At 71.1% G+C, this 112560-nt stretch carries 111 protein-coding genes and 2 pseudogenes (2 of these 113 cut by a window edge); 37 read left to right on the plus strand and 76 right to left on the minus strand.

What is annotated here, in order from left to right; all coding sequences use genetic code 11:
* From ACFPFQ_RS16185 to ACFPFQ_RS16195, 3 genes are all read right to left on the minus strand, one after another.
* Positions 1 to 298: the 5' portion of a hypothetical protein gene (locus ACFPFQ_RS16185; RefSeq protein WP_379619497.1), read on the minus strand. 17 nt of this gene lie to the left of the window's left edge; 298 of the gene's 315 nt are visible here — the first part of the coding sequence; the start codon lies at positions 296 to 298; the stop codon falls past the left edge of the window.
* A 182-nt stretch (positions 299 to 480) separates the two neighbouring features.
* Entirely contained in the window at positions 481 to 1449 is a 969-nt protein-coding gene (locus ACFPFQ_RS16190; RefSeq protein ID WP_379619499.1) for a MerR family transcriptional regulator, read from the minus strand.
* Entirely contained in the window at positions 1446 to 1598 is a 153-nt protein-coding gene (locus ACFPFQ_RS16195) for a hypothetical protein (RefSeq protein ID WP_379619501.1), read from the minus strand. Before ACFPFQ_RS16195 ends, ACFPFQ_RS16190 begins: the two co-directional genes overlap by 4 nt.
* Positions 1599 to 2013: 415 nt before the next feature.
* On the opposite strand from ACFPFQ_RS16195, the gene ACFPFQ_RS16200 reads away from it, so the two are divergent.
* From ACFPFQ_RS16200 to ACFPFQ_RS16210, 3 genes are all read left to right on the plus strand, one after another.
* Positions 2014 to 2631 (plus strand): STAS domain-containing protein, encoded by a 618-nt coding sequence (locus ACFPFQ_RS16200; protein WP_379619756.1) that lies wholly within the window; start codon positions 2014 to 2016, stop codon positions 2629 to 2631.
* Positions 2628 to 4310: a cytochrome b gene (locus ACFPFQ_RS16205; protein WP_379619503.1), complete on the plus strand. Its 1683-nt coding sequence runs from the start codon at positions 2628 to 2630 to the stop codon at positions 4308 to 4310. Before ACFPFQ_RS16200 ends, ACFPFQ_RS16205 begins: the two co-directional genes overlap by 4 nt.
* 128 nt (positions 4311 to 4438) lie before the next feature.
* The gene (locus tag ACFPFQ_RS16210; protein ID WP_379619505.1) at positions 4439 to 4804 is read left to right on the plus strand and encodes a hypothetical protein; all 366 of its coding nucleotides are present in this window, start codon (positions 4439 to 4441) and stop codon (positions 4802 to 4804) included.
* Between the two features lie 258 nt (positions 4805 to 5062).
* Here the strand turns inward: ACFPFQ_RS16210 and ACFPFQ_RS16215 are convergent, their stop codons facing one another.
* Positions 5063 to 5743: an SDR family NAD(P)-dependent oxidoreductase gene (locus tag ACFPFQ_RS16215; RefSeq protein WP_379619507.1), complete on the minus strand. Its 681-nt coding sequence runs from the start codon at positions 5741 to 5743 to the stop codon at positions 5063 to 5065.
* A gap of 237 nt (positions 5744 to 5980) precedes the next feature.
* Between ACFPFQ_RS16215 and ACFPFQ_RS16220 the strand changes: the two genes are divergently transcribed.
* On the plus strand, positions 5981 to 6577 hold the full coding sequence (locus ACFPFQ_RS16220; RefSeq protein ID WP_379619509.1) for a carboxymuconolactone decarboxylase family protein: 597 nt from the start codon (positions 5981 to 5983) through the stop codon (positions 6575 to 6577).
* Positions 6578 to 6579: 2 nt separating this feature from the next.
* Here the strand turns inward: ACFPFQ_RS16220 and ACFPFQ_RS16225 are convergent, their stop codons facing one another.
* The 6 genes from ACFPFQ_RS16225 to ACFPFQ_RS16250 all read right to left on the minus strand — a co-directional run bounded on the left by ACFPFQ_RS16225 (position 6580) and on the right by ACFPFQ_RS16250 (position 12485).
* Entirely contained in the window at positions 6580 to 7053 is a 474-nt protein-coding gene (locus tag ACFPFQ_RS16225) for a nuclear transport factor 2 family protein (protein ID WP_379619511.1), read from the minus strand.
* 2 nt (positions 7054 to 7055) lie between these two features.
* Entirely contained in the window at positions 7056 to 8081 is a 1026-nt protein-coding gene (locus ACFPFQ_RS16230) for an LLM class flavin-dependent oxidoreductase (protein WP_379619513.1), read from the minus strand.
* 3 nt (positions 8082 to 8084) lie between these two features.
* Positions 8085 to 9089, minus strand: a complete 1005-nt coding sequence (locus ACFPFQ_RS16235) for an amidohydrolase family protein (protein ID WP_379619515.1) — start codon at positions 9087 to 9089, stop codon at positions 8085 to 8087.
* A complete protein-coding gene (locus ACFPFQ_RS16240) occupies positions 9082 to 10437 on the minus strand; it encodes a metal-dependent hydrolase family protein (protein WP_379619517.1) in 1356 nt (451 codons plus the stop codon). The genes ACFPFQ_RS16235 and ACFPFQ_RS16240 overlap by 8 nt, the downstream gene beginning before the upstream one ends.
* Positions 10438 to 10521: 84 nt before the next feature.
* Positions 10522 to 11523 (minus strand): zinc-dependent alcohol dehydrogenase, encoded by a 1002-nt coding sequence (locus ACFPFQ_RS16245; protein WP_379619518.1) that lies wholly within the window; start codon positions 11521 to 11523, stop codon positions 10522 to 10524.
* Positions 11524 to 11540: 17 nt separating this feature from the next.
* A complete protein-coding gene (locus ACFPFQ_RS16250) occupies positions 11541 to 12485 on the minus strand; it encodes a ketopantoate reductase family protein (protein WP_379619520.1) in 945 nt (314 codons plus the stop codon).
* Between the two features lie 122 nt (positions 12486 to 12607).
* On the opposite strand from ACFPFQ_RS16250, the gene ACFPFQ_RS16255 reads away from it, so the two are divergent.
* From ACFPFQ_RS16255 to ACFPFQ_RS16290, 8 genes are all read left to right on the plus strand, one after another.
* A complete protein-coding gene (locus ACFPFQ_RS16255) occupies positions 12608 to 13366 on the plus strand; it encodes a class II aldolase/adducin family protein (RefSeq protein WP_379619522.1) in 759 nt (252 codons plus the stop codon).
* 70 nt (positions 13367 to 13436) lie between these two features.
* On the plus strand, positions 13437 to 14606 hold the full coding sequence (locus ACFPFQ_RS16260; protein ID WP_379619524.1) for an alpha-hydroxy acid oxidase: 1170 nt from the start codon (positions 13437 to 13439) through the stop codon (positions 14604 to 14606).
* Positions 14607 to 14686: 80 nt separating this feature from the next.
* Complete coding sequence (locus tag ACFPFQ_RS16265; protein WP_379619526.1) at positions 14687 to 15898, plus strand: ABC transporter substrate-binding protein; 1212 nt, start codon at positions 14687 to 14689, stop codon at positions 15896 to 15898.
* Between the two features lie 6 nt (positions 15899 to 15904).
* Positions 15905 to 16768: a branched-chain amino acid ABC transporter permease gene (locus tag ACFPFQ_RS16270; protein WP_379619528.1), complete on the plus strand. Its 864-nt coding sequence runs from the start codon at positions 15905 to 15907 to the stop codon at positions 16766 to 16768.
* Positions 16761 to 17861, plus strand: coding sequence for a branched-chain amino acid ABC transporter permease (locus ACFPFQ_RS16275; RefSeq protein ID WP_379619530.1), 1101 nt, complete (start codon positions 16761 to 16763; stop codon positions 17859 to 17861). Before ACFPFQ_RS16270 ends, ACFPFQ_RS16275 begins: the two co-directional genes overlap by 8 nt.
* Complete coding sequence (locus ACFPFQ_RS16280) at positions 17858 to 18661, plus strand: ABC transporter ATP-binding protein (protein WP_379619532.1); 804 nt, start codon at positions 17858 to 17860, stop codon at positions 18659 to 18661. Before ACFPFQ_RS16275 ends, ACFPFQ_RS16280 begins: the two co-directional genes overlap by 4 nt.
* Positions 18645 to 19349, plus strand: coding sequence for an ABC transporter ATP-binding protein (locus ACFPFQ_RS16285; protein WP_379619534.1), 705 nt, complete (start codon positions 18645 to 18647; stop codon positions 19347 to 19349). Before ACFPFQ_RS16280 ends, ACFPFQ_RS16285 begins: the two co-directional genes overlap by 17 nt.
* On the plus strand, positions 19349 to 19915 hold the full coding sequence (locus ACFPFQ_RS16290; protein ID WP_379619536.1) for a hypothetical protein: 567 nt from the start codon (positions 19349 to 19351) through the stop codon (positions 19913 to 19915). The genes ACFPFQ_RS16285 and ACFPFQ_RS16290 overlap by 1 nt, the downstream gene beginning before the upstream one ends.
* Here the strand turns inward: ACFPFQ_RS16290 and ACFPFQ_RS16295 are convergent.
* Together ACFPFQ_RS16295 and ACFPFQ_RS16300 are read right to left on the minus strand one after the other, a co-directional pair.
* Positions 19893 to 20648: a sugar phosphate isomerase/epimerase family protein gene (locus ACFPFQ_RS16295; RefSeq protein WP_379619538.1), complete on the minus strand. Its 756-nt coding sequence runs from the start codon at positions 20646 to 20648 to the stop codon at positions 19893 to 19895. The genes ACFPFQ_RS16290 and ACFPFQ_RS16295 overlap by 23 nt on opposite strands.
* 46 nt (positions 20649 to 20694) lie before the next feature.
* Positions 20695 to 21477: an SDR family NAD(P)-dependent oxidoreductase gene (locus ACFPFQ_RS16300; protein WP_379619540.1), complete on the minus strand. Its 783-nt coding sequence runs from the start codon at positions 21475 to 21477 to the stop codon at positions 20695 to 20697.
* Between the two features lie 114 nt (positions 21478 to 21591).
* On the opposite strand from ACFPFQ_RS16300, the gene ACFPFQ_RS16305 reads away from it, so the two are divergent.
* Genes ACFPFQ_RS16305 through ACFPFQ_RS16315 form a run of 3 tightly spaced genes read left to right on the plus strand, consistent with a single transcriptional unit; the run spans position 21592 to position 24288 of the window.
* On the plus strand, positions 21592 to 22269 hold the full coding sequence (locus ACFPFQ_RS16305; protein ID WP_379619542.1) for a ThuA domain-containing protein: 678 nt from the start codon (positions 21592 to 21594) through the stop codon (positions 22267 to 22269).
* Positions 22266 to 23030 (plus strand): SDR family NAD(P)-dependent oxidoreductase, encoded by a 765-nt coding sequence (locus tag ACFPFQ_RS16310; RefSeq protein WP_379619544.1) that lies wholly within the window; start codon positions 22266 to 22268, stop codon positions 23028 to 23030. Before ACFPFQ_RS16305 ends, ACFPFQ_RS16310 begins: the two co-directional genes overlap by 4 nt.
* A gap of 4 nt (positions 23031 to 23034) precedes the next feature.
* Positions 23035 to 24288 (plus strand): MFS transporter, encoded by a 1254-nt coding sequence (locus ACFPFQ_RS16315; protein WP_379619546.1) that lies wholly within the window; start codon positions 23035 to 23037, stop codon positions 24286 to 24288.
* Here ACFPFQ_RS16315 and ACFPFQ_RS16320 read toward each other — a convergent pair.
* Genes ACFPFQ_RS16320 through ACFPFQ_RS16355 form a run of 8 tightly spaced genes read right to left on the minus strand, consistent with a single transcriptional unit; the run spans position 24221 to position 31102 of the window.
* Positions 24221 to 25117: a TrmB family transcriptional regulator gene (locus ACFPFQ_RS16320; RefSeq protein WP_379619548.1), complete on the minus strand. Its 897-nt coding sequence runs from the start codon at positions 25115 to 25117 to the stop codon at positions 24221 to 24223. The two genes, ACFPFQ_RS16315 and ACFPFQ_RS16320, sit on opposite strands and share 68 nt — an antisense overlap.
* A gap of 52 nt (positions 25118 to 25169) precedes the next feature.
* Positions 25170 to 25904: an SDR family oxidoreductase gene (locus ACFPFQ_RS16325; RefSeq protein ID WP_379619550.1), complete on the minus strand. Its 735-nt coding sequence runs from the start codon at positions 25902 to 25904 to the stop codon at positions 25170 to 25172.
* A gap of 9 nt (positions 25905 to 25913) precedes the next feature.
* Positions 25914 to 26210 (minus strand): Dabb family protein, encoded by a 297-nt coding sequence (locus tag ACFPFQ_RS16330; protein WP_379619552.1) that lies wholly within the window; start codon positions 26208 to 26210, stop codon positions 25914 to 25916.
* A 16-nt stretch (positions 26211 to 26226) separates the two neighbouring features.
* On the minus strand, positions 26227 to 26445 hold the full coding sequence (locus tag ACFPFQ_RS16335; protein WP_379619554.1) for a ferredoxin: 219 nt from the start codon (positions 26443 to 26445) through the stop codon (positions 26227 to 26229).
* Positions 26442 to 27626, minus strand: coding sequence for a cytochrome P450 (locus ACFPFQ_RS16340; protein ID WP_379619556.1), 1185 nt, complete (start codon positions 27624 to 27626; stop codon positions 26442 to 26444). Before ACFPFQ_RS16340 ends, ACFPFQ_RS16335 begins: the two co-directional genes overlap by 4 nt.
* A complete protein-coding gene (locus ACFPFQ_RS16345) occupies positions 27626 to 28621 on the minus strand; it encodes a Gfo/Idh/MocA family protein (RefSeq protein WP_379619558.1) in 996 nt (331 codons plus the stop codon). Before ACFPFQ_RS16345 ends, ACFPFQ_RS16340 begins: the two co-directional genes overlap by 1 nt.
* Positions 28618 to 29634, minus strand: coding sequence for an LLM class flavin-dependent oxidoreductase (locus tag ACFPFQ_RS16350; protein WP_379619559.1), 1017 nt, complete (start codon positions 29632 to 29634; stop codon positions 28618 to 28620). The genes ACFPFQ_RS16345 and ACFPFQ_RS16350 overlap by 4 nt, the downstream gene beginning before the upstream one ends.
* 13 nt (positions 29635 to 29647) lie before the next feature.
* Entirely contained in the window at positions 29648 to 31102 is a 1455-nt protein-coding gene (locus ACFPFQ_RS16355; protein WP_379619561.1) for an FAD-binding protein, read from the minus strand.
* A 165-nt stretch (positions 31103 to 31267) separates the two neighbouring features.
* Between ACFPFQ_RS16355 and ACFPFQ_RS16360 the strand changes: the two genes are divergently transcribed.
* Positions 31268 to 32473, plus strand: coding sequence for a cytochrome P450 (locus ACFPFQ_RS16360; protein ID WP_379619563.1), 1206 nt, complete (start codon positions 31268 to 31270; stop codon positions 32471 to 32473).
* On the opposite strand, the gene ACFPFQ_RS16365 is transcribed toward ACFPFQ_RS16360, so the two are convergent.
* Positions 32446 to 32694, minus strand: coding sequence for a hypothetical protein (locus ACFPFQ_RS16365; protein ID WP_379619565.1), 249 nt, complete (start codon positions 32692 to 32694; stop codon positions 32446 to 32448). The two genes, ACFPFQ_RS16360 and ACFPFQ_RS16365, sit on opposite strands and share 28 nt — an antisense overlap.
* A gap of 152 nt (positions 32695 to 32846) precedes the next feature.
* On the opposite strand from ACFPFQ_RS16365, the gene ACFPFQ_RS16370 reads away from it, so the two are divergent.
* Positions 32847 to 33020: a hypothetical protein gene (locus ACFPFQ_RS16370; protein ID WP_379619567.1), complete on the plus strand. Its 174-nt coding sequence runs from the start codon at positions 32847 to 32849 to the stop codon at positions 33018 to 33020.
* 61 nt (positions 33021 to 33081) lie between these two features.
* Here ACFPFQ_RS16370 and ACFPFQ_RS16375 read toward each other — a convergent pair whose 3' ends face one another.
* Genes ACFPFQ_RS16375 through dgoD form a run of 4 tightly spaced genes read right to left on the minus strand, consistent with a single transcriptional unit; the run spans position 33082 to position 37725 of the window.
* Positions 33082 to 34464: an MFS transporter gene (locus tag ACFPFQ_RS16375; RefSeq protein ID WP_379619569.1), complete on the minus strand. Its 1383-nt coding sequence runs from the start codon at positions 34462 to 34464 to the stop codon at positions 33082 to 33084.
* A 26-nt stretch (positions 34465 to 34490) separates the two neighbouring features.
* Entirely contained in the window at positions 34491 to 35486 is a 996-nt protein-coding gene (locus ACFPFQ_RS16380) for an NAD(P)-dependent oxidoreductase (RefSeq protein ID WP_379619571.1), read from the minus strand.
* Entirely contained in the window at positions 35486 to 36598 is a 1113-nt protein-coding gene (locus ACFPFQ_RS16385; protein WP_379619573.1) for a maleylacetate reductase, read from the minus strand. The genes ACFPFQ_RS16380 and ACFPFQ_RS16385 overlap by 1 nt, the downstream gene beginning before the upstream one ends.
* A complete protein-coding gene (gene dgoD, locus ACFPFQ_RS16390; RefSeq protein ID WP_379619575.1) occupies positions 36595 to 37725 on the minus strand; it encodes a galactonate dehydratase in 1131 nt (376 codons plus the stop codon). The genes ACFPFQ_RS16385 and dgoD overlap by 4 nt, the downstream gene beginning before the upstream one ends.
* Here dgoD and ACFPFQ_RS16395 point away from each other — a divergent pair.
* Positions 37709 to 38800, plus strand: coding sequence for a LysR family transcriptional regulator (locus ACFPFQ_RS16395; RefSeq protein WP_379619577.1), 1092 nt, complete (start codon positions 37709 to 37711; stop codon positions 38798 to 38800). The two genes, dgoD and ACFPFQ_RS16395, sit on opposite strands and share 17 nt — an antisense overlap.
* 18 nt (positions 38801 to 38818) lie before the next feature.
* Positions 38819 to 39247, plus strand: coding sequence for a transposase (locus ACFPFQ_RS16400; RefSeq protein WP_379619579.1), 429 nt, complete (start codon positions 38819 to 38821; stop codon positions 39245 to 39247).
* Between the two features lie 592 nt (positions 39248 to 39839).
* Here ACFPFQ_RS16400 and ACFPFQ_RS16405 read toward each other — a convergent pair.
* The 6 genes and pseudogenes from ACFPFQ_RS16405 to ACFPFQ_RS16430 form a co-directional block, all read right to left on the minus strand.
* Positions 39840 to 40507 (minus strand): annotated as a pseudogene (locus tag ACFPFQ_RS16405) (acyl-CoA dehydrogenase family protein); the annotation flags it as partial.
* Between the two features lie 53 nt (positions 40508 to 40560).
* The gene (locus ACFPFQ_RS16410; RefSeq protein WP_379619581.1) at positions 40561 to 42417 is read right to left on the minus strand and encodes a sigma-54-dependent Fis family transcriptional regulator; all 1857 of its coding nucleotides are present in this window, start codon (positions 42415 to 42417) and stop codon (positions 40561 to 40563) included.
* A gap of 157 nt (positions 42418 to 42574) precedes the next feature.
* On the minus strand, positions 42575 to 44218 hold the full coding sequence (locus ACFPFQ_RS16415) for a flavin-containing monooxygenase (protein WP_379619583.1): 1644 nt from the start codon (positions 44216 to 44218) through the stop codon (positions 42575 to 42577).
* Positions 44219 to 44287: 69 nt separating this feature from the next.
* Positions 44288 to 45169, minus strand: coding sequence for a crotonase/enoyl-CoA hydratase family protein (locus ACFPFQ_RS16420; protein ID WP_379619585.1), 882 nt, complete (start codon positions 45167 to 45169; stop codon positions 44288 to 44290).
* 11 nt (positions 45170 to 45180) lie between these two features.
* Entirely contained in the window at positions 45181 to 45762 is a 582-nt protein-coding gene (locus tag ACFPFQ_RS16425; protein ID WP_379619587.1) for an NAD(P)H-dependent flavin oxidoreductase, read from the minus strand.
* Between the two features lies 1 nt (position 45763).
* Positions 45764 to 46666 (minus strand): SMP-30/gluconolactonase/LRE family protein, encoded by a 903-nt coding sequence (locus ACFPFQ_RS16430; RefSeq protein ID WP_379619589.1) that lies wholly within the window; start codon positions 46664 to 46666, stop codon positions 45764 to 45766.
* Positions 46667 to 46851: 185 nt separating this feature from the next.
* On the opposite strand from ACFPFQ_RS16430, the gene ACFPFQ_RS16435 reads away from it, so the two are divergent.
* Complete coding sequence (locus ACFPFQ_RS16435; protein ID WP_379619591.1) at positions 46852 to 48417, plus strand: long-chain-fatty-acid--CoA ligase; 1566 nt, start codon at positions 46852 to 46854, stop codon at positions 48415 to 48417.
* Positions 48414 to 48692, plus strand: coding sequence for a hypothetical protein (locus tag ACFPFQ_RS16440; protein ID WP_379619593.1), 279 nt, complete (start codon positions 48414 to 48416; stop codon positions 48690 to 48692). The genes ACFPFQ_RS16435 and ACFPFQ_RS16440 overlap by 4 nt, the downstream gene beginning before the upstream one ends.
* 118 nt (positions 48693 to 48810) lie before the next feature.
* On the opposite strand, the gene ACFPFQ_RS16445 is transcribed toward ACFPFQ_RS16440, so the two are convergent.
* Positions 48811 to 49212, minus strand: coding sequence for a hypothetical protein (locus ACFPFQ_RS16445; protein ID WP_379619595.1), 402 nt, complete (start codon positions 49210 to 49212; stop codon positions 48811 to 48813).
* A 621-nt stretch (positions 49213 to 49833) separates the two neighbouring features.
* On the opposite strand from ACFPFQ_RS16445, the gene ACFPFQ_RS16450 reads away from it, so the two are divergent.
* Positions 49834 to 50121 (plus strand): hypothetical protein, encoded by a 288-nt coding sequence (locus ACFPFQ_RS16450; RefSeq protein ID WP_379619597.1) that lies wholly within the window; start codon positions 49834 to 49836, stop codon positions 50119 to 50121.
* A gap of 454 nt (positions 50122 to 50575) precedes the next feature.
* On the opposite strand, the gene ACFPFQ_RS16455 is transcribed toward ACFPFQ_RS16450, so the two are convergent.
* Genes ACFPFQ_RS16455 through ACFPFQ_RS16490 form a run of 8 tightly spaced genes read right to left on the minus strand, consistent with a single transcriptional unit; the run spans position 50576 to position 58251 of the window.
* A complete protein-coding gene (locus tag ACFPFQ_RS16455; protein WP_379619599.1) occupies positions 50576 to 51352 on the minus strand; it encodes an enoyl-CoA hydratase-related protein in 777 nt (258 codons plus the stop codon).
* Entirely contained in the window at positions 51349 to 52248 is a 900-nt protein-coding gene (locus ACFPFQ_RS16460) for a 3-hydroxyacyl-CoA dehydrogenase family protein (protein WP_379619601.1), read from the minus strand. Before ACFPFQ_RS16460 ends, ACFPFQ_RS16455 begins: the two co-directional genes overlap by 4 nt.
* A gap of 26 nt (positions 52249 to 52274) precedes the next feature.
* Positions 52275 to 53198 (minus strand): 3-hydroxyacyl-CoA dehydrogenase family protein, encoded by a 924-nt coding sequence (locus tag ACFPFQ_RS16465; RefSeq protein ID WP_379619603.1) that lies wholly within the window; start codon positions 53196 to 53198, stop codon positions 52275 to 52277.
* Positions 53195 to 54061, minus strand: coding sequence for an enoyl-CoA hydratase/isomerase family protein (locus tag ACFPFQ_RS16470; RefSeq protein ID WP_379619605.1), 867 nt, complete (start codon positions 54059 to 54061; stop codon positions 53195 to 53197). Before ACFPFQ_RS16470 ends, ACFPFQ_RS16465 begins: the two co-directional genes overlap by 4 nt.
* Entirely contained in the window at positions 54058 to 55248 is a 1191-nt protein-coding gene (locus ACFPFQ_RS16475; protein WP_379619607.1) for a CaiB/BaiF CoA transferase family protein, read from the minus strand. The genes ACFPFQ_RS16470 and ACFPFQ_RS16475 overlap by 4 nt, the downstream gene beginning before the upstream one ends.
* Positions 55212 to 56513, minus strand: a complete 1302-nt coding sequence (locus ACFPFQ_RS16480; RefSeq protein WP_379619609.1) for a CaiB/BaiF CoA transferase family protein — start codon at positions 56511 to 56513, stop codon at positions 55212 to 55214. Before ACFPFQ_RS16480 ends, ACFPFQ_RS16475 begins: the two co-directional genes overlap by 37 nt.
* A 14-nt stretch (positions 56514 to 56527) precedes the next feature.
* A complete protein-coding gene (locus ACFPFQ_RS16485) occupies positions 56528 to 57331 on the minus strand; it encodes a CoA-transferase subunit beta (protein ID WP_379619611.1) in 804 nt (267 codons plus the stop codon).
* On the minus strand, positions 57328 to 58251 hold the full coding sequence (locus ACFPFQ_RS16490; RefSeq protein WP_379619613.1) for a CoA transferase subunit A: 924 nt from the start codon (positions 58249 to 58251) through the stop codon (positions 57328 to 57330). Before ACFPFQ_RS16490 ends, ACFPFQ_RS16485 begins: the two co-directional genes overlap by 4 nt.
* Before the next feature lie 213 nt (positions 58252 to 58464).
* Here ACFPFQ_RS16490 and ACFPFQ_RS16495 point away from each other — a divergent pair, with 213 nt between their 5' ends.
* Together ACFPFQ_RS16495 and ACFPFQ_RS16500 are read left to right on the plus strand one after the other, a co-directional pair.
* Complete coding sequence (locus tag ACFPFQ_RS16495) at positions 58465 to 59844, plus strand: MFS transporter (protein WP_379619615.1); 1380 nt, start codon at positions 58465 to 58467, stop codon at positions 59842 to 59844.
* A 71-nt stretch (positions 59845 to 59915) separates the two neighbouring features.
* On the plus strand, positions 59916 to 60851 hold the full coding sequence (locus ACFPFQ_RS16500; RefSeq protein ID WP_379619758.1) for a dipeptide epimerase: 936 nt from the start codon (positions 59916 to 59918) through the stop codon (positions 60849 to 60851).
* A 53-nt stretch (positions 60852 to 60904) separates the two neighbouring features.
* Here the strand turns inward: ACFPFQ_RS16500 and ACFPFQ_RS16505 are convergent, their stop codons facing one another.
* On the minus strand, positions 60905 to 61696 hold the full coding sequence (locus ACFPFQ_RS16505) for an IclR family transcriptional regulator (RefSeq protein ID WP_379619617.1): 792 nt from the start codon (positions 61694 to 61696) through the stop codon (positions 60905 to 60907).
* A gap of 431 nt (positions 61697 to 62127) precedes the next feature.
* Here ACFPFQ_RS16505 and ACFPFQ_RS16510 point away from each other — a divergent pair, with 431 nt between their 5' ends.
* Entirely contained in the window at positions 62128 to 62364 is a 237-nt protein-coding gene (locus ACFPFQ_RS16510) for a hypothetical protein (protein ID WP_379619619.1), read from the plus strand.
* 1055 nt (positions 62365 to 63419) lie between these two features.
* On the opposite strand, the gene ACFPFQ_RS16515 is transcribed toward ACFPFQ_RS16510, so the two are convergent.
* The 11 genes from ACFPFQ_RS16515 to ACFPFQ_RS16565 form a co-directional block, all read right to left on the minus strand.
* The gene (locus ACFPFQ_RS16515) at positions 63420 to 63863 is read right to left on the minus strand and encodes a pyridoxamine 5'-phosphate oxidase family protein (RefSeq protein WP_379619621.1); all 444 of its coding nucleotides are present in this window, start codon (positions 63861 to 63863) and stop codon (positions 63420 to 63422) included.
* Between the two features lie 55 nt (positions 63864 to 63918).
* Positions 63919 to 65613: an AMP-binding protein gene (locus ACFPFQ_RS16520; protein ID WP_379619622.1), complete on the minus strand. Its 1695-nt coding sequence runs from the start codon at positions 65611 to 65613 to the stop codon at positions 63919 to 63921.
* 27 nt (positions 65614 to 65640) lie between these two features.
* Positions 65641 to 66537, minus strand: coding sequence for a 3-hydroxybutyryl-CoA dehydrogenase (locus tag ACFPFQ_RS16525; protein WP_379619624.1), 897 nt, complete (start codon positions 66535 to 66537; stop codon positions 65641 to 65643).
* Positions 66521 to 67999, minus strand: a complete 1479-nt coding sequence (locus ACFPFQ_RS16530) for an aldehyde dehydrogenase family protein (protein ID WP_379619626.1) — start codon at positions 67997 to 67999, stop codon at positions 66521 to 66523. Before ACFPFQ_RS16530 ends, ACFPFQ_RS16525 begins: the two co-directional genes overlap by 17 nt.
* Entirely contained in the window at positions 67996 to 69618 is a 1623-nt protein-coding gene (locus ACFPFQ_RS16535; RefSeq protein ID WP_379619627.1) for an AMP-binding protein, read from the minus strand. Before ACFPFQ_RS16535 ends, ACFPFQ_RS16530 begins: the two co-directional genes overlap by 4 nt.
* Positions 69615 to 70022 (minus strand): hotdog domain-containing protein, encoded by a 408-nt coding sequence (locus ACFPFQ_RS16540; protein WP_379619629.1) that lies wholly within the window; start codon positions 70020 to 70022, stop codon positions 69615 to 69617. Before ACFPFQ_RS16540 ends, ACFPFQ_RS16535 begins: the two co-directional genes overlap by 4 nt.
* Positions 70022 to 71365 carry a glutamine synthetase family protein gene (locus tag ACFPFQ_RS16545; RefSeq protein WP_379619631.1) on the minus strand — a complete coding sequence of 448 codons (1344 nt, stop codon included), beginning with the start codon at positions 71363 to 71365 and terminating at the stop codon, positions 70022 to 70024. Before ACFPFQ_RS16545 ends, ACFPFQ_RS16540 begins: the two co-directional genes overlap by 1 nt.
* A complete protein-coding gene (locus ACFPFQ_RS16550) occupies positions 71362 to 73041 on the minus strand; it encodes a flavin-containing monooxygenase (protein ID WP_379619633.1) in 1680 nt (559 codons plus the stop codon). Before ACFPFQ_RS16550 ends, ACFPFQ_RS16545 begins: the two co-directional genes overlap by 4 nt.
* Positions 73042 to 73161: 120 nt before the next feature.
* Entirely contained in the window at positions 73162 to 74265 is a 1104-nt protein-coding gene (locus ACFPFQ_RS16555) for a Zn-dependent alcohol dehydrogenase (protein WP_379619760.1), read from the minus strand.
* Positions 74265 to 75026: a gamma-glutamyl-gamma-aminobutyrate hydrolase family protein gene (locus ACFPFQ_RS16560; protein WP_379619635.1), complete on the minus strand. Its 762-nt coding sequence runs from the start codon at positions 75024 to 75026 to the stop codon at positions 74265 to 74267. Before ACFPFQ_RS16560 ends, ACFPFQ_RS16555 begins: the two co-directional genes overlap by 1 nt.
* Positions 75027 to 75100: 74 nt before the next feature.
* On the minus strand, positions 75101 to 75973 hold the full coding sequence (locus ACFPFQ_RS16565) for a phytanoyl-CoA dioxygenase family protein (RefSeq protein ID WP_379619636.1): 873 nt from the start codon (positions 75971 to 75973) through the stop codon (positions 75101 to 75103).
* Between the two features lie 298 nt (positions 75974 to 76271).
* Between ACFPFQ_RS16565 and ACFPFQ_RS16570 the strand changes: the two genes are divergently transcribed.
* The 5 genes from ACFPFQ_RS16570 to ACFPFQ_RS16590 all read left to right on the plus strand — a co-directional run bounded on the left by ACFPFQ_RS16570 (position 76272) and on the right by ACFPFQ_RS16590 (position 81603).
* Positions 76272 to 77780: an APC family permease gene (locus ACFPFQ_RS16570; RefSeq protein ID WP_379619638.1), complete on the plus strand. Its 1509-nt coding sequence runs from the start codon at positions 76272 to 76274 to the stop codon at positions 77778 to 77780.
* A 107-nt stretch (positions 77781 to 77887) separates the two neighbouring features.
* Positions 77888 to 78472 carry a TetR/AcrR family transcriptional regulator gene (locus ACFPFQ_RS16575; RefSeq protein ID WP_379619640.1) on the plus strand — a complete coding sequence of 195 codons (585 nt, stop codon included), beginning with the start codon at positions 77888 to 77890 and terminating at the stop codon, positions 78470 to 78472.
* Positions 78469 to 79413, plus strand: coding sequence for an alpha/beta hydrolase (locus ACFPFQ_RS16580; protein WP_379619642.1), 945 nt, complete (start codon positions 78469 to 78471; stop codon positions 79411 to 79413). The genes ACFPFQ_RS16575 and ACFPFQ_RS16580 overlap by 4 nt, the downstream gene beginning before the upstream one ends.
* 178 nt (positions 79414 to 79591) lie before the next feature.
* Complete coding sequence (locus ACFPFQ_RS16585) at positions 79592 to 80503, plus strand: NAD(P)-dependent oxidoreductase (RefSeq protein WP_379619762.1); 912 nt, start codon at positions 79592 to 79594, stop codon at positions 80501 to 80503.
* Complete coding sequence (locus tag ACFPFQ_RS16590) at positions 80500 to 81603, plus strand: hypothetical protein (RefSeq protein ID WP_379619644.1); 1104 nt, start codon at positions 80500 to 80502, stop codon at positions 81601 to 81603. The genes ACFPFQ_RS16585 and ACFPFQ_RS16590 overlap by 4 nt, the downstream gene beginning before the upstream one ends.
* A 206-nt stretch (positions 81604 to 81809) precedes the next feature.
* On the opposite strand, the gene ACFPFQ_RS16595 is transcribed toward ACFPFQ_RS16590, so the two are convergent.
* The 3 genes from ACFPFQ_RS16595 to ACFPFQ_RS16605 form a co-directional block, all read right to left on the minus strand.
* The gene (locus ACFPFQ_RS16595; protein ID WP_379619646.1) at positions 81810 to 82967 is read right to left on the minus strand and encodes a serine hydrolase domain-containing protein; all 1158 of its coding nucleotides are present in this window, start codon (positions 82965 to 82967) and stop codon (positions 81810 to 81812) included.
* 210 nt (positions 82968 to 83177) lie between these two features.
* A complete protein-coding gene (locus tag ACFPFQ_RS16600; RefSeq protein ID WP_379619647.1) occupies positions 83178 to 83585 on the minus strand; it encodes a phenolic acid decarboxylase in 408 nt (135 codons plus the stop codon).
* A gap of 244 nt (positions 83586 to 83829) precedes the next feature.
* Complete coding sequence (locus tag ACFPFQ_RS16605; protein WP_379619648.1) at positions 83830 to 85086, minus strand: alpha/beta hydrolase; 1257 nt, start codon at positions 85084 to 85086, stop codon at positions 83830 to 83832.
* A gap of 584 nt (positions 85087 to 85670) precedes the next feature.
* On the opposite strand from ACFPFQ_RS16605, the gene ACFPFQ_RS16610 reads away from it, so the two are divergent.
* From ACFPFQ_RS16610 to ACFPFQ_RS16635, 6 genes are read left to right on the plus strand one after another with little or no spacing between them, the layout of a single operon-like run.
* Entirely contained in the window at positions 85671 to 86462 is a 792-nt protein-coding gene (locus ACFPFQ_RS16610) for an enoyl-CoA hydratase-related protein (protein ID WP_379619650.1), read from the plus strand.
* A gap of 11 nt (positions 86463 to 86473) precedes the next feature.
* On the plus strand, positions 86474 to 87211 hold the full coding sequence (locus ACFPFQ_RS16615) for an SDR family NAD(P)-dependent oxidoreductase (protein WP_379619651.1): 738 nt from the start codon (positions 86474 to 86476) through the stop codon (positions 87209 to 87211).
* Between the two features lie 40 nt (positions 87212 to 87251).
* On the plus strand, positions 87252 to 88976 hold the full coding sequence (locus tag ACFPFQ_RS16620; protein ID WP_379619653.1) for an AMP-binding protein: 1725 nt from the start codon (positions 87252 to 87254) through the stop codon (positions 88974 to 88976).
* Positions 88973 to 91000 (plus strand): FAD-dependent oxidoreductase, encoded by a 2028-nt coding sequence (locus ACFPFQ_RS16625; RefSeq protein WP_379619655.1) that lies wholly within the window; start codon positions 88973 to 88975, stop codon positions 90998 to 91000. Before ACFPFQ_RS16620 ends, ACFPFQ_RS16625 begins: the two co-directional genes overlap by 4 nt.
* Before the next feature lie 27 nt (positions 91001 to 91027).
* Positions 91028 to 92026, plus strand: a complete 999-nt coding sequence (locus ACFPFQ_RS16630; RefSeq protein WP_379619657.1) for a transposase — start codon at positions 91028 to 91030, stop codon at positions 92024 to 92026.
* Positions 92004 to 92516, plus strand: a complete 513-nt coding sequence (locus ACFPFQ_RS16635; RefSeq protein WP_379619659.1) for a TetR/AcrR family transcriptional regulator — start codon at positions 92004 to 92006, stop codon at positions 92514 to 92516. Before ACFPFQ_RS16630 ends, ACFPFQ_RS16635 begins: the two co-directional genes overlap by 23 nt.
* 366 nt (positions 92517 to 92882) lie before the next feature.
* On the opposite strand, the gene ACFPFQ_RS16640 is transcribed toward ACFPFQ_RS16635, so the two are convergent.
* Positions 92883 to 93308: a transposase gene (locus ACFPFQ_RS16640; RefSeq protein ID WP_379619764.1), complete on the minus strand. Its 426-nt coding sequence runs from the start codon at positions 93306 to 93308 to the stop codon at positions 92883 to 92885.
* Positions 93309 to 93319: 11 nt separating this feature from the next.
* Between ACFPFQ_RS16640 and ACFPFQ_RS16645 the strand changes: the two are divergent.
* A pseudogene (locus ACFPFQ_RS16645) lies at positions 93320 to 93970 on the plus strand (transposase); the annotation flags it as partial.
* 55 nt (positions 93971 to 94025) lie between these two features.
* Here the strand turns inward: ACFPFQ_RS16645 and ACFPFQ_RS16650 are convergent.
* The 20 genes from ACFPFQ_RS16650 to ACFPFQ_RS16745 form a co-directional block, all read right to left on the minus strand.
* A complete protein-coding gene (locus tag ACFPFQ_RS16650; RefSeq protein ID WP_379619661.1) occupies positions 94026 to 94916 on the minus strand; it encodes a phosphoribulokinase in 891 nt (296 codons plus the stop codon).
* A 22-nt stretch (positions 94917 to 94938) separates the two neighbouring features.
* A complete protein-coding gene (locus tag ACFPFQ_RS16655; protein ID WP_379619663.1) occupies positions 94939 to 96024 on the minus strand; it encodes a class 1 fructose-bisphosphatase in 1086 nt (361 codons plus the stop codon).
* A 409-nt stretch (positions 96025 to 96433) separates the two neighbouring features.
* Positions 96434 to 97069 (minus strand): response regulator, encoded by a 636-nt coding sequence (locus tag ACFPFQ_RS16660; RefSeq protein ID WP_379619766.1) that lies wholly within the window; start codon positions 97067 to 97069, stop codon positions 96434 to 96436.
* A 35-nt stretch (positions 97070 to 97104) separates the two neighbouring features.
* Positions 97105 to 97983: a hypothetical protein gene (locus ACFPFQ_RS16665; RefSeq protein ID WP_379619665.1), complete on the minus strand. Its 879-nt coding sequence runs from the start codon at positions 97981 to 97983 to the stop codon at positions 97105 to 97107.
* Positions 97980 to 98705, minus strand: coding sequence for a DUF6390 family protein (locus tag ACFPFQ_RS16670; RefSeq protein WP_379619667.1), 726 nt, complete (start codon positions 98703 to 98705; stop codon positions 97980 to 97982). Before ACFPFQ_RS16670 ends, ACFPFQ_RS16665 begins: the two co-directional genes overlap by 4 nt.
* Positions 98702 to 99829 carry a hydrogenase formation protein HypD gene (gene hypD, locus ACFPFQ_RS16675; RefSeq protein ID WP_379619669.1) on the minus strand — a complete coding sequence of 376 codons (1128 nt, stop codon included), beginning with the start codon at positions 99827 to 99829 and terminating at the stop codon, positions 98702 to 98704. Before hypD ends, ACFPFQ_RS16670 begins: the two co-directional genes overlap by 4 nt.
* Positions 99830 to 99862: 33 nt before the next feature.
* Positions 99863 to 100135, minus strand: a complete 273-nt coding sequence (locus tag ACFPFQ_RS16680) for a HypC/HybG/HupF family hydrogenase formation chaperone (RefSeq protein ID WP_379619671.1) — start codon at positions 100133 to 100135, stop codon at positions 99863 to 99865.
* A 27-nt stretch (positions 100136 to 100162) separates the two neighbouring features.
* Positions 100163 to 101266 (minus strand): hydrogenase expression/formation protein HypE, encoded by a 1104-nt coding sequence (gene hypE, locus ACFPFQ_RS16685; RefSeq protein ID WP_379619673.1) that lies wholly within the window; start codon positions 101264 to 101266, stop codon positions 100163 to 100165.
* Positions 101263 to 101940: a D-sedoheptulose-7-phosphate isomerase gene (locus ACFPFQ_RS16690; RefSeq protein WP_379619674.1), complete on the minus strand. Its 678-nt coding sequence runs from the start codon at positions 101938 to 101940 to the stop codon at positions 101263 to 101265. Before ACFPFQ_RS16690 ends, hypE begins: the two co-directional genes overlap by 4 nt.
* Positions 101937 to 102653, minus strand: a complete 717-nt coding sequence (locus ACFPFQ_RS16695; protein WP_379619676.1) for a HypC/HybG/HupF family hydrogenase formation chaperone — start codon at positions 102651 to 102653, stop codon at positions 101937 to 101939. Before ACFPFQ_RS16695 ends, ACFPFQ_RS16690 begins: the two co-directional genes overlap by 4 nt.
* 13 nt (positions 102654 to 102666) lie before the next feature.
* Complete coding sequence (locus ACFPFQ_RS16700) at positions 102667 to 102936, minus strand: HypC/HybG/HupF family hydrogenase formation chaperone (RefSeq protein WP_379619678.1); 270 nt, start codon at positions 102934 to 102936, stop codon at positions 102667 to 102669.
* A gap of 3 nt (positions 102937 to 102939) precedes the next feature.
* Complete coding sequence (hypF, locus tag ACFPFQ_RS16705) at positions 102940 to 105276, minus strand: carbamoyltransferase HypF (RefSeq protein WP_379619680.1); 2337 nt, start codon at positions 105274 to 105276, stop codon at positions 102940 to 102942.
* Positions 105273 to 106481 carry an NHL repeat-containing protein gene (locus ACFPFQ_RS16710; RefSeq protein WP_379619682.1) on the minus strand — a complete coding sequence of 403 codons (1209 nt, stop codon included), beginning with the start codon at positions 106479 to 106481 and terminating at the stop codon, positions 105273 to 105275. The genes hypF and ACFPFQ_RS16710 overlap by 4 nt, the downstream gene beginning before the upstream one ends.
* A gap of 2 nt (positions 106482 to 106483) precedes the next feature.
* Positions 106484 to 107383, minus strand: coding sequence for a NifU family protein (locus ACFPFQ_RS16715; RefSeq protein ID WP_379619684.1), 900 nt, complete (start codon positions 107381 to 107383; stop codon positions 106484 to 106486).
* Positions 107380 to 108639, minus strand: coding sequence for a hypothetical protein (locus ACFPFQ_RS16720; RefSeq protein WP_379619686.1), 1260 nt, complete (start codon positions 108637 to 108639; stop codon positions 107380 to 107382). Before ACFPFQ_RS16720 ends, ACFPFQ_RS16715 begins: the two co-directional genes overlap by 4 nt.
* Positions 108632 to 108811: a hypothetical protein gene (locus ACFPFQ_RS16725; RefSeq protein ID WP_379619688.1), complete on the minus strand. Its 180-nt coding sequence runs from the start codon at positions 108809 to 108811 to the stop codon at positions 108632 to 108634. The genes ACFPFQ_RS16720 and ACFPFQ_RS16725 overlap by 8 nt, the downstream gene beginning before the upstream one ends.
* Before the next feature lie 98 nt (positions 108812 to 108909).
* Complete coding sequence (locus tag ACFPFQ_RS16730; protein WP_379619690.1) at positions 108910 to 109755, minus strand: hydrogenase maturation protease; 846 nt, start codon at positions 109753 to 109755, stop codon at positions 108910 to 108912.
* Complete coding sequence (locus ACFPFQ_RS16735) at positions 109752 to 111359, minus strand: nickel-dependent hydrogenase large subunit (RefSeq protein ID WP_379619692.1); 1608 nt, start codon at positions 111357 to 111359, stop codon at positions 109752 to 109754. Before ACFPFQ_RS16735 ends, ACFPFQ_RS16730 begins: the two co-directional genes overlap by 4 nt.
* A gap of 41 nt (positions 111360 to 111400) precedes the next feature.
* Positions 111401 to 112372 carry a hydrogenase gene (locus ACFPFQ_RS16740; protein ID WP_379619694.1) on the minus strand — a complete coding sequence of 324 codons (972 nt, stop codon included), beginning with the start codon at positions 112370 to 112372 and terminating at the stop codon, positions 111401 to 111403.
* An 89-nt stretch (positions 112373 to 112461) separates the two neighbouring features.
* Positions 112462 to 112560: the final stretch of a DUF1641 domain-containing protein gene (locus ACFPFQ_RS16745; protein ID WP_379619696.1), read on the minus strand. It continues 426 nt past the right edge of the window; 99 of the gene's 525 nt are visible here — the last part of the coding sequence; its start codon lies off the right edge, out of view — the gene reads right to left on this strand; its stop codon occupies positions 112462 to 112464.

A 112560-nucleotide genomic window follows, 5' to 3' on the forward strand; every position in this document is an offset into this window, starting at 1 on the left:
CGTACTGGGACGCGAGATGTGATTGCGCCGGAGATCCGTGGCGTTGCGACAGGATGGGACTGGTGCAGGCGAGGACTGCGGCGGCGAGGTCGAGCAACTGACCGCCGGTTCGTTGCGGCCAGCCCGGGCCGCCCAGCACCAGTGTCGTGTGTTCGAGGCTGGGGTGGCGGCGGAGTGTGGCGAGTTCGTCTTGTCGGGCGGTGTGGCGGGAGTGGGCCCATAGGAAGATCACTGTGGGTTCGAGCCGGCCGGCGGCGTCGAGGAGGGCCTGGGGTGGCACGGAGGCGCCGAGCAGCACGCTGGGTTGGTGCACCTCGGCGAGCGCTGCGGCGAGAGCCTGCAGGGGTAGGACGTGCCGCGGGTCCGGAGCAGCGCAACGACGCCCGCACACGCAGGTGCGGCCGTTTCGTTCCCCTGTACTGCTGGCGCACGCTACGCCTCACACCGACATGTTCGGCACCGCCGGGCGCGCCGTCGGACTCAGGGCGTGGATGGCCCATCGATGCAGATCCGCAGGGCTGCGGGGAGGTCCTCGACCAGGGCTGCCGCCCACCGAGGCAGTGGGCGGGGCCATCCCGGGCCGCCCAGCACGAGCGCCGGTAGGGCCAGGTTCGGGGACACGGGGATGTCGGTGAGGTCGATCCGTCGGGCCGTGGCCGGGGCATGTGACCACAGGAAGATCACCGTGGGCCCGACGCGCGCGGCAGCAGCGAGGAGGGCGGTGGAGGGGACCGAGGCACCCAGCAGCACGCTGGGTCGGTTCAGCTCGGCCAGTGCCGCCGACAACGCGTGCAGCGGGAGAACGTGCTGTTCCCCGTCGGGTGCGGCGATCAGGGTCGGTGGCACCGAGTGCCAGCGGCGTTCGCGCCGGACGACGTCGCTGAGCGCGGAGCGGATCGACTCGGACAGGACGTGCTCAGCCTGGACGCCGTCTGCGGAGCGGGCGAATCGTTCGCCGGCATGTCGCAGGGCAGGGGTGATCAGGTCCGCCCAGGCCGTGAGGACGCCGTGCATGAGGAGTGCGTCGCTGACGATCCGGCCGGTGGTTGCCTGGTCGAGATCGTCGGCGGCCGCGATGAGCGACTCCACGTCGAGGATCTGGCTCTGGGCCGGCGATGGCCGGGCCGGTGACAGGGGTGTCTGGTGCGACAGCCGTGCGGCCTCGGCGACCCCGATCCCGCTGGTGGTCAGGTCGCGCATCGTGTCGAGCCGTTGGAGGTCGGCCGGGCTGTAGCGGCGGTGACCACCCGCTGTGCGGCCGGTGGGCCCCAGGTCATATCGGTGGTGCCACGTCCGGAGGGTCGCCGCTGTCACGCCGAGCCGCCGCGCCACCGAGGCAGGGCTGTAGAGCGGAGTGGCGCTGGCCATGTCGTCCCCTCCGGTGTCCTCGTCGACCTCGGGGTCGATGTCGGCGGCGGCGCGGGCGCGGCGTGCGTCGGCGGTGGTCACTGGTCGCCGACGGCGTGGGTCGGCGCAGCCGGCTGAGGGTTGCGTGCGCTGCTGGTTGCGGCCGCGTGCCGGTCAGCCTGCGTGCTGAGGCCGAGGCCGGTGAGCCGCATCATGCGGGTCATCATCCTCGTATTGCGGGTGAGCACCACTCGGGGACCATCGCGCGGGCGCCATCGTGCGTCCGTCACCCGACGAGCCGGCCATGGGCCGGTGCCGGGGTGTAGCTGGGGTGTCGGGCGGGGTGGCGGTGCTCGGCGAACGGGTTGACTCGCGTCCGCAGCCCCGCGCCCGGTGGCGCATCTGCGACGGTTGTGAAACGGTTTGGTCGTCGTGGTGGTGCGTGCCGTGTTGTGTGGTGGTGGCAGCAGTTCTCCGTCTCGACGCGCATCTGTGCGGTCTTCGACGCTGCGCGCCAGGCATCCCGCTCCGGACCCCGTGGCGGCACCGCACACAAGTCCGCTGCGTGCGGAGGAGGTGGTGGCTGTGGCCTCGACGAGCAGTCCCCCGACCGAAGTCCGTGAGCCCGTCCGGACGGATGGCAGCATCGGGTGCAGCAACTGGCTGGTGCTGTCGACGCTGACCGGGCCGCTGGGCGAGACGTGCGTCGTCGCGGTCGGTGAGGTCGACCTGGCCACCGCGGGCGAACTGCTGGCGTGTTGGGACGGGGCCCTGGCGCATCCGAGTTGCCGCACCGTTGTGGTGGATCTGCGTGCGGTGGGGTTCCTGGGCACCCAGGGTCTCGACGTTCTGGGCCTTGCGTCCGCCCGAGCGAGGGCTGCGGATGTGTGGCTGGCGGTGGTGGCCGATCATCGGGCGGTCCTGCGGCCGCTGCAGATCACCGGGGCTGGTGAGTGGTGCGCAGTTTCCCGACGGTGCCTGCGGCTCGCGCTGCCGGGGCCGGTCGTGGCTGGCATCCGCAGGCTGCCCGCTGTCGGCGCCCGGCCTGGCTGCGGGATGGGGCCACCGCGGTCGCCCGTGACCGTCAACCGGGCGACCGCGTGCTTCCGCCACGACGGCCGGAGAGTCGGATCAGCGCCGGCACGGCTCACGTGTCCGCGACGTACCCGGCATCGGCATCGGCGGTCATGCCAGCCAACGTGTGGGACGCACCGGATCCAGCCTGACCCCAGCCGCGAAGAACACCAGCGCGTGCACATGAGCGAACAAGGACGGCGACGATGAGCGCACTGACCACCCCGAGCAGCTCGCGTGGGCATCGCGCAGCTGCCGCGTTGGATGAGCTCGACCAGCGGTATCACCCCGCGGTCGGCCTGCGGAGGCAGTTCAACAAGGTCTTCCCGACGCACTGGTCGTTCATGCTCGGTGAGATCGCGCTGTACAGCTTCATCGTGCTGCTGCTCTCGGGCACCTTCCTCGCCCTGTTCTTCGACCCCTCCATGGAGGAGGTCACCTACAACGGCGTGTTCACCAACCTGCGCGGCATCGGCATGTCGAAGGCCTACGAATCGACACTGCACCTCTCCTTCGACGTCCGCGGCGGCCTGTTCGTCCGCCAGCTGCACCACTGGGCCGCGCTGCTGTTCATGGCCGCGATGGTCGCCCACATGATCCGCACGTTCTTCACCGGCGCGTTCCGCAAGCCACGCGAAGCCAACTGGATCATCGGCGTACTGCTGCTGTTCCTCGGCTTCTTCGCCGGCTTCACCGGCTACTCGCTGCCTGACGACCTGCTCTCCGGCACCGGCCTGCGCATCGCGTCGGGCTTCATCCTGTCGGTGCCCGTCATCGGCACCTGGACCCACTGGGCGATCTTCGGCGGCGAGTTCCCCGGCACCGAGATCATCCCCCGCGTCTACATCGCCCACGTGCTGCTCATCCCGGGCATCCTGCTCGCCCTGATCACCGTGCACGTCGGGCTGGTCTGGTACCAGAAGCACACCCACTTCCCCGGCCCCGGCCGCACCGAGGGCAACGTCGTCGGCGTCCGGATCCTCCCCACGTTCGCAGCCAAGGGCGGCGCCTTCATGGCCGTCACCGTCGGTGTCACGGGAATCCTTGCGGGGCTGTTCCAGATCAACCCGATCTGGAACTTCGGGCCGTACGACCCGGCCCACATCTCGGCCGGTTCGCAGCCGGATTGGTATGTCATGTTCACCGACGGCATGCTGCGGATCTTCCCGCCGTGGGACATCCATATCGGGCACTACAATCTCGCGCCGGCATTCTGGGCGGCCCCGGCGTTCCTCCCCGTGCTCTACGTCCTGTTGGGTGCCTACCCATGGATCGAACGCAGGTTCACCGGCGACAATGCAATCCACAATCTGTTGCAGCGCCCCCGCGACGTCCCGGTGCGCACCTCGCTCGGTGTCATGGGCATCGCGTTCTACACCGTGCTGTCGATGAGCAGCTTCAACGACTGGATCGCGTACTTCTTCGACGTGTCGCTGAACGCCACCACCTGGGCCGGTCGGATCGGGGTCCTGATCGTCCCGCCGATCGCCTACGACGTCACCTACCGGTTCTGCATCGGGCTCCAACGCGGTGACCGCGCGGTACTCGAGCACGGCATCGAGACCGGCATCATCAAGCGGCTCGCGCACGGCGAGTTCATCGAGGTCCACCAGCCACTGGCCGGCGTCGACTCCCACGGGCACGCGATCCCGCTGACGTATCAGGGTGCCGCGGTACCGAAGCGGATGAACCAGTTGGGCGTGGGTGGCGCGCCGGTTCCCGGCTCGCTGCTGCGCCCCGACCCCGTCGAGCAGACCGCTGCACTGGAGCTGGCCCGGGCGGTCGAATTCAGGACGGAAAGGGATCGGAATGGTTCCGGCACGCTGATCCACGAACCAGCGAGCGAGCAGGGGCAGCCTGCACGGGCCGACCCGGCGCGGCCTCGATGATGCGACATCGAGCACTGATGGCGCTAGGTCGTGTTGGCAAAGGGATGATCTGGGCGCGAAGGTCGCGATCAGGACTTCGTGAACGCGGCCTACGTGAAGACAGGCAATCCGACGGTGGGCGTGCGCCCGTGGACGAGCTGCAGGGTCAGCACTCGCCAGGAGCCGCGATCGATGATCTGTTGGCGGCCGCCGGTCACGGTGACGTGGACGCCTTCGCCGCGTTTTACGATCTGACCGCTGCAATGGTCTTCGGGCTCATGCGGGGTGCACTGGGGAAGGAAACCGATGTCGCCGAGCAGGCCACTGCACGGGCCTACCTCCAGGTGTGGCGAAGCGCCCCGTCGTTCCATCCCAGTGACGGTCCTGCCACGGCACTGCTGTTGATCAGCGCCTGGCGGGAGCTCGCCGCCCTTCGCGACGACACCCGTCCTCGATCCCCGTCCGTTGTCCACGCCATCACTGCCGCGAGTCCGGACTGCAGCGAAACAACCTAGTAGACCGTCGCGGCTGATTCGCGGGCCCGGCGCCCCACCGTCACCGACCCGGTCGCGGCGTGTCCACACCGGCCGGCAGCCGACTCAGCGTCGTCTTGCCCGCACCCGGACGGCCCGACCACAGCGAGCCGCGCTCCTGGCTGCACCGTGAGGTCCACCCCGGTGCACGACATCCGGCCCACTCCCGTAGCCGTACCGGACGCCGGACACCTCGATCCGGTCCACCCGGCAGCAACAGCGGCGCGTCGATGCCGTCGATCAGCAGGCGGTCCATCCGCCGTCGACGGGCAGGACGACGCCCGTGACGTAGGCCGCCGCCGCTGAGATCAGGTAGGCCGCGGCGGCCGCGATGTCGGCGACCTCGCCGTGTGCGCCCGTCGGTACGCGGTCCAGCAGCCATCGGCGCTGCGCGGGGTCGCCGAGCTTGTCGGCGGTCATCGGCGTGGCGATCACGCCGGGAGCGATCGCGTTCACCCGGATCTGCGCCGTGGCGAGCTCGACCGCCGCGGCCCGGACCAGCCCCGCGATGCCCGCCTTGGCCGCCACGTAGTGCACCTGCCCGGCGACGGCGTGGGTACCGGTGACCGAGCTGATGGCCACCACCGCGCCCGGTCTCCCGTCCCGGATCCAGCGACGCGCGCAGCCCCGGATCCCCAGGAACGTGCCACGGACATGCACAGCCAGCATCCGGTCGAACTCCTCGACCTCGAGGTCGACCAGCGGCGCGCGGCTGCGGAAGCCAGCGCAGTTGACCATGGCGTCGAGCGGCCCGGCCGCGTCGAGCACCGCGTCCCAGGAGTCCTGTTCGGCCACGTCGAGCTGCACCTGCCCGACGCCGGGCAACAGGTCGGCGCCCACGACGTCGCAACCCTGTTCGGCCAGCAGAGCGGCGGTACCGGCACCGATGCCCGACGCCGCTCCCGTGACGAGTACCCGCATGACGCCTCCTCGACCCATCACCATGATCGGCGTTAGGACGCTAACGTCGGTCGATGCCAGACGCAAGAGGAAGCCGAGTGCGCGATCGCGGATGATGCTTGCGGCCTGCAATCACTTCGCTACTGTCACGATCGAGGTCACCGGGCTAGCGTCGTCACTATCACGACGACCTTCCGACGCTGCCACGATCGGCCACCCTTTCCGGAACGCCCCCGTTACACCGAACAGGAGCACCCGATGGCCCGCCTGCACGCACTCGCCCCCGCCGAGTTCGCACCCGAGCTCCGCACCACGCTGGGACCGGCGCTCGGGGACCCGCAGGGACTGGGGCTGCTCCGGGTCCTCGCCCAGCGCCCGGACATCACGGCGGCGTTCCTGGCATTCCGCAGCCGGCTGGCCGCCGCCACGGCGCTGCCGCCACGGTTGGTCGAGCTGGTCCGGCTGCGGGTCGCGTTCCACAACCAGTGCCGCAGCTGCATGGCGCTGCGGACGAAGAGCGGCGCCGACGACGGTGTCACCGAGGCGCTCGTGTGCTCCCTTGAGCGGCCCGCCGAGGCCGCCGACCTGACCCCGGCCGAGCGCGCGGCACTGCGGTACGCCGATCTCGTGGCAACCGATCATCTCGCGGTCGACGACGCCGTGTTCGACGCCCTGCGCGCGCACTTCACCGAGCCGGAGATCGTCGAGCTGGGTGTGCAGCTGGCCGTCTTCGTCGGGTTCGGGCGGCTGTCGGCCACGTGGGACCTCGTCGACGACCTGCCCGACCGCTTCCTCGACCGCAGCGCACCCGTCACACCCTGGGGCGCGGACGCGGTCGTCGCCGACCACCGTTGACCTCACCCGGCAGGCGGCTGTCCGCCAGGGCGCCGGCGCGGCACCCACTCCCAGCTGATCTCGGGCCGGTTCTCGATCACCGCGGCGTGCACGCGCCGCTCGGCCAGCAGCCAGCCGGCCCCCGTGCGGGTCAGCACGTCGAGGTAGCGCAGGTGCGCTCGCCACCCGCGCCCGTGCCACTCCTCGTGCGTCGCCGTGACGTAGGTTGTCGCGCTCGCCCGATCGGGATCGGCCGGGTCGAAGACGACCCGGCTCTGCCCGAGCTGGTGGTGCGTGCGCCGGAACTGCGCCTGACCGGCAGCGATCCGATCACGCACCGCATCCCGGCCCGTGACGAGCCCGCCCCGGCCGGGTCCGTAGTCGGTGACGCAGTCGGGGGTGAACAGCGCGGCGACGGCCTCGATGTCGTACTCGTCGACGCGCTCGCAGTACAGCGCGAGCACATCGGCGACGGCGGCCCGGTCCTCGAGACGCATGGTCACTCCTGTCCTGACGAGCGTAGGCGGGGCAGCACGTGCTCCCCGAAGGTCGCGAGCCGGCGGCGCTGGACATCGAGGTCGGCCTCGGGGAACAGCAGCCGCAGCACCACGTGCACGTCGGCCCACCCGCTCAGCGCGTCGAGCACCGAGCGCACCCCGGCCACCACCTGCTCGACGTCCCCGGCGACCTGGAGGTAACCGTCGATCTCCCCGAGCGCGAGACCCGACGTGCCCGCGGGGTCCCCGACGAGCCCGGCGTAGACCCCCCGCCCCGCCTGCATGGCCTCGTAGCCCCGTTGCTGGCTGGCGAACGCGGCCCGGGCCGACGCCGCACCGCCGCCGGGCCCGTCGAGCACGCAGGCGAGGTTCACCCCGCGGGTGAACGAGGGGTCGAGCGGGTCGCGCACCGCAGCGAGCTGCGCCGATGCCGCCGCGACGATGTGCGGATCGCCGCGGCCGACGAGGTGCCCGTCGGCGGTCCGTCCCGCGCGCTCGACCGCCGCCGCGGCGTACCCGCCGAGCCAGATCGGGATCGGCCGGACCGGGGTCGGCGTCACCCGGACGTCGTGCAGCCCGAGCCGCCGGCTGCTGAACGGCTCCCCCGTCCAGGCCGCGCGCAACGCCTCGACCAGCGCGGTGAGCCGGACGCCCCGGGTGGCCGGGTCGACCCCGAACGCCGCGTACTCGTGCTCGGCGTAGCCCAGGCCGAGGCCCAGCACGAGCCGCCCGCCGCTGAGCCGATCGACGACGGCGGCGTCCTCGGCGATCCGCAGCGGGTGGTGCAGCGGAGCCAGCAGCAACCCGGTGCCCAGCAGGATCGTCTCGGTGGCCGGAGCCAGTGCGGCCAGCAGCGTCAGCGGCGACGGCAGGTACCCGTCGGGCAGGCCGTGGTGCTCGGTCACCCAGAACGAGTCGAAGCCCGCCTCCTCGGCGGCGACCGCCAGCGCGACCGCGTCGCGGTAGTCGGCACCGCGGGCATCGGATCCCTGCCCGGTGTAGAGGCCGACGCCGAACCGCCTGGCCACCGATCAGAGCCGCAGGAGCCGGGCCGCGTTCCCGGCCAGCGCCTGCCCCAGCTCGCCACCGGGCGCCTCGCCCGCGCCCGAGTCCCAGCCGGCGAAGTTCGTGCCGAACACGAGACGCTCGGTGCCGGCGTGGGCCACCAGCAGGTCGAGCGACAGCTCGTCGTGCACGTGGGTGTCGAACCAGATCCGCCGGTAGTAGTGGTCGAACCCGTTCTCGCGCAGGGCCTTTCCCGCCCACGGCCGCTTCTCGACGGCGCGCGCGAACCGGCCGGAGACGAACGCCGCCGCTCCCCCGCCGTGCGAGACGCACACGTCCAGGCCCGGGTGGCGCTCCATGACCCCGCCGAACACCAGCGCCGCGACGGCGAGGGTCTCGTCGTAGGCGAACCCGAACAGCAGGTCCATGTCGAACCGGCGCAGCCGCACGTCGTCGGCCGGGCCCGCGGAGCCCAGCGGCGACGGGTGCACGAACAGCGGCACGTCGAGATCGACGAGCGCCTCGTAGAGGGGGTCGAGCTCGGGGTCGTCGAGGGTGCGACCGGCCGGGTCGGTGTCGATGTAGACACCGACCATCCCGAGCTGCGCCACGGCGCGCCGGGCCTCGGCGACCGCCGCCGCGATGTCCTGCACCGGCAGCTGCGCCGTGGCGAGGAGCCGGCCGGGGTGCTTCCCGGCGAGCTCGGCCAGTGCGTCGTTGTGCGCACGGGCGTACTCCGCTGCCGCGGCGGCCGGGAGGCCGTTGAAGTAGGTGATCGGGTTGGGCGAGAGCACCTGCAGGTCGACGCCCGTCGCGTCCATCGCGGCGAGGCGCACGTCCACGTCCATGAACGGGCTGCCGGCGTACTTCACGCCGTGCAGGACGTACTCGCCGACGCGGTAGAAGGGGGTGCCATCGGGCCCGGTGCCCAGCTCGGGCCCGGCCGCCCCGGCCGCTCCCTCGGCCATCGCCAGCACGGCGTGGGCGTGGACGTCGATCACTCGCGGCGCACCGGCGGTCGGTTCAGACATGGGACAGGCGCTCCAGCTGCTCCTCGGTGAACGCCAGCGAGCGGGTCAGCGGGCACGCCGCCAGGAACCGCACCTGGTCCGACGTCCGTTGCCTGTGCTCCGGTATCGGGGTGACGAGGTCGATCCGCCTGCCCGCCTTGAACACCTCGGCGATCGCGTCCTTGCGCTGCAGCACGCGCACGTCGGCGAGCGGGTCGCCGTCGACCACGAGTACATCGGCGACCTTGCCGGCCTCCAGCGTGCCGACCTCGCCCTCCATCCGCATGGCGAAGGCCCCGTTGCGGGTGGCCGCGACGATCGCCTCCATCGGAGTCATGCCCATGTACTGGACGAACATCTCCAGCTCCCGGGCGTGCCACTCGCCGACCGGGGTGACCGCGAAGCCCGTCTCCGAGCCGGTGAGGAACCGGACGCCCGCGGCGTGGGCCTTGGCCATCTGCTTCGCGGTGACCTCGATCTCGGCGCGGAACACCTCGAGCAGCTCGGGCGCGCTGCCGACCTTCGCGCCGTAGTCGGCGAGGTTGCCCAGCAGCGTGAACGTCGGGCACAGCGACGCCCCGGACTCGACCAGCGCCTCGAGCGCCTCGTCATCCAGGTAGGACGCGTGGTAGATCAGGTCGACCCCGGCGCGGGCGGCGTCGCGGGTGCTCTCGGAGTTGCGGCAGTGCGCGACGACCTTGGTGTTGAGCTCGTGGGCTGTGTCGCAGACGATGCGCAGCTCGTCGAAGTTCCAGACCTTGACCTCGGGGCCCTTCATCGACGGGATCAGGCCCGTCACCATGATCTTGATCCAGTCGACGCCGTACTTGATCTGCCGGCGGATCTCGTTGACCATCATGTCGCGGCCCTTGACCACCGTGGCGTAGGCCGTGGTGCCCTCATCGGCGATCATCCGCCCGGCCGTGCCGCCCAGCATCGTCATCAGCGCCTGGCCACCGGCCCGCATCCGCGGCCCCTCGACGATCCCCGCCTCGATCGCGTCGCGCAGCTCCACGCCGATGTTCCAGAGGCAGTCGGCGTCGAGCACGCTGGTGACACCGGCCCGCAGCACCTTGCGCGCGTTGTAGGCCGACAGCATCGAGCTGTAGGCCTCGGTGCGGTGGTGGAACAGCTCGTCGTTGCCGGTCGGCTCGCCGAACGTCAGGTGGGTGTGCGCGTCGATCAGCCCGGGCATCACCGTGCGCCCGGTCGCGTCGATACGAGCGTCGTCGGGACCGGCCTGCGCGAGCGCGGCAGCGCCGAGCGCGGCGATGCGTCCGTCGCGCAGGAGCACCGCCTCACCGGGACGCGCCGCAGCGCCCGTCCCGTCGACGACCTTGCCTCCGGTGATCAGCGTGCCGCCGCCCACGGTACCTCCTCGAACATCGTCGTCCACCCACCCGACGTCAGATCACTGACGACTAGTAGGTCTCAGCGCAGTCTGGCACACGGGTCACGGAGCCACCAGGACCTTCACGACCTCCGCGGGCCGCTCGATCGCGTGCGCGAACGCCGCCCCGACGTCGGCGAGGGCGTACGTCGCGCTCGCGAACCGCGCGACGGCCTGCCGGTTCGCCGCGACCGTCGCCAGCGCGGGCGGGAACAGCCCGGCCCGCGCCCCGACGACGGTCACCCCGTCGAAGAGGATCCGCGGCACCGGCACCACCAGGTCGTGCGCGGCCACCCCGACGATCACGAGGCGGCCCCCGGCCCCCACCCCGTCGACCGACGCGGCCAGCCCCGACCGCGTGCCCGACGCCTCGACGGCCACATCGGCACCGGCACCGCCGGTCCACTCGGCGACGGCCGACGCGGTCGCGGCGGGGTCGACGACGCGCTCGGCGCCCAGCTCGCCCGCGAGCGCGCGCCGGGCGGGCAGCGGATCGGAGACCATGACGCGGTGCCCCGCGGCCACCGCCGAGACCGTGACGGCCAGCCCGATCGGGCCGCCACCGGTCACGAGCAGCCGCTCCCCGCCCACCAGCTCGGCCCTGGCCAGCGCCATCGCGGCGATCGAGAACGGCTCGACCAGCGCTGCCTCCGACACCGTCAGCCCGGCCGCGTCGTGCAACTGCCCGACCGGCACGACGACCCGGTCGGCCAGCCCACCGGCCAGCGCCACGCCGAGCGCGCGGAAGGCCCGGCAGGCGGGCCAGCTCCCGCGCAGGCACGGCCGGCAGCCGCCGCACGGGATCGCCGGGTCGACCGTCACGACCTGCCCGACCTGCAGCGGTCCGGAGTAGCCTGCCGGCAGCACGGCGAGGGTGCCACCGACCTCGTGCCCCTGGCGCAGCGGGAACCCCGTGTCGTGGCGCTCCCCCAGGAACATGTGCAGGTCGGTGCCGCACAGCCCGACGGCGCCGACCGCGACGACGGCGTCATCCGGGCCCGGGTCGGGGTCCGGGACCGCCTCGACCGCGATCCGGCCCGGCCCGGTGGTGACAGCAGCACGCACGGCTTCCCCTCCCCTGTTCAGCGCACGCCGGCGAGGCCGAGCAGGTCGACGACCGCCGCATGCGCCGGTACCGGCACCCCGTGGCGCTCGCCGAGGGCGCGCACCGCGCCGCCCATGCTCGACAGCTCCGTGGGCCGGCCCCTCCGCACGTCGGTGCACATGGACGTGTAGTGCTCGCCCGTGCCGGCGAAGGTGCGCGTGGCGTGCGCCCATGCCGCGTCCCGGTCGAGCGCCACGCCCTCCGCCGCGGCCACGGCGACGACCTCGTCGAACATGCGCTGCACCAGAGCCCGACCCGCGGCGCTGCTCCAGACCGTCGCGACGGTCACCCGCAGCACCGAGCTGAGCGGGCTCATCGCCGCCAACGCGAGCTTGCCCCAGATCAGCTCGGCCACCGCCGGGGTCGACGCGGTCGGCAGGCCCGCTGCCGTCAGCGCAGCCGCGACCGCGGTCCCGCGCCCCGCCTCCGCGGTGGCGTGCCCCATCGGCCCGATGCTGGTCAGCGAGTCGCCCGCCGCCGTCGACACGGAGACGGTGATCCGCCCGGGCTCCGCGAGCGCCGCTCCGACGGTGGTGGTCCCGACGAGCGCGGCGCCACCGCCGAACACGTGCGCGACCGGCACGTCGGTGCCGAGCCCGTTCTGCAGCGGGATCGCCACCCCGCCGGGTGCCAGCACGTGCGCCGCACTGCGGGCCGCCCCGGCCAGGTCGTAGGCCTTGGTGAGCAGGAGCAGCACGTCGAGACTGCCGGGCGCGACATCATCGGCGTGCGCGGCGACCGGGACCGCAACCGACCACGGCGGCCCGGTGGGCGGTTTCACCCACAGCGGGCCGGTGGCCAGCGCCCGGACGTGGGCACTCCCGCGGCCGATCAGGACGACGTCGTGCCCGGCCCGGGCGAGATGTGCGGCGAAGGCCGTGCCCATGCCGCCGGCACCGAGCACGCCGATCCGTCCCGCCATTCGGGCCTCCTCACCACTCGGAAAAGCGTCACTAGGACACTAGCGCCGCTCTCGCGAATCGGGCTAGCCTCGGCGGCCAGGCGACACGCCGCACTGACGCGGCGACCGGACCGGAGGACCCGATGAGTCTCACGGAGAGCCATTCCTCGACGCCGCACCCCGTCGTCACCGAGAGCGATCCCCGCTTCCAGATCGCGGCGGCGCGGCGGATCCTGCACCGCGAGGGCCTCGACAGCCAGGTGGGCGGTCACGTCAGCCTGCGGGTGCCCGGCGAGGAGGCGTTCCTCGTCACGCCGTTCCAGTACTTCGACGAGACGATGCCCGAGCACGTGAGCAAGGTCGGCTTCGACCTGAGCGTGCTGGAGCCGGCCCCGATCCCGCCGTCGCCGGGCATCAACTTCCACGCCTCGATCTACCGCGCCCGGCCCGACGTCAACTGCGTCATCCACACGCACGCGAAGAACATGGCGGTGCTCAGCACCACCGACACGCCCTTCGGCGTCTACTACGACTACGCCGCACTGCTGCTCGACGAGGTCGTCCCGTGGGTGGACGACCCCGACCTCGTGCCGTCGGAGGAGGGCGAGCTCATGGTGGCCGCGCTCGGCGGGCGCAAGGCGCTGTTGATGGGCCACCACGGCTCGCTGCACGTCGGCGACACGCTCGAGCGCGTCACGATGGAGGCGCTGATCATGGAGCTGTGCGCCGGGTACCAGCTCGCGGCCATGACCGTGGGCGGCAAGCCGCTGCCGCGCACGATCGCGGAGAGCTACCGCGGGGCCTACCTGAAGAACGCCTTCCGCGAGCAGATGTGGACCGCGAACTACCGGCGGCTGCTGCGCAGCGACCCCGACCTGTTCGCCGTGCTGCGCGAGGACTGACCCGCCGGTCGTTCGGAACCGCGGCGCCGTCCGACGCCGTGGTGTGCAGGACGACGCCGGGGAGGCGCGCGTGAGGCGACGCACCGCGATCAGCGTGGCCGACCTGCGCGCGGCGGCGCGCAGGCGGTTGCCGCGGATGGTGTTCGACTTCGTCGACGGTGGCGCCGAGGACGAGCAGACGCTGCGGGACAACGAGCAGGCGTTCCGCCGGTGGACGCTGCGGCCCCGGGTGCTGGTCGATGTGAGCGAGCGCCCGCAGGAGGTCACCGTGCTGGGCCGCCGGCTCGCGATACCGGTCGTGCTCGGGCCGACGGGGCTGATGCGCATGGTCGGCCACGAGGGCGAGCTCGCCGCGGCGGCCGCGGCGCACCGGTTCGGGACAGTGTCGGTCACGAGCTCCGGATCGAGCGTGTCGCTGGAGGACGTCGCCACCTCGGTGCCCTCGCCGCAGTGGTTCCAGCTCTACCCGTGGGGCGATCGCGCCATGGTGGACGCCCTGATCGACAGGGCCCGCGACAGCGGCTACGAGGCGATGGTCGTGACCGTCGACGTCCCGGTGGTCGGCGCCCGGGAGAAGGACCTGCGCAACGGCCTCACCGTCCCACCGGCGGTCAGCCTGCGCACGGGCTGGGACCTGCTGCGACACCCGGCATGGCTGGTTGGCCTGCTGACCCACCCGAAGCCGACGTACGCCAACTTCACCGGCCTGATGCCGGACGCGCGCGGCACGAGCGGGCTCGCCGCGCACACCACCGGGCTGCTCAACCCCGCGCACACCTGGCACGACCTGGAACGGATGGTCCGGCGCTTCGATGGGCCGGTGATGCTCAAGGGCGTCATGACCGGCGAGGACGCCCGGCGCGCCGTCGACGTCGGCTGCCGTGCGGTCGCGGTGTCCAACCACGGCGGGCGCCAGGCCGACTCGGTGCCGGCCGCGCTCGACGTCCTGTCCGAAGTGGTCGCCGAGGTGGCGGCCGAGGTCGACGTGCTGCTCGACGGGGGCGTGCGCCGCGGCAGCGACGTGGTCAAGGCACTCGCGCTGGGGGCCCGGGCCTGCCTGGTCGGACGCCCCTGGGTGTACGGCCTCGCCGCCGGTGGTACCGCGGGGGTCGAACGGACCCTGGAGATCCTCCGTGACGAGATCGACCGCACGCTCGCCCTCATCGGCCGGCCCGGTGTGGCGAGCCTCGACGCCTCGGCGATCGGATCAGCTGGACTCCGATCGTCGTTAGAGCCTTGACGACGTAATTCGTTGCCCATAGATTTCGGCCACGTTGCGGACGTCATACGTCCCGCACCCACTCGATGCGGAGGACCCGGATGGCTCGCAAGCCACTCCTGCTCGCAGCAGCGGCCGTCACGGCCCTGCTCGCCACAGCATGCGGAAACGTCTCGAGCTCCGGCTCCTCCGGCGGCCCGGCGCAGGCACCCCCCGGGGTCACGAACGACCAGATCACCATCGGCGCGACGCTGCCGATCACCGGCACCGCCGCGGTCGCCGGGCAGGGCCTGCAGGCCGGGATGAAGATCGCGGTCGACGAGCTCAACGGCAGCGGCGGCATCAACGGCCGCAAGGTCAACCTCGTGATCCTCGACGACGGCTACACCGCCGACCGGGTGGTCACCAACGTCCGGCGCCTGGTCTCGCAGGAGAAGGTCTACGCCCTCGTCGCGCCCGCGGGCTCGCAGGGCCTGCCGGGAACCTGGCAGTTCATCGCGCAGAACCACACCCCGGTCTGGGGCCCGATCTCCCCGGCCGACCCGAACCAGTCCGAGGTGTACCTGCTCTCCGCGACGCGGGCGAGCCAGGACCAGGTCGCGATCGACTACTTCGCCAAGAAGGGCGTGCAGCGCCTGGCCGTGATCCAGCAGGACAACGACCTCGGCGTCTCGGCGAAGCAGGCGCTCGCCGCGCAGATGCCCAAGCACCCCGAGATGAAGATCGTCGCCAACGAGACGACCCAGTCGGGCAACACCGAGGTCAGCTCGGCGGTGAACAACGTGCTCGCGGCCAAGCCGGAGGCCGTGCTGATCGCCGAGGACAACACGTCGGCGGCACTGATCCTCAAGCAGCTGCGAGCCGGCGGGATGACCGGGCCCGTGTTCGCCGACCAGGGCGGCGCCGGAACCGGCGGGCCCAGCGCCGTCGGCCCGGCGGGCGCCGCGGCGGAGGGCTTCCTCGGCGGCATGCAGGCCGACACGGTCTCCACCGACAACCCGGCGGTCGAGCACTGGCGCACCCTGGCCAAGAGCTACCAGGGCGACCAGGGCACGAGCGGGTTCTCCCTGCAGACCTACAGCTACGTCATGGCCTTCGCCGAGCTGGTCAAGCGCATGGGCAAGGACCTGTCCTACACCAACTTCACCACCACCGCCGAGGGCCTCGCCACCAACCCGATCAAGCTCGGCATGATCCCCGACATCCAGTGCGGCCCGCTGCCCGGCGGCCACACCTGCGCCCAGCAGGCCGGCATCGCGAAGTACACGGGTGGCAAGTGGGTAGTCGAGCAGCCGTTCACGGCTGCCCAGTAGGCGACCATGCTGCAGACACTCGTCAGCGGTCTCGAGTCCGGGAGCTGGTTCGCCCTGCTCGGGCTGGCCATCGTGGTGGTGATGAAGGCCGCCGACGTGCCGAACTTCGCCATGGCCGACATGGGCCTGGTCGCGACGTACGTCGGCATGTCACTGGCCGTCGCGGGCGTGCCGTTCTGGCTCGCGGTCGCGGCCACCCTCGTCTCCGGGGTACTGCTCGGCGTCCTCATCGACGTCGCGCTCATGCGGCGGCTGGCCAGGTACGGGCACTTCCCGCTGCTGCTCATGACGATCGGCCTCTCGCTGGCGCTCAACGCGCTGATCGGGCTGGTCTGGGGCCACGACCCGCGCAGCTTCCGGGCTCCGTGGACGGGTGCGACGGTCGCGCTCGGCGGCGGCGTCGGGATCGGGGTCTCCCAGATCGTGTCGATCGTGGTGGGGCTGCTCGGCGCGATCGCGATCACCGCGTTCTTCCGGAGCCCGGTCGGCGCCCAGATGCGCGCCGTCGCCGAGAACCGGGCCACGGCCCGGCTGGTCGGGGTCAACGCCGGTCGGCTCTCGGCCATCGCGTGGGGCCTCGGCGGCCTCATCGCAGCGGTCACGGTGATGCTGCAGGCGCAGTCGGCGCTCGTGTCGACACTCACCCCGGCGTCACTGATCATCTACGGTTTCGTCGCCGCGACGATGGGCGGGTTCACCTCGCTGCTGGGCACCTTCGCGGGCGGTCTGATACTCGGCATCGTCCAGCAGCTGGTCGGGACCTACATCTCGACCGCCGCCCAGTTCTCTGTGGCGCTGCTCGTCGTGTTCCTGGTGCTGGTACTGCGCCCCGACGGCTTCACGAAGGGGATGAGGTTGCGCGATGTCTGACACCGCCGAGACCACTGTCGCCACGGCCACCCCCGGCGACCGGGGGCTGCCCGCCGCCGTCGTCTCGGGGATCGCGGCGAACGCCGCGGCCGGCCGAACGGCGAAGCGGGGGTCGGGCCCCCGCAAGGCGGTCCTCGCCATCGCCGCGCTCGTCGTGCTGTTCGCGGTGCCGTTCATGGCCAACACCTACATCGTGTTCGTCGTGAGCCTCACCCTCGTCTACGCCGTCTCGACGATCGGGTTCAACCTGCTCGTCGGCTGGTCCGGGCAGATCGGACTGGCCCACGCCGCGCTCTTCGCCGTCGGTGCCTACGGCAGTGCCGTCGCCACCGCGGGCGGCGTCCCGTTCCTGCTCACGATCCCGCTGGCGGGGCTCGCGGCAGCACTGCTCGCGGTCGTGATCGGGTTCCCGGCGATCCGCCTGCGCGGGTTCTTCCTCGCGATCGCCACGCTGGCACTGGGCATGGCGATCGTCGAGCTGCTGACCTTCGCCCAGCCGATCACCGGTGGCGGCGGCGGCATGAACGTCGAGGTGTTCTCGTTGCCGGGCATCAACGACAGCGCGTCGACCTACTTCATCGTGCTCACCGTCGCCGCGATCACGTTCTTCCTGGTGCGCCGGGCGCTCATCGGTCGCTTCGGCCGGACGCTGCAGGCGGTGCGGGACCTGGGCCAGCTCACCGGCTCGCTCGGGGTGTCGGCGCTGCGCTACCGGCTCGTCGCGTTCGGCCTCTCCGGGTTCGTCGCCGCCGTCGCCGGCACGTTGTACGCGCAGCTGCAGACGTTCATCTTCCCCGCCATGTTCCAGATGAACCTGCTGGTCCCGATGCTGGTCATGGTCTTCGTCGGCGGGGCGGGATCGCTGTGGGGCCCGCTGGTCGGGGCGGGGTTCGCGATCGTGCTGACCGAGTTCTTCCAGGACCTCGGTGACCAGCAGGCGATCGCCTACGGGCTGGTGCTCATGCTCGCCATCGCGCTGCTGCCCGGCGGGCTCACCTCCCTGGCGCGCACCATCGGGGACTCCCGGTTCGCGGCCCGGTTGCCATGGCGTCGAGGATCGACGGGTAGCGACGTCGCCGAGGAGACCCCATGACCGTCCAGGAAGCCACACCGGTGGCACCCGTCGTCGAGTTCGTGGACGTCAGCAAGTCCTTCGGCGGCAACGTCGTGCTGGAGGGGGTGACGCTCGCCGTGCAACCGGGCTTCACCGGTCTGATCGGACCCAACGGCGCGGGCAAGACGACCTGCCTCAACGTGGTTTCCGGCTACCTGCAGCCCGACGCGGGCGACGTCCGGGTCGGTGGTCGCAGCGTGCTCGGGATCGCGCCGAGCCGGGTCGCCCGGCGGGGCGTCTCGCGCACCTTCCAGACCCCACGCCTCATCCCGAACCTCTCCGCGGTCGAGAACGTCATGGTCGGCGGCACCCGTCACTACCGCTACGGCCACCTCGCGGAGCTGTTCGGGCTCCCCATGGCCCGGCGCAACGAGCGCACGCAGCGCGACCGCGCCTACGAGTTGCTCGCCGACCTCGGCCTCGGTGCGATGCCCGACGGTGCAGCCGGCGGGTTCCCGATCGGCAGCCAGAAGATCATCGAGGTCGCCCGCGCCCTGCTCAACGACCCCACCCTGCTCCTGCTCGACGAGCCGGCGGCCGGTCTCGGCGCCGAGGACGTCGACAAGCTCGTGACCGGCCTCAACTCCTGGATGCGGCACCGCCCCGGCGCCGCCGTCATGATCATCGAGCACGACCTGGAGCTGATCACGCGGCTGTGCCCGGCGGTCGCGGTCCTGCACTTCGGACGCATCATCCAGTCCGGAGCGCCGAAAGACGTCCTGCGCGACCCCGTTGTCGTCGAGGCCTACCTGGGAGCCGACGTTGCTGCTGGAGATTGATCAGGCCAAGACCGGCTACGGCAGCCTGGAGGTCCTGCACGGGGTGTCGCTCACCGTCGCCGAGGGCGAGATCGTCACCGTGCTCGGGCCCAACGGCACCGGCAAGACGTCGCTGATGCGGCTGCTGTCGGGGGTGCTGCCACTGTGGTCGGGACGGATCACGTTCGCAGGCTCGGAGCTGGGCAGGCTCACCCCCGACCGGCGCGCCCGCCTGGGCCTGTGCCAGCTCCCGGAGGGCCGCGGGATCTTCCAGACCCTCAGCGTCGGGGAGAACCTCGACCTGGGGCTGGCCGCCCGAAAGGTCACCGCCGCCACGGCGCGGGCCGACCGCGACCGGGTGCTCGGCCTGTTCCCCGAACTGGCCGGGCGTCTGACGACCTCCGCGTCATCGCTCTCGGGCGGGCAGCAGCAGATGCTCGCGCTCGGCCGGGCCCTGATGAGCAAGCCCCGGCTGCTGCTCATCGACGAGCTGTCCTTCGGGCTCGCGCCACGGATCGTGCGCGAGCTGTTCGAGGTGGTGCGGGAGCTGCGCGAGACCGGCGTGACGTTCCTCGTGGTCGAGCAGCAGGCCGCGGCGCTGAAGGTGTCCGACCGCACCTACATCCTGCGCGGCGGGCGCAACGAGCTCACGCGCGCCTCCGCGGACCTCCTCGACTCGGACGAGCTCGTCGCGTCCTACCTGCGCTGATGCCGGACGCCGAGCTGCACCTGCGGCAGCTGCCGGATCTGCTGCGCGCGTTCGACCCGCCCGTCGACCCGCGGGTGCTCGCACTCGTCGACGAGGAGCACGGCCGCTGGCGCGCGCTGCACGACCGGCTCGTCGCGCTGCTGGTGCAGCTGCTCGACGTGGCCTCGGACGGGCGGCCGGTCACCGAGGTGATCACCCGGCTGATCGAGGACACCTCGGTCGGCATCGACGACCTCCTCGACCCCGGCGCCGGCACCGGGGTCGATGCCGCCGAAATCGCCGCGCTGCTGCGCGCCCACGGGTCACTGGGCACCGTGGCGGTGGACGGCCCGGTCACGACGTTCCGGCACGCGTGCGGCAGTGGCGGGCGCCACTGGGCGGCCAACCCGGACGTGACCACGGTGGCCGAGGGTGAGGTGCCCGGGATGCCGGGCGGGCGACCACGCTACTGCGCCCGGTGCGTCACGAGCATCAGGGCGCACGCGGGCGACGCCTGGACCGTCGCCCCGCCGGAGGCCCCCGGCCAGCCGTGCACGTGGACCGTCACGAACCCGCCACCCCCGTAGTGCAGCGCTGGGCGGCGGCGCGGACGTGGCGGGCCCGGGCGAGCGGGTCGAGCTCCGCGGCGAGGCGATCGGACTGCACCTCCACCGAGAGCGGCACATCCGGCGGCAGTGCCGCCACGAAGCCCGCCAGCGCCAGCACGCCCTCGCCGGGCGGCATGCGGTCGTGGCGCGCCTCGTGAGCCAGATCGGACGGCGGTGCGCTGCTCCCGACGTCGGTGAGCTGCGCGTACCCGGTCAGGGCGGGATCGGCGGCGACATCGAGAGGGGTACCCGCCCGGTAGAGGTGGAGCGGGTCGAGCAGCACGGTGGTGCCCGGCACGCAGCGCGCCACCCGCTCGGCGTCGGCACGCGTGCGCAGCGCGGTGAAGGCCATCGGTTCGAGCGCGATCCGAGTGCGGGAACCCGCGAGCAGGGCGGCCAGTTCGGCCACCCGATCGATCGTCTCCGCCTCATCGGGGTTCTGGGAGACGGTGAGCAGGAAGCGCGCACCCAGCGTCGCCGCGGTCCCGGCGAGCTCGCGGTGGGCGTCGGAGAGCGGCCCGGGGAGCAGCCGCACCACCTCCACGTCGAGCAGCCCGACCCCGGTGGCGCGCAGCGCGGCCGCGACGCCGGCCGCCTCAGCCCGTGGCCGACCGAGGCGCACCCCGCACAGCGGGTACCCGGCCTCGGCCGCGCAGGCGACGACGGCATCGGGAGCGAGGTCGAGCACCGTGCCCGCCGCGAGCGACAGCATCGGTCCGCAAGACGACGTACTGATACCAACGACTATCACCGCAGAATCAGCGCGCACCGTCGAGACCGACCGAGTCGACGACGGCGGGCCGCGGCATCTTGTCGAGCGCACCCACCGTGATCCCGCCGTCGACGGCCAGCGTCTGCCCGGTGAGGTAGGCGGCCTTGTCGGAGCCGAGGAACAGGACCGTCTCCGCCACGTCCTCCGCGGTGCCCAGCCGACCCAGCGGGACGCGCGCCTGGCGCAACCTGCGGGCCTCGGGGTCGGCGTTGATCGCCTCCGACATCCCCGCGTTGATCAGGCCGGGCGCCACGGCGTTGACCCGCACGCCGCCGCTGCCCCACTCCAGCGCCATGTGCTGGGTCAGCATGATCACCCCCGCCTTGGAGGCGGTGTAGGCGCCCGCGTTCGGCGACGCCGCGATCCCGTTGATCGACGAGATGTTCACAATGGCCCCGCCACCAGCCTCGATCATCCGGCCGGCCGCGCAGCGCGACACCAGGAAGGTGCCCGTCAGGTTCACGTCGACCGCCGAGCGCCAGTCGGCGGCCGACAGCGTCAACAGCGGGCCGAACCGGACCACGCCTGCGTTGTTCACCACCAGCGACGGCGCCTCGGGCAGCGCGTCGATCGCCGCCCGCACCGAGTCCTCGTCCGCCACGTCGACCACCGAGCTGACGCACTCGTCACCGAGCTCGGACGCGAGCGCCGCAACACCCGCCGCGTCGACGTCCCACGCCGCCACGCGATAGCCCGCCTTGATCGCGAGGCGCACGATCACGGAGCCGATCCCGTTGCCCGCACCGGTGACCACAGCCCATTGCGTCATTCTCACCCCTCGTCGTCGTCATCCAGGTAACGACGCTACTGGGCGTCGCTTGCTCTGACCATAGGGCGACGTTAGATTCCTAACGTCGATCCTCGAACAGGGAGGCCCCACCCCATGGCGCCACGCCGTGCCATCGTCCTCTCCGGGGGACCGACCCACGACTTCCCGGCCACCACGGCCTGCCTCGTGGGCCTCCTCGAGGAGCACGGGCTGGCCCCCGAGGTCCACGAGGACGTCGACGCCGGGCTGCGGGCCCTGCCCGGGGCCGCGCTGCTCGTCGTCAACGCGCTGCGCTGGACGATGGCCGGCCCGGGCACACCGGACCGGTACCGGACCCGGGCGGCAGCCGAGGGCGTCTCCCCCGCACCCGACGCGCGCGCGGCATTCGATGCGCACCTGGGAGCCGGCGGTGGCGTGCTCGGCATGCACACTGCCAGCATCTGCTTCGACGACTGGCCGCAGTGGGCGGCCGCACTGGGCGGCGCGTGGCGCTGGGGCGCCTCGTCGCACCCACCGCTGGGCCCGGTCGCCGTGGCGGTGGCCGCACCGTTCCATCGCCTCGTCACCGGCGTGGCCGACTTCGGGATCGAGGACGAGGTGTACACCGATCTGGAGCACGCCACCGCCGTGGACCCCCTGCTCGTCGCCGACGGGCAGCCGCTGCTGTGGTCGCACGAGCACGGTGGCGGCCGCGTCGTCTACGACGCGCTGGGCCACCACCCCCCCTCCTACGACGTGCCGGAGCACCGCGAGATCGTGCGCCGCTCGATCGCCTGGCTGGTGGCGGCATGACACGCGAGATCAAGGACATGTCGGTGCTGGTCACCGGCGGGGGCTCGGGGATCGGGGCCGCGGTCGTCGCCCGACTGGTCGCCGCTGGAGCGCGGGTGACCCTCACCGGCCGGCGCGCCGAGAAGATCGAGGCCGTTGCCGCACAGGCCGGTACCGGGGCACTCGCCATCGTCGGTGACGTCACCGACGATGCCGACCGGCAACGGATCCTCGACGCCGCGGTCGAGCACGGCGGCGGGCTGGAGCTGCTCGTGCACGGCGCCGGGAACATGTACCGCGGCGCGCTGCAGGACCTCGACGAAGCCCGGCTCGTCGAGGTGTTCACCTCCAACACCATCGCCCCGATGCTGCTCACCGGGCTGGCGCTGCCGCACCTGCGCGACAGCCACGGCGCGGTGGTCTTCTTCGGGTCCGTGCACACGCAGCGCGCCTTCCCGGGAGCCTCGCCCTACGCGGCGACGAAGGGGGCGCTGGAGACACTGACGGGCGTGCTGGCCGCAGAGCTGGGCCCCCAGGGCGTCCGGGTCAGCTGCGTGCGTCCCGGCGGCGTGCTGACCGAGATCAACCAGCGCGCGGGCCTGTTCGACGACGCCGAGGCGGCACAGCGCATGCAGAGCCTCGACACGGCGCACGCGTTGGGCCGCAGCGGCACCCCCGACGAGGTCGCCGAGGCCGTCGAGTACCTGGCCCGCGCGGAATGGGCCACCGGCGCGGTACTGACCATCGACGGCGGGCTCTCACTCGGCGTCACGAACGCCTGAGCGGGTGGCAGCAGCGGGGGCGGGGCGGGCGCAACGGGCGGCCCGCCCGGCCGCCACCGTCGCGGTCGGCACGCTCGCCACCGGGCTGGGCGCCTACCTCGGGTTCGTCCCCGGCTTCCTCGCCCCGGTCCTGCAGTCCGACCTCGACCTGACCCGGACGCAGATCGGCGTGCTCGTCGGCGTGTTCTACGGCGCCACCGGCGTCGGGTCGCCGTTCGCGGGCCGGGTCGCCGACCGGATCGGCGGGCGCCGGGCGATCACGCTGGACCTGCTGCTCGTGGCAGCCACGCTCGCCGTCAGCGCGCTCGCGCCCGGCTACGGGGTGCTGCTGGCCTGCGCTGCGACCGCCGGGTTCGGCTACGCCCTGACCAACGCCGGCACCAACATCGCGGTGGCCGTGGCGGTACCGCGCCACCGCCACGGCGTCGCGCTCGCGACCAAGACGGCCGGCGTGCCGCTGCTGGTGGCCGTCTCGGCCCCGGTGGCCACCGCGGCCGGGGTGGCCGCGGGCTGGCAGCCGGTCTACCTCGGCACCGCCGTGATCGTGCTCGCGGTCGCGGTGTGTGCCGCCGTCGTCCTGCCCGACGGCCGTACGCGCCGCGGCTCGCCATCGGCCCGGACGCTGCCGCGCCGCTTCGGTTGGTTCCCCATCGCCGCGTTCCTGCTGATCGCGGGCTCGCAGCCGCTCTACTCGTGGGTCGTGGCGTGCCTGCACGAGGCGGGCGGCCTGTCGTTGACGCTGGCCGGCGCGTTCACCGCCTGCGGCTCACTCGCGGGGATCGGCGGGATGGTGCTCGCCGCCCGCCGCTCGGACCGCGCGGCGGCCGCCTCGCGCATCCCGGCCATCGTGGGGTTGTGCCTGGTCACGTTCGGCGGCGAGGGCCTGCTCCTCGCCGGGGTGTTCACCGGACCCGTCCCGATGGTCGCCGGGCTCGTCGTGGCGACCGTCGCGCAGCTGTCGGCGGTCGGGATCATGCACGCGGCCGTCGTCGCCGCCGCGCCGCACGCCGTCGGCCGGGCCTCCGGCGTGACGATGGCCGGCTACTACGCGGGGGCACTGATCGGGGCACCGGTGTTCGGCGCGATCGTCGACGCGACCGGTGGCTACGGCCTCGCGTGGACGATCTCGGCGGTGCTGGTGCTGGGCGGCGCGGCTGCCTTCGCGCGCTGCCGCCGGGTCGGGGAGACGGTCAGCCCGGCTGCGACGGCCGGCGGCGCGGACGGCGCGGCGGCAACGATCCCCCCGCGCTCCGCTTGAGCAGCGCGGCCGGGGCCCCGTGGTCGGCGCGGAGCCGGTTCACGGCCGGGTCGGAGGTCCAGAACTGCTCGAACTCCCCGAGGTCGAACTTCTCGGCGATCAGGTGCATCGCGATGTCATGGCGGACGTACTCGACCGCGACCAGTACGACGGCGGGGTCGTCGGTGTAGACGCCCCACGCGTCGCCGTTGACGATGCCGCCGATCACGGCCTGCTCCCGGTCGGCGGAGACGACGAGCAGCCGGCAGCCGAGGTTCTCCAGCACGACCTCGGGCTTGGAGAACCGGTGCGCGATGGTGTTCCCGACGGGCTCGGGGTCCTCACCGAACGAGACGACCGACACGTCGACGCCCTCGTCGGAGGCGCGCCGCACCAGCGGCTTGAGCGGTTCGATCTCCTGCGGCCACCCGGACAGGAACAGGTCGTTGCGCGCGGCGGCGACGACGTCCTCGGCCCTGGCCAGCAGCGACGCCCGGTCCGACAGGTTGTGCACGAGGCGCACCTGCGGCGGCGAGGCCACCTCGGGCAACGCCTGACGCAGTGCGTCGATCGACTGATCGAACTCGCGGCGCATTCGGTCGAGCAGCGCGGTGGGCGGCAGCGAGATGTAGCCGACGCTGGCCTCACCCGCGCGCACCTCGTAGGCCGCGCCGCGGCCGACCAGCTTGCCCAGCGTCTCGTAGACGGTGCTGCGCGGAACCCCGGAGCGCTTCGCGACCTCGTAGCCGTTGAGCGGGGTACCGGCACCGACGAGTGCCACGTAGGCCTTCGCCTCGTAGCCGGACATGCCGAGGCGTTGCAGCTCCTCGATCACGCTCTGCTGAGACATTCTCCCCCGCCCTTCACCGCCACCGGTCCGGCGGCCCATCGTGGCAGCCACCTCAGAGCAGGGCCTGGTAGGCCCCGCCGTCGACCGGCACCGCCGTACCCGTCAGGTAGCCGGCATGGGCCGACGCCAGGAACGCGACGATCCTGCCGAAGTCCGCCGGCGCCCCGATGCACCCCGCCGGAATGCCGTCGGTGACCGGATCGTCACCGTACACGCTGGTCACACGGGCCGTGGCGTGCAGCCCGGGCTGCAACGAGTTCACCGTGACGCCGTCGGCGGCGACCTCGCGGGCCAGCGTCTTGAGGAAGCCGGTGAAACCGCTGCGCGCGGTGTTGGACAGTGCCAGGTTCGGGTAGGGCTGGCGCACTCCGAGCGAGGTGATGGCGACGATGCGTCCCCACCGCTGCGCGCGCATCCCCGGCACCGCGGCGAGGCACATCCGCACCGGCGCGAGCAGGCTGCGCTCGAGCGCGGGCTGGTAGGTCTGCGGCGCGGTCTCGGCGATCGTGCCCGGCGGCGGTCCAGGGCCGTTGACCACGAGGATGTCCAGCCCGCCCAGCGCAGAGCGGGCGTGCTCGACGAACCGCGCGGCGGCCTCGGGGTCGGTGAGGTCGGCGACGGTCCAGCCGGTACCCAGCTCGGCCGCGGCGGCCTCCGCCCGCCCCGCGTCGGAGCCGCAGATCGTCACCTGCACGCCCTCGGCGACCAGCGCCGCGGCGGCGGCCCGGCCCAGCCCGGCCGTCGCGGCGGCGACGGCCGCCCTGCGTCCTGCGATGCCCAGATCCATCGGTTCGCCTCAGGTCTCGTGCTGCACGGCGGCGCGGCTGTGCAGGATCGGCCGGATGTGCTCGGCGATCATCCGCTGGTGCCGCGGGTCGGCCGCGTAGGCCAGGTAAGTCGCACGGTCGGGGAGGTCGACGACCACGGCCGTGTCGAAGTTGCCCTCGGCCAGCGCAGCATCGGGGCCGACGGTCAGGGTGCCGAACCCGGCCGCGTCGCGGCCCCATTGCTGCAGCGCAGCCAGCGCGCCGGCACGTTGCTCGGCGGTGCTCTCGGACGTCCACCGGAACAGCACCACGTGTCGGAAGCCCATCAGCTCTCGTCCCCCATCAGAGTTCCACCTCGGCGCCCAGCTCGTCGTGCACCCGGATCGCGCCCGACGGGCACACCCTGGCCAGCTCGACCAGCGCGGCATCCGACAGCCCCGGGTGCCCGGGGACGGCCTCGGCGAGCTCGTCGTCGTCGAAGTCGAACGCCTCGGGCGCGTCGGCGACGCAGCGACCGGAGCTGATGCAGACGTCCTTGTCGACCGTTGCCGTGTAGGTCACGTGCTTCCTCCCAACAGGACCGGGTAGCGGCCCCAGTACGGGCGCGCGGTGTTGGCATCGCGCTCCGGCGCGTGCTCGGGATCGCGGCGCACGCCAGCGGCGAACAGGTGCTGGACCGCGCCGGTGACCAGCCCGAACAGGTGCGTCGCCGGATCGACGGCACTGCCCGGGACGACACCGGCGGCCAGGTCCTGACCGATGCACACGTGCATCCCGGCTGCGAACGACAGTCCGAACGGCGCCACCCCCGGCGGCACGGCCCGACCGGGGTCGAACCCGGCGGCATCCGGCCCGAACAGCTCGGGATCGCGGTTGACGGCCAGCAGGTCGATCACCACCGTCGCGCCTTCGGGGATCTCCGTGCCCGACCGCAGCCGGACGGGGGCGAGCGCGCGACGGCGGCCCGTCGGACTCGACGGGTTGAGCCGCACCGTCTCGTGCACGCAGCGCTGGACGAACAGCGCGTCGGTCGCGGCGCGGTCGGCGTCCTCAGGATGGTCCCCGATCCAGCCCAGCATGTGGTCGATGGCGCGCACGAACGCGGTTGCGGACGTGTGCGCGGCCGCGAGCAGGAAGAACGCCACCTCACGGCGCAGCGCGGCGTGGGTGATGCCCAGCTCGGCCTCGTGCTCCAGCAGGCAGGCGAGCACGTCGCGCGGGCGGTCGTCCGGATCGAGCGCGCGCCTGCGCTCGATCGACGGTGCGAGGAACTCCGCGTCCCAGTCCAGCAGCGCCTGCGCGATCACCGCGCGCTGGGCGTCCCTGTCCTGTGTTGAGTGCGCGAGCGTGGCGCCCTCGATGAACCGCATCATGTACGCGTAGAGGCGCGCGGTCTCCGCGGCGGTCCCGTCGGGGCGGTCGACGCCCGCGGTCAGTGCGGCGAGGTTGAGCATCAGCTCGTGGCCCAGCGGGACGAGGTCGACCCGGCCGGCCACCACGTACGGCGCCACCGTGGCCGCAGTGACCGCGGGGAACAGCTCCCGCTCGTAGAGCTCGAAGGTCTCGCGCCGGAACAGCCGGTTCTCGACGCGGCGCCGCGCCCGGTGCTCGTCACCGTGCAGGTTGACGAGGGTGTCGGCCATGACGATCTCGCCCTCGTCGTAGAGCGACTGGCGCAGGTCGCGGCTGCGGTAGGCGTCCTTCGCGTCGGCGAACGTGCTGAGCACGACGGTGGCGGCCATCAGCGCTCCACCTCCTCGGCCACCTGCAGGGCGGCGACACCGTCGGCGAAGGTCGGCACGCCCGCGCCGCCGGCCGCGATCCGCCGGACCAGCTCGGCGAACGGATGGGTCGCGGGCTCGTCGCCGGGCACGACGAGGTCGGTGAGGCCGGGGTCGGCGGCCCGGGCTCCCTGCAACCGGACGGGGAAGTGGCCGGTGTGGCCGGCGGCGGTCGCGACGAGGGTGCCGGCGCTGCCGTGGGCCACCAGCCGCCAGCCGTCGCCGTGGTGGGCGACCCAGGAGGTGTGCACCGAGCAGACGGCGCCGTCGGGCAGGAGCGCGCTGAACGCGGCGCTGTCGACGCTCGTGGCGGCCCGGCCGCCGGGCCACTCGGCGAGCCGGGTCGCGACGGTGCCGCCGACGACGTCGAGCTCGCCGAAGATCCAGCGCAGCAGGTCGGCGGTGTGCAGCCCGTGCACACGCAGCGAGCTGGCCCCGTCGGCGGCGTCGGCGCACCAGCCCGACGCCGCGACGGCCTCGGGCCGGGTGAACGTCGGGTAGAACGCCGTGGCCACCACGTTCTCGACAGTGCCGAGGTACCCGTCGGCGACGAGCCGGTGCAGCTCCTGCAGGCCGGGCCAGAACCGCGACTGCATGTCGACCCAGCCCGACCGGCCGGCCGCGGTGGCCGCCTTCACCAGCGCCTCACCGTCGCCGACGGTCAGGGCCAGCGGCGCCTCGCACAGCACGTCCTTGCCCGCCGCGAGGGCCGCCTCGACCATCTCCTGGTGCCGGCTCGGTCGCGTCGCGATGTCGACGAGATCGACGTCGGGATCGGCGCACAGCGCGGCGAACCCGACGTGCGGGCGAGCCCCGAACCGGCTCGCGACGGCCTCGGCGGTGTCGGCGTGCGCCGTCGCCAGCGCGACCAGCTCGACCCCGGGCAGTTCCGCGTAGACGGGCAGGTGGGAGCCCGTCGCGTAGCCGGCGCCGATGACGCCCACCCGCAGCGTCATACCGCGGCCACGGTGGGCTCGAGTGCGGGCAGTACCTCGGTGCCGAACAGCTCCATCGCCTCCAGCACGGCGGCGTGGTCGGGTCCCGTCGGGTAGCGGAAGATCATCAGGAAGTCGTCGACGCCGGCCTCGTCGCGGAAGCGGCCGATCGTCTCGACGCACTCCTGCGGCGTCCCGAACACGAAGCGGTCCTTGACGAACTCCTCCAGCGTGATGTCCGCCGACGAGGTGACGCCGGGCAGGTCGGTGATCGCGCCGTAGTCGAACAGGGTGCGGGCCATGGCCAGCGCTGTGTCCCCGAACGCGTCCAGCGCCGCCTCCCGCGAGGTGTAGGGCCAGCAGAACCGGATCGACGTGACGTGCGGCTCCCGGCCCTCGGCGACCGCGGCGGCGCGGTACTGCCCGGCCATCGCGGTCATCGTCTCCAGCGACATCAGCGCGTTGGTGATCCAGCCGTCGCCCAGGCGCCCCGCCCGGCGCAGCCCGCCCGGCGTCCACGCGGCGAGGTGCAGCGGCACGCCGCCGTCCTGGTAGGGCTTCGGGATCACGCTGACGTCGTCGAAGCGGTAGATCTCGTCGGCGAAGGAGAAGCGCTCCTGCCTCCAGGCCGTGCGCAGGATGCGCAGCGTCTCGTCGAAGCGCTGCGCGCGGTCGTCCCAGCCCACCCCGGCCGTCTCGTAGTCGACGGGCAGGTAGCCGACACCCAGGCCGAGCCAGGCGCGGCCGCCGGAGAGCTGGTCGAGCATCGCGGCGTCCTGCGCCAGCACGACAGGGCTGTAGAGCGGCGCGATCGCGATGGCCGTGCCGACCTTGACGCGCTGCGTGCGCGCCGCGATCGCGTAGGCCAGGTGCAGCGGCGAACCGAAGTACTCCTCGGAGTACTTGTGCTCGGTTGTCAACGCGGCCGAGAACCCGAGCCGGTCCGCGGCTTCGGCCTGCTCCAGGATCTCACCGAGGACCTGGTGCGGGTCGCCGGTGACGAGACCCTGGGTGAACAGCACTCCTACCGACACGCGACGACTCCGCTCACGAGGTGGACGATTCGAGGTGCACCAGCGCGATGCGGGTGTCGAGCATGCTGGGCAGCCCGGCGCCCTGGACGCCGGGCCGGGTGGTGAGGTCGTCGACCCCGCGAGCGGCGGCCCGGCCGGCGACCCGGCCCAGCGTCAGACCGCCGCAGATGTGGATGCCACCGAGGTCGGCAACGGCGTTGAGGCCGCCCGCGCAGTCGCCCGCCGCGAACAGGCCCGGGATCGGCGCGCCGAACACGTCGACGACCTGCATGTCGGTGGTGGTGGTGAACCCGCCGGAGCAGAAGTTGATGCCCTCGACCATCGGCACGGCCGTGAACGGGCCGGTCGCGCAGTGGCGACGGCCCGGCGGCAGCACGACCCGGCCGAAGTCCGGGTCGGTGGTGGCATCGGTGTCGAGGAACGCGTTCCAGCGCTCGACGGTGGACACCAGCGCGGCGGCGGGCACCCCGATCAGCGCGGCCAGCTCGGGCAGGGTGTCGGCCGTCACGGTGGGCTCTGGCATCTGGGACAGCAGCGTGGCCTTCTCGCGGGCGACGACGTCGTCGAGCAGGTAGTGGGCGCGCCTGCCGGGCTGCGCGTGCATCCGCTCGACGCGCTCGTCGTACGGGCCGGCCTCGTCGTGGAACCGGGTGCCCGCCTCGTTGACGGCGATCGCGTCCTCCACCACCGACGACGAGACGATCACCAGCGGCGGCACGAACGTCATGTTGACCAGGTCGCCGCCGACGGCCTGGCCCATCAGGTGACCGTCGCCCCTGCAGGTGTCGATCCCGAGGTAGGGGGCACGCGCGACGAACTCGGGCTGGTAGCGCTGCCGCAGCAGCGGGTTGGACTGGTAGCCGCCTGCCGCGAGCACCACGGCCTTGCGCGCGCCGACGACGAACGCGGCGCCGCCGTCCGCGGGCCGCACGACGGCCCCCGTGACCCGGCCGGCCTCGGTGACGAGCCGCTGCCCGAGGTGCCCGTGGAGCGTGGTGACGCCGGGCCGCTCGAAGTCGGGCTGGAAGGCGCGGCCGAGCATCCAGGTGTCCTCGATCGCGGCCATCCGGTCGATCGTGTGCTGCTTGGGCCGCGGGATGAACCGGGAGAACCGCACGCCGCGTTCGGTGAGGATCCCGTAGGTCTCGGCGCTCTCCGTGGCGAACAGGCGCACGATGTCCTCGTCCCAGACCACCCCGAACTGATCGCGGGCCAGCTCGACCATGTGCCGGGCATCGGAGACGAAGACCTCGACGTCGTCGACGATGCCCTGATCGGCCTGCATCTGCGAGCCCACGAAGGCGAGGTACCCCGTGGACCACACGGCGTTGCCGCCGATGTGCTGCATCGGCTCGACGGCGATCACCTCCGCGCCCTCGGCCGCCGCGGCCGCCACGGCCGCCATCCCGGCCGGGCCGGTGCCCAGCACGACGACGTCGGCTACCAGGGTCGGGCTGAGATCGGACACGGGCGTCCTCCACGATGAGCCGGGCCTCGCGACGGCATGACCATGCCCTTCCGACCCAAGCGGCGTCAAGACACTGACGACGATAGGGAAGCCTGGACGATGCCCGCCGCAGCAGGGTAGCGTCGTTAGGGCCATCACTCCTACTTCTGCGCAACGAGGCGGAGCATGACCACGATCACCCTCGACCGCTACGCGGACGTGCGGGACGCCTTCCGGCAGCACGACCTGCGCCAGGACATGTACGACGCCGGCGGACTGGTGATGGCCGACTGCCTACTCGTCCTGCACGGAGCCGAGCACCGGGTGCGGCGCCGGGTGGAGAACCGGCTGTTCCGCCGTGGCACGTTTCGGCACTGGGAGCACTCGTTCCTGCGCGACGTCGTGCGCGACACACTGGTGCCGTTCGTCGCAGCCGGGCGGGGCGACCTGGTGGAGATCGGCTATCGCACCGTCATGAACCTGACGGCGATGGTCGCCGGGGTGGACCGGCCGACGGGCAGCGACGCCGAGATGATCGCGGCGACCGACGAGCTCTACCGCTTCGCGAAGAAGTTCAGCGAGGGCGCGACGCTGGTGCACACCACCCGCGACCCCCGCGAGGTGCAGGCCGAGGTGCAGGCGGCGCTCGACGAGTTCGACGCGACGTTCCTGCAGCCCTCGATCGCGCGCCGGCAGGCATTGCTGGCCCGCTTCGACGCCGGGGAGATCACCGAGGACGAGCTGCCCCGCGACGTCCTCACCGCGCTGCTGCGCCACCGCGACGAGCTGGGGGTGGACGACGATGTCATCCGCCGCGAGTGCGCCTTCTACCTGCAGGCCGGCTCGCACAGCACGGCCAACGCGTTCACCCACGCTGCGCACGACTACTTCACGTGGAGCGCCGATCGGGACGCCTCGACCGACCCGGCGCTGCTGCAGCGCTGCGTCTACGAGTCACTGCGCCTGCACCCGGCGAGCCCCGTCGCGCAGCGCCGGGCGCTGGCCCCGATCCGGTTGCGCGGCGGCACGGAGATCGCCGAGGGCACCGTCGTCGTCATGGATCTGGCGGGCGCCAACCGCGACGCCGCGGTGTTCGACCGGCCGCTGGAGTACGACCCGCTGCGCGAGGTCCCCGACGACGTCCCGCGCTGGGGCCACGCGTTCGGTGGCGGCATGCACGCGTGCATCGGCACCGAGCTCGCCGGCGGGGTGCCGGGCCCGAGCACGGGCACAGCAGGAGAGGGCGAACAGGTGCTCGGCACCGTCACCCTGATGCTGGGAGCCCTGCTGGCGGCCGGCGGGCACCCGGACCCGGACGGCCCGGCCGAGCGCGACCCCCACTCCGCCCGCGAGCACTTCGGGCGCTACCCGGTGGCCTTCCCCACCAGCTGAGGGGCCGCCCCGCCGCCCAGCGCGGCCCGGGCCGCGATCCGCCCGGAGCAGGACGCCTCGGACAGGTTCGCGCCGTCGGCCGGGTAGAGCATCCCGACCGGCCGGCCCAGCTTCCCGGCGGCGTAGCGGCCCTCGATCGGCTCGTCGAACGGGTTTCGCGCCCGGCCGGCGGCGCGGCGCGGGCCACCGCAGGTGTTGGGCCACCGCAGGTGTTGGGCCACCCGGGTAGAGCGGCACGCAGTAGGAGGGCTGCGTCCGGCGGCACGAGCGTCTCGGGATCGCACCCCACCGCGTCGACGCCGGACGCGCAGCCCGCGTTGTACGCATCGACGCAACGCTCGTAGTCGAAGTGGGGCACCTCGTCATAGAAGCCGTGCAGCAGCTTCGGCTGCTCTCCAAGATCGAGAACGCACATCCGTCGTGCAGCCTGACCACTCTCACGGCGCTCGCCGGCTTCCTCGATGTGCCGGCCACCTCGCTGTTTCGCGACGCCGACATCCCCGCGTGGCCGAGGCGCGACCAGGCTGTCCGGAGATCGGCTCGATGATGATGCGGCTCGGTCGTTGCTGCGCCGGCCTACAGCCCGTCATCGGCACGGATCGCGGGCGTCACGACGCTGCGCCGTCGGTAGCGGCCATCGGCTCACGGGTGTTCGCGATACCGAGCTCGGTCGGTGCCGACGTCCCGTCGCGCACGTCGGCCAGTTCGACACCCTTGGTCTCCGGCAGGACGAGGACGGCGACGAAGCTGATGACGGCAGCCGCCATCATCGCGAGCGCAAGCAGCGCCGGGTTACCCCCCCGCAGCGCGACGAGCGCGACGGCAATGACCGGGGCCGGGCCCGAGAGCACAGCGCCGGTGATCTCCCGGCTGAGCGCGAAGCCGCTGAACCGGTAGGCCGAGGGGAACAACTCGGCGTAGTACGCGGCCTGGGACCCGAAAACGGCCAGACAGCTGCCGAACGCGAGCCCGAAAGCGAGGAGGATGAGCAGGGTGTTTCCCGTGTCGAGGAGCCAGAAGAACGGGAACGGCACGATCGCGCAGATCGCGGTGACGACGAGGTAGGCGGGTCGGCGCCCGGCGCGGTCGGCGTAGATGCCCACGAGCGGGATGGCCACGGCTCCCACCGCGCACCCGAACAGCAGTGCGACGAGCGCAGTGGTGCCGGAGACGCCCTTGCCCGCGAGGTAGCTCAGCGAATAGGTCTGCACCACGTAGATGTTCAACGCGATCACCACGTTGGTGAGCATCACGAGCACGAACCGCTTCGGCATCACCCTGATCATCGTCAGGGCCGGCACCTTGGTGCCGGCCCGCGCCGCGCGCAGATCCTCGAAGACGGGCGACTCCGGCACCCGCAGCCGGATCAACAGCCCGATGCCGACGACGAGGATGCTGAGCAGGAAGGGCACCCGCCAGCCCCAGCTCAGCAGCTGCTCGCGGGGCAGGGTGGCGACCACGGCACTCACCGCGGCCGCCAGCCCGATCCCGAGGAACACCCCCGCGGCCGGCATCGACGCGTAGTAGCCACGGCGCTTGGTCGGCGCGAACTCGGCGACCATGGTGACCGCGCCGACGTACTCCGCCCCCACCCCCAGGCCCTGCAGCAGCCGGCACACCACCAGCAGTATCGGTGCCAGGATGCCGACCGCGCCGTAGGTCGGCAGCAGCCCGATCGCCACCGTCGCGATGCCCATCAGCATCAACGTCCCGACGAGGGAGATGCGGCGGCCGTACCTGTCGCCGATGTGTCCGAACAGGATCGCCCCGAGCGGACGCGCGAAGTACCCGACGCCGAACGTCGCGAAGGCCGCGACCAGGCCGGCCGTGCTGGAGAACTGCGGAAAGAACAGGGTGCTGAACACCAACGCCGCGGCCTGGCCGTAGATGGCGATGTCATACCACTCGATGACGCTGCCGATGACCGTTCCCGGGATGAGCCGCTTGCGCGACTCCTCCCAGACCTGCTCGCGAGTCTCGCTCGGGTTCATGGTGGCTCCTCCTTGAGCACAGGCGATCAGAGACCTTGCTGATGTGCCGCGCGAACGACGTTGCGCAGCGGTTCCCCCGAGACGAGTCGGTTGACGTTCTCCGCGACGACCGCGTAGCGGCGGCGCGGGAGTTGGTGGGTCCAGGCGCTGGAGTGCGGTGTGCACCAGGCGTTGGGCAGTTCCCAGAACGGGTACTGCGCGGGCGCGACGTCCTCGCGCGGCGAGGTCGGGTAGCGGTACCAGACGTCGAGGATCGCCCCGCCGATCCGGCCGGTGCGCAGTGCGGTGTAGAGCGCGGCCTCGTCGGCGATCTCGGCACGGGAGATGTTCACCAGCACCGCGTGCGCGGGCATCCGATCCAGCAGCGAGGCGTCGACGAGCCTCGTGGTCGACGGAGTCAGCGGGCAGGCGAGCACGACGGCATCGCATCCGGCCACGACGTCGGGCAGCAGCGCTGCCGGGGCGAGCTCGGCGATCCCGTCGGGAGCGGTGCCTGCTGCGGTGACGCGGTCGTCGACGGCACGGACCCGCATCCCGAAGGCCGCCGCACGAACGGCGATGGCCTGTCCGATCCGGCCGTAGCCGACGATGCCCAGCGTCGTGCCGTGCAGCTCGCCGTGGGGCATCCGGTGCCGGTAGTGCCGCGGCCACGCCGACGGGGTGAACGCCGCCTGCATCGCAGCGGCACGGATCTGCCATTCCAGTAGCCGGGCCAGCACGAACTCCGCGATCGGGATCTCGTGCTCGAAGACGTTGGCGATCGTCGTCTGCGGGTCCAGCGCGGCCATGTCGATGGCGTCGAGCCCCGCACCGGGCACGTGCAGCAGCCGGAAGGTCGGGATCACGCCGTCGGGTCGCGACCAGCGCAGCGACACAACCACGTCGTCGGTCCCGATGAGCGCATCGTGGCCCGCCGAACCGGCGGCCTCAGCGGGCAGGGCGACGATCTCGTAGGGGCCGTGCAAACCCCGGCGCAGGTCGCCCGCGTGATCGGCAGCCTCACCGATCAGCACGATCTTCATCAGGAGCCACCGGGGCGGGCGCCGGCAACCGCAGCGGCGAGGACCGAGCGGACCACGTCCTCGGTGACGGGCGCCGGGTTGCCGGCCAGCCGCGGGTCGTCGTGGTCCTCCGCGGTGGTCGCGATCTCGACCGCGCGGCCGAGATCGCCGGGTCCGACGCCGACGTCAGCCAGCCGCAGCGGCAGGTCGACCTGCTCGGCGAGGTCCCAGAGGAAGCCGGCGAGGCTCCCGACGGCACCGACGGCGTCGGCGATGCGGCCGAGCGGCTCGGGGGCCACTACCTCCAGATGCGCTGTGACGTAGGGCAGCACGACAGCGTGCGCTATCCCGTGCTCGACTCCGAAGCTGCCGCCCAGCATGTGCGCGATGGCGTGCTGGAGGGCGAACCCGCCGGTCAGCGCCGCGCCGGCCAGGTAGCTGCCGTAGAGGAGGTCGCTGCGCACACCGAGGTCGTCCGGGTCGGTGAGCAGGCGCGGGATCGCGTTCGCCAGCACCCGCGCACCCTCGATCGCGGCCGGCACCAGCAGCGGGCTGATCGTGGGCAGGTAGACCGCGTCGACGCAGTGCGCGAGCGCGTTCATCGCGCTGGCCGTGCTCGCCCGCATCGGCAGGGTGCGCGACAGCTGCGGGTCATAGACGACGGTCACGGGCCGCATGGCGAGGCTCTCGTGCATGCGCTTGACGCCGTCGATGGTCATCCCGCAGAAGCCGGTCATCTCCGAGCCCGAGTACGTGGTCGGGACCGCGATGATCGGCAGTCCCGACTCGTAGGCGATGCCCTTGCACAGCCCGGTCGCCGCCCCGCCACCGACCGCGACCAGGCAGTCGGCGCCAGCGCTGACGGCCTTGTCCCGGCCACGGCGGGCCAGCTCGATCGGCACCTGGCTGATCGCCTCGGGCAGCAGCCCGACACAGCGGTCACCGATGGTCGCGGCGACCCGGTCGCCCAGTGCCACCCGGCCCGGGGTGGTGACGACGAGTGCGCGTTCGGCACCCAGCTGCTCGACCTCGGCGCGCAGCTGCGTCGCGCGGTCCGCACCGAACACGACCCGGGGCGGAGTGGCGTTGAAGACACCGCCGGGGTGGGCGAAGGAGCGGGCGTCCGCGTTCACCAGTCCACCACCGATCCGTCGGCGAGCACTGCCGCGCTGCTGTGCACCACTTCCGGCCGGAACGGGTGCTTGGCGGCCTCGCGTTCGTCGACCTCGACGCCCAGTCCCGGCTCCGTCGGCACGGCCCAGTAGCTGCCGGTGCGCCGCATCGGGGTGCTGACGACGTCGTCGTACCAGCTCACCGCGCCGCTCATCTCCTCCTGGATCAGGAAGTTCGGGGTGCTGACGTCGAAGTGCAGCGCGGCAGCGCCCGCGATCGGCCCGTTCGGGTTGTGCGGAGCGACCCCGATCTGCTCGGTGTCGGCCAGCGCCGCGATCCGCTTGCCCTCCAGCAGCCCCCCGGTGTGGTTGAGATCGGGCTGGACCACGTGCACGGCCTTCGCCGCGAGGAGGGGCAGGAACTCCCGCAGCCCGACCAGCCGCTCACCGGCCGCGATGGGGCAGCGGGCCCGTTGCGCGACCTGCCGCAGGGCCTCGGTGTCGCCCGGCTGGACGGGTTCCTCGCAGAAGAGCGGGTCGTAGGGTGCGAGCACCTCGACGTACTGCAGTGCCGCCGCGACCGAGGCGGGACGGCCGTGGAAGTCGACCATGATGTCGACGTCCGGCCCGACGGTGGAGCGCAGGGCCGACATCAGCTTGTCCACGTTGCGGCGTTCGGCAGCGACGGTGAGGTGGTTGCCGTAGGGGACGATGACGACCTTCAGCGCGTCGTAGCCCTGCTCGACGACCGCGGCCGCCTTCTCCCGGATCGGACCGACGTCGACGGTCTCGTAGACCGAGCGCATGTCACCCAGGCCGAGGTGGGTGTACACGCGGACCCGGTCGCGGACCCGACCGCCGAGCAGCCGCCACACCGGCAGCCCGACCGACTTGCCGAAGATGTCCCACAGCGCGTGTTCGATGCCGCTGATCGCGGTGGCTCCGATGATGCCCAGGCGGTAGTAGCTGTGCTTGGTCAGCACCCGCACGATCTGTTCGATGTCGCGGGGGTCGCGCCCGATCAGCATCGGTGCCAGGTCCTCCAGCGCACCCACCACGGCTCGGGTCTTCCAGTTGAGGCTCGCCTCGCCCCACCCGTACAGGCCGTCCTGATCGGTCCGGACCTTCACCATGATCCAGTTCCGCATCTCCGCGTTCACGACCGTCGGCTCGACAGCAGTGATGCGGATCGGTGGACCGTCCGGTGGTGCGATCGACATGCGGGACAACTCCTCGTTCGGGTGCCGCCACGCTAGGAGCGAGCCACCGATCGCGTCCAACTTCTATTATCGATCTATTGATCTGTATTGCTTATCAGAAGATGCTGACCGGATGGACCGCACCGGGTTGGACTGCTTCGTCGCCCTCGCCGAGGAGTTGCACTTCCACCGGGCGGCCGAGCGGTGCCACATGAGCCAGCCGGCGATGAGCCAGCAGATCCGCAAGCTCGAACACGAGCTCGACGTGCGGCTGGCACACCGCACGAAGCGGGTCGTGTCCCTGACCCGAGCCGGTGAGGTCTTCCTGGTCGAGGCGCGCAAGACGATCAGGCAGATGGATCTGGCCGTCGAGCTCGCCCAACGCACCGACCGCGGCGAGATCGGACAGCTGACGGTCGGGGTGACCGCACCGGCGCTGCTCGTGGTCTTCCCCGAGATCGCCCGCCTGTTCCGGCAGCTGCTGCCCCACGTCGGGCTGGTCGTGCGCGAGCTGACCACGGCCGAGCAGGAGAAGTCGCTCATGCGCGGCGACATCGACGTCGGGATCGTCCACCCGCCGCTCGAGGAGACCGCCATCAGCACCGAGCAGATCGGCCGCGTGGCCTACCAGCTCGCGCTGCCCGCCGAACACCGGCTGGCCGAGCGGGAGACGGTCTCGCTCGCCGACCTCGACGGCGAACCCATCGTGATCTTTCCCCGTCAGATCGCACCCCAGATCTACGACACGGTGCTCGCACTCTGCCAGGACGCCGGGTTCACCGCGAAGATCGCCATGGAAGCGTTCCCCGCCCAGTCGATCATCGCGCTCGTCGCGTCCGGGGTCGGGGTGGGATTCATCGCCTCCGAGACGCAACGCCTTGCCCGTGCCGGTGTGGTCTACCGGCCGATCATCGGTCCGGTCCCCCACCTGGCGATCGGCGTCGCCTACCACGCCGACGGGGTCGCGCCGGCCGCACGGACGTTCCTGTCCGCCGCCCATCAGGCAGGACGCGCCATGCGATGAGCCGACACGAGTTCGACGGTGCAGATCGGCGCCACTCGCGCGGGCCGCCCGGGAGTGTTCTGGCGGGGCCGTCTGGTCACCGCGGTGGACGGCACCATCTTGTGCTGCCCCGACACTGCGGCGAACCTCACCCTGTTCCACAAGGGCGGCAGCTCGCATGGCACCATCACCGGGTATCCGATGATCCGCGTACTGGCGCTGGTCGCCTGCGGCACCCGCACGATCATCGACGCGGTGTTCGGGACCGACCGGATCGGCGAACTCGGCTACGCCGATCAACTACTGGCCTCGACCCGGGCCGGGATGATCGTGCTGGCTGACCGGAACTTCGCCGCCGCCGGGTGGATCGCGGCGTTGAGCGCCACAGCTGCGCCGCGTCGGGCAGCGGCCGCAGCCAGCGTGCGGCGATGCTGGAACCGAACCAGAGACATCTTCGGCGTGACGTGATCCCGGGACGTCCGAGCGCAGCCTCGCCGTTCAGCAGCACCCAGGCCTGGACACCCGCAGACAGATAAGGGTCTCAGCGCCACCGATCGCCGCATCGGCCACGCTGCGCTGATAGCGGCTGTGCACCCGCCCGGACCTGCTCGAGCAGTCCAGACACACCGCGTCCGGCGCGGTCACGCCGGCATGGATCCGCACGGTCGGTCCCGACGCAACACCCACTCGCCCCGCAACCCGGGCAGATGCGGGAACAACACCGTCAGATCATGATCACTACGCCGCAGCCATCTCAACCACCCGGCCGAGCACAGGTGATCACCAGGGTCCGTCACGGACTTTGTGCAGAGCCTCCACGACTTGGCCGTTGCACCGCGCTCGCGGGGTTGGTCCCTCCGGTTGCACCCTCGCGGCCATCACGACACGTGCTCCCCGCGCTCGCGTGGATGGTCCCAGTTCGACATCGCATTCCAGGTCAACAACGGTGTGCTCCCCGCGCTCGCGCGGGCGGTCCCTGGTCCTGGTGCATCAGCAGGCGTCACATCGGCCAGCCAAACTTTGAAGATCTACATCACCGTGCCGTCAACAGGTCCGAACCGACGCCAACGAGCCAGAGATCGGAGGTGATCGACGCCCGCAGCGATAGCTTGTGCTTGATCTCCGGTGCGGAGAAGCCCGGCGTGTCGGCCGGCACCACGAAGCCGCGGATCCCCTCGTCGGTCTGCGCCCACACGACGGCGGCGTCGGCGACAGTGCCATCGGTGATCCGCATCTTGGCGCCATCGAGTACCCAGTCGGTGCCGTCGCGGCGGGCTCGGGTGCGCATCGAGCCGGGATCGCTGCCGCAGTCGGGCTCGGTCAGCCCGAAGCAGCCGATTGCCTCGCCCGCGGCCATCGCGGGCAGCCACTGCTGCTTGTGCTCCTCGCTGCCCTAGCGGTGGATCGCCTTCATGGCCATCGAACCTGTACCGAGACGAAGCTGCGTAGGCCGGAGTCGACGGCCTCCAGCTCCCTGCACGCGGTGCCGTAGGAGGTGGCGCTCGTTCCGGCGCACCCGTAGCCGTCGAGGTGCATCCCGAAGACGCCGAGCTTGCCGAACTCGACGGCGAGGTCGCGAGCGGGCAGCGAGCCGGCTTCGAACCATTCCGCGATGTGCGGACGGAGCCGGTTCTGGGCGAAGTCGCGGACGGTGTCGCGGATGTCGCGCTCGTCGTCAGAGAGACCGAAGTCGATGGCCAGGAAATCGGCGGGATCAGGCGCGGGCATACCAGGAACGTACGAACGGAACGGAACGGCGAGCGTCCGACTTCGCTACACGGTCATTTCGGTGACGACGCGGACGGGAGGTGGTTCTCGTCGATGCCGAGGATCCGCATCTTGCGGTACAGCGTGGAGCGGGCGACCCCGAGCCGATCGGCGGCGGCGGCCTTGTTGCCGTTCGTCTCGGCCAGCGCCTCCATGACGATGTCACGCTCGGCGCGCTGCAGCGATCGGCCGCCCGTGCGGTCGCGGCTCGAGCGGTACTCGGGTGGAAGGTGCTCGTGGGCGATGTCGGAGCCCATCGAGCGGACCGCCGCAGTTGCGAGCACGGCTTCCAGCTCCCGGATGTTTCCGGGCCAGTCCAGCGCGGCCAGGGTGCGGAGTGTCCCGGGCAGGAGGCGGGGCACCGGGCGGTGGTTCGTGCGGGCCGCCAGCAACGCGGGCGCGAGGTCGGCGATGTCGTCGCCGCGGTAGCGCAGTGGCGGCACGGTGATCGAGACGGGGAAGTGGTCGAGCACCCGCGCGGCGGCGGTGTCGTCGCCACGGGTGCGCGCGGTGGCGATCACCCGTCCCAGCGCAGCGTTCTCCACCGAGTGCTCGACCCGCGCGCCGATCGCGGCCGGGAGCTGGTCGAGGTGCCGCAGCACGACGGTGTCGCCGCGGCCGAGCGCCGTCGTGAGCCGGCCGATCCACGCCTGCGGGTCGTCGTAGGCGGTGAGCGTGTCCAGGACAGTCAGCGCATCCTGCCCCGAACGGCGACGGTGTAGATGCGTGGCCAGGTGCAGCTTTCCGGTGCCGGCCTCGCCGCTGACGAGCAGCGGCTGACGCACCTCGAGGGCGGCATCCACGTCTCCGCGCAGGCGGGCGGCCGCGATACTGCGTCCGATCAGCCCGTCCACGGTTTGGCGCGTCCGGCCGGGCTTGCGGCGTGAGGTGCTCCTCGGCGTGGCTGGGCGGGCCTCCGGTCGAGACGGCGTGCGCATCTCGACCAGCACCCCGGCGGTGGCGCCGCGGTCGCCGACCCGAGTCGCGCGGGCCTGAACCACGACGTCGCGCGCCAGCCGCACCTCCCCCACGGCCTCGTCGCCGGACCCGAGCATGGTGCACGCCCAGTCCCACAGCATGGCCTGGTCGGAGAGGTCCAGCAGGAGTGACGCCGAGGTGTTCGCCATGACGACGTCCTCGTTGAGCGACAGCACGGCGTGGGTGTTGCGCCGGCCCGCGCGCAGGAATTGCTCGAGCAGCATCTGCTCGCGCCGCGACGCGTCGGCGTAGATGCGCGACTCGATCTCGCGCACGGCCGCCAGCACCAGCGGCTTGAGCGCCTCATGGGTGTCGTCGACCCGGCAGGTGACGTCGAGGACGCCCTCCACAGCACCAGTGATGGGGTGCACCACCGGTGAGCCGATGCAGGTGAAGTCCTGCAGGATCTCGCGGAAGTGCTCGGATCCGGACACGGTGAACGGCTTGCGCTCCTCGAGCGCCGATCCGATGCCGTTGGTGCCGGTGAACTCCTCGGCGTAGAGGAATCCCGGCGAGACCGACGCCCGATCCAGTGCCTTCGCCAGCTCTCTGGCACCGGCGCGTCGGTCGATGATCTGGGCGTCGGAGTCGGCGAGCAGGATCGAGACCGGCTCGTCCTCCATCTGCTCGGCGAGGCGGTCGATCACCGGGCCGGCCGCGCGCAGGAGTCGGTTGGGGCGCTCGAACTCCGGCCGGTACGGCACGTCCTCGCTGGTGGGGGCCATCCCGACGAGCTGGCAGCGGCGCCAGGACGACACGATCTCGCGCCGGAACGCCAGCGGGGCGGCCTTGTCGCCGGAGTCGTCGCTGAGGTGTCCGCCGATGGGTCCGTCGAGGACCCGTTCGCGTTCGACGCGGAGCCCGCTCGCGTGCTCACCGATGCGCACGATCACCCCCTCGTCGTCGAAAGGCCCAGCTCACAGGGTACAAAGCAGAGCGTCGCAGAGCACTGTGTGTCGGCACTGTCCGAAAACGCAACACTGGCCGCGACACCAGTGCGCGCCGGCCGTCATCGACGCCCGGCGCGCACAGCACCGCTTCAGAGTGGTGTCAGCGGACATCCCACTCGGCGTAGCGGCCGCCCTTGACCTCGTCCCACTTGCCGAAGTACGAGACGAGGCCGCCCGAGTAGTTCAGCATCTGGGCGGGCTTGCCCGGCACATTGGCGCCCCAGTACCAGGAGCGGGCCTTGGTGAACAGGGAGCCTTCGAACAGTTCGTCCACGTGCGCCGTCCACGCCTTCTCGGCCTCCTGGGACGACTCGAACCGGGTGTGCCCCTGCTCGCGCAGGTGCTCCAGGAATTCGATGACGATGTCGCCCTGGTACTCGGCCGACGTCGGGCCGTTGCAGAAGCCCGACGGGCTCTGCGGGCCGTAGAGGAAGAGCATGTTGGGGAAGCCGGCGGTCGACAGGCCCATGAAGGTGTCGACGCGCTGCGCCCACTTCTCCTGGATCTTCTGGCCGTCGACACCTTGGATGTCGATGGCCAGGATGCCACCGCGATTGTTGTCGAACCCGGTTGCCAGCGCGATGACGTCGCACTCGATCAGGCCGTTCTTGGTGACGACGCCCTGCGGTGTGATCTCCAGGACGGGCTCGTCGTTCTGGTCGATCAGGCGCACGTTGTCCTGATTGAACACATCGAAGTAGTCCTGCTCGAGCGCGGGGCGCTTCACGCCGAACGGGTGCGGCGGCTCGGCCGGGGCCAGCAGTTCGGCAGTGGCCGGGTCGTTCACCCGGGCGTGCACCTTCGCGCGCCAGAAGTCGTAGAAGGTGCGGTTGGCGGCTTCGTCGCCGAGCAGGTCATAGTACATGCCCAGCCAGATCGGGAAGCCGCCGGCCGCCCAGAAGCGCTCGTAGGTCTCGTTCAGCTCCTCCGGGCTGGCGTTGGCCGCCTCGGTGGGCATGAAGTCGAAGTCGAAGCCCGCGAACGCGGTCCCGCGAGTGACGAAGCGCTCGGGCAGCCCGGCGCGCTCCTCGTCGTTGTCGGCGTGATCGAGTGCGCGCTGGCGCATCGGCAGGGCCAGGTTCGGGGTCCGCTGGAACACCGTGACCTCGGAAGCGACCTTCGTCGCCTCCTGGATGACCTGCACACCGCTGGCGCCCGTCCCGATGACCACGACCCGCTTGCCCGTCATGTCGAGCCCGTCCTGCGGCCAGCGCGCCGTGTGGTGGCACTCGCCGGCGAAGGTCTCCATGCCCGGGATGTTCGGGTAGAGCGGCTTCGCCCCGAACCCGGTGGCGACAATGACGGTGCGCGCCTTCTGCGCCTTGCCGTCGGACGCGTACACCGTCCACTCCCGGGTATCATCGTCCCATTGGGCCTGGGATGCGAAGGTGTTGAACTCGACGTCCTTGGTGAGATCGAGCTTGGCGTCGACGTGCTCGAAGTAGTCGCGCACGCCCTCGAAGTTCGGGTAGCGCTCGCGGAAGTCGAAGTCCTTCCACAGGTCCTTGTGGGCGAACTGGTAAATGTGGGCGACGGTGTCGGTCCGTGCGCCTGGGTAGCAGTTCCACCACCAGATCCCGCCGAGTCCTCCTGCGGAGTCCCAGACCTTGACGTCGAAGCCGAGGTCACGCAGGCGGTCGAGCTGGTACAGACCCGAGAATCCGCCGCCGATGACGAGCACGTCGAGGACGTCGCTGCGATCGTTGTTCTCGCGGGCGTCGGTGGGCGACTCCACTGTCGTCATTTCGCACTCCTCGGTCGATGTCCGTGAAAAGTAGGGCTGTAGGGCGCATCACAACTGTCCGAAAACGCGTCACCTGCGGCCGACCCAGTGCTCGTAGAACGGCGGCATCTCCGTGACCGAGCTGGCCCGGAACTGCGGTTGCCGCTTCTCCCGGAACGCGGCGACGCCCTCGGCGCCGTCGGCGAGACTGGTGTAGAAGATCGCGAGGGAATCCAGGCGGTGCACATCGGCGGGATCGTCGAGCGCGGAGTTGCGGTACATCATCTGGCGCATCAGCGCGGTACCCACGGCAGACCTGCCGCGTGTCCACCGATCGGCCAGCGCTCGGGCGGTGGGCAGTAGGTCCTCCGGCTCGTGCACGGACCGAACGAGCCCGGCCTCGAGCGCCTGCTCGGCGGAGAGGATGTCGGCGGAGTAGACGAGATCGAGCGCCGTCGCCATGCCGACGATCCGCGGCAGGAACCAGGTCGACGCCGCCTCGGGCGTGACTCCGATCCGGCCGAAGACGAGCCCGAGCCGCGCCGTCGAGGAGGCCAGGCGGGCGTCCATCGCCAGCGTCATGGTCGTGCCGATTCCGACCGCGACCCCGTTGATCGCAGCGATCACCGGTTTGCGGCAGGCGTGGATGGCGAGGGTGACCCGGCCGCCGGTGTCGCGAACCTTGGCGAGGCCCGGGTCGGACAAGTCGGCCATGTCGTCCAGCGACGGGCGCAAGCGCTCGTCGAGTCCGAACGCGTTGCCGGTCCCGCCCAGGTCCATCCCGACCGAGAACGCTTTGCCGGCGCCGGTGACGATCACCGCTCGGATGTCGTCGCGGTCGTTGACCTCGATGAACGTTGCCTCGAGCTCGTCGGCCATCTCGACGGTGAACCCGTTGAGCCGGTCGGGCCGGTTCAGGGTGACGGTCAGGATTCCGTCCTCGACCTCGTGGGTCAGCGTGGTGAGCTCCACGGCTCCTCCTGTCATCGGACGGCCGCCGGCAGCTGCCCGCACATGATCGACTCGGCCTGCTCGATGATCGAGTAGACGATGGCGCGGCAGCTCTCCACGGAATGGATCAGCCCTTGGGCCTGCCCGGCCCACCACATGCCGCCGCCCATGTCGCCGTCCTGCAGCACCCGGCTCCGGCCTCTCGCTCCGGAGGCGAGATCGGCGACGTCGGCGAACGTCGCGCCCGGTCGGCGCGATCGCTCGGCAATCTCCTCCGAGATCGCGTTGCGGGCCACCCGGGCCGTGTTGCGGAACTCCCGGAACACCAGCTGCGTGGCTCGTTCGTCATTCGCGACGATCTGGTCCTTGACGTTGCGGTGCACCGGGGCCTCGTCGCTGGCGACGAAGCGGGTGCCCATGTTGATCGCCGACGCGCCGAGCGCGAGGGCGGCGACTAGGCCGGCGCCGTCGGCGAAACCGCCGCCGGCGATCAGCGGGATCCCGACGTGGCGAGCGGCCGCGGGGATCAGCACCGCCGTCCCGACCGCGGTCATCCCACCGCACACGACGGGATAGTCGACGCCGAAGGTCTCGGTGAACCGCGTGGAGATCAACTCACGGCGTCCCGGCGTGCGGGACGTCGACCTGAACCGCGTGGACCTGGCCCTCACGCACCGCGCTACGCGCCGCCTCGTCGAAGTCGGGCGCGACGCACAGGAACAGCGTCTTGCCGTCCTCGCCGCCCAGCGCGACCGCGAACACCCCATTGGGCGCGGTGCTGACCTCGTCAAGAATCTCGCCACCCTCGGCGATCCGCAGCGCACGCGCGTGGGCGCAGTCGGCGATCCAGACAGCGCCCTCGGCGTCGAGCGCCAGGCCGTCGGGCACGATCGTCGAGGCCTCGACGCGCTTGTGCCAGCTCGGCTCGTCGCCCAGGTCGCCGAAGTTCGCGAAGTCGCGGCGGGGGCCGAGCGTCCCGTCCTCGTGGATGTCGAATGCGGAGATCCGGTTCCCGAACAGCTCGTTCACGATCAGGGTGCGGTCGTCGGGGGTGATCACCATGCCGTTGGGGAACGACAGGCCCTCGGCCACGACCTGCGACGTGCCGTCGGTGTTGACCAGCACGACCGCGGCGGTCTCGTGATCGGCCCCGCCCATGAGGTCGAACCCGAAGTTGCCGACGTAAGCCTGTCCGTTGCGGGCCACGACCATGTCGTTGGCGTGACCGGTGGACAGCGCCGCGATGTCGGCGTGCTCGGCGAACGAACCGTCGGCCTCCTGCCGCAGCACCTTCCGGTCCTTCATCGACACGACCAGCATCCGGCCGTCGGGCAGCCAGCCCAAGCCAGACGGCTGCTGGGGAACCTCGGCAACCTGCTCCACCGTGCCGTTGGGGTGCACGACGTTGACCGAGTACGTGTAGAAGTCGACGAACCAGAACTTGCCGTCGTGCCAGCGCGGGCCCTCGGTGTAGGTGAATCCCTCGGCCACCACCGTGACCGGCCTCGTCGTCGTCATCTGCTCGCCCTTCGTCGCGACTCTGCGGAACGGAGGGGACTGTCCGGCACATCAGCAGCGCGGATCTGTCCCATTTCGCTACGGGTCGCGGGACGTCGTAGCGAAATGGGACAGGTACAGGCGCGCCATGCCACCGACCCTGATGCGCCACTGACGACGGAGGGAGCGCACGGGTGTTTGGAACCATGATGGATCGCCCCCTGCTCATCAGTTCACTGCTGCACCAGGCCGAGCGCGTGCACGGCGACCGCGTGAACGTGAGCTGCGAGAACGGCGCCGTCCGGCGCGCTTTCACCTACCGCGAGCTCGGCTCGGCGGCCCGGCGGCTGGGCTCGGCCCTGCAAGAGCTGGGCGCGCGAGAAGGAACCCGCGTCGGGTCGCTCGCTTGGAACAGCGACCGACACCTCGCCGCCTACTTCGGTGTACCCGGCATCGGCGCCGCGCTGCACACGATCAACCAGCGGATGCCGGCCGAGCACATCGTCTACGCGGTGAACCAGGCCGAGGACGAGGTGCTGCTCGTCGAGGCCGACCTGCTGCCCGTCGCGCGCGAGATCGTGCCGGCCACACCGTCGGTCAAGCACATCGTCGTGCTCGGGGACGCCGATGCCGACATCGCCGGTGTACAGGCCTGGTCGTTCGATGCGCTGCTGGACGAGGCCGACGAGCTCGTCGCGTTCCCCGAGTTCGACGAGCGCACCGCGTCGTCGATCTGCTTCACCTCCGGCACCACCGGCCTGCCGAAGGGCGTCGTCTACACGCACCGCAGCACCGTCCTGCACGCCATGGCGATCTCGCTCGCCGGCGCCGTCGGCGTCACCAAGGACCGCGGCTACCTCGTCGCCTGCCAGATGTCACACGTCAACAGCTGGGGAGTGCCGCACGCGGGCACGATGCAGGGCGCGCGGCTCGTGCTGCCCGGACCGCACCCCACACCGGGCGACTACCTCCGCCTGATCACCGAGCAGAGGCCCGCCGTCATCGTCGGCGCCCCGGCCGTCATGGCGCTGATCCGCGACGAGTACCGCAAACGGCCCGACGGGTCGGACCTCTCCTCACTCAAGACCATGTGGATGGGTGGGCAGACCCCGCCCGCCGCCCTCGCCGACTGGTGGGCCGAGCAGGGCGCGACCACCGTCAACGGCTGGGGCATGACCGAGACCCACCCGATGGCGACATTCGCCCACGGCCACGCCGACCAGGGCCCTCAACTGCCACTCGTCGAGATCCGCGTGGTCGACGACAAGGGCGCGGAACTGCCGTGGGACGGCCGGTCGACCGGAGAGCTAGAAGCCCGTGCGCCGTGGGTGACTGGCACCTACCTGGGCCATACCGGACCCTCGGAGTCCTTCCACGATGGATGGCTGCGCACCGGCGACGTCGCCGTCATCGCGCCCGGCGGGGCCCTGCAGATCAAGGACCGGTCCAAGGACCTCATCAAGAGCGGCGGTGAGTGGATCTCCTCGATCGACCTGGAGAACCACCTCATGCTGCACCCCGCCGTGGCGGAGGCCGCGGTCATCGCCATCCCGCACGAGAAGTGGCAAGAACGGCCCGTCGCGTGGATCGTGCCGGAATCCGACGTCAGCGATGACGAGCTGCGCGAATACGTCGGGAAGACCTTCCCGCGCTACTGGATCCCCGACGCGTTCGTCCGCGTCGACACGATCCCCAAGACCTCCGTCGGCAAGCTCGACAAGGTCGGCATGCGGTCGCGGCAGGCAGCGGGCACCCTGAAGATGGCGACGTGAGCGAAACTCTCGTCCTCAGCGACAACACCGCCGGCACCTCGCCGGAGAGCCTGCATGCCATCGTGGAGGCAGCGTCGGGATCGGCCCCGCCCTACGGCGCGGTCACGATCTCGGCCCGAGCTCGTGACCGGTTCGCCGAGGTCTTCGAGCGCCCCATCAGCGCGTTTCCCGACAGCACCGGATCTGCCGCGAAGGCACTGTTGGCCGCCACTGAAGGAGACGACGAAGCCGCCGTTCACGATGCCGATGAAGAACGGATACACCGGGCGGGTTGAGCTGCAGGATGGCGGCGTGGTCGGCAGGGTGACGCGAGCCGCGACGTCGTTGAAGGGCGCGGTGTCGGCAAGCTGCCGTCTGGTTGCGGACGCGCGAGGGCCGGGCAGGGCGAGAATCTCAGTCCGGCCGGGTCGGTGCCGGACGCGTGACCAGCCGCCCGTGGGTGATCTGGCCGATCAGCGTCCACAGCGCGACGTGCGGGGCAACGCGGACCCGGAGAGTGACCGCGGCGGCGGCCAGCGCGCTCAGCGCGTCACCGAGCCGCGTGGGCTGCGGTGCGAGCTGGACGAGGACGTCGCGATCGACCCGGGCCAGCGAGCCCAGCGCCTGGGCTCGCAGCCAATCGACGTGCGCGAGGTCGCGGCCGGCCCGGATCCAGCGCAGCACGGTCGACAGCGGGCGGTCCATGTCGGCGGCGATCCGCCGATAGCCGACGCCGCTCGCGCTGGCCTGCAGGGCGGCACCGATCACGGCGGTGGTGTCGGCCCGGCGTGGTGCCACGACCACGGGCAGCAGCACGTGCGTGGTGCGGCAGGCGCGGCAACGGGCCCCTCGTGGTCGCAGGGACATCGGTGGCGGTGCCGTGATCGTGCACGCTGCGCACCCGGGCGTGCCCCCAAGGCTGCAGCGGCCCGGCGCACCGCGGGCAGCGCAGCGCCGCGGCGGCGAGGTCGATCTCGGCTTGGCCGGGGTCGGGGATGCCGATCATCGGGTCGAGATGGGGCCACGGCGCACGAGCGTGGTCTATCAGGTCCGCGGCCGGGTAGGGGCCAGTTGGTGTGGGTCGCAGCGCCCAACGGCGCCCGGTCCGATGAGGTAGATCGGCGAGACTCGACGCGCCACGGTGACGACCGCCGGCGTCGTCGCGGGCCCGGAGGTCGCGGTCACGATGCTGATCGCCAACGAGTTGCGGGCCGCCGCCGGCCATCCCGTGATCGGCCTGAGCGGCCTCACCGACACGGTGGTCGCAGCCGCCGGCTCGTTGCAGTTCGGTCCCACCTTCGCCATACCGATCTTCATCGGGGCGGCCATCGCGACCGACGTGCTGTTCGAGCAGCACGAGCAGCTCTTCGATCGGTTCCTCACCAAGGAGTTGTTCAGATCCCTCTTGAGGAGCTCCCCGACCGCGTCATCGATGCGTTGCGCGCGCAAGGCATCGACCCGGACGCCGCCGGGCTCGACCGTGGCATCGTCATCGCACTCATGGACGAGCGGCGCGGCGCGAACCACCCCGGCGCCCCGGTCGCCCAGGTCGTCCAGCCACAGGCCCGGAGGAAGGCCAGGCGGGCCCTCCTGGCAGAGCGCACGAAGTCGGTCGGACGGCCCACTGCCAGCAGGGCGGACTGGACCATCGAAGAGATCGACGACGCGATGAATCACCTCGACGACATCGGCGACAAGGTCGAGGCAGCTTCTCCTCGTCGGTGAACGCGCGACCCAGCAAGGAGTGAACGCTGGCAAGCCCGATCCCCGTCGGATTGTCCGGACCCTCCTCCTCGTCGACACGGAGGTTGCGGCGCTCGAGATACGCTGAGATGGCCACCACCGCCACATAGCCGGGCTCCGCCAAGCACGCATGGGACTCCACAACCTCCGCAGCGCTGCGGCAGGGAGCCGAGCACTCCGCAACTTCCAACATCGCGGATTGACAACAATGGCGCCGTCAGAACTGATCTGCGGTGGTTGGGAGCTCGTTCGCACTGCCGTTGCTGGCCTGACCTGCGGCCAGCGGCCTGTCGGCGCCACCGTGTCAGGGATGTCGAGCAGCCCCGTGCGTCGCTCGCCCGACGTGCTGCCCTCTACGACTCCCCTGCGCGGTGGCGGCTACGGGTGGCTAGATCAGCACCATGTCATGGACGCGGCCCGGACGGGTCAGGACGGGTCAGGACCAGAAGGTGCCCTCCTCGGGAGTGCGGCGCTCGGTGAACGCCGCCGAGACCTCACGGGCCTCGGCCGTGGCCAGGTAGAGGGTGAGCAGCTGGTCGTGCGCGATGCGGGCCTGCCCCGACACACCGTTGTGGCGAGCGGAGAACGCCGCCTTCAGCCCTCCGATCGCGAGCGGACTGCGGGTCGCGATCTCGCGGGCGAGGGCCGCCGCCCGGTCGAGCAGCTCGGAGTCAGGCATCACCTCGTTGACCAGACCGAAGCCCAGCGCCTGCGACGCGGTGTACTTGCGGTTGAGGTACCACATCTCCTTGGCGCGCTTGCGCCCGATGGTGTCCTCGAGGTAGGCGGTGCCATATCCCGCGTCGAAGCTGCCGACCATCGGCCCGACCTGGCGGAACACCGCGGTCTCGGCGGCGACGGTCAGGTCGCAGACGGTGTGCAGGACGTTGCCGCCACCCACGGCGTAGCCGTTGACCGCCGCGATGACGGGCTTCGACGTGGTGTCGATGATCTGGTACAGGTCGACCATCGGCAGGATCGCGGAGTAGTCGAGCGACGCCAGCTCGTCGTGCTCGCCACCGATGCAGAAGAACTTCGTCCCGGCACCGGTGAGCACCGCGGCACGCAGCGCCGGGTCGGTCCGGAAGTCCTGGAAGGCGGCGATCAGCTCGTGGGCGGTCTCGGGCCGGATCTTGTTGCCGGCATCCGGGCGGTTGATGGTGATCGTGCGGACCGGGCCGTCGGTTGCGATCAGGATGTCGCGGTAGCTCACGGCGCTGCCACCTCCTCGGTGTCGGCCGCCGGGCACCCGACGCGGAAGCCGCGCCCGCTCTTGCGGCCGAGGTAGCCCGCGGCGACCATCTGGCCCAGCAGCGGCGGTGGGGCGAACTGCGGGTCGAGCGTGGCTCGGTAGGCGCTGGTCGTGGCATGGTGGTGGGTGTCGAGCCCGATCAGGTCGAGTAGTTCCAGCGGGCCCATCCGGTAGCCGAGCCCGAGGCGCAGGGCGATGTCGATGTCCTCGGCCGACGCGAGGCCGGCGTCGAGCTCGTCGACGACGTCGTTGAGGTAGGGCATCAGCAGCTTGTTGACCAGGAACCCGGGCCGGTCCCTGACCGGCACCGCGACCTTGCCGATGCGCTCGACGAACGCCGTGAGCGCCGCGGTGACGGCCGGGTCGGTCTGCAGTGCGGCGACGACCTCGACCACGGGCATGAGCGGGGCGGGGTTGAAGAAGTGCAACCCGGCCACCCGTTGCGGCGACGGCACGGCGGCGGCCAGGTCCGTCACCGACAGCGCCGAGGTGTTCGTGGCGACGACCGCGTCCGCGGCCACGACACCGCCGACCGCCGCGAGCAGCTCCCGCTTCACCTCCGCCCGCTCGACGACGGCTTCGATCACCAGGTCGGCGGTCGCGAGGTCCGCGACGTCGGTGGTGCCGGTGAACCGGCCGAGGGTCGCCTCGCGCTGCTCGGGGGTGACCTTGCCGCGGCGCACCCCCTCGGCGAGGAAGGCGGCGATCGCCTCGACGCCGGCCGCGAGCCGGTGCTCACCGGTCTCCAGCACGACGACCGGGATCCCGGCCTGGGTGATCACCTGGGCGATCCCGCGGCCCATCAGGCCGAGGCCGAGCACGGCGACGGATCGGAAGTCTCTGACGTGGGTGTGCATGTCCGTCCCTGCGGGGTGTGGGTGGGTCATGAGCCGAACAGCGCGGTGTCGCCGTAGTCGTAGAAGCCGCGCCCGGTCTTGCGCCCCAGGTCCCCGGCGGCGATCATCCGCTCGACCAGCGGGGGTGGGGCGAACCGCGGGTCGCGCAGCTGCTCGTAGAGCCGGCACGCGACCTGGTGGTGGATGTCCAGCCCGACGATGTCCAACAGCCGGAACGGGCCCATCGGGTGCCCGAGCGCCCCGGTGACGGCGGCGTCGATCGACTGCACAGTCCCGGTGCCGGACTCCAGGGCCCGGATGCAGTTGTTCTCCCACGGGATGAGGAAGCGGTTCACGATGAAGCCGGGGCGGTCCTTGGTCAGGACCGTCGTCTTGCCGGCGAGCGCGAGGAACCCGCGGGTGCGCCGCAGCGCGTCCTCGGAGGTCCGCGGGCCCACTGCGACCTCGACCAGGTCCATCATCGGGGCGGGGTTGCAGTAGTGGGTGCCGACCACGCGCTCGGGGTGCCGCGAACCGGACGCGATCGCCGTGACCGAGAGCGTGGACGTGTTGGTGTGGATCAGGGCGGTGGGGGCGACGACGTCGTCGAGGCGGCCGAGCAGCTCGTGCTTGACCGCGAGGTCCTCGAACACGGCCTCGACGACGACGTCGGCCCCGGCGAGGTCGGCGAGGTCGGCGGTGTCGGTGAGGTTCTCGACGGCGTTCTCGACCTGCGCGGCGCTGAGCTTGCCGAGCTCGCCGCTCTTGGTGAGGAAGCGGCGGGCCGCGGCGATCCCGGCCGCGGCGCGGCCGGCGTCCACGTCGAAGATCGTGGTCGGCCAGCCGGCCCGCGCGGCGACGACGGCGATGCCCGATCCCATCGTGCCGGCGCCGACGACCGCGACCCGCTCGACCGTCGCGGGCGCGACGGTGCCGCCGTCGGCGGGAGATGTCCTGGTGGCCGTGCTCATCGCGGCTCCTCTGCTGGTGCTCGGTGGGGGTGGGTGACGCCGGTCGCGTCGGTGGGGTCGGCGAACAGGGGCGCCCGGCGGTCGCGGAAGGCGGCGATTCCCTCGGCCGCCTCAGTCCCGCCCGTCAGCGCCCCGGCCAGCGCCGTCTCCAGGCTCAGGCCGGCCTCGAGCGGGCCGTCCGTGGCGAGCGCGGTGAGGACGGCACGCACGGCGAGGGGACCGCGGGCGGCGATCGTGTCGGCGACGTCGACCGCGGCGGCGACGAGGTCCGCGGTGGTGCCCGGTACCGGCGGCAGGGGCGTGAGGCCGAGCTGGTGGGCACGCTCGGCGTCCATGCGGGCCCCGGTCAGCATCAGGTGCGCGGCCGCCGAGCGACCGACGAGCCGCGGCAGCCGCTGCGTACCGCCGTAGCCCGGCATGAGTCCCAGGCCCGTCTCCGGCAGCGCCAACGTCGCCCGCGCCGACAGCACGGGAAACGTGCAGCTCAGGACGAGCTCGAAACCCCCGCCGAGGGCGTGCCCGTTCACCGCCGCGATCACCGGTACCGGCGCGCCCGCGATCCGTCGCAGGACGGCCTGGCCACGGGCCAGCACCTCGGTAGCCTGCGCGACCGTGAGGTCCTGCAGCTCGTCGAGGTCCGCTCCCGCACTGAACGCCTTCTCCCCCGCGCCGGTGATCACGACACAGCGGATGGCGGGGTCTGCGGCCGCCGCGGCGACGGCGGTGTCGAGCTCGTCGAGCAGCTGCCGGTTGAGAGCGTTGTGGACCTGCGCCCGGTCGAGCGTCAGCACCGCCACCGGGTCCCGGCGCTCGACGGCGACGAGGCCGGGGGCGGGCCGGAGCCGGGTCTGCGCGCCGCTCACGATCGCACCGCCTCGGTGTCGGCGCGCAGCGAGTCCATGTCGGGGAAGCGCTCGTTGCGCGGCTGCGACTGCGACCCGAGCCGGAACGGCGGTTGCACGGTGTGCAGCCGCCCGCTGGAGCCGGGCACCGGCATCAGGGCGCCCCGGGCCCGCACATGCGGGTCCTGGACCACTTCCGACAGACTCTGCACGAGCGAGCACGGGATCGCGGCCGCCTGCAGCGCGGCGGTCCACTCCGTGGCGGGCCGGCGGGCCAGCCGGACGCTGATCGCCGCGATGAGCTCCGGCCGGCGGGCCTGGCGGTCGGCGTTGGTGGCCAGACCGGGGTCGTCGGCGAGTGCGCCGAGCTCGACCACGGAGCAGAACCGCCGCCACATGGCGTCGTTCCCGATCGCCACGGCGATGTCCCGGTCCGCGGTGGGGAACGTCTGGTACGTCGCGAGCACCGAGTCCGTCCCGCCGCTGGGTGCGGGTTCGGGGCCGCCGGCGAGGTAGGCGGCCAGGCGGGGCGCCATGAGGGCGAGGCCGACGTCGAGGAGCGAGACGTCGACCAACTCGCCCTGCCCGGTCGTGCGCTGGCGGACCAGGGCCGCGGAGACCGCCAGCGCCGCGCACATGCCGGCGACGACGTCGGACAGCGCCGTGGACACCCGCTGCGGCGGACCACCGGCGGGACCCGTCACCGACATCAGGCCAGAGCGGGCCTGCGCGATCAGGTCGTAGCCGGCGAGACCGGCGTCGGGCCCGGTGAGGCCGAACCCGGAGACCGCGCAGTAGACCAGCTTCGGGAAGCGGCGCCGCAGGGTGTCCGGGTCGAGTCCCAGCCCGGCGAGCTTCGTCGGGTTGAGGTTCTCCACGAGCACGTCCGCGGCCTCCAGCAGCCCGTCCAGCTCGGCCCGGCCATGCGCGGCCCGCAGGTCCACGACGATGCTGTCCTTGTTGCGGTTCGCCGAGGCGAACCACGCCGAGACGCCGTCCACGAACGGCGGCCCCCAGCTCCGGGCATCGTCACCGTGGCCGGGGCGCTCAACCTTGATCACGCGGGCCCCGAGGTCCGCGAGGTACATCGCCGCGGTGGGCCCCGCGTAGGAGGTCGACATGTCGACCACGGTGACCCCGGCCAGTGGACCGCCAACCTCATCCGTGCCGCTCACAGCGCACCGGAGTTGGCAGCCCGGATCGGCCACGGCGACGGCAGCCGCTCGTCCGACACCACCGGCTGGGGCGCGGACGAATCGTCGGTCGGCGGGCGGTGCTCGACGACACCGGCCTCGACCAGGCGGTCGATGTCCCGCGGCGCCAGGCCGGCGCAGCGCTCCAGCACCTCGCGCGTGTGCTGCCCGAGCCGTGGTGCCGCCTCCCCCACGACCGGCGGGGTCTCGGAGAGCCGCAGCGCCGAGGTCACGACCGGCAACGTCCCGAACATCGGGTGCTCGACCTCGGCGACCTGATTCAGGTGCTGGACCTGGGGATCCTTGAAGACCGCGTCCATGCGGTTGATCGGCGCCACCGGCGCACCCGCGCGGGACAGGACGTCCACCCAGTGCGCCGCGGACTCGGCACGGGTGATCTCGCCGATCAACGGGATCAGGACGTCGCGGTGGGTGATCCGGGCGTCGTTGGTCGTGAACCGGGGGTCGGTCTTCCACTCGGGCCGCCCCAGCGCGTCGGCCAGGACCCGGAAGAGCTTGTCGTTGGGCGAGCCGAGCAGGACATGCCCGTCGCTGGTGGGGAACGCCTGATACGGGACGACATTGGCGTGGGCGGACCCTTGCGGCTCCGCGACGCTCCCGCCGATGAGGTACTGGCTGGCGGCGTTGACTAGCACGGCGAGCTCCGTGCTCAGCAGCGAGACGTCCACCCGCTGGCCCTGCCCGGTCACCGTCCGGTGGTGCAGCGCGGAGACCACACCGAGCGCGGCGTGCAGCCCCGTCGCGACATCGATCATCGCCACGCCGATCTTGACGGGCTCGCCGCCGGGCGTGCCGGTGATGCTCATCATCCCGCCCAAGGCGGAGATCATCAGGTCGTAGCCGGGCCGCTCCCGGTACGGCCCGTCCTGGCCGAACGCGGAGATCGCGCAGTAGATCAGGCCCGGGTTGAGCTCCCGGAGCCGGTCGTAGCCGAGGCCGAGGCGGTCCATCACCCCGGGCCGGAAGCTCTCGACCACCACGTCGGCGCCACGGACCAGGGCGCGCGCCACCTCGGCACCCTCCTCGCCCGCGAGGTCGATGGCGACGCTGCGCTTGTTCCGGTTGAGCCCGAGGAAGTACGTGCTCACCTCACCGAGGAACGGGGGCCCCCAGCTACGGCTGTCGTCGCCGACGCCCGGACGCTCGATCTTGATCACCTCGGCGCCCATGTCGCCGAGCAGCATCGTCGAGTAAGGACCCGCGACCACGCGCGAGAAGTCGATCACCCGCAGGCCCTTGAGTGCGGTGTTGTCGAACACTGGTTCCTCCTGGATCAGCGGGCGAGTTCGCCGGTCGGGTCGACGACCCGGCGCAGGACGTCGAGCTCGGCGGCCATCGGCGCGGCGGTGACGGGCCAGGGCGGTGCCGTGGGCAGCGCGAAACCGGTCCGGTCAACGACCGCCTGCGCGTCGGCCCCGGGGTGGATGCTGCGCACGGTCATCTCGCCGTGGTCGACGCCGAAGGTCACAAGCGGCGTGATGCAGCAGACGGGTCCGTCGGTGGTGATCCCGGCCCGGGCGCGGGAGTCCCCGCCGTCGAGGTGGCCGGCCGCGGTCAGGAAGTCGACCCGCTCGACGAACGTGCGGCGGGTGTGGCTCGCCGAGAACAGGATGATCCGCCCGGACACCACGGCGAACGAGGTGTTGGCCAGTCCCGGGCCGCGGAAGCTCGGACGCCCGTCGCGGTACCCCGTCCCGTGCAGGTTGACGTTGCCGTGCCGGTCGAGCTGGACGCCGCCGTAGAACATCACGGAGAGCCGGCCGTTCTCCGACATCTCGAACAGGTCATATCCCGTGCCGACCGCCTCGGCACCGGTCACCCAGCGCCCGTCGGAGGCGGACCGGTAGAGCCTCCCGGGCCGCGGGTTGACGACCCCCGACGGCAGGATCAGCGTCATGTCGGGCGCGTGCAACTGCTGCGCCAGCAGGCAGGCCGCGACGGGGACCAGCGAGCTCGCCCCGGTGACCGCGAGATCGTCGTTCCGGATCTCGCGTGCCATCACGACGGTCATCAGCTCGTCGGGGCTGTAGCCGATCCCGGCCTCCGCCGGGCCGGTCTGCGAGTCGGCGGTCGTCATCGCACGCTCTCCTCGAGACGGTCGATCCGTTCGGCGCCACCGACGGTGGCGAGATAGTCGGGGCCCTCGGCGACGCCGAGGACCCGGGGCTCGAGGTACTCCGACCGCCACGTCTGCGAGGTCCGCCCGGCGTGGAGGTACGCGCGGAGCTGCTCCTCGTCGTGGACGTAGTAGCCCTGGCTCGCGCAGGGATGGGCGCCGTAGGGCGCCTCGACGACCGCATCGACCAGGTAGCCCGGCAGGACGGTGCGGTGGGGTGCGGACCGGATCTCCTCGTTGGTGACGATCCGGTCGACGGTCACCACGACGGTGCGCGACGCCTTGGCGAGCAGCGGATCGCAGAACGGGGTGCCGAGGTTGCGGACGTTGCCGTACTCGTCGGCCTCCTGCACGTGCAGCAGGCAGACGTCGGGGCGCATCGCAGCGGGTGCCGGCACCGGACCCCGCCCGGCGACCTCACGCGGCGCGGCCAGCGGCGACGTCCTGGTCAGGTCGGTTCCGGCGATCGACGTCACCGGATGGTGCGGCAGCGCCTCCAGCGTCGCCATCAGGCCGCCGAGCACGGTGGCCTCGTCGCAGTCGACGAGGTCGACCGTGCCCGTCTCACCCGCCCGCCGGTGGTTGGGGGCGAGACCGAGGTGGTCGAACGACACGTGCGCGACGTAGGCCGTACGGACGAGGCCGGAGCCGATGAGCAGGTCGACGGCGTAGCTGGACGGCGGGGCGGCGACGACCGTCAGTCCGCTCGGGCCCTGGCGTACGACCTCGCGCACGAGCGCCGAGGGGTTGTTCTGGAACCACAGGCCGCCGACCGCCACGAACGATCCGGGGGTGACGAGGGCTGCCGCCTCGGACAGCGTGACGCGCTTCGAGGCACGCCGGGACGCAGGGCCCGGCGGATGGGAGTGGGAGCGGGTCACCGATGACCTCCAAGCCATTATTTGGTCGCTGATGCCACATTATGGGTCGCGTCCGGGACCGTCAAGGGTGATGCCGCTCGCCGCCAGCCTTGACAATCGACGCGCCCGCCCGCACTCTTCCGATCCATACCGTGGCCGACAAAGTCGAGACGGAACCATTATATGGTTCGCCCTGGTGTCGGACCGCCCGCGCAGAGCAGCGAGGAGAGCGCCATGAGTGTCAGCGACGACCCAGCCCGGACCCGACCGTCCGACCCGATCCCGCCAGCCCCCGCAGAACCCCCGAGCGGCACCGGCCGGTCGACGCGACGCATCGTGGTCTCGGCGGCGATCGGCAACTTCGCGGAGTGGTACGACTTCGCCGTCTACGGCGTGGTCGCGTCGGTGATGGCGACCCACTTCTTCCCCACGTCGGACCCGACCGTCGGGCTGATCGGCGCGTACGCGATCTTCGCGCTCACCTACGTGAGCCGGCCCCTCGGCGGGCTGTTCGCCGGCTGGCTGGGCGACACCCTCGGCCGCCGCCGCGCACTGTCGTTCACGATCATCCTGATGTGTGCGGGGACCGCGCTGATCGGAGTGCTGCCCGGATACGCGGCGATCGGGGTGGGGGCCCCGGTCCTGCTCACGCTCTGCCGGCTCCTGCAGGGGCTGGGGACCGGTGGCGAGTACAGCTCGGCCATCAGCTTCGTCTACGAGCACAGCGCTCCGAGGGACCGCGCCGTACGGATCAGCTACCTCGTCACCACCACCTTCGTCGGCATCTCGGCGGCGGTCCTCGCGGCCGGGCTGCTGTCGACCGTGCTCGGCGAGGAGGCCTTCGAGGCGTGGGGCTGGCGCCTACTGTTCCTGGCCGCGGCGCCGCTGGGGCTGGCGGGCGTCTATCTGAGAAGCAAGGTCGCCGAGACGCCCACGTTCGAGAAGGCCGCGCAGGAGCGGCAGGAGCTGCAGGGCCGGGAGCGCAGGGCCGCCACCCCGATCCGCGAGACGCTCCGCACGCAGGTGCCCACCATGGTGCTGTTCTTCCTCGTCGTCTCCGCCTATGCGCTGATCACCCCGGTGCTGTCCTCGTACTTCATCACCTTCATGCAGCGCGAGGGCGGGCTGAGCAGCGGTCAGTCGTACTACGTCTCGCTCGCCATCAATGTCGTCATGATCGCCGCGACGCTGCTCACCGGTCGCTTCATGGCACGCTACGGGCTGCAGCGCACCTTCGTGCTCGGCGGGGTGTTCATCGCCGTCGTCGCGGTCCCCTCGTTCGCCGTCGCCACCCAGGGAGTGGGCGGGGCGCTGCTCGGCGGCGCCCTGCTGTCCGCGGGCAAGGGCATCGTCGCCGTCGCCGGCGCGATGGCGATGTCGCACATGTTCCCGGCCGCGGTCCGGGTCACCGCGGGTGCGCTGGCCTACAACGTCTGCACCATCGCGTTCGGAGCTGCCGGGCCCACGATCGGGATCTGGCTCAACGCCTCGACGGGGAGCAGCCTGACGTTCAGCGTCTACATCGGAGTCGTCGCCGTGATCTCGGCCGCGGCCGCTGTCATGGGGCGGGCCCGGTTGCGCGCGCGGGACACCGAGCCCGTGGCCGCGAACTGACGGGGAGGGACCGTCATGGGTCAACACGTCGAGGTTCTCCACGAACGCTTCCCGATCCGGGGGTTTTCCGCATCAGCCGGGGAGAGAAGACGACCGCCGACGTCGTCAGGGTGGTCGTCGGCGACCACGGCGTCCGCGGCCACGGCGAGTGCGTCCCCTACCCGAGATACGGGCAGAGCGTGGACGGAGTGATCGCCGAGATCGAGTCGGTCCGTCCGGCCCTGGAGGGCGGCGCCGACGTGGACGACGTCCAGGACCTCCTGCCTGCGGGGCCGGCCCGCAACGCCGTCGAGTGCGCGTTGTGGGACCTCGGGGCGCGGTCGGGCCGCCGGCGCGCGAGCCGGCTGCTTCCCGCGCACACCCCGCTCCGCCCGCTCGTCACCGCGTTCACGATCAGCCTCGACACCCCCGAGCGGATGGCCGCGGTCGCGGCCTCCGCGGCGGGACGCGCGATATCGCTGCTCAAACTCAAGCTCGGAGGCGACGGGGACCCCGAGCGGGTCCGCGCCGTCCGGGCGGCGGCGCCGCACGCCCGCCTCATCGCGGACGCGAACGAGTCCTGGTCGCCGGAGCAGCTGTCCTCGTTCGCCCCGGTGCTCGCCGGGCTCGGCGTCGAACTGCTCGAACAACCCCTCCCCGCGGACTCAGACGACGCCTTGACCGGCTACGACGGTCCCCTGCTGCTGTCCGCGGACGAGTCCTGCCAGGACGCCGCGTCCGTCGCCGGCCTCGCCGGACGCTACGCGGCCGTGACCGTCAAGCTGGACAAGACCGGCGGGATCATCGGGGCCATGGCCACGCTGGCCGCCGCGCGTGACGCCGGGATGCGCACCATGCTCGGGTGCATGGTCGCCACCTCGCTGTCGATGGCGCCCGGACTCGTCCCGGCACAGCTGGCCGAGTTCGTGCACCTCGACGGTCCACTGCTCCTGGCCCGCGACCGACACCCCGGCTTGCCCTACGACGGGGCGCGAGTCAGCCCGTCGGACGCGGTCTGGGCCACCTGAGGCGGGACGCGGTGCCACCCGGAGGCACCGCATCCCCCGCCACCCCGAGCGGATCACGCCTCGTAGTGACCGAGGGAGGCCGAGATCCGGCGGGCCGCGTCGAGAGCGGCCCGGCACAGCTCGTCGATCCGGTCCCGCTCCACCGCCCGCACCTTCAGCACCGGAACGGTGACCACAGCGACGACGCCTCCGGTGTGATCGCGGACGGGCGCGCCGACGGCCCAGACGTCCCGGGCCGTCTCCTCGTCGTTCACCGCGAAGCCCCGTGCCCGGACCTCCGCCAGATCGGCGAGAAAGTCCTCGCGGGCCGCCGCCGCGTTCGGGCCGGCGGAGACCGGCCATTCCCCGGCGGGCGGCAGCATCTCGTCGACCTCGTCCTTCGGCTGCCAGGCGAGCATGACCTTCCCCGACGCGCGTCCGTCCCACGCCGGATGCCTGCTGCCGATCTCGCTGAAAATCTTGATCACCTTGCGGCTCTCGCGGCGATCGATGAACACGATGTCCGGTCCGGACCGGACGCTGAGCTGGACAGCCTCGTCGAGGCGATCCCGCAGCTCATCCATCGGCGCGGAGGCAGCGGAGATGAGGTCGTTGCCGACGACCGCGACGGCAGCCAGCCGGACGATCTGGTAATGCGGCGCGAACCGGCCCGTCTGCTGGTCGGACCGGACGAAGCCGTGCTGCTCGAGAGCGTGGAGAAGCCTGCGGACCGTGCTGGCCGCGAGGTCCAGCTTGGCGCTGATCTCCGCGACCGACAGCGACGGCTCCAAAATCGAGAAGCACTCCAGCACGTCGAGCATCCGCTCGGCGGACCGTAGTGGCTGCCCAGTCGCCTGCTTGGCCACCGCACTCCTCACGTCGACTGCATCCCGCCGCACCCGCGGCCAGGCCGACCAACCTACACAAGGGGTGAGCCCACCACCCCACAGGTGACATTATATGGCCCATCGCGGCCGTAGAATGGGCCCTTGGGAGGGGCCGGCTGGTCAGCCCGGATCACGAGGCTCTCACGCCGCGAGCGCGGCGGCGGCGGCGGATCCGACGTCACCGCAGCGATCTCTCCCGAAAGCCGGGCGCTCGGAGAGGAGGAGTCTGGATGCACGACCGGTGGTCGTCATCGGCGCCAGCAGCGTTCCGTCCCCCCGCCACGGGATCTACGGGCAGCAGTGGCAGATCAGTCCGGTGGCGGCGACCGTCGCGTACGCAAGCGACGCGGCCGGAGCCATCGGGGTACATCTCGCCGGACGGTGGATGCGATGCCGGCCTCGCCGGGGGGTTGCTGGTCACGGCCGTCGGGATCGTCGTCGCGGCCGCGGCGATCGCGGCCACGGCACACGCGCTGTGGCAGCTCGATGCCGCCCGAGTCCTCCAGGGGATCGCGGCCGGGCTGGTCAGTGCCACGGCGACAGCCGCGCTGACCGCCCTGCCCACGCGCACCGACACCGCACGGCGATCGGACCCGGCGCAGCGGTGTCGGGTGCTCTCGCCCAGTGGGCGCCGGCCCCGCTCGTGACCCCCATCTCGTCGTCGGGGTCGCCGGCATCCTCGTGACCGCCGCACCGCTGACCGCCCCGGCGAGCGCGATGCAGGACCAGGCGGCACCGACGGCGGCGCATCGACGGCACCGGCTCACGCCCGACGCTCCCCCTCGGCAGGCGCGGCCCTGCGCAGCGTGGGTGTGCAGGTGGCGGTCAGCTGGGCCGTGGTGGGCGGCTACCTCGCACTCGGGGTCCAGCTCACCGCGCGCCTGACCGGCACGGACGATCACGCGCTCGTCGCTGATCATCGTCGTCGTACAGGTGCCCGCAGGTCTGGTGCAGGTGCTGCCCCGCGGCCGGCCCGGCGCGCGGCGTCCATCGGGTGCGCGGCACTCCTCGCGGGGGGCCGCGCTGGGCATCGCCGGTGTTCGCCCGTGCAGACGGTGATGTCCTTCACCGCGGCCGCGATCGTCGGCACGGGCTTCGGCCTGTCGTTCCTCGCCACGCTGCGCACGGTCAGTGAGGACGCGGCTCCCTCCGAGCGCACACGCGCCGTCACCTGCTACTTCATCCTGGCTTACCTGGCGGTGAGCCTCCCAGCGGTCGCGGGCAGGTTCGCGCAGATGCGGTGGGGCCTCACACGGCCTATTCCTCGTCCGTCGCGGTCGTGTTCCTCGGCTGCCCGGTCGTCGGCGTCCTGCTCCTCCGTCGACACACCGAACCGGCCGAGAGCTCCCGGTGACGCCAACAGGTCGACAGAAGCTCCGCCCACCTGCACGACTCCTGGTCGTTGAACAGGTCACCGAGTCGAACCGCGGGAATGCCGTGGGAGGACCGATGACGACCGGTCCGCCGGCCCGTGGGTGACGCCAGCAGGTTCGCGGCGGAGCCGCGTCTGTCGTCGACGAGATCGTACCAACCTCCGAGGCACGCATCCCGATCACGGACATTGGCCCCTCCCGGGTCCGACCCTCACCTACGACGTCGTCGCGGTGTCGGACGGCGCATTCTTCCGGCTCCCCGAGCACCTCGAGCGAATCGCCCGCAGCCGCGCGCCGGCGCCTCGTCCCGCCCGTGGCGCCCGGACGGATCAGCCCTCGACGGGCGGGAGGGACGCCGCCGGACCCAGGTCGCCGCCGATCCAGCGGCGGGGGGACAGGCGCACGGTGACGAAGGAGTCGACCGCACTGCGCGCCACGTAGTGGTCGCGGTGCTCAGCCGGGAGGTAGCGGTCGACGATGCGGTAGAGGAGGTCCCGGTCGGTCGGGGAGAACGACACGGCACCCTCGGCTGCGGCATAGCGCATGGTTGGCGCGGACCGCTGCACCAGGAACGTCGCACTGCCCGCCGCACGCAGCAGCCTGACCTTCCTGGACGCCTCCTCCGTGGTCATCAGCAGGTCGCCGCTCGCGGTGTCGTGCACGAACCAGAGGGGCACCGACAGCGGTCCCCTGCACTCCCCTGCATCGACGGACAGCACCGCCGACACGGGCTCCGCCAGCAGCTCGGCGCGGTCGCTCTCGGTCAGGGCCATCGTGTCTCCCTCGTCGCTCCTCGTCCGGCGGTTCCCACGGACTCCCGCGGCCGCATCAGGAGAAGTCCTCCTCGCGGTACTCCCCCGGGCGCCGGCCCGGGCTGTCCCGTTCGTTCGCCCGCAGGTCCACGCGCCGGATCTTGCCGCTGATGGTCTTGGGCAGATCGGCGAACTCCAGCCGCCGCACGCGCTTGTACCCGGCGAGGTGGACCCTGCTGTGTGCCAGGATGTCCGCGGCGAGCTCCCGGCTCGGCCGGTGCCCGGGGACAAGCGTCACGTAGGCTTTCGGCACCGCGAGGCGCAGCTCGTCCGGCGCTGGGACGACAGCGGCCTCCGCGACCGCCGAGTGCTCGATCAGCACGCTCTCCAGCTCGAACGGGCTGATGCGGTAGTCGCTGGCCTTGAACACGTCGTCGGCGCGTCCGACGTAGGTGATGTAGCCATCGGCGTCCCGGGCCGCAACGTCGCCGGTGTGATAGCGGCGGCCGCCCTCGAAGACCTCGGCGTTGCGCTCGGCGTCGCCGTGGTAGCCGGTCATGACGCCGACCGGCCGCTCCGGCCGGAGCACAACGCAGATCTCGCCCTCATCACCAGGCTCGCCCGACACCGGGTCGACGAGATCGATCTCGAACCCGGGCATCGGCCGGCCCATGGACCCGGCGATGATCGGCTGCCCCGGCGGGTTGCCGATCTGCAACGACGTCTCGGTCTGCCCGAACCCGTCGCGGATCGTCAGGTCCCAAGCCCTCCGTACGACCTCGATGACCTCCGGGTTGAGCGGCTCACCCGCGCCGACGAGCTCACGGAGCGAGAGCCGATCGCGCCACGTCGCGAGGTCCTGCTGGACAAGCATCCGCCACACGGTGGGCGGTGCACAGAACGTCGTCACCCGCTCCGCCTCCAGGACCTGCAGCAACGCTGCCGCCTCGAACCGCTCGTAGGCGAAGACGCAGATCGTCGCGCCCGCGATCCACGGAGCGAACACGCACGACCACGCGTGCTTCGCCCAACCGGGGCTGGAGATGTTGAGGTGGACGTCGCCGGGCTGGAGCCCGATCCAGTACATCGTGGACAGGTGCCCGATCGGGTAGCTCGCATGCGTGTGCTCGACCAGTTTCGGCAACGCGGTCGTGCCCGAGGTGAAGTAGAGGAGCAGAGGGTCGTCGGCGTTCGTCGGGCAGTCCGGCACGAACGGTTCGCCGACGGTCCGGCTCTCGGCGTAGGACAGCCAGCCGGGGACGAGCTCGCCCACCGCGACGCGAACGTACGAGCCCGGGACAGCCGCGAACCGCCCAGCGAGCTCCGAGCGCGCGACGACGACGCCCACTCGCCCACGGTCGACCCGGTCGCGCAGGTCCGCCTCGGCCAGCAACGTCGTCGCTGGGATCATGACGGCCCCCAGCTTCATCGCGGCGAGGAGGGTCTCCCACAGCTCCACCTGGTTACCGAGCAGGACGAGCACGCGGGTGCCCCGCTTGACGCCGGCCTGGCGCAGCCATCGTGCGACCTGGTCGGACCGTGCCGCCAGCTCGGCAAAGGTGTGGCTCTCGGTGGTCCCGCCGGGGCCGACCAGGCGCAGCGCGGGCAGGTCGGGCGTCTCCGCGGCCAGCACCGCGTCGAACCAGTCGAGCGCGAAGTTGAACTGCTCCGGACGGGGCCAGGCGAACGCGATGCGGGCCTTGTCGTAGTCGGTGCGGTGCTCGAGCAGCAGGTCCCGGGCGGCGCGGAAGGTGTCGGTGGTTGATGCCATGGCCACTCCTGAGAAGATGTAGGGACATCAGGCGTAGGTGAAGAAGCCCCGCCCGCTCTTGCGGCCCAGCCGGCCGGCCGCGACCATCTGCGCGAGCATCGGCGAGGGCGCGTAGAGCGGTTCCTTGAACTCCGCGTACATCGACTCGGCCACGGCGGCGGTGGTGTCGAGGCCGATGAGGTCGATCAGCCGCAGCGGGCCCATCGGGTGGCCGCAGCCGAGCACCATCCCGGTGTCGATGTCCGCGGCCGAGGCGAAGCCCGACTCGAGCATCCGCACGGCCGAGAGCAGGTAGGGCACGAGCAGCGCGTTCACCACGAAGCCGGCGCGGTCCGGGGAGCGGATCGTCGTCTTGCCGAGCAGGTCCGCGGCGAACGCGACTGCGCGCCGCTCGGCCTCCGGGCCGGAGACCAGCGTGGGGACGATCTCCACGAGGGCCATCACCGGGACGGGGTTGAAGAAGTGCACGCCGACCACGTTCTGCTGGCGCGAGGTGGCCATGGCGAGCTTGATGATCGGGATCGCCGAGGTGTTCGACACGAGCAGCGCGTCCGGGTCCTCCACGACGGCATCGAGCCGGGCGAAGACGTCGATCTTGAGCGCCTCGTTCTCGGCGACCGCCTCGACGACGAGCGTGCGGTTGGCCAGGCTCTCCAGCCGGTCGCTGAACCTGATCGCCCCGAGCAGGCGCTCCGCGCCGGGCCGGTCGAGGGCGCCGCCCCGCACGGCCCGGTCGAGCGAGCGGGACACCGCCGCGCGGGCCCGGTCCACCCCGGCCGTGTCCTGCTCGACGAGCACCACGTCGAGGCCGTGGCGGGCGCAGACCTCGGCGATCCCCGACCCCATCAGCCCGCCGCCCAGGATGCCGACCGTCTCGGGTGACCCGCCCTCGGCTGGCACCCGGCTCTCAGATGACGAGGTCATCGCTGTCCACTCCCACCACTCGGTCGCCGCTGAACACGCGGACGGATTCCGCGGGGCCGTGCCCGCCGATGCCCGATCCGCCCCAGAACCCCTGCGCGGAGCCGTCGCCGAGGTCGGCGAGGTGCGCCCCGTTGATCCGGACCTCGCCGCAGGTGACGCGCTCGCCGATCCGCAGGGCGTGGTCGAGGTCCGTGCCGTAGACGTAGGCGTCAAGTCCCGACGGGTGCGCGTTCGCGAGCCGCAGCGCGTCCTCGTCGGAGTCCACGGCGTGCACGGACACTGCGGGCCCGAAGAGCTCGTCGGTGGCGTCCCCCGGATTGCCGCCCACGGCGAGCGCAGGGGCCAGGAAACAGCCGTCCCCGTCCGGGGCGGCGACGGGCCGCACGATCTCGGCGCCGCGGTCGCGGAGCGCCTCGATGCGGTCGCGCACCAGGTCGCGGTGTGCACCGTGCGCCAACGGACCGAGCGTGGTCGCGACCTCGAGCGAGTGCCCGATCCGGACCAGCGCCAGCTGGGCGCCCAGCGCGTCGACGAGGTCGGCGGCGACCTCGCGGTGGACGAGCACCTTGCCCGGGCCCTCACACCACTGCCCGTTGAGCAGGGTCATCCCCTTCGCCAGCGACGCCGCAGTCGCGGGTACGTCGGCGTCGCGCAGCACGAGCACGGGGTTGTTGCCGCCCAGTTCGAGCTGCAGCAGCGTGAAGTGCTCGGCGGCCGCGCGGGCGATGCTGCGGCCGGCGGCCTGCCCCCCGGTGAAGCACACGATCTTCACCCGCGGGTCCCCGGTGAGCGCTGCTCCGACGTCGCCTGCCCCGTGCAGGACCTGGAATGCGGCGGCCGGGACGCCTGCGCCGTCGATCGCCATGGAGATCGCTTCGGCTAGCGGCCGGGCCGTGGCGGCGGCGTACTCCGACGGCTTGAACAGCACGGGGCAGCCCGCCGCGAGCGCGCTCGCGACCTTGCTCGCGGCGATGAACGACGGCGCGTTCCACGGGGTGAGCACCGCCGCGGGCCCCCAGGGCAACCGGAGCAGCCGCACGTCGCGCCCGCCGGCGGAAAGCGACCGGGTCCGTGGGTGCGCGAGGCAGTCCTGCGCCGCGGCCCTGAACCGCGCCGGGACGAACCCCGCGACGACCCGGGTCGTCGCGATCGGCACACCGCTGGCGAGGGCATCGGTGACCGCGATCTCCTCGACCCGGTCGGCGAGCGCGTCGGCGACCCGGTTCAGCAGCGCCGCCCGCTCCGGCGCGGGCACGTCCTGCCACGTCCCGTCGCGGTGCAGCGCCTCAGCAGCGGCGAGGGCGCGCTCCACGTCCGCCGGTGTGGTCGTCGCCATCAGGTGCACGGGCTCGCCGGTGTTCGGGTCGGTGTTCCACCGCCCGGGAATCACCGGCGCAGGCCGCCACTCCCCCGCGATCAGGGTGCGCGGGGCGTCGAGGGTGGGCGTGGGGAGGGGCGTCATCGCGGTGCTCCAACCGTTCGCGCCGGCCGGTCGGCCTCGGCGTCCTGGGTCCGCGCGGGATCGCCGGTCCCGCGCAGCGCGGGCTTATCGACCTTCTCCGTCGGGGTGCGCGGCAGGGCGTCCACCACCTGCACGTAGCGCGGCACCATGTACGACGGCATCACGGTGCGGCAGAACGCGACCAATGCCGCCGCCGTCGGGGCGGTCCCCTGCCGCGGCTCCACGAAGATCTTCACGTCCTCCTCGGTGAGCTCGCTGGGGACGCCGACCGCGGCGCACCCGGCGACGTCCGGGTGCGTCTCGACCAGGCGCTCGACCTCGTGGGCCGAGATGTTCTCCCCGCGGCGGCGGATGGTGTCCGACAGCCGCGACCGGAAGGAGAGCCGGCCGTCGGCGGAGAGGGAGCCCAGGTCCCCCGTTCGCACCCACCCGTCCGGGTGCAGGGTCGTCGCGGTCGCCTTCGGCATGCGGTGGTAGCCGCTCATGACCAGGCCGGGCACGCGGCCCCGCACCCAGATCTCCCCGACCTCGCCGGGATCGTTCTGGACCCCGCGCTCGTCGACGGTGATCACCTCGTACTCGTCGATCACTCGCCCGCAGGACCCCTCGCGGTGCGGTTCGCCGAGCGGGTCGTAGACGGGCACTCCCGCGTCGGTCGACCCGTAGACCTCGACCAGCGGGAAGCCGAAGCGCGGCTCCCACTCGCGGTACCACTCCGGCATCGGGACGCCCCAGGCGAACCGGACGCGGTGGCGCCGGTCGTCGGGCGACGGCGGTCGCCGCAGCAGGATCGTGAGGGTCGCGCCCATGAAGTTGAAGACCGTGGCGCCGAGCTCGCGGACCTCGGTCCAGAAGTTCGACGCGCTGAACCGCTCGCCCAGCGCCGCGGTGCAGCCCGCGGCGAGCGCCGCGGAGACGGTCAGGTTGGCCCCGTCGATGTGGAACAACGGGAACGGCGTGTAGAGCACGTCGTCGGGACGGATCCCGAGGTGCTTCGCGTGCAGCCGGCCCTGGCTCGCCATGTAGCGGTGCGATAGCGCGCATGCCTTCGAGCGACCGGTGCTGCCCGAGGTGAACAGCAGGGTGACGACGGCGAGGTCGTCGGCGACGTCAGCGATCGCCGCCGGGGGCCCCTCCCCGGAGCAGGGTCCGGCCCAGCGCGACACCTCGAACGGCGCGGGGACGCCCGGCGGCTCGCCACCGTGGACGACCACCCGCTTCAGGCCGGGGACGAGCGGCGCGACCTCACGCACCCGCTCGAGGCAGGACACGTCGGCCACGAGCGTCGAGACCTGCGCGGTGTCGAGGACGTGTACGAGCTGGTCGCCCATCAGCGCTGGATTGACCGGGACGTGCAGCACGCCGTTGCAGGTCAGCGCGAACCAGGCGGCGACCTGGTCGGGGCCGGTGCCCATCATCAGGCCGACGGCGTCACCCGGGCCGACCCCGGCTCCGGCGAGCCGGCGCCAGGCCCGGTGGACCTCCGCCGCGAACCCGGCGTAGGTCAGTTCGCCGGCGGTGGTTCGCAGGAACACCCGTTCGGGATGCTCGCGCAGGGAGCTCGCGAGCATTCCCGGGAGAGAGGACGACCGCTCCGGGTCGGGGACGGCGCTGGTCATGCGGGCGTCCTGTGGTCGCGCGGGACGACGACCGTCCCGCGGGCGCGGGTCGCGAGGAGCGGCTCCCCCAGGACCGTCGAGCGCCCGCCTGGCCCGTCCGCTCGGCACAGGACGCGCAATTCGAAGGCCACGCTCCGGCTGCGGGCGCCCGTCCCGGTGAGCCACGCCTCGACCTCGACGACGTCCCCGCCCCGGACCGGGGCAAGGAACTCGACCGAGGAGTAACCGGCGAACAGGCCCTCGTGGGCGTCGTAGACGATCGAGAGGTGGGTCGCGGCGTCGCCGAACAGCGTCAGCCCGAACGCGCCGTCGACCAGGTTCCCGCTGTAGTGCGCGTCAGCGTGCGTGACGTAGCGCCGGTGGACGACGGCAACCTCACCGTGAGCCGCCCCCGGATCGGTCATCAGGTCATCTCCAGGTAGCGGTCGATCTCCCAGTCCGTGACGGCCTCCTGCCACTTCGCGAGTTCCCACCGGCGGGTGTGGAGGTAGTGCGCGACGAACTCGTCGCCGAGCACGAGGCGGGCCCGCTTGGAGGCGTCGAACGCGACGATGGCCTGCTCGAGCGACCGCGGCAGCGGCGGCGCCGCGGTGTCGGCGTAGCCGTCCCCGCGCAGGACCGGAGCCGGGTCGAGCCCGTCGCGGATACCGGCCAGCCCGGAGGCCAGGGTGCTCGCGAGGATCAAGTACGGGTTGACGTCGGCCCCCGGCACGCGCAGCTCCAGGCGGGCGCTGCGGTCGTCGTGGGTGATCAGCCGCAGCCCGGTGGTCCGGTTCTCGACGCCGACGTTGATCCGCGTCGGGGACGACAGGTAGTCGCCGACCCGGCGGTAGGAGTTCACGAACGGCAGGGCGACCAGCGCCGTCTCCGGCAGGTCCCGCACCAGCCCGGCCGCGAAGCGGAGCAGGTCGTCGGACGCGTTGTCCGGCCGGTCGGCGTCGAAGAAGGTATTGCGCTCGTCGTCTTTCCCCCACAGCGACACGTGCACGTGTCCGCTGGACCCCGGACCGGTCGCGCACGGCCGGGCCATGAACGAGACGGTGAGTCCGTCGCGGGCCGCCAGTGCCTTGAGGGCGTGCTTGGTCATGACGATGTCGTCGGCGACGCGCAGCGGGTCACCGTGGTCGATGTTGATCTCGAACTGGCTCGCGCCCCACTCGGTGAGGGCACCCTCGACCGGGATGCCGTACTCCTGGAGCTGGCGCGACCAGCGCTCCATCAGGTCCATCCCGCGGTGCGGGTGGTACCCGTGGTTGCCCGCGAACATCGGGCTCGCCGCGACCGCCATCGGGCTGTTGCGCGGCTCAGGCCGGCCCTCGAAGACGAAGAACTCCAGCTCCATGGCGACGTCCGGGGTGAAGCCGGCCGCGGTCGTCTCCTCGGTGATGCGGCGCAGCATGCCGCGCGGGCACAAGTGCACCGGCGCGCCGTCCCAGTCGACGTAGTCGCAGATCGCGGTCGCCACGCCGGCCTCCCACGGCAGCGCGCGCACGGTGTCCGGGTCGACGCGCATGCGGATGTCCGGCCACCCGGTCTCCCAGCCGGTGTAGCTGCTCACCGGGTCGTAGACCTGGTCCTGCAGGTCGATCCCGAAGACGTAGTTGCACTGCGAGAGGGTGTCCCCACCCGCCTTCGCGGCGGTGAGCTGCTTGCACCGCCAGAGGCCGTCGAGGTCGACGCCCCCGGCGCGGAGGGTGCGGATGCCCAGCTCGGCGAGCCGGGTACCGAGATCGGTCGCTGCACTCATCGGGCCGCTCCTGTCCTAGTCCTGGTGGGGGCCGTTCCGGTGGGGCTCGGGTCCTCGTCCGCGGGTGTCAGGCGGAGGCCGCGATAGCCGTGCGTCGCGACCTCGTCGCAGATCTCCCGGTAGTTCCCGACGCCGCCCGCGTAGGCGAGGAAGGACGCGGGCTTGCCCGGGATGTTGGCGCCGCGGTACCACGACTCGGTCGTGGCGTAGAGCGTCTCGCCGACGACCTTGTCGACCAGGTCGACCCAGTCGTCCTGGGCACCGGGGTCGACGTCCACCCGGTCCACCCCGCGCTCGCGGATGTGGACGAGGAGCTCGGTCACCCAGTCGACGTGCTGCTCGATGGACACCACGAAGTTGCTCAGCACGCCCGGGCTCTGCGGTCCCCCGATCATGTAGAAGTTCGGGAAGCCCGCGGTCGTGAGCCCGAGGTAGGTCCGTGGCCCGCTCGCCCACTCGGTAGCCAGCGACCTGCCGGTGGAGGTCGTGATGCCGAGCTTGAGCAGCGATCCGGTGACGGCGTCGAAACCGGTAGCGAGGACCAGGACGTCGATCTCGACCTCGCGGCTGCCCGTGCGGATGCTCCGGGCGGTCATGTCGACGATCGGCTCGTGCCGCAGCGATACCAGCTCGACGTTCGACCGGTTGAACGTCTCGTAGTAGTCGGTGCCGAAGCAGGTGCGCTTGGCGCCGAAGGGGTGATACCGCGGTTCGAGCAGGGCTGCCTTCCCCGGGTCGTTCACGACCTCGCGGACCTTGTCGCGCAGGAAGCGGGCGGCGGTCTCGTTGGCGTCGAGGTCGGTGAGCAGGTCGACGAACTCGTCGCCGACGGAGGTGAAGCCGCTGACGAGGTAGGCCGCCTCGTACCGCCGGCGCCGCTCCTCCTCGGCGACGTCGAACGCGCGCTGCGTCGTGGGCCTGTCGGGGAAGCCGCGGGTGGAGCGGCGGCACTCCTCCCGCACCGCGGCGTAGTCGGTCTTGATCCGCGCCACGAACTCCTGATCGAGGGGGGCGTTGCGCGCCGGCATGACGTAGTTGGGGGTGCGCTGGAAGACCGTGAGCTCCTGGGCGACCTCGGCGATCAGCGGGATGCACTGCACCCCGGAGGAGCCGGTCCCGATGACCGCGACGCGCTTGCCGGCGAGTTCCTGCATCGGGAGGTCCCAATTGCTCGTGGAGACCGTGGTCCCGGTGAACCTCTCGATGCCGGGCACGTCCGGCGTCTTCGCGGTGGACAGGCAGCCGACGGCCGAGACGAGGTGGCGACCGCGCCGGATCTCACCCGAGTCGAGCTCGACCTGCCAGAGCCGTTCGTCCTCGAGCCAGGTCGCGGCGACGACGCTCGTGCCGAAGGTGAAGTGGCGCCGCAGGTCGAACCGGACCGCGACGTGGTCCAGGTAGTGCAGGATCTCGGGCTGGGTCGCGAACCGCTCGCTCCACTCCCACTCCTGCTGTAGCTCCTCGGAGAAGGAGTACGAGTAGTAGATGCTCTCGATGTCGCAGCGGGCGCCGGGATACCTGTTCCAGTACCAGGTCCCGCCCACGGCCTCGGCTCGCTCGAAGCCTGCGACGGTGAAGCCGGCCCGGGTTGCCCGGTAGCTCACGTACAGCCCGCCGAAGCCGGCACCGATGCAGAGGATGTCGACGATCTCGTCGTCGTTGGCACTGCTCGTCATGTTTCCGTCCACATCTTCCACGGCGTCGCGACGCCTCCAGCGTTGCTGGGCCACGAGATTCAGGAGTTGGGAATGGCACCGCTGCGGCCGGCCTCCACCGGTGTCCGGCTGGTCGCGCCGCTACGCGCCCATGTCGACGACGACACGCGTCGCCTTTCCGTGCCTCATGAAGTCGAACCCGTCATTGATCTCTGCGAGCGGCACGACCTCGCTGACCATCTCGTCGAGAAGCAGCGCGCCGCGCCGGTAGAGCCGGGCGTACTCCGGCACGTCGGCGTGCATGCGGCTCGATCCCATGTAGGAGCCGATGACGCGCTTCTCCTCGACGAACAGCGCGTCGGCCGGTACGGCGACCGTCGTCCCGGACGGAGCGATCCCGACGACGGTGGCGGTCCCCCCGGGCCGCAGGATCGCCACCGCCAGCTCGGCCGTCCGCCCGCTGCCCACTGCCTCGAAGCTGAACTCCACGCCGCCGGGCACGACGGCGTGCACGGCCGCGCGCACGTCCGGCGCTGCGCCGTCGACTGTCGCGGTCGCGCCGTAGGACATCGCGGCGCGCAGACGGTCGGCGGACAAATCGACCGCGACGATCTCCGACGCCCCGGCAAGCCGGGCGCCCTGGACGACGGCCGAGCCGACCCCGCCGCATCCGATGACCGCAACACTGCTGCCCGGCCGGACGCCCGCTCCGTGGAAAACCGCGCCGACACCGGTCGCGACGCAGCATCCGAGGAGACACCCGACCAGGGTGGGAACGTCGCCGGGCAGCGGCACGGCCGCGTTCTCGCGCACGAGGATGTGCCGGGAGAACCCGCCGACATCGGCGAGGCGCGCCACCGGTGTGCCGTCGGGCAGGGTGTAGGCGGGCCGGGGCCGCCTGCGGACCTCCCCCGAACGAGAGCAGATTGTCGGCCGCCCGCTCTCGCAGTACCCGCAGCGCCCGCAGGAGGGCACCAGGCTGACGACGACGCGATCGCCGGGCCGGAGCCCGCTGACGTCGGCGCCGGTCCGCTCGACGACCCCGGCCACCTCGTGGCCGAGTACGGCCGGCAGCTCGACCTCCAGCGTTCCGCGCACGTAGTGCAGGTCGCTGTGGCACAGGCCGACGTGCGAGACCGACACGAGGACCTCGTGCGGCTCCGGCTCGTCGACGACCAGCGCCCCTACCGCGAGCGGCTCGCCCGCGGCGCGCAGCAGCGCCGCCTCGGTGCGGATGGAGGCCATCACGCCCCCTCCTGCACGCCGAGGGGCCGCGCGGCGGCGCGGGCGGCCTCGGCCACCAACCACACGAAGACCGGTCCCGGGTTGACCTGCCACTCCGGGTGCCACTGCACCCCGAGCACCGGGCGTCCCGGGAGCTCGATGATCTCGGCCACCCCGTCGGGCGTCCGCCCGGTGACCACCAGTTCGGGGCCGGGCTCGGCGACGGCCTGGTGATGCCAGGAGTTCGTGACGAACGAGGCGCCGAACAAGGCATGGGCGAGCGAACCCTCCACCGTCCGCACGACGTGGTCGGCCGCCCCATCGTGGGGGGCCGCGGCCGGCGAGAGATGCTCAACCCCGGTGTCCTCCAGGTGGGGCACGAGCGTCCCGCCGAGGGCGACGTCGAGCACCTGCGTTCCCCGGCAGACCCCGAGAACAGGGACCCCCGCGGTGACCGCACCGCGGGCGAGGGCGATCTCGTGGGTGTCCCGGGCGGGGTCGTAGACGATGTAGCTGGTGCGCGGGTCACCGGAGAATGTGTTGTCCACGTGCGCGTCCCCGCCCCACCGCGTCGGGTGGACGTCCTGCCCGCCGCTCAACACGACGGCGTCCACCCCGCGCAGCACCTCGGGCCACGTCGCCTCGAACGGCAGGTACACGGGCAGACCTCCGGCCTCGGAGATACTGCGGGCGAAGTCGGCAAGGAACGAGTCGAAGTCGGCACCGACGTAGCGCGGATCGCGATCCGCGGCCAGCGAGCCGTGCGATCGGCGTCCCGTCACACCAACGATCGGCCTGGGACTCCTGGACATTGCGGGCTCGATCCCCTCACCGATCAGCTCGACAGTGCGGGAGGTCACCCGAACTTCATCGTCTCTGCGTTGGCGTCGCCGAAGAGAGCCGACGGGTCCTTCATGATCCCGTTGACCTCGATGTAGCCCAGGAACGGTTCACTCGCCTGATACCCGAGCAGGTTCCGGATGTCCGGGTCCAGCGTCGCTGCGATCTCCGGCGGGTAGGTCAGGTAGGCGTTCTCCTCCTGCCGGAGGTAGGCGAGATCGAGGGTGATCGTGATGCCGGTTCGGGACGAGTCGGACCGGTTCTCGCCGCCGCCGTGGTAGGTCGACCCGATCCAGATGAGCGCAGATCCCGCCGTCATCACCGTCGACACGGCCTCCTCCAGCCTCGGAGCGCGCTCGTCCGACCACTTGTGAGATCCCGGCACCACCAGCGTGCCGCCATTCTCGGCGGTGAAATCGGTGGCGGCGAACATCACCTGGACCCTGGGCACCTGGTAGCCGGCCGGGTGGCGCCACAGCCACACGATGTCATCGCGATGCAACAGCTGTGCACCCTCGCCCGGGCAGATGTCGATCACCTGGGTGGCGCCCACCTGAATCCGGGGTACTACCTCGAGGCGCTGCTCGCCGGTCCACCCGGTGACAGGCCGGCACAGGTAGTGCTCGGCCGCACCCCGAAACAGTGGCTGCCGAACGATCGCCGCGCCGTGTTTGGTGCGCTTGAACAGCCCGCCCAGACGGCGGGTCCGCTTGCCCATGAAGTCCTCTTCGCCGAAGCCGCCGCTGTCGAGGACCGGGCGCAGGTCTGCCTCGAGACCCGCGGTCGTCTCCGCGTCGAGGAAGTCCCGAATGATGACGCCGCCATCGCGGTCGATAACGGCGACAACGTCCTCCACCGTCGCCGTGGGTTCGAGGGTCGTGAGTCCCATCTGCAGCCTCCCAGGCAGCATCAATGCGTGTAGATCACACGACTCGATCAGATGACCAAGTCGTCTGACCGTAGCCACCGTCCTGCGGGGCCGTCAAGAGCGACGTCCCGGCCCCGCCCGATCGGCGGCTCGGACAACCGGAACGACTCGGATATACCTCCAGAGTTGCCGAGGGAGCCTTGACCCGGCGCTCCCACCAGTGCAAACTGCCGGGTCATCTGACCAAGTCGGTCACTTGATCGTATTGCTTGGACGTTCGAAACGCGACAGCCCGAATCCGCACCTGAGGAGATCGCGCATGGCCGAGCTCGAAGCCGACACGTCGTCGGCGACGCCCGTCGACATCCCGTCCAGCCCAGGAACGGCGGCCGCGGCCGAGGAGGCTCGCGAGGTTCAGCGCCGCGGCCTGTCGGGTCGGCTCCGCACCGTCGACGTCATCGTCGCGGTCGTGGCGGCCTCCGGGCCGATCGCCGCCGTCGGCGGCTACATCCCCCTCATCATCGTCTACGGCAACGGATCCGGGGCGCCCGCCGCACTCGTCGCCGCGGCTCTGCTGCTCATCGTCTTCAGCGCTGGGTACACGGCGATGACCCGCTACATGACCAACCCCGGGGCGCTCTACGCCTACGTGACGGCCGGGCTCGGCCGCCCGGCCGGCCTGGCGGCCTCGTGTCTCGCGATCGTGACCTATGGGTCATTCCTCGTCGGGGTCTACGCGTTCTTCGGCCTCGTCACCGACAATCTGGTGCAGAACACCCTCGGCGGACCCGCGATCCCATGGTGGGTCTACGGCCTCGCCTGCTGGGTCGCTGTCACGGTGCTGAGCTACCTGCAGATCGAGCTGTCGGCGAAGGTGCTGATGGTGGCGCTGACGGCGGAGATCGCGATCATCGTGGTCTGGGACGTCGTGACGATCAGCCAGGGCGGGGCGACGGGCCTGGACCTCGGGCCGTTCACCTGGGGCCAGTTCTCGCAGGGCTCGGTCGGACTCGCGATGCTCTTCGCGATGGGCCTGTTCGTCGGGTTCGAGACGACCGCGATCTATCGCGAGGAGACGCAGAACCCGGCCCGGACCATCCCCCGCGCGACCTACTCGGCCGTCGCCCTGATGGGCATCCTGTACGCCGTGGCGGCCTGGGTGCTCGTCATGGCCGTCGGCACCGACAAGATCACGGCCGCCGCGACCGCGGACCCGGCCGGCCTGTTCAGCACGACCGTCGGGCACTACGCAGGCCGGATCGCCCAGGACGTGACGGCGATCCTGCTGGTCACCTCCACTCTGGCCGGCCAGCTCTCCTGCCAGAACGTGCTCGCCCGCTATCTGTACTCACTCGGGGTCGACGGGATCCTGCCGACCCGGTTCGGACAGGCACATGACCGACACGCGTCGCCGCACCGCGCCGTCGCGCTCGTGTCGAGTGTCGTCCTTGCGTTGCTCGCCGTGCTGATCACCGTCGGCGGCGACGCCACCACGATCTACGCACAGTTCGGCGGGCTGCTCTTCTACGGACTCCTGCTCATCATCACGCTCACGAGCCTGGCGATCCTCGTGTTCTTCCTGAGAAACCGGCACCTCGAGGCCGGGATCTGGGCGCGCTATCTGTCACCGGGCATCGCACTGGTCGCCCTCTCCGTCATCTGCTACCTGGGGACGACGAACTTCACAATCCTCAGCGGCGGGAGCACCGCGATTGCCGTTACCTTCGTCGCGGTCACGTGGGGGCTCGCCCTCGCGGGCGCCGGCTACGCGTTGATCCTGCGCCGGACCAGGCCACACGTCTACCGGCGCATCGGCCGCAACTCCTAGAAGAGGCCGCCGCGTCCCTCGCGACCAGAACCGTAACGGACTTGGACACTTGTTATGATCAGATGACCAAGTCAGATGCTGGAGAGGTCGCCATGGCACACATCCCGGTGGAGCAGCGCAAGGACGAGTTCGTCGAGGCCGCCGTCGCCGTGATCGCCGAGCACGGCGTGCGCGGCGCGACGACCCGGCGAATCGCCGAAGCCGCAGGGGCGCCACTCGCCTCGCTCCACTACTGCTTCAACCGCAAGGAGGATCTGTTCGTCGAAGTCTTCACCAGGATCGGTGTTCTCCTCGTCCCGGCCGACCAGACCGGCACGGCCGGGACGAGATCCCCACGCACGGTCGGCACATTCCTGTGCAGTGCCATGGACTGGCTGCTCGCGAACGAGAACTACGCGATCGCGCAGGTGGACCTCTACCTCTGGCTGTTGCGGAAGGACCCAGACAAGGCGCCGCGCCCGTACGAGATCCTCGCGGACACCTGGATCCGGCTGCTCACGCAGGAGCAGGACGAGCCCCGGGAACTGTTCGTAGAGGCAACGTGGCTGGCCATCTCCGCGATGGACGGACTCACCCTGCAGTGGTTCTACCAGCGCGACGACGAGCGGACGCGGCACTATGCACGCATCCACGCAGACTTCGTCGACCGCCTCGTCGAGCAGGGCCGCAAAGCCCTGGTCCGATCGCCGTGACCGCCGCGACCGGACGACTCGACCCGGATGCCATGGCGGTCGCCCGGTCGCTCTCGCGGATCCTCCCGCGGCCGTTCCACGAGCTCGGCGTCGCCGACTCCCGGGCGGTCGCGGCCGACCTCCGGCCGCGCGGAGAACCCGAACCGATCCACGAGGTCCGGGACAGCGAGATCCCGGGAAGGAACGGCCTAGTACCGATTCGCCTCTATCGGCCACAGGGCGCTGTGGAGTTGCCGGTCGCCATCTATTTCCATGGCGGCGGATGGACCGTGGGATCACTGGATGGCGTCGACGCAGTCTGCCGCGCGATCGCCAACCGCAGCGGCTGCGTGGTCGTCTCCGTCGATTACCGTCTGGCGCCCGAACACAAGTATCCGACCCCCTTGCACGACTGCGTCGACGCCGTCGCGCACCTGGCCTTGCGCGGCGCCGAGCTGGGCGTCGACGGCACCCGGATCGGCCTCGTCGGCGATAGCGCGGGCGGCAACCTTGCCGCAGCCGTGGCTCTATGGGCTCGCGACACGGTCTTGTTGAAGCTCAGGTGTCAGGTGCTTGTCTACCCGGCGACGGAATTCGCCGTGGATCGTCCATCCTGGAGTGAGCACGCCGACGGGCCCCTCATCACCACAGCCGACGTGATGTGGTTCTGGGGTAACTACCTGCGGGACGAGGGCGACCGCCGCGATCCGTTTGCCGTCCCCGCCGCCGCCGCGTCGCTTGCCGGCCTTCCCCGGACGCTCGTCATCACGGCCGCTGTGGACCCCCTGCGCGACAGCGCCGAGGCGTTCGCAGCCCGCCTGCTCGCGGACGGGGTCGACGCGTCGGCCTCACGGTACGACGGCGTTTTCCACGGGTTCTTCACCGAGATCGGGACGTTCCGGGCGACGGACGCGGCGGTCTCGGAAGCGGCGCGGTTCCTCCGCAACTCGCTTCTGCCCTAGCCCGGGCGGCGTCCCACCGCACCGGGATCGAAACCGACCGGTCTGGCGTTGACACCCCCCTCGATCTGCGTCAGGCTGATCCGATCAGTTGACCAAGTCGATTGATCCAATATTGTCCTGACCCACCGCGGTGTCTGCGCGTCAATTACGAACGTCCCGTCTATCACCGCAGCAACAGATGGAGGAACGCATGCAGTCGACAATCGCCGTGATCGGCGCCGGGCTCATGGGGTCGGCGCTGGCCGAGGTGCTGCTCCGGTCCGGCCGGCCCGCCGTGGTCTGGAACCGCACGCCCGACAAGTGCGGCCCGCTTGCCGAGAAGGGTGCGACCGTAGCGAGCTCAGCCGCCGACGCGATCGCCGGGAGCAGTACGACGGTGATCTGCATCAGCAGTTCGGGCGACGTCCTCGACCTGGTCAAGGGTCTGCCCGATGACCTCGACCTGTCCGGACGGTGCCTCGTGAACCTGTCCACCGGCGCCGCCGAGGAAGGGCGGTCGATCGGCGAGCTCGTCACCGCGCGCGGCGGCGAATACATCGACGGCACGATCCTGGTCTACCCGATCGACGTCGGCACCCCCAACGCCGTCATCCAGTACGCCGGCGCGAACGCGGCCTGGACCAGCGCGACCGACGTCCTCACCGTCCTCGCCCCCGAGGGCACGCTGTACCTCGGCGAGGACCTCGATCTCCCCGCCGTGCTCGACGTCGCGCTGACCGGATCGACGCTGGGGGTCGGGCTCGCGTCGTTCATCGAGGGCGCCGCGTACGCCACCTCTCACGGGGTCGAGCTGGACACGGTGGTCGCCGGGGCGATCCGCATCCTAGGAGTGCTGCAGAACGAGATCGTGAAGGCGGCGAAGGAGATCGCCGCCGGCGACTTCACGACCACGCAAGCGACGCTCGACGTGTGGCACCACGGGATCGTGGAGTACCGCGACGCGATCGTCGGGCAGGGACAACCGGCGTTCATCATGAACGGCCTACTCGCGGCGCTCGCCGACGCGCGCAACAAGGGATACGCCGAGTACGCCTACACCGGGCAGTTCCCCGCCATCCACGGCGTTACCGCCACCGGCACCGGCGCGTGACGGCGGACCTGACGCGACACCCCCGCCGACCCGCCGAGACCCGTCCCCGACACGAGGGCGCCGGGGTCGGCGGGATCAGGGCAGTACTGGTGGGCGTGGGCGCGATGAACGCGATCGTCGCCCGCCTGCTGACCGAGAAGGGCGTCGAGATCGTCGGCGCGGTCGGGCGCAGCCCGGAGAAGGTGGGCCGCGACGCGGGTACGGTCCTGGGGCTGACGCACCCGCTCGGGGTCGAGGTGGTCGCCGATGCCGATGCGCTATACGACTCCGTCCGACCCGACATCGCCATGGTCGCCACGTCGAGCTTCATGGTGGATCAGTACGACGTCCTGGCGACCTGTGCCCGCCACGGCGTCAACGCGATCACGATCGGGGAGGAGCTGCTGTTCCCGTGGCACACGTATCCCGAGCGCACCGGCGAGCTCGCCGCCCTCGCCCGCGAGCACGGCGTCACGCTGGCCGGCAGCGGCTTCCAGGACTTCTTCCTGGTCAACCAGGTCGCCGGACTGCTCGGGGCGGTGAACCGGTTCGACCGCCTCGTCGGCCGCGAGTCGTTCAACGTCGACGACTACGGCGCCGAAGTCGCACGCGACCAGCGGATCGGGACGACCCCGGAGGACTTCGCGGCGTGGCAGGCGTCGAGCACGCGCCCACCCAGCTTCGCGCTGCCGATCCTCGCCGCGGTCGCCTCGTCGGCGGGCCTCACCATCACGGGGACCACGGTCGAGCTCCGCCCGGACATCGCGACCGGCCCGATCGAGTCCCGGAGCCTGGAGACCGTCGTCGAGCCGGGCCTGCTCATCGGCTTCACGACCGTCGACACGGTCACCACGGGTGAGGGGCCGATTCTGCAGATGGAGCTGTCCGGCCACATCTACCGGCCGGGCGAGACCGACCGGTGCGAGTGGACCGTGCAGGGCGACCCGAACGTCCGAGTCGTCAACCCGGACGTCGACACCCTGCGCATGACCTGTACCCAGATGGTGAACCGCGTCCCGGACGTGATCAACGCCGATCCTGGCTTCGTGACCCCGGCCGACCTGCCACCGCTTCACTACCGTCCGCGCCCGCTGAACGAGTACATACTCGCCCGGGCCTGACACCGGACGTCGGATGCGGGTGCACGACGCGTCAGCCGACGACCATCAAGGTAGACGCGGCCGGGGTGCCGGGAATCGTGCTGGGCATGTGTGACCTCCCGCGACCCGGGTGGCGCTCCGCGACGAGCCCGACGGCGCACGCGCCGGTACGGCACACACCATCGGCGGTGTGTGCCGTACCCGGACGGTGCGTGCCGTCGGGCTGGTCAGCGGCTCGCGTACAGCGCGCGCTCGAAGTCCGCGTACACGCCCAGCGCCTCCTGCGTGATGAACGGCAGGAACTGACTGTAGATCGCCCCGGTCACGCCGGAACGCGGGTCGACCCAGAAGTGGCTGTTGAACAAGCCGGCCCAGGCGCCGCTGTAGGGGGCCCGCATTCCCGGCTCCCGCCGGACGTTGAGCATCAGGCCGTAGCCCCACTTGTTCCCCGCCGGACCGTTCCACGGTCCGGACACCTCGGGCACGACAGACGGGATGTGGGTGGGGAAGTCGAGGCCGCCGATCTGGTTGGTGAAGGCGGCGTCGACGGTCTCCGGCCGCAGGATCGTGGCCCCGTCGAACGTGCCGCGGTTCAGCAGGGCCTGCTGGAACCGCAGGTACTCCCGGGGAGTGGAGTAGAGGCCGTGGCCGCCCGCCCACCACTCCGGCTCGGGCGCCAAGTCGATCTCGGTGGCCACCCAGCCGCCGCCCTCGGTCGGGACGTGCGCGGGAACGAGTTCGGCGCGGTCCTGCGCCGTCGGCGAGAACGTCGTCCGCGCCATGCCGAGCGGCTCGAAGACGTTCTGGGCGAGGTAGTCCTTCAACGACTTCCCGCTGACCTTCTCGACGACTTCGCCGAGCCAGTCGGTGTTGATGCCGTACTCGAAACGGGTGCCCGGGTCGGCCACCATCGGCGCCGTCAAGCTCACCCGCTTGCCCGCCAGCACGTTCGGGGTGCCGGTGACCTCCTCGTACCGGTGGATGTCGGCGTTCCAGAACCAGTAGCCGAAACCCGCGGTGTGCGTGAGGAGCTGCTTCACCGTTGCGCGGGAGGCCGGCGGCCGGATCCGCGGCGTGTTCTCGTCGAAGCCCTCGAGTACGCCGATCTCCGCGAACTCCGCGATAATTGTGTCGACGGGCGCGTCGAGGTCGAGCTCCCCCCGCTCGACCTGCTGCAGAGCCGCGACCGTCGCGACCATCTTGGTCATCGACGCGACGCGGAATACGGAGTCGGGCGTGACCTGCTCCTCCTGCCCGGCCGCCCGGGGTCCGGCCGACCCCTCGTAGATTTGACCGCTGCGGTCCGCCGCCATCGCGACGACCTGCGGTACCGCTCCCTTGTTCACCGCGTCGCGCAGCACGGCGTCGATGTTCGAACTTTCCACCCTGGCCTCCTTGCCAACGTTGTTCGTTTCTGCCGATGCCGACCGGCCGCGGGCGCGACCATCACGGCGAGATCCTGCGGGCGGCGACCGGCCTCCCTCGACGACGCACACGAGGCTGTGCGAGCGCACACGTAGGGGAAGCCCGTCGTCGAGGTCGGCGAGGATCCGGACGCGCCATCCCGCCTTGCCCGCGGCCGGACACCGCCCCGCTCACAGGAGCTCGAAGTACCCGTCGTCATCCAGGATCGTGCGCGGTGCGTCGGGTCCCACAGCGGCGAGCCCGCGGACGCGCTCGAGGTAGGCGGGGTCCTGGTTGTCGCCGACGAGCACCCGGATGTCGGCGGTCGCCCAGGCGGGGAGAGCCGCGAAACGGTGCGTGGTCTGCGACTCCAGGTACCAGACGATGTTGACGATCGTGCCCACCTCCTCGTGCCAGGAGGTCAGCTCGATGCCGGGCGCGATCCGGTGGTAGTGGATCCGCTGGACCGCGTGCCGCCCGGCGTGCGGTCCCTCCTTCACGGTGTAGTCGATGGTGTCCGCACCCACGATCACCGGGTCGAACACCCATCCGTCCGCCTCGAACCACCGCAGCCGCGTCCCGAGAATCGTGCTGAGCATGTGTGACCTGTCCTTCGCTTGAGGGCGGCGGCGCACGCCTTCGGGGCCGCCCGCCACATAGAGCACCTGTTCCGACACAAACCCCTCGGACGTCGCCGCACCACCGCCGGCCATCCGGCCACCGGTACTCGCGACGCCGGGAGCGATTCCGTCCTGGACCCCTCCCTGTTCGTGCGGCGGAGCCGTGCGCAGGTCCGCCGCTGCCGCTGCCGCCCCGGAGACGTTCCGAGGCGCCGGCTCGTCGTCACTCCTCGATCGCACCGAATGTCGCCTGACCGCTGTCGACGTCGGTACCGGAGATCGCGCCACAGGAGGCGCGGTAGCTGCCCTTGTTCCCGCCGTCGGGACCGAGCATCTGGTTGGCATACGTGACGACCACCGCGTAGGTGTCGGGGGCGTTGCGCTGCAGGTTGAGGTCGTGTCCGGCGTTCGGGATCACCGCTGCGCGGAAGCACGCCGCGTCGGAGAAGTACTTCGCCTCCTCCGTCTGGAGCTTCTGGCTGCTCGCGCAATGGTTCTGGTCGATCCCGCAGAAGAACAGCTCGTTCGCACCGTTGATCATGAACGTGGGGATCTTGATGTCCTTGGCCTGCGCCGACAGCGGAATCTCGAGCTCCTCACTGGTCGTCGGCACGTAGGTGACCGGGACGGCGCCGTAGCGGTTGTAGAACGTCGCACCCTCGGCGGCGGTGACCGTGTCCTGCAGGACCTCGGCGTCGTACTTGATCATCTTCGGGTCGACGTTGGAGAGGTCGTACAGGTAGTTCTGCTCGCGTCCGCCCGGTCCAGGAGTGAGGTAGCCGACTGGGCGGTCGGCGAAGCGCTTGTCGAGCTGCGCGGGGACGAAACCGGCGAAGAACCTCGCGACGAGCAGGGTCTGCAGGGTGTTGGCCCACCCGGTCCCGATGACCGCGTCGGCGTCGTTGTAGGTAGCCGTCTCACGCCACGACGTCGCCGTGCCGTAGGAGTGGCCGACCAGGATGACGTGCTCGAACGCCGTGCCGCCGACGGTGCCGGAGCGAAGCTGGCTGATGACCTGGTGCGCGACCTCGGCCTGGCTGTCGAGCGTGACGAGCGCGGCGGGCGGCTTGGAGCTCTGGCCGTACCCGAGACGGTCGATCGCGAAGACCGCGTACCCGGCGTCGGTCATGTGCCGGGAGAAGTTGTAGGTCTCCGGCTGGTACTCGGAGTTCCAGTACGAGTTTGAGTAGGTGATGCCGTGCAGCGCGAGCATCACGGTCTTCGGCGTGCCGCCGCTGGGCAGGCACAGGCTGCCGTGGATCGTGAAGTCCCCGCCGCCGGCGAGCAGTCGGGCGCCCGGGAGCGGCACGACCTGCCCTTCGATCACAGAGCTCGGCACGGTGAGGTCGTGCGACTCGCACTGCGGTGCCGCGTCACCCGGACTGGCGGACGAGACGCCGGGGACGATGACGAAGCTGGCGACTGCCGCGACCAGCGCCAGGCCGAGTGCCAGCGAGGCTCGGGGTATGCAGCGTTGCATCTGTCTTCACCTTCTATGGGGGAGCGGAACGTAGACGGGGGTGCAGAACCGGCCGTGCACCCTGCCGCCGGTCATGGCACCCGGAGCCCGATCCGGGAGCCGTCGGTCCCACCAGCCGAGGCGCAGACCCGGCTCGAGCACCGTTGACCAGCGCCCGGCCGCCATGGACAGGACCCGCCCTCCGAGTGCGGCGACTCGATGGAGGCCGGGCGGAGATCGACGCCGGGCCAAGATATCGACCCATGAGTCGATATGTCAAATTGTTGGTCGTCTGGTCACCTGGACGGGTGGCTAGCCATCGATCCGGGCGGGTTCGGCCCATGAACCGATCTTTCTTCGAAAAACCGACCGAATAGTTGACTCGCCGTCCTTAGCGTCGATATCGTCGGCACCGGAGCCACGCGGCCCACCAGCGGCGTCGCACGAGCAGTCGGGTCGATCCATCGAGGCAGCGCTCGCAGCGGCCACCGGCCCCGATCTCGGCGCACGTCGGGTGCGCTCCGGGCTCCTCCCCGACCTCCGCCATCGCACGCGGCGTCGCGCCGGCTGGTCTGGCACGGGAGCCGAAGAACGGAAGGAATAGCTTGAAGGACTTCGAAGACGTCCGCTACGAGGTGGACGGCCCGGCCGCGGTCGTCACGATCGACCGCCCACACCGGTACAACGCCTTCCGCGGCCGCACGATCGAGGAGCTCATCGCAGCGTTCCGCACGGCGTGGGCTGACCCGGCCGTACGCTGCGTCATCTTCACCGGAGCGGGCGAGAAGGCCTTCTGCACCGGCGGCGACGTGAAGCAGCGGGCCGAGACGGGCGACTACGGGCCCACCGAGAGCGGGCTGTTCGAGATCGACGGGCTCCACCGGCTGATCCGCGAGATCCCGAAGCCGGTCATCGCGGCGGTCAACGGCCTGGCCATCGGCGGGGGTCACGTCTTCCACGTGCTCTGCGACCTGACGATCGCGGCGGGCCACGCCCGGTTCGGGCAGGCCGGGCCGCGGGTCGGATCGTTCGACGCCGGGTTCGGCACGACCTACCTGGCCCGGATCGTGGGCGAGAAGCGGGCGCGGGAGATCTGGTACCTGTGCCGGCAGTACGACGCCGCGACCGCCGAACGCTGGGGCTTGGTGAACACGGTCGTCCCGGGTTCCGAGCTGATGGCGGAGGCACGTCGCTGGGCCGAGGAGATCGCCGCGATGAGCCCGACGGCGATCCGGTTCCTCAAGCACTCCTTCAACTCCGACACCGAACACCAGGCGGGCCTGGCGAACATGGCGACGGCGGCGCTCGACCTGTTCGCCACGAGCCCCGAGGGCCTGGAAGGCGCCCGCGCATTCACCGAGAAGCGCACGCCCGACTTCGCGAAGTACGTGGGCTGAAGGGGATGCAGATGAGCTTCGAGGGACAGGTCGCCGTCGTCACGGGGGCCGGCTCGGGTATTGGGCGCGCCATCGCCGTCGGTCTCGCCGCGGAGGGCGCGACAGTCGTCGCGGCCGACCGCGACCTGGACGGCGCGAAGAAGACCGCGGAGATCGCCGGATCGGGACGCGTCGAGCCGCACCTGGTGGACGTCACCGATCCCGGCACCGTGACGGCGCTCCGCGACGAGGTCGTCGGCCGCCACGGCGCACCACACGTCCTCGTCAACGCCGCGGGCTGGGACCGCATCGCCCCGTTCCTGGAGGGCGACGAGGAATTCTGGCGGACGCTGGTCGAGATCAACTACCTCGGCCAGGTGCGCGTCACCCGCGCGTTCGTCGAGCCGATGCTCGCGCGCGGCGGCCGCGTCGTGAACCTGGCGAGCGACGCCGGCCGCGTCGGCAGCATGGGCGAGACCGTCTACGCGGGCACCAAGGGCGGGGTCATCGCCTTCACCAAGTCGCTGGCCCGCGAGGTCGCGCGGCACGGCGTCACCGTGAACTGCGTGTGCCCCGGCCCGACCGACACCCCGCTGTTCGCCGCGCAGCCCGAGCGGATCCGCGAGGCCCTGGTCAAGGCGATCCCGCTGCGCCGCATGGCGGCCCCGGAGGAGGTCGCGGACGCGGTCCTGTTCTTCGCCTCCGACCGCGCCGCGTTCGTGACCGGCCAGGTCCTCAGCGTCAGCGGCGGCCTGACCATGGCCGGCTGACTTCGCCACGACATACCTCACACCTACCGCAGGAGGGCACATGGACGTGCACGCCGCACCTGTCACGCTCGATCCCGACCTCGCTGCCCGGTACCGGGAACAGGGCTGGTGGCGGGACCGCACCCTGATCGACGACTTCCGCGAGCACGCCGAGCGAACGCCCGACCGGGTCGCGATCGTGACGCACCGCGCCGGCCAGGGGCGCGAGCGCATCACCTACGGCAGGCTCTCCGAGCTCGTCGACCGGTTCGCCGCCGCCCTGCTGGAGCTCGGCGTGCGCCCCGGCGACGTCGTCTCCTTCCAGCTCCCGAACTGGTGGCAGTTCACCGCCCTGCACCTGGCCTGCGCCCGAATCGAAGCGGTCACCAACGCGATCCTCCCGATCCTGCGCCACCGGGAGGTGCAGTTCATCTGCGAACGACTCGGATCCCGCGTCTGCGTCGTGCCCGCACGGTTCCGTGGGCACGACCACGCCGCCATGCTGTCCGAGGTCGCGGCCGCCACCGGCCTGGAGCGGGTCTTCGTGATCGACGCCGAACCGGACGCGCCGCTCCCGCCCGGCACGGAGCGGTTCGAACCGTTCTTCGTCGACCAGCCGTGGGAACGCAAGCACTCGGCAGCGCTCGATCGGCTGTCCCCGCACCCGGACTCCGTCGCCCAGATCCAGTTCACCTCCGGCACGACCGGTGAGCCCAAGGGCGTCGTGCACACCTGGAACACCGTGTACGCGGGGACCCGAATCGTGCCCGACACGATGGGCCTCACGACGGACGACACTCTGCTGGCGGTGTCGCCGATGGCCCACACGGTCGGCTTCTATTTCGGCGTGACGATGCCGATGAGCTGCGGGATGACGGTCGTCTACCAGGACGTCTGGGAGCCGCGGACGATGATTGAGCTGGTCCGCGAGTACGGCGTCGCCTGGACGATGGTGGCCCCGACGCTCCTCGCCGACCTGCTCGCGGCGGCCCAGGACGAGGCCGGCGACGACCCGCGGCCGTGGACCCTGCGCAACATCAGCGTCGCAGGCGCCCCGATCCCGCCCGCATTCGTGCGGCGGGCCCGGGAACGCTTCGACGCGCGGGTCCACGCGGTGTGGGGTATGACCGAGTGCGGGGCCTTCACCACGACCCGCCGCGAGGACGACGCGCTCGCCGCGGCCGACAGCGACGGCACCCCGATGCCGTGGAACGAGGTGCGGGTGGCCGCCGCCGACGGCGACGAGGTCCCCGTCGGCGGGGTCGGCCGGCTCCTCGTGCGCGGTGCCGCGCTGTTCACCAGTTACCACGGCCGCCCCGACCTGTACGCGGCGGCCCTCGACCCCGACGGCTGGTTCGACACCGGTGACCTCGCCCGCCGCGACGCCGGCGGCGGGATCCGGCTCGCAGGCCGCGTGAAGGACCTCGTGATCCGCGGCGGGGAGAACATCCCGGTCGTCGAGGTGGAGGCGACCCTGCTCACCCATCCCCTGGTCCGCGAGGTGGCCGTCGTCGGGGTGCCCGACGAGCGGCTCGGCGAGCGGGCCTGCGCCGTGGTCGTGCCGTCCGACCCCGCGGCGCCACCGGTTCTCGCCACGCTCGTGGCGCACCTCCGGCAGGCCGGAATGGCCCGCCATTTCTGGCCGGAGCTGCTGGTCCTGCACGACGATCTCCCCCGGACCACCACCGGGAAGATCCAGAAGTTCCGCCTGCGCAACGACCCCGCCGTGCTCGGCGCCGTTCGTGACGCCGTCCGCGATCCCGCGAGCCTCGAGGTGACCCGATGACCAGCCACCCCCACTTGATGGAACCGCTGCGACTGCGGTCCATGACATTGCGGAACCGCATCGTCATGGGTGCGATGCACACCCGACTGGAGACCCTCGACCGCCCGGCCGAACGACTGGCGGCGTTCTTCACCGCCCGCGCCACGGGCGAGGCTGCCCTCCTGCTGACCAACGGGTTCTCCCCTAACCAGGAGGGCCGGCTCGAGTTGGATTCGCCGGTGCTGGAGGACGGCGTGCCGCTCGATGACCACCGTGTCGTGTGCGACGCGGTGCACGCGGCGGGCGGGCGCATCGCCCTGCAACTCCTGCACGCCGGCCGCTACGCCAAGTTCTCGGAGTGCGTCGGCCCGTCGGCGATCCGCGCCCGGATCAACCCGCACGTACCCCGCCCCCTCACGACCGAGGACGTCTGGCGCACGATCGACGAGTACGCGCGAGCCTCGGCGCTCGCCCGCGAGGCCGGGTACGACGGCGTCGAGATCATGGGCTCCGAGGGCTACCTGATCAACCAGTTCGCGGCACTCCGCACGAACGACCGCGTCGACGAGTTCGGCGGGGACCTCGACGGGAGGCTGCGGCTGGCGGTCGAGGTCACGCGCGCGGTGCGGGCCGCGGTGGGCGAGGACTTCCTGGTCATCCACCGCGTGTCCGCGCTCGACCTCGTCGAGGACGGGCTCACCGCGGCCGAGGTGGTCGAACTGTCCCGGCGGGTCGTCGCCGCCGGCGCCGACGTGCTGAACACGGGCATCGGCTGGCACGAGTCGCAGGTGCCGACCATTGCGGCCACCGTTCCCCGCGCCGCCTGGAGCGACGCGGTTCGGCGCGTGTCCGAGGCCGTCATCGTGCCCGTGATCGCCTCGAACCGCATCAACGACCCCGACGTCGCCGAGGAGATCGTCGCCTCGGGGACGGCCGCTCTGATCTCGATGGCGAGGCCGCTTCTCGCCGACCCGGACTTTGCCCGCAAGGTGCGCGAGGGCCGCACCGACGAGATCAACACCTGCATCGCGTGCAACCAGGCCTGCCTGGACCGGATCTTCACGGAGCGGCCCGCGTCGTGCCTGGTCAACCCGCGGGCGGGGCACGAACTCGAGTTCGTGGCGACCGCTCCGGCCGTCCGCAGGCGGATCGGTGTCGTCGGCGCAGGCCCGGCCGGGCTCGCGTTCGCGGTGGAATCCGCGCAGCGCGGCCACAGCGTCACCCTCTACGACGGCGCCGACACGATCGGTGGGCAGCTGAACATGGCCCGCGTCGTGCCAGGCAAGAGCGAGTTCAACCAGCTCCTGCGCTACTTCCGGGTCCAGCTCGAGCGCACGGGCGTCGACGTCCGGCTCGGGAAGGTCGTCGACGCCGACCAGCTCGGCGCGGAGGGCTTCGACGAGGTCGTCATCGCGACCGGCGTGACGCCCCGGATCCCGGACCTCCCCGGTCTGGACCATCCGTCCGTCGTGTCGTACGTGGACGTCCTGACCGGAGCCGTCGTCCCGGGCGACCGCGTGGGGATCATCGGGGCGGGCGGGATCGGCTTCGATGTCGCCGAGTACCTGATGGGTGACGCCGAGGAGGGGCTCCGGCCGTCAGCGTTCTTCGCCGCCTGGGGGGTCTCCACCGATGGCAGTGTCGCGGGCGGCGTCACCGGCCCGCCGCCGGACCACCGGGCCGCCGCGGCGCGGACGATCACCATGTTCCAGCGCAAGGACGAGCCGCTCGGCCGGCGACTGGGCAAGTCCACCGGCTGGATCCTCAAGAGCCGCTTGCGCAGGGCGGGCGTGACGATGGTGCAGGGCGCACGCTACGACGCCGTCGACGACGCCGGCCTGCACTACACGGCCGGCGGCGAATCCCACGTCCTCCCCCTCGACACCGTCGTGCTCTGCGCGGGCCAGGAGAGCGCCCGCGGCCTGCACGACCAGCTCGCGGAGCACGGCGTGGCCGCCCGGCTGATCGGCGGCGCACATGTCTCGGCCGAGCTCGACGCGGTCGCCGCGATCGACGAGGCGACCCGGCTCGCCTTCACCATCTGACCCGCCGACCCACCGACAGGAGCAGACGTGGATCACCTGTTCCCCTACCTGCCCCACCAACCCGGCTATCACCAACGTCTGGTCGCGGCGGCCCCACTGATCCAGCAGGCGATCCAAGCGTTGGCCACCCAGGTGCCCTCTCACACCGATCAACTCCGACTCATCGACGCGACACCCGTGCCGTGTGGGACCTCACGAGAGACCGTGAAACGCTCGGAGCTGGCCGGTTGGGCCAGCTACGGCTACTGCGCGTCCTACTCCCGGTTCTACTGGGGCCTGAAGTGGGGCCTGAAGCTGTATCTGGTCACCACCCTGGAAGGCATGCCGGTGGTGTGGTGTCTGGCCGATCCCAAGATCGGCGAGCGCGACGTCGCCACCGACCTCCTCGGCCATGCCCACGACCTGCGCGCCCTTCCCCGCGGGGCGGTCGTGATCGGGGACAAGGGCTTCGCCGGACGCGAGTTCGAACACGACATGACCCAGCTGGGGATCGTGTTCGTGCGGCCCGACCGTCGCGATGAAACCCGCCGTCACGGCAACCTCGCCCCGATCCGTCAACGCATCGAGTCGATCTTCGCTACAGCGAAACGGCAACTCTCACTCGAACTCCACGGCGCCCGCACCGCCGAGCGCATCACCGCCCGCGTCGGGCAACGACTCCTCGCCCTCGCCGGTGGAAACTCGGGCTCGATCGGGACGGACGGGTTCATCGGCGCCTCCGTGGTAGCGGGGCGGGCACCCCGATGGACATCGACCCTAGTGACCGTCAGGTCGGGGAGTCATCTATGTAGTCGGCACGTAGAACTATCAGTCGAACACGGTGTCGGGCCGACCGCCGGGACGGCAAGCCGAGGCGGAGGTCGACTAGGCTGGTCCGGTGGCGCCGACAGCCGAAGCTCAACCCACCTCCGTTTCCGGACGTGCAGCCCGGCGGCGCGACCGCCGGAAGGCGGAGATCGTCCAGGTCGCGCTGCAGATCCTCTCGGCCGGCGGCTACCAGGGAATGAACCTCGAGGAGGTCGCTGAGCGCACGGATATCGCGAAGGCGACCCTCTACCACTACTTCCCGAGCAAGGATGCGCTGGTCGGTGCTGCTCTCGAGGCCCTGACCGCAGACGTGCTCGGCCGCCTCGAGAATGAGCTCGCCGCGGCGGCGGACAGCCCGGCCACGGTGCAGCTACGCGTGCTCGTCCGCGAGCAGCTGCACGTGCTGACCGAGCTGTATCCCGAGGTGGGGAAGCTGTTCTCGTTCCCGACGAGCTGGCCGAGCGAGCACGACGAGGCCATGAAGTCGATGCGCCGCCGACACGACGACATCTTCCGGTCGGTGGTCGAGCGCGGCGTCGCCGACGGCGAGTTCGACTGCCCCGACCCGCGGACCGCGCTCCACTGCCTGCACGGCATCCTCAACCACGCGTCGGTGTGGCTTCGCCCCGCCGCAGACCCCGGCGGCACGCGTCGCGATGCCACGATCAACTCCTGTCTCCGTGTCTTCATCTGCCCAGGCCCGGCCTGACCCCTCGGCAGAGGGGTTCCCACACCGGTGCCCTGACGGTAGGTGCGCCCGAGGCGCTCGCCGACCGTGAAGTGAGACCTGTCAGCCTGACGCCTCGTTCTGTCATCGGTGGCTGCTGGGCTGAGGTTGCCCAGCCGAGAGTGCGACGCAAGCCGTTGTGGAAACCTTGACGTAGGAGAAGACCTCGATCTCCAGTCGTGACGGGTCGGCCAGGCCCGTCGGTATACCATCTCGACCGCGATCGCGATCACCTGATCAGCGCCGCTGTGGTCGATGTCCAGCACGGTCATCCTGGGATCGGCCTATCGCCTCACACCGACGGGCTGACCGCCCAGCCCTCCAGCCCGCTGACGTGCAAATTCCAGGCTAGCCTCGATGTTTCGTACGGTCGTACCGTGATCTTCGTTCGCCGGTGATGATCGTGCTGGTGGTGTCGTCGGTGGGTGGGCGTTGTTGTTCCCCGGCCCTGCTTGCTGACCGGTGCTCCGGTGGTGTTGTCGGTGCTGGGATGGGCTTGTCAGGGAACGGCAGCGCGACGAGGCGGCCGTGCGCGGTGGTGATCACGGTGGCCCATGGCCAGGCCGGGTCGATCTTGAGCATGCGCCGGCGTGCGGTGCGCACGATCCGTCCGGCCACGGCGAGGATCCGCAGACGCAGTCGCTTGGGCTCGTAGGCCGCCGCCGCGGTCGGCAGCGCGAGGCGTGCGGTCGCGGCCAGCAGGTCCGCGGCAAGCGCGGCGATGGCGACCCAGATGCGGTTCTGGGCGATGTCGTGGAAGGGCAGATTGCGCAGCCCGGTGTCTTTCGCCCCGGCAGGTTTACAGCTGGGACATCACCAAGCTCGCGGGCCCCGCGAAAGGCACCTACTTCGACGCCTACATGATGATCGACATCTACTCCCGGTTCATCGTCGGTGTCCATGTCCACGCCCATGAATCCGGTGTCCTGGCGAAGGAGATGATGGAACAGATCTTCACGGTCCACGGCGTCCCCCAGGTCGTGCACACCGACCGGGGCACGTCGATGACCAGTAAAACCGTCGCTACCCTGCTTGCCGATCTCGATGTCACCCGCTCGCACTCGCGACCCCGAGCGTCAAACGACAACCCTTACTCAGAATCACTGTTCAAGACCTTGAAATACGGTCCCGACTTTCCCGAACGCTTCCGATCGTTACCGGATGCGAGACGATTCATGGATGCGTTCGCCCACTGGTGCAACCATGAGCATCGGCATACCGGTATCGACCTGCACACACCCGCCGACGTCCACTTCGGACTCGCGGCCGCCACAGCCGCCGACCGGGACACCGTGCTCGCAGAGGCACGTACCCGGCACCCACACCGGTTCGGTGGCATCACCACCGCACCGAAGATGCTCGACCTACCCGACACCGTCTGGATCAACCCGCCAGCCGACAACGCCAGCCAGGAGACCGAGACAGAAGTCGCCTAACACCCGCTGGTCTCAACCACCTTGACAAATTCCGGGACACCACCAGCCCGGACCCTCAATTGACGGTCGCTCTCAGTGCCTGCTTGCGGCGGTCCATCAACCGCCAGATCATCGGCGTGAAGATCAACTGCATCGCGAGCGCCATCTTGCCGCCGGGGCAGACGATCGTGTTCGGGCGCGACATGAACGAGTCGTGCAGCATCGAGAGCAGGTATGGGAAGTCGATACCGCGAGGGTCCGCGAACCGGATGATGAGCATGGACTCGTCCAGCGTCGGGATCGCCCGGGCAATGAACGGATTGGAGGTGTCGACGATCGGAACGCGCTGGAAGTTGACGTGCGTGCGGGAGAACTGCGGGCACAGATGGTTCACGTAGTCCGGCATACGCCCCAGGATCGTCTCCGTCACAGCCTCTGTGGAGTACCCCCGCATCGACTTGTCACGCTGGAGCTTCTGGATCCACTCCAGGTTGATGACCGGCACGACACCGACGAGCAGATCGACGTGCTGGGCGACGTTCACCTTCTCGGTCGCCATCCCGCCGTGTAGCCCCTCGTAGAACAGCAGGTCCGACCCGGAAGGGAGTTCCTCCCACGCAGTGAAGGTGCCCGGCGGCTGTGCGTAGTGCGCTGCCTCTTCCTCGTCGTGCAGATACTTTCGGACCTTTCCACCGCCGCTCTCACCGTAGCGACGAAACAGCTCCTCGAGCTCCTCGAACAGGTTGGCCTCCGGGCCGAAGTGGCTCAAGGTGTGGTCCCCCCGCACCAGCGCGTCAGCCATCTTCGTCCGCATCTCGATACGGTCCCAGCGGTGGAAGCTGTCGCCTTCGGCGACGGCCGCCTCGACGTCCTCTCGCCGGAAGATCTGCGCGAAGGTACGCATCACGGAGGTTGTCCCGGCGCCTGACGAACCGGTGATGGCGATGATCGGATGCTTCACAGACACGATGCTTCTCCTCCTGTCCTGATCACATGCTGGAGCGGAACAGGCCACGAGTTCCGAACAGCTGCCCGTCGTATTCGCCGGCGTCGGGCTGGACGGCGTCGTCGTCGAGGTGGTAGCGCTCGATCAGCTCCACCTCCTCACGTGAGCCGAAGACGAAAGCGATCCGTTGGTGCAGCTCGTCCGGCACGACGTCGAGGATCCGCCCGTACCCGGCGCTCGCACCTCCACCCGCCTGCTCGACGAGGAAGGCTACCGGGCTGGCCTCGTACAGCAGGCGCAACCGGCCCAGCATGGCAGGGTCTTTCGTGTCTCGCGGGTACAGGAACACTCCGCCGCGGGTAAGAATTCGGTGGGCTTCTGCAACGAGGGAGGCCACCCACCGCATGTTGAAGTCCTTGCCCCGCGGCCCGGCCCGGCCGGCGAGGCATTCCTCGACGTAGCGCTTGACGGCCGGCTCCCAGAAGCGACTGTTGGAGGCGTTGATCGCGAACTCGCGGGTCGACTCGGGGATCCTGATCCCCGGGTGTGTCAGGATGAATTCGCCGAGCTGCGGCTCGAGGGTGAAGCCGTGCACGCCCGTTCCGACTGTCAGCACAATCATCGTGGATGGCCCGTAGATCGCGTAACCGGCGCAGACCTGCTCGGATCCAGGTTGGAGAAAATCCGCCACGGCCGGGTTCACACCCGGGTGGGGTGCCCGAAGGATCGAGAAGATGCTGCCGACCGACAGGTTGACGTCGATGTTGGACGACCCGTCCAGCGGGTCGAACACCAGCAGGTACTTGCCACGCGGATACTGATCGGGGATCGGGTAGGGATCCGCCATCTCCTCGGAGACCATCCCTGCGACATGGCCTGCCCATTCGTTGACACGCACGAACAGGTGATTGGCGACCACGTCAAGCTTCTGTTGCTGCTCACCCTGCACGTTGGTCGCGCCCGCAGCACCGAGTACGCCGGCGAGGGCTCCGTAGGCAACTCGCCTGGCAATCGCCTTGCAGGTGAGAGCGACATCGAGGATGAGCGAGTTCAGGTCGCCGCTGGCGTCTGGATGGCGACGGCGCTCCTCGATGAGGAACTGTGCAAGCGTCGTGTGGTCGGCGATCATGCCGTTCCCCCTGGCCCTAGTTGTGCGGAACCGCGGTCTGAGCTTCCCTCGACTGCGGGAGGTCCACCAGGCCCGCCACCGGTTTCCCGGGCATTCGACAATCCTGCGGGGTAGGACGACGTTTACCATCCCCCACCGGGTTGGACGCGGGGGTGGGCCGCGCGCGACGAGTACGCGGCCGACGCGTCCCGGCAGGTGTCCACAGATCAGGCCGCGTTGACAAGGTCCTGATCGCGGCATTCGTCCAGATCGTCACTGGCGGCGCCGGTGCGCAGCTTGCGAGCAGCGCTTCGGGTGTTGCCGCCCGCACGAGCATCGCACTTTCGTGGTCACGGTATGCCGTACGCTCACAGACCTGCCCGGCCGCCAAACCGGCAAATGCTCAGTGACCGAGCAACGGGGAGATCGCTCAGAGGAAGATCCCCTCCCGAAGCGCGGTGGCGATCGCGTTGCTCCGGTCCTTGCTGCCGAGCTTGCGGTAGATCGTGCGCAGATGTGTTTTGATCGTCTGTTCGCTGACCACGAGCCACTCTGCGATGCCACGATTGGACAAGCCGCGGACTACCAAGGACAGCACCTCACTCTCACGTCGTGTGAGCCCGTGGCGCGCGCCAGGCCAGAATTCGTCTCGCTGCAGCCGGGCCGCGGTGTCGACCGCACGACTGGCTAGGCCCGCGTCGATCACGATTACTCCGGTCAGCGCGAGCTCGAGCTGGTGGACCAACTCGTCGGCCTTGATCTTCTTGAGGAGATAGCCGGAGGCTCCAGCACGCAACGCCTGGAACAGGTATCGCTCGTTGTCGTACACCGACAGCAGCACGACCTTGCTCTGGGGGTGGTGCCTGCGCAGGGTCTGGCACAGGTCGAGGCCGCTGACGTCCTGCAGTCGCACATCGCACAACACGATGTCGGGGTTCAGAGCGGTAACCACCCTGAGTGCCTGATCGGCTCCGAAGGCCGCGCCGACGACTCGCACCCGCGCGTCGAACTGGGCCAGCATCGCCTTCACGCCGGCGAGGACCATCTCGTGCCCATCGACCAGCACGATGCGCAATGGCCGGATCGCGGTAGCCGGCGACGTCATTGGGTGCCGACAGGCCCGAGCGGGCCTGCAGCAACGCCGCTTCCGGCCCGCACGTCCAGCAGGCATGGGTCGATCATCGCGCGGGCGGCGACCGAGGCGGCCGTCGCCTCGATGATCAGCGCCGCGTCCGGTTCGCGACCCTTGGGAATCTCGATCGCCGCACTGTCCGGGCCGTCGCGGTGCGCCATCAGCCAGTCGTAGAGCAGCCAGTCCAGCGCACACGCCACAGCGAGTGGGTCTGCATCGGCCGCCTTCGCCGCGGTCATCACCGAGCGAAGGGCCTCCCGGTGCTCGTCGAGCGAGGCGTCCTTGTTGGTCCCGGAGCTGTCGAACAGCAGCATCGCGAGCGTCAGGGGGTAGCGCATGCCAGCCTCGGTGCGCACGATCCAGCGCCCGCCCTTCCACGGCGCTTGCGGGTCGACCTGGTGGTACTCACCGAAGCCGCCGACCACGCCGAGCGACGGGTCGTCGAGTTCACCGTCGAAGGGCGCCGGCCCCAGCAGGTCCAGCGGTTGCCTGGCACGGATGGCGAAGAGCACGGCGGTGCCGATGATCTGGCCGCCGCGCACCGGGGCCGTGATGCCGGTCAGCTCCAGCCCGGTGGCGTACTCGTGGCAGAGCCGGTCGAGCGCGCGGTGCAGCTCGCGCAGGCCCTCCCGCTCCAGCCGGTCGGGACGTCGCCCGCCGCCCAGGACGTCACCGAAGCGGCCGGCTGCGATGATCAGCGCGTCGTCGAGCGCCTCCAGGTGCGTCGCGACGAGCCGGTCGGGTTCCTCGTCGCCGATCACCAGGTCCGGGAGGCTGGTCGGCTCCCCCACCGGGGTGGCCCAGTGGAATCCGATCTGGTCCTCGGTCTGGACGATCCGTGGCCTCATGCCGTGCCCTCCCGCGCCATCCGGCGGTTCGTCGACTCCAGCTCGCGAAGCGTGCTCGCCTCCAGGGTGGCCACCTGATCGTCGGTCAGCAGGTCGCAGAAGCGGTCCCAGTGCAGCGCGACCCGCTCCCCCACCTCGACCCCCGCCCGCGGGTCGGCGATCCTCTCGATGGCCGGATCACCGAGTCCGAGAACGGTCCCGTCCCAGGTCAGGTGCCGGGTCGAGACCTCGATCCCCGCACCGTCACAGGAGATGACCAGGCCCCACCGGATCCGACAGCTGTCGAGGACACGCAGGGCCTGCTCATCCATCCCCGAGCCGAGCAGCCGCGACCAGGGATAGACGCCGAACACATGGAAACCGTGGTCGGGGCTGCCGGTGGCGAGAAGTTCGGGCGTGAGGTGGGTCCAGTAGTGCCCGGCCTGCGGGCCGATGACGGCGAGCAGCTCCGCCCCGAACGCCGTGCGGGCGATCCCGAGCTCCCGACCCAGCCAGTAGGCCTCCACGAGCCGCTCGTCGAGTGGATCGGCGGTGCCCGTCAACCGGGCCAGTACCTGCAGGTACGGCCAGGCCCCGGAGAAACGCTTCGCCGCCGCCCGGACCTCGCCGTCGCCAGTGCCGAGACCGGACGCCGGGCCGCAGAATCCCAGCGCGTTGGGCGCGTGGGCGTAGCGGGCGAACATCTCCACCCCGCGCGTGGTCTCCCGAGAGACTGCTGTCATCCCTTGCCGACCAGCTGCGCGGCGTCGCGGTGCATGCGGCCGAAGTTGTAGTAGGCCGCGCATGCGCCTTCTGGCGAGACCATGCAGGTCCCGATCGGGGTCTCGGGCGTGCACGCGGTGCCGAACACCTTGCACTCCCAGGGCTTCAGCACGCCCTTGAGGACCTCACCGCACTGGCACGCCTTGGGGTCGGCGACCCGGACGCCGGGCATCGCGTACCGCACCTCGGCGTCGAACTCCGCGAAGTCGGAGTTGAGCTTGAGCGCGCTCTGCGAGATGAACCCGAGCCCGCGCCACTCGAAGTGCGGGCGCAGTTCGAACACCTGGCCCAGCAATGCCAACGCCGCCGGGTTGCCCTCTTCCTGCACGACCCGGGCGTACTGGTTCTCGACCTCGCAACGACCCTCACGGATCTGCTGCAGCAGCATCGCGACCGACGCCAAGATGTCGAGCGGTTCGAACCCGGCGACGACGATCGGCAGCCCGTAGACCTCCGGGACGAAGCGGTAGGGACGGTTGCCGACCACGGTCGAGACGTGCCCCGGGCCGAGGAACCCGTCGAGGCGCAGGTCCGGGGATTCCAGGATCGCCTTGATCGGCGGCACGATCGTGACGTGGTTGCAGAACACGGAGAAGTTCTTGATCTCCAGTTCGCGGGCACGCATCAGCGTCACCGCGGTGGACGGGGCCGTGGTCTCGAACCCCAGCGCGAAGAACACGACCTGCTTGCCGGGGTTGTCCACGGCGAGCTTCAGCGCGTCGAGCGGCGAGTAGACGAAACGGACGTCCGCGCCGCGGGCCTTGGCATCCAGCAGGCTGCCGTTGCTGCCCGGCACCCGCATCATGTCGCCGAAGCAGGTGAAGATGACGTCGTCCTGCTCGGCCAGCCACATCGCATCATCGACGCGCCCCATCGGGATCACGCAGACGGGACAGCCCGGCCCGTGCACCAGCTCGACGTTGGCGGGCAGCACGTGTTCGAGGCCGTGCCGGTAGATCGTATGCGTGTGGCCGCCGCAGACCTCCATGAACTTGTAGTGGCGGTCGCCCGCGGCCAGCGTCTCGATGGCGCCCAGCAGCGAGCGGGCGGCGGCAGGGTCGCGGAACTCGTCGACAAATCGCATGTCGGGTCCTTCGTGTGGTGGTGGTGGTGCGCGTCAGACGATCGAGGTCGAGTTGAACGCGTCGAGTTCCTCGGCGTAGGTCTCGCCGAGCTTCTGCATTGCGGCGAGCGTCAGCAGTGCCTCGTGCTCATCGATCTTCGCCATGGCGAAGCCGACGTGGACCAGCACCCAATCGTCGGGTTCAGGCATGTCCTTCTCCAGCAGCCGCACGCTGATCGTGCGCTGCACGCCGCTGACGTCGACCTTCGCCAGGCAGTTGGCGGCGTCGGTGATCTCGACGATCCGTCCGGGAATTCCCAGGCACATGGCGTCTTCTCCTAGCAGATTCGGTGATCAGCAGATACGGGGAAGGGGATCGCCGACGAGCATGTCGACGATGCGGGTGCCACCGAAGCCGGTGCGCAGCACGACGGTGGCCGCCGGTTGCGCCACGATGTCGCCGATCACGGCCGCGTCGCCACCGAGCGGGTGCGCGCGCATCGCGGCGAGCCCGGCCTCCATCTCCTCAGCCGCGACGACGGCGAGGAACTTGCCCTCGTTGGCGACGTAGAGCGGGTCGATCCCGAGCATCTCGCAGGCCCCGTTGACCATGGGCCGGACCGGCAGGCGTTGCTCGTCGAGCACGACGCCGAGGCCCGTGACCTGCGCCAGCTCGTTGCAGACCGTGCCGACCCCGCCGCGGGTGGGGTCTCGCAGCCAGCGGGTGGACGGGGCCGCGGCCAGCAGCGTCTCGACGAGACCGCTCACCGCGGCGGTGTCGGACCGGATGTCGGCCTCGATCGCCAGGTCCCCGCGCGCCAGCATGACGGCCATGCCGTGATCACCCATGGTGCCGGACATGATCAGCCGGTCCCCGGGCCGCACCGCCGCCGCGGCGAGCGCGCGCCCGGCCGGGACGAGGCCCACACCCGCGGTCGTGATGAACAGCCCGTCCGCGGCGCCCTTGGGCACGACCTTGGTGTCGCCGGTGACGATCTGCACGCCGGCCGCGGTGGCGGCCGCGGCCATGTCGGCGACGATCTCCTTCAGCTCCGCGATGGAGAAGCCCTCCTCCAGCACGAACGCCGCGGAGATCCAGGACGGCACGGCACCGGCCATCGCCAGGTCGTTCACGGTGCCGTGCACGGCGAGGTGCCCGATCGAACCGCCCGGGAACCGCAGCGGCTGCACCACGAACGCATCGGTGGAGAACGCCAGCCGCTCCCCGCTGGGCAGCGCGAGGACCGCGCCGTCGCCCAGTGCCTCGAGCTGCTCGTTGCGGAACGCCTCGACGAAGACCGCGTCGACCAGCGCGGCCGAGGACTTCCCGCCCGCCCCGTGGGCCAGTGTGACGATCTCCTCGCGCAACCGGGGGCGGCGCTTGCGGAACGCCTCGATCCGCTCGATCACCTCGCCCTCGGCGAAGCTCGGACCCGACGACAGGTATTCGGTGGTCACGACTCTCCCCAATGCTGGTGGACGGCCGCCCACAGCTGGTAGCCCAGCAGCGCCTGCGACTCCTGGATGCGGTGCACGCTCTGTGATGCGACGACGAAGCAGGCGTCGACGTCCGGGCTCGCGGCGAACTCACCGCCGTCGTAGCCCGCGAACCCGACGGTGTACATGCCGCGCTTGCGCGCCTCACGGAACGCGGCGGTGAGGTCGCGCGAGGTGCCGCTGGTGGACATCGCCACCGCGATGTCGCGGTGGTCACCGCGCGCGATCAGCTGGCGCGCGAACACCAGCTCGAACCCGACGTCGTTGCCGAGCGCCGTGAGGATCGCCTGGTCGGCGGTCAGCGACCAGGCCGGCAGCGCATGGTGGACGGGCGGATGGGCGAACAGCGCGGCAAGGGTGGCCGCATCGGTGGAGCTGCCACCGTTGCCGAACGTGAACAGCCGCCCGCCTGCTGCGAACCGGCGCGCCATCTCCGCAGCCGCCGTCGCGATGAGCCCGGCGGACACCTCCAAGGTGCGCTGCCGCAGCGCGGTGCTCTCCGCGGCCTTGGCCCGCGCCGACGCGGCGAGATCGTGCAGCAGCGAATCCTGGTCGCGCTCCTCCGCGTCGAGGAAGGGATAGAGGAAGTTCGTGGTTTCGCGCTGTGTCGATGGTTCGCCCACCAGCTCGCTCATGTCTCGCCCAGCTTCATGATCGCCATGCCGGCGTGGATCAGGAGCAGGTCACCGGGCTGCACCGGGTCGACCAGCACGGTCGCCACCTGCTCGACCCCCTCGGAGGTGCGCACCTGGGCCATGCCGTCGCGGCCCGCTGCGACCACCTCACCGAGGCGACCCTCGTCGCTGCAGGTGATGCAGACCTCGTCCGTACACTCCGGTGTCTCCGGAGCCAGCAGGCCCGGATGCTCGAAACAGACGTGCGTGAGCTCCCACAGCAGGTGATACAGCAGCACGAACCCGCCCGTCGCGGGCAGCCGAGGGTCGGGATCGTCGAGCCACAGCACGTGGTCGGCCGCACCCGCGGTGGGCCGGGCGCCGCTGCCGATCCACAGCGTCGTGACGCCCCAGGCGGGCGCCCGGCGCATCACCGACCGCACCTCCGGTTCGGTGGCCGCCGCGACAGCGAGCACCACGTCACCGGGGCGGACCGACACCCGGACCGTCGAGACCAGGTCGGGCCCGGTCAGTGCCACGGCTGGCAGCGCCTTCTTCCCGACGATCACCGGGTGCACGAACTCGACCGCGACGTGCTGCGCGTGCGGCTCCCATGCCGGCGCCAGGCACCACAGCGTCGCCCCCGCGGCGAACCGGCGGGCCAGCACCAGCGCCGCCGCCGCCAGGTCGGCGGCGAGGTTCTCGGTGAGACCGACATCGACCGCGGCGGTCATGAACGCGCCCCCCTCATGACGCCACCGGTTCGTCGCCGAAGATGCCGTACTCGGACATCGTGGAGATCGTGATCAGGGCCGCCGCCTCGTCGATCCGGGTCAGCGCGAACCCGGCGTGGGCGATCGTGTACTCCCCGACCACCATGTCGGGCAGGTAGGCGAGGCAGAGCTTGCGCACCTCGACGCCACCGTGAGCGTCGGAGGCGAACTCGACGTGGGCCATCCTGGCCCCAGTCGGCTCGTCCCAGATCTCGACGACCTTGCCCGGGATTCCCAGACACATCTCTCAGCCCTCCTCTTCGAGCGCGTGGAGCATCGCGACAGCGGCCTGCCCGAGCGCGAGCCCGCCGTCGTTGGGCGGAACGATACGGTGGGTGAGCACCTCGAAGCCGCCGTCCTGCAGCCGCTGCCGGACCAGCCCGAGCAGCAGCACGTTCTGGAACACCCCGCCGGTGAGCCCGGCGAGCCGGACGGATCCGGCGACCTGCGCCACCACCTCGGCGACGGCATCGGCCACAGCATGGTGGAAGGCCGCCGCGAGCCGGCCGGGCGGGGTGCCGCCGCGCAGCCCGGCCACGATCCCGGCCAGCAACGGTGCTGGGTCCAGCACGCCGTCGGCGCCGATGTCGAGCCGCAACCCGGGGTCGGCGGTGCCGGCGAGATCGGCGCCCGCGCCCAGCACCTCCAGCTCGATCGCGGCCTGGCCCTCGTAGCTGATCCGGTGCCGGACACCCAGCAGCGACGCGACCGCGTCGAACAGCCGCCCCATGCTGGTGCACGCGACGCAGCCCAGGCCCGAGTCGAGCTGCGAGCGCAGCAGCCGCAGCTGGGCCGGGCTACCCGCCGCGACCGGCGGCAGGTCGGGTGCCCACTCGATGCCGGCGGTCGCCAGGTGCGACAGCGCCATCCGCCACGGGTTGCGCACGGCGACGTCGCCGCCAGGCAGCGGGACCGGGGCGAGGTGGCCCGCGCGGGTGAAGCGGTGGCTGTCGGCGCCCAGCAGCAGGATCTCGCCGCCCCACACCGCCGCGCCCGCACCGTCGAGATCCGGGCCGTAGCCGGTGCCGTCGAATGCGACGCCGACGATCGGCTCGCCGAGCCTGCCGTGCTCCGCGAGCAGCGACGCGACGTGCGCGTGATGGTGCTGCACGAGGTCGAGCGGCCGGTCGCCGGCGTGCCGCTCGGCCCAGCTGCGGGTCAGGTAGCCGGGGTGCAGGTCCGCTGCGATGCGCGCCGGGCGCACCGCCTGCATGCCCCCGAGCTGCGCCACCGACCGCTCGAAGGCCTGCACCGTCTCGAGCGTTCCCATGTCACCGATGTGCGCCGAGCAGTACGCGCGGGCGCCCACGGTGAGGCAGAAGGTGTTCTTGAGCTCGCCGCCGACGGCGAGCACCGGCGGACCGTCACGGCCGAGATCGACGGGCAGCGGCGCGTAGCCGCGGGAGCGGCGGATCGGCAGCTCGCGTCCGTCGACGACACGGACCACCGAGTCGTCGCACGGCACGTGGATCGGCCGGTCGTGGCTGAGCACGTCGTCGGCCAGCGCGGGGAGCCGGTCGTCCTCGTCGGCTGCGGTGTAGCAGATCGGCTCGCCGGAGCGGTTCGCGCTGGTCAGCACGATGATGTCGGGCACGGGCGCGGCGGAGCCCGGCACCGGTGCGAACAGGAGGTGGTGCACTGGAGAGTACGGCAGCAGCACGCCCAGCCAGGGGCTGCCGGGAGCGACGCCGTCGGAGATGGCCACCCCGGGTAGCCGGCGCAGCAGCACGACGGGGCGGGCCGGTGCGGTCAGGACCGCGGCTTCGGCCTCGTCGATCATGACGAGCCGACGCGCGGCGTCGAGGTCGGCGACCATCACCGCGAACGGCTTGCCGTCGCGCCCCTTGCGGGCGCGGATCGCGGCCACCGCGGCGCCGTTCCCCGCGGCGCAGGCGAGGTGGTAGCCGCCGATCCCCTTGATCGCGACGACCCGGCCGGCAGCCAGGGCACGCTGGGTCGCGGCCAGCGCCGCATCCGACCCGGTGACGTGCCTGTCCCCTTGTCCGAACCAGAGCCTCGGCCCGCAGTCCGGACAGGCGACGGGCTGCGCGTGGAAACGACGATCGGCAGGATCGCGATACTCCGCGTCGCACCGGACGCACAGGGGAAAGCCTGCCATTGTCGTGGACGGCCTGTCATAAGGGAGATCGCGGATTATCGTGAACCGGGGCCCGCAGTTGGTGCACGTGATGAACGGGTGGCGATAGCGGCGGTCGGCCGGGTCGAACAGCTCCCCGACACAATCGGCACAGACCGCGCTGTCCGGCGGGATCGGGGTCCGCGCGCCGTTGCCCGCCACACTCGTCACGATCCGGAACGCCGCATCGGCGACGGCCGGTATCGACGCCGCGCGCACCGCCGTGACCTGCGCCAACGGTGGCGCGTCCGTGGCCAGCCGGTCCGCGAACTCGTCGAGCGCGGCCGGCGAGCCCTGTACCTCAGCGAAGACCGACGCGGCGTCGTTGCCGACCAGCCCGACCAGCCCGAGCTCGGTGGCCATCCGGTGGACGAACGGGCGGAACCCGACGCCCTGCACCACACCGGTCACGGTGAAGCGGCGCCGCTCGGTTCCGAGGAGGCTCATGCGCGCCGCCAGATCACGACGCGGTTGTTGCCGGAGTCGGCCACGGCCAGCAGGTTGCCGTGCAGGGCCAGCCCGTACGGCCAGCACATCGAGTCGCGCTGCACGCTGGACCAGCGATTCTCGCCGTTGGCCGTGAAGCTCGGCTGCCCCAGTACGTGGTCGGCGGCGCGGCCGTCGGTCGGGATCGCGTCCCACAGCAGGATCCGGTTGTTGGCGGTGTCGGCGGCCGCGAGCCTGCCGGCTTCGTACTTCGCGCCGTAGGGGAAGCGGAAGCGGTCCCCGCGGTGCGGTCCGTAGGGCCACTCGGCCGACGCGGCGAAGTCCGGCTGCCCGAGCAGCATGTCGGCCGGGGCGTCGGAGTCCGGGTGCGGGGACCAGCCGAGCACCCGGTGGTTACCGGCGTCGGCGATCAGCAGCCGGTCGTCGGTGCCGGTGATGTCGTGGGGCCAGCGGAAGCTGTCGGCATCCGCGTCGGCGCCCCGGTTCTCCTCGCGATGCGACGCGTCGGGCTGGCCGAGCACGATGTCGGCCGGCCGGTCGACGGTCGGCACCCCGCCATCCCAGCCGAGCACGCGGCGGTTGCCGGTGTCGGCAACCCAGAACCGCCCGCCGACGATGCCGATCCCGAACGGCCAGTACATCGTGGCCGCCGAAGCCTCACCGCCGCGGTTCGGCTCGACCGAACACGGGTCGGGCTGGCCGAGGACCAGGTCGGGCGCCACGTCACTGACGCGCGGCACCTCGTTCCAGATCAGCACGCGGTGGTGCCAGGCGTCGCCGACGATCAGCTTGCCCTCGTGGACCAGCACGCCGGTGGGCAGGTTCATCCCGCGTTCCGGGCCGCGCCCGCCCGCGGCCCGGCCCTCGGTCGTGCCATCGGGCTGACCCAGCACGACGTCGGCCGGCTGCTCGTCGTGGTCGGGATGGCCGTGCCAGATCAGCACCCGGTGGTTGCCGGAGTCCGCGGCGATCACATGGTCGTCATCGAGGAACACCCCGCGCGGGGAGTACATCCACGCCATGGTGGGAGTGGCCGCGGGTAGCGCCAGACCACCCGGGGCGGGAGCGCCCAGCCACAGGTGCGGCGCCCAGCCCCCGGTGAGATCGACGGCGTCGGGCGTCGCGCCGCCGCGCCGCCGCTCGACGTTGCCGGGCCGCGAGGTGTAGGACGAGACCCGCACCGGCGGCGGGGGGGAGATCGGCAATGTCACTGCCCGACCCGGATCCAGATGTGGCCGTCGTCGACCCGCAGCGGAAGCTGCTCGAGCTGCGCGCCGGGCGCGCTGAGGCACTCCCCCGACGACGCGTCGTAGCAGAACCCGTGCCACGGGCAGGTCAGCGTGCCGTTGGAGGTGTCGAGCAGCGCGTTGTCCAGCGGGAGGCCCTCGTGCGCGCACGCGTTCTGGTATGCGGTGAGTCGCTGCTCGATGTTGACGACGATCACGTCGGCGTGCGCGCCGGACGCGGATGTCAGACTCAACGAGCTGACCGCGCCGACAGCGATATCGGACGCCGGGGCCGCCTTCACCCAACCCTCGGACTCAGGATCGGGCCCCATGAACAGCGAGTCGACCGAGATCAGTGTCGGCGAGGGCTCGTTGGGCAGCACCTCGACGCCGGTGATCGCCGCGACGCCCGCCACGAGCGCCCCTTCGACGAGGTTGCGCAGCGTCACCGAGGACATCGAGCAGCCGTTGCAGGCGCCCTCGAGGCGGACGTACGCGATGCCGTCCTCGATCCGGTCCAGCGACACGTCGCCGCCGTGGCTCTGCAGCTGCGGGCGCACCTCGACGAGCACGCGATTCGCCATGGTCACGGGGTCGGGCCGGATGATCCCGTGCAGCGACAGCAGCATGTGCACCGCCGGGTCGTCGACCAGCTCGAACAACAGGCCGCGAGCCGCCGGGTGCGACTGCATGCTGCGCACGATCGTGACCAGCCCGGACCGGTGGACGGCCTCGACGGCCGCCTTGAGCTCCTCGGCGGCGGCGCGGGCGGGCGGTTCGAGCTCGGACACGGCCTTCATCGCGGAATCGACGTTGCCGGCCAGTTCCTCGAAGGACGGTTCGGCCGATGCGGCCGTCTCGGGTGCCGCGGTGGTGGTCATGGCTGCTCCTGGGTCTTGATCAGGGTCTGCTGCCGGGCGACCTCGTCGAGCACACCGCGGACCGACCGCATGGAGCTGTGGTCACCGAACTCCTCGAAGAGGAACCGCGCCTCGTAGAGCTTCGCCTTGGCGGGATCGAACATCCCCAAGTGCGCGAGCGCGTTGCCCTGGTTGGCCAGCACCCTGGCGCGGCCCAGCGGGTCGGTCTCCCGATCGCGCATCTCGAGCACGGCCTCGTAGATCTCGACCGCCTCGACGAGGTTGTCGGCCTGGTGCTTGGACGGGGTGTAGACCAGCGAGTTGGCCAGGTTGAGCTGCGTGCTCGCCCACCGCTCGGGGTGGGTCTCGGGCGTGTAGACCTTCAACGCGCTGCGCAGCGACTGCACGGCTACGCCCAGCCGGAGCTGGTCGGACGCCTCGATCATCGGCATCGTCAGGTAGGCGGCGGCGAGGTCGGAGTGCGCCGCGGCCCACATGTCGGGTGCCTCGGCGCGCAGGATCAGCTGCAGCGTCGAGTGGTAGTGCGGGATGGCCTTCGCGACCAGGTCGGGCCGCTCGGTGCCCTGCGCGTGCAGTGCTCCGGCCAGCGCGAGGTGCAGCTCGGCCCGGCCGACCCGCAGGCCATCGGCACCGTCGAGGGCCTTCAGGGCCTTCTCCAGCCGCGGCGTGGCACCGTCACCCAGCCCGTCGTTCTCGAGGCAGACCGATGCGGCCGCGCCGAGCAGCAGCCCGGCCAGGGGTTGGGCGGGAGCGAGCTCGGCGGCCTCGTCGAGCAGCGCGACGGCAGCGGCCGGCTCATCGCGGCCCAGCGCGTCCGCAGCCTGCGCGGACAGCACCAGCGCGGCGATCTCGCCGTCGGTGTCGCCGCGCTCGGGCGGGGTGTCGGAGCGGCCGAGAACGAACTCCAGGACGTCGACGAGCGGCCCGAGCTCGCCGAGGTCGGCGCGGAGCGCATCGAGATCCGCGACACCGTCGGGGTCCAGGACGAACCGGTTGTACCGGGTGACGACATCGCCACCGGTGAGCGCGGCGAGCGCGGCGTCGCGGTCACCGGACAGCGCGAGCTCGTGAGCCCGCATCCGGGCGGGCCACGGCGCGGGTTCGCGTCCGGCCAGCAGGGTCAGTCGCGCGTCCTCGGTGTCAGCACCTGCCGGCACGAGGAGGTAGCCGGCGGGCAGCGGGAACGCACCCACCGGCTGTGGCCGGGTGGCCAGTTGGGCGGGGGCGATGATTGCCATCGACGTCGTTTCAGCCATTGAGTGGTCCTCGCAGATCGCGTTCGGCGGCGCGCTTGATCAGCCCGGCGGAGAGTTCGGCGCGGGCCTTGGTCGGGAAGGTGTCGATACGGTGCCGGACGATGCCGTCGACGAACATCACGACGATCTCCACGACCCATCGGCCGCGTTCGGAGTAGACGACCGTCTCCACGCTGTCGGCGTGTTCGACGTTCGGTCGCCCGTCGGGTTCGGGTTCGGGTTCGGGTAGGTCGGCCGGGTTCCAGGGAGCATCGTCGGTTGCCATCAGCGTCATGTCTCCGGGTCCTCCAGAGACACCCGAAGCGCGCCCTGGTCATCGTCCCAGACCGCACGGCGGATCCCGATCGGGATGCGGTCCGAGAGAACATCCCGAACCAGCGCCGACCGGTCACCCGCCGGATTGCGCTGTTTGAGCAGCAGACCCCCGCTCTGCGGGCCGCGCAAGGGCAACAGCCACAGTTGCCCGTCACGGAGCAGCGCGACGGCAGCGCTGGACGGGAACCGCTTCCCCGCCAGCCGGGCGTCGATCCGCAGATAGCCGTCGGCCGTGAACTCGACCTGTGGCCCGTCCGGGCCGGAGTCCTGCGCGGGCCGCAGCGGTCCGAGGTAGTCACGCTCGACCAGCGCGAGCACCTGCTCCATCGCGGCGACGACCGGCTCCGAAAGGTCCGCTCCCCACGCGACGGCCTGCGCCTCGATCAGGAAGACCGTGATGTCCTCCGGGCACGCCTCGCCCAGCGCCCAGCGGGCGAAGGCGATGGCGTGGTCCCACCGGAACGAGTGCGTGTGCAGACCCTGCAGCGGCGGCACGTTCTCCAGCTCGGCCCCGGGCACGCGGTAGATCGTGCCCGGAGCCGAGCCGGTCGCCGACGCATCGATGATCACGACCTTGGCGGCGCCGCGCATCTGGAACGCGACGTCCATCCCGGCCGTGCCGCCGTCGACGAGCCGGGCGCCGTCCGGGACGCCCAGCTCGAACAGGTGCCGGATCAGGATCGGTCCGACGCCGTCGTCACCCCGCAGGAGGTTCCCGCAGCCGACGATGAGGACCTCGCACCCTGGTCCGTCGATGTCGACTGCGGGAACAGCCTGCTGCTCGTTGTTCGTCGGGATCACACCATTCCGTTGATCACGAACTTGCTGAGCTCGCGGCCGGTCTTGCCGTCGTAGGCGTGGACCGTACAGACCAGGCACGAGTCGAAGCTGCGGGCGACGTGCCCCAGCTCCACCGGGTCCTCGACGTCGACGATCGGCGAGCCGATCAGCGCCTTCTCGATCGGGCCGACCGTACCCGCCCCGTCGCGTGGGCCGATGTTCCACGCGGTGGGGGTCACCACCTGATAGTTCTTGATCTTGTTGTCCTCGATGACGATCCAGTCCGACAGCGATCCGCGAGCGGCCTCGGTGGAACCGAAGCCCTTACCCTCGGCGTGCTCCGTGGGCTTGGTGTAGAAGCTCTCGTGCAGGTCGATCTGGTCGAGCCACTTGCGCGTCCAGGTGAAGTACTTGGAGGCCTCGTGCATGCGCGCCATCTGCCGCACGAACACGCTCGGCCCGATCTTGCTGACCATGTCCGGGAACAACGGGTCGTTGTCCTGGTGCGGCAGCGCGTTGGGGCCACCGGCCGCCATCCGCCGTGCCAGCGGGCCGGCCTCGAGCGGGACGTAGGTACCGCCGCCGGTGTCGTAGCGCGGGGACTTGGCCCAGCTGTACTTGCCCTGCTTGCGGCCCTCCTCGGGGTCGACCGGGTTGGTCTCGCCCTCGAACGGGTGCAGCGCCTGAGTGCCCTCGTAGAACGAGTGCGTGACATCCTCGCGGACCTTGGCCTGGTCGAAGGCCTGCCATTTGCCGTTGGCGTAGACGCCCGATCGGCCGATCAGTGCATCGTTGCGGCCCTCGATCGTCGGGTTCTCATACAGCGACGGCTCGAAGTAGGTACCACTGGCCAGGAAGTTGCCGACACCCGCGCCGTACTTGTCCAGGCCGACATCCAGGCAGTAGCGGATGAAGAACCCGCAGTCGCTCTCGCGCTGGGACTCGTTCTCATCGACCCACTCGAGCATGTCCTCCCAGCTCTTGATCTCCATCCAGCGCTCGATGGAGCAGCCGAGCCACTGCTTCTCCAGCCAGTTGTCCTTCCAGTGCTCCAGGATCGCGATCGCCCGGGTCACGTCCGACAGCGTCGGGGCGCACATCACGCCGCCGGGCACCATGAACGACGAGTGCGGCCACTGGCCGCCGAAGATCGCGTAGACCTCCACCGGCTTGGACGAGAGCACGACGCCGGGCTGGTAGCTGGTGCCGACGTAGGGTGCGAACCGGCGAACGGCCTCTGCGTACATCGGGGACTTCGCGTAGTTCTTGTTCGTCAGGTCGATGGCGAACAGGGCGTAGAAGTAGCGCGGGATGCTCTGCAGCGTCTCGCAGGCCTGGGCGATGTTGCGCACCAGCGTCGCGTTCGGCGGCATGTGGGTCTTCCATGCGGTGTCGAGCGCGTAGGCGGACTTGTAGAGGTGGCTGCCGCCGCAGATCCCGCAGATGCGGGGGCAGACGACGAGGCCGGCCTGCGGGTCCTTGCCCCGCAGGATGATCTCGAACCCGCGGAACATTGCGGCCTCGGTCCAGGCCGAGGTGACGACACCGTCCTCGATGGTGACGCGGACGTCGAGGTCGCCCTCGACGCGGCCCAAGGGGCTCACGAACAGGTCAAGCGCGGTCATTTGTGGGTCCTTTCAGGACAACCATTGTCGGGAGAGGTCACTCAGACCACGAACATGTCTTCCTTCGACCACTGGGGAGCGGCGATTCTGGCGGCGGCGGCGTGCGCCATGTACGTGAGGTGGTCGCTGCCCTCGGGAACTTCCTTCGGGATCGTGCCGGCCACCTTCTGGGTCTTGAACACCGTGCCGGGCGCCAGGTCGAAGAACGGGTACTCCGGCTCGGTGCAGCCCATGCACGGCATCCCGGCGCGGGTCTTCGACGACTGCCGGTTCCACAGGATCCGGTTGCACGGGGAGTGCGTCATCGGGCCCCGGCAGCCGAACTCGTAGAACAGGCAGCCGGTGCGGGTGCCCTCGCCGAACGAGGTCGTGGACTGCTTGTACTCGAAGAACTGCACGCGGGTACAGCCGGTCTGGGTGAAGGACTTGAAGAACGTCTCCGGCCGGTGCAACTCGTCGAGCGCGATGTCTCCGGCCCGGCCGGTGGCCAGTGCCACGAGGATCTGGGTGATCCAGTCCGGGTGGGCGGGGCAGCCCGGGATGTTGATGACGGGCAGGCCCATCTTCGAGCGGAAGTCCGGGCCGAGGAAGCCGCCCTTGTCGCGCTTGTGGAACTGCAGGCCCGTCGAGCCGGACGGGTTGGGCGCCATCGCCGGGATGCCTCCCCAGCAGGCGCAATCACCGATCGCGACCACGATCTGCGCCTGCGCGGCCAGATCGGTGACCCAGTCCTTCATCGGCCGGTCGGCGAACATGTCCATCCGGCCGGTGCCGTTGGGACCCTCGATGACGGTGCCTTCGAACACGAAGACGTCAAGCGGCTTGGAGCCGTCGGCGCAGTTCCGGAAGAGCCTCTGCGCGTTCTCTCCGAGTTCCAGACCGAGCGAGGGGTGCCAGAGCAGGTCCAGTCCGAAGTCGACGATCAGATCGACGACGTTGGGCTCCTCTGCGTTCAGGAACGACATGGTGTTGCCACTACAGGCCCCGCCTTGGAACCACAGCACAGACGCCATGGGAACTCCTTTCGATCGCGCCTCGCGGCGCGAGTCGCTGTGGTGGGAGACGACGCCGGAGCGCCGTTGAGAAGTGCGCGCCCGGGCGCTTACGAGGCCCGGCGCTGGCCGAAGGCCTTCACCAGCGCGAGGAAGAAGCCGAGTCCGCGGGAGACGTCGGGGTCCTTGAGCGCGCGGAGCAGCGCGAA

Source organism: Pseudonocardia sp. GCM10023141, from assembly GCF_042653605.1.

Coding starts and splice junctions, on each gene's coding strand:
- ACFPFQ_RS16205 (WP_379619503.1), top strand. CDS start 2,628: ATGAGCGCACTGACCACCCCGAGCAGCTCGCGTGGGCATCGCGCAGCT.
- ACFPFQ_RS16215 (WP_379619507.1), bottom strand. CDS start 5,743: ATGCGGGTACTCGTCACGGGAGCGGCGTCGGGCATCGGTGCCGGTACC.
- ACFPFQ_RS16220 (WP_379619509.1), top strand. CDS start 5,981: ATGGCCCGCCTGCACGCACTCGCCCCCGCCGAGTTCGCACCCGAGCTC.
- ACFPFQ_RS16225 (WP_379619511.1), bottom strand. CDS start 7,053: ATGCGTCTCGAGGACCGGGCCGCCGTCGCCGATGTGCTCGCGCTGTAC.
- ACFPFQ_RS16235 (WP_379619515.1), bottom strand. CDS start 9,089: ATGTCTGAACCGACCGCCGGTGCGCCGCGAGTGATCGACGTCCACGCC.
- ACFPFQ_RS16250 (WP_379619520.1), bottom strand. CDS start 12,485: ATGGCGGGACGGATCGGCGTGCTCGGTGCCGGCGGCATGGGCACGGCC.
- ACFPFQ_RS16255 (WP_379619522.1), top strand. CDS start 12,608: ATGAGTCTCACGGAGAGCCATTCCTCGACGCCGCACCCCGTCGTCACC.
- ACFPFQ_RS16265 (WP_379619526.1), top strand. CDS start 14,687: ATGGCTCGCAAGCCACTCCTGCTCGCAGCAGCGGCCGTCACGGCCCTG.
- ACFPFQ_RS16270 (WP_379619528.1), top strand. CDS start 15,905: ATGCTGCAGACACTCGTCAGCGGTCTCGAGTCCGGGAGCTGGTTCGCC.
- ACFPFQ_RS16275 (WP_379619530.1), top strand. CDS start 16,761: ATGTCTGACACCGCCGAGACCACTGTCGCCACGGCCACCCCCGGCGAC.
- ACFPFQ_RS16280 (WP_379619532.1), top strand. CDS start 17,858: ATGACCGTCCAGGAAGCCACACCGGTGGCACCCGTCGTCGAGTTCGTG.
- ACFPFQ_RS16290 (WP_379619536.1), top strand. CDS start 19,349: ATGCCGGACGCCGAGCTGCACCTGCGGCAGCTGCCGGATCTGCTGCGC.
- ACFPFQ_RS16295 (WP_379619538.1), bottom strand. CDS start 20,648: ATGCTGTCGCTCGCGGCGGGCACGGTGCTCGACCTCGCTCCCGATGCC.
- ACFPFQ_RS16300 (WP_379619540.1), bottom strand. CDS start 21,477: ATGACGCAATGGGCTGTGGTCACCGGTGCGGGCAACGGGATCGGCTCC.
- ACFPFQ_RS16305 (WP_379619542.1), top strand. CDS start 21,592: ATGGCGCCACGCCGTGCCATCGTCCTCTCCGGGGGACCGACCCACGAC.
- ACFPFQ_RS16310 (WP_379619544.1), top strand. CDS start 22,266: ATGACACGCGAGATCAAGGACATGTCGGTGCTGGTCACCGGCGGGGGC.
- ACFPFQ_RS16320 (WP_379619548.1), bottom strand. CDS start 25,117: ATGTCTCAGCAGAGCGTGATCGAGGAGCTGCAACGCCTCGGCATGTCC.
- ACFPFQ_RS16325 (WP_379619550.1), bottom strand. CDS start 25,904: ATGGATCTGGGCATCGCAGGACGCAGGGCGGCCGTCGCCGCCGCGACG.
- ACFPFQ_RS16330 (WP_379619552.1), bottom strand. CDS start 26,210: ATGGGCTTCCGACACGTGGTGCTGTTCCGGTGGACGTCCGAGAGCACC.
- ACFPFQ_RS16340 (WP_379619556.1), bottom strand. CDS start 27,626: ATGGCCGCCACCGTCGTGCTCAGCACGTTCGCCGACGCGAAGGACGCC.
- ACFPFQ_RS16345 (WP_379619558.1), bottom strand. CDS start 28,621: ATGACGCTGCGGGTGGGCGTCATCGGCGCCGGCTACGCGACGGGCTCC.
- ACFPFQ_RS16360 (WP_379619563.1), top strand. CDS start 31,268: ATGACCACGATCACCCTCGACCGCTACGCGGACGTGCGGGACGCCTTC.
- ACFPFQ_RS16375 (WP_379619569.1), bottom strand. CDS start 34,464: ATGAACCCGAGCGAGACTCGCGAGCAGGTCTGGGAGGAGTCGCGCAAG.
- ACFPFQ_RS16380 (WP_379619571.1), bottom strand. CDS start 35,486: ATGAAGATCGTGCTGATCGGTGAGGCTGCCGATCACGCGGGCGACCTG.
- ACFPFQ_RS16395 (WP_379619577.1), top strand. CDS start 37,709: ATGATCCAGTTCCGCATCTCCGCGTTCACGACCGTCGGCTCGACAGCA.
- dgoD (WP_379619575.1), bottom strand. CDS start 37,725: ATGCGGAACTGGATCATGGTGAAGGTCCGGACCGATCAGGACGGCCTG.
- ACFPFQ_RS16415 (WP_379619583.1), bottom strand. CDS start 44,218: ATGACGACAGTGGAGTCGCCCACCGACGCCCGCGAGAACAACGATCGC.
- ACFPFQ_RS16430 (WP_379619589.1), bottom strand. CDS start 46,666: ATGACGACGACGAGGCCGGTCACGGTGGTGGCCGAGGGATTCACCTAC.
- ACFPFQ_RS16435 (WP_379619591.1), top strand. CDS start 46,852: ATGATGGATCGCCCCCTGCTCATCAGTTCACTGCTGCACCAGGCCGAG.
- ACFPFQ_RS16460 (WP_379619601.1), bottom strand. CDS start 52,248: ATGCACACCCACGTCAGAGACTTCCGATCCGTCGCCGTGCTCGGCCTC.
- ACFPFQ_RS16465 (WP_379619603.1), bottom strand. CDS start 53,198: ATGAGCACGGCCACCAGGACATCTCCCGCCGACGGCGGCACCGTCGCG.
- ACFPFQ_RS16485 (WP_379619611.1), bottom strand. CDS start 57,331: ATGACGACCGCCGACTCGCAGACCGGCCCGGCGGAGGCCGGGATCGGC.
- ACFPFQ_RS16495 (WP_379619615.1), top strand. CDS start 58,465: ATGAGTGTCAGCGACGACCCAGCCCGGACCCGACCGTCCGACCCGATC.
- ACFPFQ_RS16515 (WP_379619621.1), bottom strand. CDS start 63,863: ATGGCCCTGACCGAGAGCGACCGCGCCGAGCTGCTGGCGGAGCCCGTG.
- ACFPFQ_RS16520 (WP_379619622.1), bottom strand. CDS start 65,613: ATGGCATCAACCACCGACACCTTCCGCGCCGCCCGGGACCTGCTGCTC.
- ACFPFQ_RS16525 (WP_379619624.1), bottom strand. CDS start 66,537: ATGACCTCGTCATCTGAGAGCCGGGTGCCAGCCGAGGGCGGGTCACCC.
- ACFPFQ_RS16530 (WP_379619626.1), bottom strand. CDS start 67,999: ATGACGCCCCTCCCCACGCCCACCCTCGACGCCCCGCGCACCCTGATC.
- ACFPFQ_RS16535 (WP_379619627.1), bottom strand. CDS start 69,618: ATGACCAGCGCCGTCCCCGACCCGGAGCGGTCGTCCTCTCTCCCGGGA.
- ACFPFQ_RS16540 (WP_379619629.1), bottom strand. CDS start 70,022: ATGACCGATCCGGGGGCGGCTCACGGTGAGGTTGCCGTCGTCCACCGG.
- ACFPFQ_RS16545 (WP_379619631.1), bottom strand. CDS start 71,365: ATGAGTGCAGCGACCGATCTCGGTACCCGGCTCGCCGAGCTGGGCATC.
- ACFPFQ_RS16550 (WP_379619633.1), bottom strand. CDS start 73,041: ATGACGAGCAGTGCCAACGACGACGAGATCGTCGACATCCTCTGCATC.
- ACFPFQ_RS16555 (WP_379619760.1), bottom strand. CDS start 74,265: ATGGCCTCCATCCGCACCGAGGCGGCGCTGCTGCGCGCCGCGGGCGAG.
- ACFPFQ_RS16565 (WP_379619636.1), bottom strand. CDS start 75,973: ATGGGACTCACGACCCTCGAACCCACGGCGACGGTGGAGGACGTTGTC.
- ACFPFQ_RS16570 (WP_379619638.1), top strand. CDS start 76,272: ATGGCCGAGCTCGAAGCCGACACGTCGTCGGCGACGCCCGTCGACATC.
- ACFPFQ_RS16585 (WP_379619762.1), top strand. CDS start 79,592: ATGGAGGAACGCATGCAGTCGACAATCGCCGTGATCGGCGCCGGGCTC.
- ACFPFQ_RS16600 (WP_379619647.1), bottom strand. CDS start 83,585: ATGCTCAGCACGATTCTCGGGACGCGGCTGCGGTGGTTCGAGGCGGAC.
- ACFPFQ_RS16605 (WP_379619648.1), bottom strand. CDS start 85,086: ATGCAACGCTGCATACCCCGAGCCTCGCTGGCACTCGGCCTGGCGCTG.
- ACFPFQ_RS16615 (WP_379619651.1), top strand. CDS start 86,474: ATGAGCTTCGAGGGACAGGTCGCCGTCGTCACGGGGGCCGGCTCGGGT.
- ACFPFQ_RS16620 (WP_379619653.1), top strand. CDS start 87,252: ATGGACGTGCACGCCGCACCTGTCACGCTCGATCCCGACCTCGCTGCC.
- ACFPFQ_RS16625 (WP_379619655.1), top strand. CDS start 88,973: ATGACCAGCCACCCCCACTTGATGGAACCGCTGCGACTGCGGTCCATG.
- ACFPFQ_RS16635 (WP_379619659.1), top strand. CDS start 92,004: ATGAACCTCGAGGAGGTCGCTGAGCGCACGGATATCGCGAAGGCGACC.
- ACFPFQ_RS16655 (WP_379619663.1), bottom strand. CDS start 96,024: ATGATCGCCGACCACACGACGCTTGCACAGTTCCTCATCGAGGAGCGC.
- ACFPFQ_RS16665 (WP_379619665.1), bottom strand. CDS start 97,983: ATGAGGCCACGGATCGTCCAGACCGAGGACCAGATCGGATTCCACTGG.
- ACFPFQ_RS16670 (WP_379619667.1), bottom strand. CDS start 98,705: ATGACAGCAGTCTCTCGGGAGACCACGCGCGGGGTGGAGATGTTCGCC.
- hypD (WP_379619669.1), bottom strand. CDS start 99,829: ATGCGATTTGTCGACGAGTTCCGCGACCCTGCCGCCGCCCGCTCGCTG.
- ACFPFQ_RS16680 (WP_379619671.1), bottom strand. CDS start 100,135: ATGTGCCTGGGAATTCCCGGACGGATCGTCGAGATCACCGACGCCGCC.
- ACFPFQ_RS16690 (WP_379619674.1), bottom strand. CDS start 101,940: ATGAGCGAGCTGGTGGGCGAACCATCGACACAGCGCGAAACCACGAAC.
- ACFPFQ_RS16695 (WP_379619676.1), bottom strand. CDS start 102,653: ATGACCGCCGCGGTCGATGTCGGTCTCACCGAGAACCTCGCCGCCGAC.
- ACFPFQ_RS16700 (WP_379619678.1), bottom strand. CDS start 102,936: ATGTGTCTGGGAATCCCGGGCAAGGTCGTCGAGATCTGGGACGAGCCG.
- hypF (WP_379619680.1), bottom strand. CDS start 105,276: ATGAGCCTCCTCGGAACCGAGCGGCGCCGCTTCACCGTGACCGGTGTG.
- ACFPFQ_RS16715 (WP_379619684.1), bottom strand. CDS start 107,383: ATGACCACCACCGCGGCACCCGAGACGGCCGCATCGGCCGAACCGTCC.
- ACFPFQ_RS16720 (WP_379619686.1), bottom strand. CDS start 108,639: ATGGCTGAAACGACGTCGATGGCAATCATCGCCCCCGCCCAACTGGCC.
- ACFPFQ_RS16735 (WP_379619692.1), bottom strand. CDS start 111,359: ATGACCGCGCTTGACCTGTTCGTGAGCCCCTTGGGCCGCGTCGAGGGC.
- ACFPFQ_RS16740 (WP_379619694.1), bottom strand. CDS start 112,372: ATGGCGTCTGTGCTGTGGTTCCAAGGCGGGGCCTGTAGTGGCAACACC.